Source organism: Bradyrhizobium genosp. L, from assembly GCF_015624485.1.
GTDB lineage: Bacteria > Pseudomonadota > Alphaproteobacteria > Rhizobiales > Xanthobacteraceae > Bradyrhizobium.
Window position 1 is genome coordinate 1,874,363 of sequence record NZ_CP061378.1, and the last position, 110,297, is coordinate 1,984,659.

Annotated in this window: 110 protein-coding genes, 1 tRNA gene and 1 pseudogene (2 of these 112 running past the window's edge); 61 read left to right on the top strand and 51 right to left on the bottom strand. The window is 65.2% G+C overall.

The annotated features are described in order from the left end of the window. Both mutY and IC762_RS08750 read left to right on the top strand, forming a co-directional pair. Nucleotides 1–279: the end of an A/G-specific adenine glycosylase gene (gene mutY, locus IC762_RS08745; RefSeq protein ID WP_433995882.1), read on the top strand. The gene continues 813 nt to the left of window position 1, outside the view; the window shows 279 of its 1,092 coding nt (coding positions 814–1,092); its start codon lies beyond the left edge, outside the window; it ends in the stop codon at nt 277–279. 59 nt (nt 280–338) lie between these two features. Continuing rightward, nucleotides 339–758 carry a PaaI family thioesterase gene (locus IC762_RS08750; protein WP_195788402.1) on the top strand — a complete coding sequence of 140 codons (420 nt, stop codon included), beginning with the start codon at nt 339–341 and terminating at the stop codon, nt 756–758. A gap of 146 nt (nt 759–904) precedes the next feature. Here the strand turns inward: IC762_RS08750 and IC762_RS08755 are convergent, their stop codons facing one another. Next, nucleotides 905–2,176, bottom strand: coding sequence for a flavin-dependent oxidoreductase (locus tag IC762_RS08755; RefSeq protein ID WP_195788403.1), 1,272 nt, complete (start codon nt 2,174–2,176; stop codon nt 905–907). A 184-nt stretch (nt 2,177–2,360) separates the two neighbouring features. Here IC762_RS08755 and IC762_RS08760 point away from each other — a divergent pair, with 184 nt between their 5' ends. Then, complete coding sequence (locus tag IC762_RS08760; RefSeq protein ID WP_195788404.1) at nt 2,361–2,981, top strand: glutathione S-transferase family protein; 621 nt, start codon at nt 2,361–2,363, stop codon at nt 2,979–2,981. Between the two features lie 173 nt (nt 2,982–3,154). Here IC762_RS08760 and IC762_RS08765 read toward each other — a convergent pair whose 3' ends face one another. Further along, on the bottom strand, nt 3,155–4,069 hold the full coding sequence (locus IC762_RS08765) for a LysR family transcriptional regulator (RefSeq protein ID WP_195788405.1): 915 nt from the start codon (nt 4,067–4,069) through the stop codon (nt 3,155–3,157). 91 nt (nt 4,070–4,160) lie between these two features. Here IC762_RS08765 and IC762_RS08770 point away from each other — a divergent pair, with 91 nt between their 5' ends. After that, nucleotides 4,161–4,604 (top strand): nuclear transport factor 2 family protein, encoded by a 444-nt coding sequence (locus IC762_RS08770; protein WP_195788406.1) that lies wholly within the window; start codon nt 4,161–4,163, stop codon nt 4,602–4,604. On the opposite strand, the gene IC762_RS08775 is transcribed toward IC762_RS08770, so the two are convergent. The 4 genes from IC762_RS08775 to IC762_RS08790 form a co-directional block, all read right to left on the bottom strand. Further along, complete coding sequence (locus IC762_RS08775; RefSeq protein WP_210338428.1) at nt 4,601–5,281, bottom strand: hypothetical protein; 681 nt, start codon at nt 5,279–5,281, stop codon at nt 4,601–4,603. The two genes, IC762_RS08770 and IC762_RS08775, sit on opposite strands and share 4 nt — an antisense overlap. A gap of 84 nt (nt 5,282–5,365) precedes the next feature. After that, entirely contained in the window at nt 5,366–6,052 is a 687-nt protein-coding gene (locus IC762_RS08780) for a glutathione S-transferase family protein (RefSeq protein WP_195788408.1), read from the bottom strand. Nucleotides 6,053–6,189: 137 nt separating this feature from the next. Continuing rightward, nucleotides 6,190–6,513, bottom strand: a complete 324-nt coding sequence (locus IC762_RS08785) for a hypothetical protein (RefSeq protein ID WP_195788409.1) — start codon at nt 6,511–6,513, stop codon at nt 6,190–6,192. 198 nt (nt 6,514–6,711) lie between these two features. After that, entirely contained in the window at nt 6,712–7,845 is a 1,134-nt protein-coding gene (locus IC762_RS08790; RefSeq protein ID WP_195788410.1) for a site-specific DNA-methyltransferase, read from the bottom strand. A gap of 388 nt (nt 7,846–8,233) precedes the next feature. Here IC762_RS08790 and ypfJ point away from each other — a divergent pair, with 388 nt between their 5' ends. Further along, nucleotides 8,234–9,169 carry a KPN_02809 family neutral zinc metallopeptidase gene (ypfJ, locus tag IC762_RS08795; RefSeq protein ID WP_195788411.1) on the top strand — a complete coding sequence of 312 codons (936 nt, stop codon included), beginning with the start codon at nt 8,234–8,236 and terminating at the stop codon, nt 9,167–9,169. A 123-nt stretch (nt 9,170–9,292) separates the two neighbouring features. Then, nucleotides 9,293–9,856, top strand: a complete 564-nt coding sequence (moaB, locus tag IC762_RS08800) for a molybdenum cofactor biosynthesis protein B (RefSeq protein WP_195788412.1) — start codon at nt 9,293–9,295, stop codon at nt 9,854–9,856. 258 nt (nt 9,857–10,114) lie between these two features. Here the strand turns inward: moaB and IC762_RS08805 are convergent, their stop codons facing one another. Beyond that, complete coding sequence (locus IC762_RS08805) at nt 10,115–11,038, bottom strand: bifunctional helix-turn-helix transcriptional regulator/GNAT family N-acetyltransferase (RefSeq protein WP_195788413.1); 924 nt, start codon at nt 11,036–11,038, stop codon at nt 10,115–10,117. Between the two features lie 61 nt (nt 11,039–11,099). Continuing rightward, complete coding sequence (locus tag IC762_RS08810; RefSeq protein ID WP_195788414.1) at nt 11,100–11,669, bottom strand: glycosyltransferase; 570 nt, start codon at nt 11,667–11,669, stop codon at nt 11,100–11,102. A gap of 159 nt (nt 11,670–11,828) precedes the next feature. On the opposite strand from IC762_RS08810, the gene IC762_RS08815 reads away from it, so the two are divergent. The 4 genes from IC762_RS08815 to IC762_RS08830 all read left to right on the top strand — a co-directional run bounded on the left by IC762_RS08815 (nt 11,829) and on the right by IC762_RS08830 (nt 16,134). Continuing rightward, entirely contained in the window at nt 11,829–13,019 is a 1,191-nt protein-coding gene (locus IC762_RS08815; protein WP_195788415.1) for a PA0069 family radical SAM protein, read from the top strand. 43 nt (nt 13,020–13,062) lie between these two features. Beyond that, a complete protein-coding gene (locus IC762_RS08820) occupies nt 13,063–13,509 on the top strand; it encodes a VOC family protein (RefSeq protein ID WP_195788416.1) in 447 nt (148 codons plus the stop codon). 87 nt (nt 13,510–13,596) lie between these two features. Further along, the gene (locus tag IC762_RS08825) at nt 13,597–14,349 is read left to right on the top strand and encodes a ribonuclease HII (RefSeq protein WP_195788417.1); all 753 of its coding nucleotides are present in this window, start codon (nt 13,597–13,599) and stop codon (nt 14,347–14,349) included. 279 nt (nt 14,350–14,628) lie between these two features. Further along, a complete protein-coding gene (locus IC762_RS08830) occupies nt 14,629–16,134 on the top strand; it encodes a glycosyltransferase family 39 protein (protein WP_195788418.1) in 1,506 nt (501 codons plus the stop codon). Nucleotides 16,135–16,229: 95 nt separating this feature from the next. On the opposite strand, the gene IC762_RS08835 is transcribed toward IC762_RS08830, so the two are convergent. After that, entirely contained in the window at nt 16,230–17,069 is an 840-nt protein-coding gene (locus IC762_RS08835; RefSeq protein ID WP_195790061.1) for a uracil-DNA glycosylase, read from the bottom strand. 143 nt (nt 17,070–17,212) lie between these two features. Here IC762_RS08835 and IC762_RS08840 point away from each other — a divergent pair, with 143 nt between their 5' ends. The 6 genes from IC762_RS08840 (at nt 17,213) to IC762_RS08865 (ending at nt 26,370) form a co-directional block, all read left to right on the top strand. Beyond that, entirely contained in the window at nt 17,213–18,880 is a 1,668-nt protein-coding gene (locus tag IC762_RS08840; protein ID WP_195788419.1) for an electron transfer flavoprotein-ubiquinone oxidoreductase, read from the top strand. Between the two features lie 338 nt (nt 18,881–19,218). Beyond that, on the top strand, nt 19,219–21,009 hold the full coding sequence (locus IC762_RS08845) for a tetratricopeptide repeat protein (RefSeq protein ID WP_195788420.1): 1,791 nt from the start codon (nt 19,219–19,221) through the stop codon (nt 21,007–21,009). A 235-nt stretch (nt 21,010–21,244) separates the two neighbouring features. Further along, nucleotides 21,245–22,132: a 4-(cytidine 5'-diphospho)-2-C-methyl-D-erythritol kinase gene (locus tag IC762_RS08850; RefSeq protein WP_195788421.1), complete on the top strand. Its 888-nt coding sequence runs from the start codon at nt 21,245–21,247 to the stop codon at nt 22,130–22,132. A gap of 921 nt (nt 22,133–23,053) precedes the next feature. Continuing rightward, a complete protein-coding gene (locus IC762_RS08855; protein ID WP_195788422.1) occupies nt 23,054–23,980 on the top strand; it encodes an SMP-30/gluconolactonase/LRE family protein in 927 nt (308 codons plus the stop codon). A gap of 117 nt (nt 23,981–24,097) precedes the next feature. Next, nucleotides 24,098–24,694 carry a GNAT family N-acetyltransferase gene (locus IC762_RS08860; protein ID WP_195788423.1) on the top strand — a complete coding sequence of 199 codons (597 nt, stop codon included), beginning with the start codon at nt 24,098–24,100 and terminating at the stop codon, nt 24,692–24,694. Between the two features lie 32 nt (nt 24,695–24,726). Beyond that, complete coding sequence (locus tag IC762_RS08865; RefSeq protein ID WP_195788424.1) at nt 24,727–26,370, top strand: GMC family oxidoreductase; 1,644 nt, start codon at nt 24,727–24,729, stop codon at nt 26,368–26,370. A 189-nt stretch (nt 26,371–26,559) separates the two neighbouring features. Here the strand turns inward: IC762_RS08865 and IC762_RS08870 are convergent, their stop codons facing one another. The 3 genes from IC762_RS08870 to IC762_RS08880 form a co-directional block, all read right to left on the bottom strand. Next, nucleotides 26,560–28,062 carry a flavin-containing monooxygenase gene (locus IC762_RS08870; protein ID WP_195788425.1) on the bottom strand — a complete coding sequence of 501 codons (1,503 nt, stop codon included), beginning with the start codon at nt 28,060–28,062 and terminating at the stop codon, nt 26,560–26,562. A gap of 93 nt (nt 28,063–28,155) precedes the next feature. Continuing rightward, complete coding sequence (locus IC762_RS08875) at nt 28,156–28,998, bottom strand: AAA family ATPase (RefSeq protein ID WP_195788426.1); 843 nt, start codon at nt 28,996–28,998, stop codon at nt 28,156–28,158. Between the two features lie 183 nt (nt 28,999–29,181). Further along, complete coding sequence (locus IC762_RS08880; protein ID WP_195788427.1) at nt 29,182–31,095, bottom strand: diguanylate cyclase; 1,914 nt, start codon at nt 31,093–31,095, stop codon at nt 29,182–29,184. 167 nt (nt 31,096–31,262) lie between these two features. Here IC762_RS08880 and IC762_RS08885 point away from each other — a divergent pair, with 167 nt between their 5' ends. The 3 genes from IC762_RS08885 (at nt 31,263) to sseA (ending at nt 33,894) form a co-directional block, all read left to right on the top strand. Continuing rightward, on the top strand, nt 31,263–32,438 hold the full coding sequence (locus IC762_RS08885; protein WP_195788428.1) for a vWA domain-containing protein: 1,176 nt from the start codon (nt 31,263–31,265) through the stop codon (nt 32,436–32,438). A 53-nt stretch (nt 32,439–32,491) separates the two neighbouring features. Continuing rightward, the gene (locus tag IC762_RS08890; RefSeq protein ID WP_195788429.1) at nt 32,492–32,902 is read left to right on the top strand and encodes a rhodanese-like domain-containing protein; all 411 of its coding nucleotides are present in this window, start codon (nt 32,492–32,494) and stop codon (nt 32,900–32,902) included. A 137-nt stretch (nt 32,903–33,039) separates the two neighbouring features. Further along, complete coding sequence (gene sseA / locus IC762_RS08895; RefSeq protein ID WP_195788430.1) at nt 33,040–33,894, top strand: 3-mercaptopyruvate sulfurtransferase; 855 nt, start codon at nt 33,040–33,042, stop codon at nt 33,892–33,894. Nucleotides 33,895–33,903: 9 nt separating this feature from the next. Here sseA and IC762_RS08900 read toward each other — a convergent pair whose 3' ends face one another. Further along, on the bottom strand, nt 33,904–34,743 hold the full coding sequence (locus IC762_RS08900) for a hypothetical protein (RefSeq protein ID WP_195788431.1): 840 nt from the start codon (nt 34,741–34,743) through the stop codon (nt 33,904–33,906). A 329-nt stretch (nt 34,744–35,072) separates the two neighbouring features. Here IC762_RS08900 and IC762_RS08905 point away from each other — a divergent pair, with 329 nt between their 5' ends. Then, on the top strand, nt 35,073–36,290 hold the full coding sequence (locus IC762_RS08905; protein ID WP_195788432.1) for a L,D-transpeptidase: 1,218 nt from the start codon (nt 35,073–35,075) through the stop codon (nt 36,288–36,290). Nucleotides 36,291–36,387: 97 nt separating this feature from the next. Beyond that, the gene (locus IC762_RS08910; RefSeq protein ID WP_195788433.1) at nt 36,388–37,137 is read left to right on the top strand and encodes a DUF4336 domain-containing protein; all 750 of its coding nucleotides are present in this window, start codon (nt 36,388–36,390) and stop codon (nt 37,135–37,137) included. A gap of 20 nt (nt 37,138–37,157) precedes the next feature. Here IC762_RS08910 and IC762_RS08915 read toward each other — a convergent pair whose 3' ends face one another. Next, a complete protein-coding gene (locus IC762_RS08915) occupies nt 37,158–38,120 on the bottom strand; it encodes a D-2-hydroxyacid dehydrogenase family protein (RefSeq protein WP_195788434.1) in 963 nt (320 codons plus the stop codon). 116 nt (nt 38,121–38,236) lie between these two features. Then, the gene (locus tag IC762_RS08920) at nt 38,237–38,482 is read right to left on the bottom strand and encodes a hypothetical protein (protein ID WP_195788435.1); all 246 of its coding nucleotides are present in this window, start codon (nt 38,480–38,482) and stop codon (nt 38,237–38,239) included. A gap of 255 nt (nt 38,483–38,737) precedes the next feature. On the opposite strand from IC762_RS08920, the gene ettA reads away from it, so the two are divergent. The 3 genes from ettA to IC762_RS08935 all read left to right on the top strand — a co-directional run bounded on the left by ettA (nt 38,738) and on the right by IC762_RS08935 (nt 42,530). Beyond that, nucleotides 38,738–40,387, top strand: coding sequence for an energy-dependent translational throttle protein EttA (ettA, locus tag IC762_RS08925; protein WP_195788436.1), 1,650 nt, complete (start codon nt 38,738–38,740; stop codon nt 40,385–40,387). Nucleotides 40,388–40,576: 189 nt separating this feature from the next. Continuing rightward, the gene (locus IC762_RS08930) at nt 40,577–41,161 is read left to right on the top strand and encodes a TIGR00645 family protein (RefSeq protein WP_195788437.1); all 585 of its coding nucleotides are present in this window, start codon (nt 40,577–40,579) and stop codon (nt 41,159–41,161) included. 136 nt (nt 41,162–41,297) lie between these two features. Beyond that, a complete protein-coding gene (locus IC762_RS08935; protein ID WP_433995901.1) occupies nt 41,298–42,530 on the top strand; it encodes a lytic murein transglycosylase in 1,233 nt (410 codons plus the stop codon). 73 nt (nt 42,531–42,603) lie between these two features. On the opposite strand, the gene IC762_RS08940 is transcribed toward IC762_RS08935, so the two are convergent. Both IC762_RS08940 and IC762_RS08945 read right to left on the bottom strand, forming a co-directional pair. Then, nucleotides 42,604–42,876: a hypothetical protein gene (locus tag IC762_RS08940; protein ID WP_195788438.1), complete on the bottom strand. Its 273-nt coding sequence runs from the start codon at nt 42,874–42,876 to the stop codon at nt 42,604–42,606. Between the two features lie 232 nt (nt 42,877–43,108). Further along, nucleotides 43,109–43,417 carry a hypothetical protein gene (locus IC762_RS08945; protein WP_195788439.1) on the bottom strand — a complete coding sequence of 103 codons (309 nt, stop codon included), beginning with the start codon at nt 43,415–43,417 and terminating at the stop codon, nt 43,109–43,111. 324 nt (nt 43,418–43,741) lie between these two features. Between IC762_RS08945 and IC762_RS08950 the strand changes: the two genes are divergently transcribed. Both IC762_RS08950 and bfr read left to right on the top strand, forming a co-directional pair. Continuing rightward, nucleotides 43,742–44,011, top strand: a complete 270-nt coding sequence (locus IC762_RS08950; RefSeq protein WP_195788440.1) for a (2Fe-2S)-binding protein — start codon at nt 43,742–43,744, stop codon at nt 44,009–44,011. 133 nt (nt 44,012–44,144) lie between these two features. Beyond that, nucleotides 44,145–44,633, top strand: a complete 489-nt coding sequence (gene bfr, locus IC762_RS08955) for a bacterioferritin (RefSeq protein WP_195788441.1) — start codon at nt 44,145–44,147, stop codon at nt 44,631–44,633. 275 nt (nt 44,634–44,908) lie between these two features. Here the strand turns inward: bfr and IC762_RS08960 are convergent, their stop codons facing one another. The 5 genes from IC762_RS08960 to IC762_RS08980 all read right to left on the bottom strand — a co-directional run bounded on the left by IC762_RS08960 (nt 44,909) and on the right by IC762_RS08980 (nt 47,929). Next, nucleotides 44,909–45,316, bottom strand: a complete 408-nt coding sequence (locus tag IC762_RS08960) for a hypothetical protein (RefSeq protein WP_195788442.1) — start codon at nt 45,314–45,316, stop codon at nt 44,909–44,911. A 171-nt stretch (nt 45,317–45,487) separates the two neighbouring features. Next, entirely contained in the window at nt 45,488–45,841 is a 354-nt protein-coding gene (locus IC762_RS08965) for a hypothetical protein (RefSeq protein ID WP_195788443.1), read from the bottom strand. A 151-nt stretch (nt 45,842–45,992) separates the two neighbouring features. Continuing rightward, nucleotides 45,993–46,355 (bottom strand): MmcQ/YjbR family DNA-binding protein, encoded by a 363-nt coding sequence (locus IC762_RS08970; protein ID WP_195788444.1) that lies wholly within the window; start codon nt 46,353–46,355, stop codon nt 45,993–45,995. A gap of 20 nt (nt 46,356–46,375) precedes the next feature. Next, complete coding sequence (locus tag IC762_RS08975) at nt 46,376–47,437, bottom strand: alpha/beta fold hydrolase (RefSeq protein WP_195788445.1); 1,062 nt, start codon at nt 47,435–47,437, stop codon at nt 46,376–46,378. Nucleotides 47,438–47,539: 102 nt separating this feature from the next. Beyond that, a complete protein-coding gene (locus IC762_RS08980; protein ID WP_246801487.1) occupies nt 47,540–47,929 on the bottom strand; it encodes a nuclear transport factor 2 family protein in 390 nt (129 codons plus the stop codon). 138 nt (nt 47,930–48,067) lie between these two features. On the opposite strand from IC762_RS08980, the gene IC762_RS08985 reads away from it, so the two are divergent. Next, nucleotides 48,068–48,757, top strand: coding sequence for an ArsR/SmtB family transcription factor (locus IC762_RS08985; RefSeq protein ID WP_195788447.1), 690 nt, complete (start codon nt 48,068–48,070; stop codon nt 48,755–48,757). A gap of 14 nt (nt 48,758–48,771) precedes the next feature. On the opposite strand, the gene IC762_RS08990 is transcribed toward IC762_RS08985, so the two are convergent. Beyond that, nucleotides 48,772–49,017, bottom strand: a complete 246-nt coding sequence (locus IC762_RS08990; protein ID WP_195788448.1) for a DUF2188 domain-containing protein — start codon at nt 49,015–49,017, stop codon at nt 48,772–48,774. 108 nt (nt 49,018–49,125) lie between these two features. Here IC762_RS08990 and IC762_RS08995 point away from each other — a divergent pair, with 108 nt between their 5' ends. After that, nucleotides 49,126–49,392 (top strand): DUF2277 domain-containing protein, encoded by a 267-nt coding sequence (locus tag IC762_RS08995; RefSeq protein ID WP_195788449.1) that lies wholly within the window; start codon nt 49,126–49,128, stop codon nt 49,390–49,392. Between the two features lie 82 nt (nt 49,393–49,474). Beyond that, nucleotides 49,475–49,684: a hypothetical protein gene (locus IC762_RS09000; protein WP_195788450.1), complete on the top strand. Its 210-nt coding sequence runs from the start codon at nt 49,475–49,477 to the stop codon at nt 49,682–49,684. Between the two features lie 16 nt (nt 49,685–49,700). Here the strand turns inward: IC762_RS09000 and IC762_RS09005 are convergent, their stop codons facing one another. Next, a complete protein-coding gene (locus IC762_RS09005; protein ID WP_195788451.1) occupies nt 49,701–50,228 on the bottom strand; it encodes a collagen-like protein in 528 nt (175 codons plus the stop codon). 128 nt (nt 50,229–50,356) lie between these two features. Here IC762_RS09005 and IC762_RS09010 point away from each other — a divergent pair, with 128 nt between their 5' ends. Continuing rightward, nucleotides 50,357–51,352 carry a hypothetical protein gene (locus tag IC762_RS09010; protein WP_246801488.1) on the top strand — a complete coding sequence of 332 codons (996 nt, stop codon included), beginning with the start codon at nt 50,357–50,359 and terminating at the stop codon, nt 51,350–51,352. A gap of 5 nt (nt 51,353–51,357) precedes the next feature. Here IC762_RS09010 and IC762_RS09015 read toward each other — a convergent pair whose 3' ends face one another. Next, the gene (locus tag IC762_RS09015) at nt 51,358–51,615 is read right to left on the bottom strand and encodes a helix-turn-helix domain-containing protein (protein ID WP_195788452.1); all 258 of its coding nucleotides are present in this window, start codon (nt 51,613–51,615) and stop codon (nt 51,358–51,360) included. A gap of 175 nt (nt 51,616–51,790) precedes the next feature. After that, nucleotides 51,791–52,558: an SDR family NAD(P)-dependent oxidoreductase gene (locus tag IC762_RS09020; RefSeq protein WP_195788453.1), complete on the bottom strand. Its 768-nt coding sequence runs from the start codon at nt 52,556–52,558 to the stop codon at nt 51,791–51,793. A 125-nt stretch (nt 52,559–52,683) separates the two neighbouring features. On the opposite strand from IC762_RS09020, the gene IC762_RS09025 reads away from it, so the two are divergent. After that, nucleotides 52,684–53,157, top strand: a complete 474-nt coding sequence (locus tag IC762_RS09025) for a hypothetical protein (protein WP_195788454.1) — start codon at nt 52,684–52,686, stop codon at nt 53,155–53,157. 122 nt (nt 53,158–53,279) lie between these two features. Here IC762_RS09025 and IC762_RS09030 read toward each other — a convergent pair whose 3' ends face one another. Next, nucleotides 53,280–53,534, bottom strand: coding sequence for a hypothetical protein (locus IC762_RS09030; protein WP_195788455.1), 255 nt, complete (start codon nt 53,532–53,534; stop codon nt 53,280–53,282). A 238-nt stretch (nt 53,535–53,772) separates the two neighbouring features. Between IC762_RS09030 and IC762_RS09035 the strand changes: the two genes are divergently transcribed. After that, nucleotides 53,773–54,213 (top strand): hypothetical protein, encoded by a 441-nt coding sequence (locus tag IC762_RS09035; RefSeq protein ID WP_195788456.1) that lies wholly within the window; start codon nt 53,773–53,775, stop codon nt 54,211–54,213. Nucleotides 54,214–54,283: 70 nt separating this feature from the next. Here IC762_RS09035 and IC762_RS09040 read toward each other — a convergent pair whose 3' ends face one another. The 4 genes from IC762_RS09040 to IC762_RS09055 are packed head-to-tail and all read right to left on the bottom strand — an operon-like array spanning nt 54,284 to nt 57,776. Continuing rightward, on the bottom strand, nt 54,284–54,865 hold the full coding sequence (locus tag IC762_RS09040; RefSeq protein ID WP_195788457.1) for an NUDIX domain-containing protein: 582 nt from the start codon (nt 54,863–54,865) through the stop codon (nt 54,284–54,286). A 13-nt stretch (nt 54,866–54,878) separates the two neighbouring features. Then, a complete protein-coding gene (locus IC762_RS09045; protein WP_195788458.1) occupies nt 54,879–55,316 on the bottom strand; it encodes a GNAT family acetyltransferase in 438 nt (145 codons plus the stop codon). Nucleotides 55,317–55,327: 11 nt separating this feature from the next. Next, nucleotides 55,328–56,755 carry an FAD-binding oxidoreductase gene (locus IC762_RS09050; RefSeq protein ID WP_195788459.1) on the bottom strand — a complete coding sequence of 476 codons (1,428 nt, stop codon included), beginning with the start codon at nt 56,753–56,755 and terminating at the stop codon, nt 55,328–55,330. Between the two features lie 31 nt (nt 56,756–56,786). Beyond that, a complete protein-coding gene (locus IC762_RS09055; RefSeq protein WP_195788460.1) occupies nt 56,787–57,776 on the bottom strand; it encodes an L-threonylcarbamoyladenylate synthase in 990 nt (329 codons plus the stop codon). A 67-nt stretch (nt 57,777–57,843) separates the two neighbouring features. On the opposite strand from IC762_RS09055, the gene IC762_RS09060 reads away from it, so the two are divergent. Beyond that, nucleotides 57,844–57,920 (top strand) — tRNA-Pro (locus tag IC762_RS09060). Between the two features lie 227 nt (nt 57,921–58,147). Here IC762_RS09060 and IC762_RS09065 read toward each other — a convergent pair. After that, nucleotides 58,148–59,056 (bottom strand): right-handed parallel beta-helix repeat-containing protein, encoded by a 909-nt coding sequence (locus tag IC762_RS09065; protein WP_195788461.1) that lies wholly within the window; start codon nt 59,054–59,056, stop codon nt 58,148–58,150. 111 nt (nt 59,057–59,167) lie between these two features. On the opposite strand from IC762_RS09065, the pseudogene IC762_RS09070 reads away from it, so the two are divergent. From IC762_RS09070 to IC762_RS09080, 3 genes and pseudogenes are all read left to right on the top strand, one after another. Beyond that, nucleotides 59,168–59,584 (top strand): annotated as a pseudogene (locus tag IC762_RS09070) (HAD family hydrolase); the annotation flags it as partial. A 152-nt stretch (nt 59,585–59,736) separates the two neighbouring features. Further along, nucleotides 59,737–60,210, top strand: coding sequence for a hypothetical protein (locus IC762_RS09075; RefSeq protein ID WP_246801490.1), 474 nt, complete (start codon nt 59,737–59,739; stop codon nt 60,208–60,210). 234 nt (nt 60,211–60,444) lie between these two features. Beyond that, the gene (locus tag IC762_RS09080) at nt 60,445–61,974 is read left to right on the top strand and encodes an EAL domain-containing protein (RefSeq protein WP_246801491.1); all 1,530 of its coding nucleotides are present in this window, start codon (nt 60,445–60,447) and stop codon (nt 61,972–61,974) included. 27 nt (nt 61,975–62,001) lie between these two features. Here the strand turns inward: IC762_RS09080 and IC762_RS09085 are convergent, their stop codons facing one another. From IC762_RS09085 to IC762_RS09110, 6 genes are all read right to left on the bottom strand, one after another. Then, complete coding sequence (locus tag IC762_RS09085) at nt 62,002–63,147, bottom strand: HlyD family secretion protein (RefSeq protein ID WP_195788465.1); 1,146 nt, start codon at nt 63,145–63,147, stop codon at nt 62,002–62,004. A gap of 6 nt (nt 63,148–63,153) precedes the next feature. Beyond that, nucleotides 63,154–63,357: a DUF1656 domain-containing protein gene (locus tag IC762_RS09090; protein WP_195788466.1), complete on the bottom strand. Its 204-nt coding sequence runs from the start codon at nt 63,355–63,357 to the stop codon at nt 63,154–63,156. A gap of 10 nt (nt 63,358–63,367) precedes the next feature. Continuing rightward, nucleotides 63,368–65,446 carry an FUSC family protein gene (locus tag IC762_RS09095; protein ID WP_195788467.1) on the bottom strand — a complete coding sequence of 693 codons (2,079 nt, stop codon included), beginning with the start codon at nt 65,444–65,446 and terminating at the stop codon, nt 63,368–63,370. Between the two features lie 271 nt (nt 65,447–65,717). After that, the gene (locus IC762_RS09100) at nt 65,718–66,920 is read right to left on the bottom strand and encodes a PepSY-associated TM helix domain-containing protein (protein WP_195788468.1); all 1,203 of its coding nucleotides are present in this window, start codon (nt 66,918–66,920) and stop codon (nt 65,718–65,720) included. Between the two features lie 435 nt (nt 66,921–67,355). After that, a complete protein-coding gene (locus IC762_RS09105; protein WP_195788469.1) occupies nt 67,356–69,623 on the bottom strand; it encodes a TonB-dependent siderophore receptor in 2,268 nt (755 codons plus the stop codon). A gap of 251 nt (nt 69,624–69,874) precedes the next feature. Further along, nucleotides 69,875–70,108, bottom strand: coding sequence for a hypothetical protein (locus tag IC762_RS09110; protein ID WP_195788470.1), 234 nt, complete (start codon nt 70,106–70,108; stop codon nt 69,875–69,877). Between the two features lie 279 nt (nt 70,109–70,387). On the opposite strand from IC762_RS09110, the gene IC762_RS09115 reads away from it, so the two are divergent. The 3 genes from IC762_RS09115 to IC762_RS09125 all read left to right on the top strand — a co-directional run bounded on the left by IC762_RS09115 (nt 70,388) and on the right by IC762_RS09125 (nt 72,827). After that, a complete protein-coding gene (locus IC762_RS09115; RefSeq protein ID WP_195788471.1) occupies nt 70,388–70,882 on the top strand; it encodes a DUF417 family protein in 495 nt (164 codons plus the stop codon). Nucleotides 70,883–71,327: 445 nt separating this feature from the next. Continuing rightward, nucleotides 71,328–72,371 (top strand): serine hydrolase, encoded by a 1,044-nt coding sequence (locus IC762_RS09120; RefSeq protein WP_246801492.1) that lies wholly within the window; start codon nt 71,328–71,330, stop codon nt 72,369–72,371. Between the two features lie 129 nt (nt 72,372–72,500). Beyond that, nucleotides 72,501–72,827, top strand: coding sequence for a hypothetical protein (locus tag IC762_RS09125; protein WP_195788473.1), 327 nt, complete (start codon nt 72,501–72,503; stop codon nt 72,825–72,827). On the opposite strand, the gene glgA is transcribed toward IC762_RS09125, so the two are convergent. After that, nucleotides 72,828–74,282, bottom strand: a complete 1,455-nt coding sequence (gene glgA, locus IC762_RS09130; protein WP_195788474.1) for a glycogen synthase GlgA — start codon at nt 74,280–74,282, stop codon at nt 72,828–72,830. Continuing rightward, nucleotides 74,279–75,541, bottom strand: a complete 1,263-nt coding sequence (gene glgC / locus IC762_RS09135; protein ID WP_195788475.1) for a glucose-1-phosphate adenylyltransferase — start codon at nt 75,539–75,541, stop codon at nt 74,279–74,281. The genes glgA and glgC overlap by 4 nt, the downstream gene beginning before the upstream one ends. Before the next feature lie 249 nt (nt 75,542–75,790). On the opposite strand from glgC, the gene IC762_RS09140 reads away from it, so the two are divergent. Beyond that, on the top strand, nt 75,791–77,023 hold the full coding sequence (locus IC762_RS09140) for a rhodanese-like domain-containing protein (protein ID WP_195788476.1): 1,233 nt from the start codon (nt 75,791–75,793) through the stop codon (nt 77,021–77,023). A 160-nt stretch (nt 77,024–77,183) separates the two neighbouring features. On the opposite strand, the gene IC762_RS09145 is transcribed toward IC762_RS09140, so the two are convergent. After that, the gene (locus tag IC762_RS09145) at nt 77,184–78,185 is read right to left on the bottom strand and encodes a hypothetical protein (protein WP_195788477.1); all 1,002 of its coding nucleotides are present in this window, start codon (nt 78,183–78,185) and stop codon (nt 77,184–77,186) included. A gap of 182 nt (nt 78,186–78,367) precedes the next feature. Here IC762_RS09145 and IC762_RS09150 point away from each other — a divergent pair, with 182 nt between their 5' ends. Further along, nucleotides 78,368–78,592 (top strand): hypothetical protein, encoded by a 225-nt coding sequence (locus IC762_RS09150; RefSeq protein ID WP_195788478.1) that lies wholly within the window; start codon nt 78,368–78,370, stop codon nt 78,590–78,592. A 7-nt stretch (nt 78,593–78,599) separates the two neighbouring features. On the opposite strand, the gene IC762_RS09155 is transcribed toward IC762_RS09150, so the two are convergent. Then, entirely contained in the window at nt 78,600–79,838 is a 1,239-nt protein-coding gene (locus IC762_RS09155; RefSeq protein ID WP_195788479.1) for a serine hydrolase domain-containing protein, read from the bottom strand. A 198-nt stretch (nt 79,839–80,036) separates the two neighbouring features. Between IC762_RS09155 and IC762_RS09160 the strand changes: the two genes are divergently transcribed. Then, on the top strand, nt 80,037–80,300 hold the full coding sequence (locus IC762_RS09160; protein ID WP_195788480.1) for a hypothetical protein: 264 nt from the start codon (nt 80,037–80,039) through the stop codon (nt 80,298–80,300). A 21-nt stretch (nt 80,301–80,321) separates the two neighbouring features. On the opposite strand, the gene IC762_RS09165 is transcribed toward IC762_RS09160, so the two are convergent. Continuing rightward, nucleotides 80,322–81,659 (bottom strand): PLP-dependent aminotransferase family protein, encoded by a 1,338-nt coding sequence (locus IC762_RS09165; RefSeq protein WP_246801493.1) that lies wholly within the window; start codon nt 81,657–81,659, stop codon nt 80,322–80,324. A 120-nt stretch (nt 81,660–81,779) separates the two neighbouring features. Here IC762_RS09165 and IC762_RS09170 point away from each other — a divergent pair, with 120 nt between their 5' ends. After that, entirely contained in the window at nt 81,780–82,205 is a 426-nt protein-coding gene (locus tag IC762_RS09170) for a DUF983 domain-containing protein (protein WP_246801495.1), read from the top strand. Nucleotides 82,206–82,343: 138 nt separating this feature from the next. Here the strand turns inward: IC762_RS09170 and IC762_RS09175 are convergent, their stop codons facing one another. Further along, nucleotides 82,344–83,522, bottom strand: coding sequence for a YncE family protein (locus tag IC762_RS09175; protein ID WP_195788483.1), 1,179 nt, complete (start codon nt 83,520–83,522; stop codon nt 82,344–82,346). Nucleotides 83,523–83,690: 168 nt separating this feature from the next. Beyond that, on the bottom strand, nt 83,691–84,890 hold the full coding sequence (locus IC762_RS09180; protein WP_433995902.1) for a multidrug effflux MFS transporter: 1,200 nt from the start codon (nt 84,888–84,890) through the stop codon (nt 83,691–83,693). 322 nt (nt 84,891–85,212) lie between these two features. Between IC762_RS09180 and IC762_RS09185 the strand changes: the two genes are divergently transcribed. From IC762_RS09185 to IC762_RS09200, 4 genes are all read left to right on the top strand, one after another. Then, nucleotides 85,213–85,968: a hypothetical protein gene (locus IC762_RS09185; RefSeq protein WP_195788485.1), complete on the top strand. Its 756-nt coding sequence runs from the start codon at nt 85,213–85,215 to the stop codon at nt 85,966–85,968. 66 nt (nt 85,969–86,034) lie between these two features. Continuing rightward, nucleotides 86,035–87,366 carry an MFS transporter gene (locus IC762_RS09190; protein WP_195788486.1) on the top strand — a complete coding sequence of 444 codons (1,332 nt, stop codon included), beginning with the start codon at nt 86,035–86,037 and terminating at the stop codon, nt 87,364–87,366. 464 nt (nt 87,367–87,830) lie between these two features. After that, on the top strand, nt 87,831–89,348 hold the full coding sequence (locus IC762_RS09195) for a papain-like cysteine protease family protein (RefSeq protein WP_195788487.1): 1,518 nt from the start codon (nt 87,831–87,833) through the stop codon (nt 89,346–89,348). Between the two features lie 10 nt (nt 89,349–89,358). Then, the gene (locus IC762_RS09200) at nt 89,359–89,934 is read left to right on the top strand and encodes a hypothetical protein (RefSeq protein WP_195788488.1); all 576 of its coding nucleotides are present in this window, start codon (nt 89,359–89,361) and stop codon (nt 89,932–89,934) included. 19 nt (nt 89,935–89,953) lie between these two features. Here the strand turns inward: IC762_RS09200 and IC762_RS09205 are convergent, their stop codons facing one another. The 4 genes from IC762_RS09205 to IC762_RS09220 form a co-directional block, all read right to left on the bottom strand. Further along, complete coding sequence (locus IC762_RS09205; RefSeq protein WP_195788489.1) at nt 89,954–90,589, bottom strand: aspartate/glutamate racemase family protein; 636 nt, start codon at nt 90,587–90,589, stop codon at nt 89,954–89,956. Nucleotides 90,590–90,725: 136 nt separating this feature from the next. Continuing rightward, nucleotides 90,726–91,736 carry an amino acid ABC transporter substrate-binding protein gene (locus IC762_RS09210; protein WP_195788490.1) on the bottom strand — a complete coding sequence of 337 codons (1,011 nt, stop codon included), beginning with the start codon at nt 91,734–91,736 and terminating at the stop codon, nt 90,726–90,728. Between the two features lie 13 nt (nt 91,737–91,749). After that, nucleotides 91,750–93,099 (bottom strand): aspartate aminotransferase family protein, encoded by a 1,350-nt coding sequence (locus tag IC762_RS09215; protein WP_195788491.1) that lies wholly within the window; start codon nt 93,097–93,099, stop codon nt 91,750–91,752. A gap of 5 nt (nt 93,100–93,104) precedes the next feature. After that, complete coding sequence (locus tag IC762_RS09220; protein ID WP_195788492.1) at nt 93,105–93,992, bottom strand: MurR/RpiR family transcriptional regulator; 888 nt, start codon at nt 93,990–93,992, stop codon at nt 93,105–93,107. An 82-nt stretch (nt 93,993–94,074) separates the two neighbouring features. Here IC762_RS09220 and IC762_RS09225 point away from each other — a divergent pair, with 82 nt between their 5' ends. From IC762_RS09225 to hemC, 14 genes are all read left to right on the top strand, one after another. Continuing rightward, nucleotides 94,075–95,262 carry an amino acid ABC transporter permease gene (locus tag IC762_RS09225; RefSeq protein WP_195788493.1) on the top strand — a complete coding sequence of 396 codons (1,188 nt, stop codon included), beginning with the start codon at nt 94,075–94,077 and terminating at the stop codon, nt 95,260–95,262. 1 nt (nt 95,263) lies between these two features. Continuing rightward, nucleotides 95,264–96,400 (top strand): amino acid ABC transporter permease, encoded by a 1,137-nt coding sequence (locus IC762_RS09230; RefSeq protein WP_195788494.1) that lies wholly within the window; start codon nt 95,264–95,266, stop codon nt 96,398–96,400. A 285-nt stretch (nt 96,401–96,685) separates the two neighbouring features. Further along, nucleotides 96,686–96,973 carry a GlsB/YeaQ/YmgE family stress response membrane protein gene (locus tag IC762_RS09235; RefSeq protein WP_195790064.1) on the top strand — a complete coding sequence of 96 codons (288 nt, stop codon included), beginning with the start codon at nt 96,686–96,688 and terminating at the stop codon, nt 96,971–96,973. A 347-nt stretch (nt 96,974–97,320) separates the two neighbouring features. Beyond that, entirely contained in the window at nt 97,321–98,466 is a 1,146-nt protein-coding gene (locus IC762_RS09240; protein ID WP_210338429.1) for a tyrosinase family protein, read from the top strand. 27 nt (nt 98,467–98,493) lie between these two features. After that, on the top strand, nt 98,494–99,363 hold the full coding sequence (locus IC762_RS09245; RefSeq protein WP_195788496.1) for a hypothetical protein: 870 nt from the start codon (nt 98,494–98,496) through the stop codon (nt 99,361–99,363). A 1-nt stretch (nt 99,364) separates the two neighbouring features. Further along, nucleotides 99,365–100,534: an SCO family protein gene (locus tag IC762_RS09250; RefSeq protein WP_195788497.1), complete on the top strand. Its 1,170-nt coding sequence runs from the start codon at nt 99,365–99,367 to the stop codon at nt 100,532–100,534. 753 nt (nt 100,535–101,287) lie between these two features. Continuing rightward, the gene (gene cnbZ / locus IC762_RS09255) at nt 101,288–102,040 is read left to right on the top strand and encodes a 2-amino-5-chloromuconate deaminase CnbZ (RefSeq protein ID WP_195788498.1); all 753 of its coding nucleotides are present in this window, start codon (nt 101,288–101,290) and stop codon (nt 102,038–102,040) included. Between the two features lie 108 nt (nt 102,041–102,148). Beyond that, a complete protein-coding gene (locus tag IC762_RS09260) occupies nt 102,149–103,741 on the top strand; it encodes an NAD(P)/FAD-dependent oxidoreductase (protein ID WP_210338430.1) in 1,593 nt (530 codons plus the stop codon). Nucleotides 103,742–103,743: 2 nt separating this feature from the next. Then, a complete protein-coding gene (locus tag IC762_RS09265) occupies nt 103,744–104,148 on the top strand; it encodes a c-type cytochrome (RefSeq protein WP_210338431.1) in 405 nt (134 codons plus the stop codon). Between the two features lie 82 nt (nt 104,149–104,230). Beyond that, nucleotides 104,231–104,725, top strand: a complete 495-nt coding sequence (locus IC762_RS09270) for a Rid family hydrolase (RefSeq protein ID WP_195788500.1) — start codon at nt 104,231–104,233, stop codon at nt 104,723–104,725. Nucleotides 104,726–104,820: 95 nt separating this feature from the next. Further along, the gene (locus IC762_RS09275) at nt 104,821–106,239 is read left to right on the top strand and encodes a M20/M25/M40 family metallo-hydrolase (protein ID WP_195788501.1); all 1,419 of its coding nucleotides are present in this window, start codon (nt 104,821–104,823) and stop codon (nt 106,237–106,239) included. Further along, on the top strand, nt 106,239–107,057 hold the full coding sequence (locus IC762_RS09280; protein ID WP_195788502.1) for an aspartate dehydrogenase: 819 nt from the start codon (nt 106,239–106,241) through the stop codon (nt 107,055–107,057). The genes IC762_RS09275 and IC762_RS09280 overlap by 1 nt, the downstream gene beginning before the upstream one ends. Before the next feature lie 5 nt (nt 107,058–107,062). After that, nucleotides 107,063–107,683 (top strand): bifunctional nicotinamidase/pyrazinamidase, encoded by a 621-nt coding sequence (pncA, locus tag IC762_RS09285; protein WP_195788503.1) that lies wholly within the window; start codon nt 107,063–107,065, stop codon nt 107,681–107,683. 118 nt (nt 107,684–107,801) lie between these two features. Next, a complete protein-coding gene (gene hemC, locus IC762_RS09290; protein ID WP_246801630.1) occupies nt 107,802–108,746 on the top strand; it encodes a hydroxymethylbilane synthase in 945 nt (314 codons plus the stop codon). A gap of 4 nt (nt 108,747–108,750) precedes the next feature. Here the strand turns inward: hemC and IC762_RS09295 are convergent, their stop codons facing one another. After that, nucleotides 108,751–109,440, bottom strand: a complete 690-nt coding sequence (locus tag IC762_RS09295; protein WP_195788505.1) for a DUF1045 domain-containing protein — start codon at nt 109,438–109,440, stop codon at nt 108,751–108,753. 5 nt (nt 109,441–109,445) lie between these two features. Beyond that, nucleotides 109,446–110,297, bottom strand: the 3' portion of a protein-coding gene (locus tag IC762_RS09300; RefSeq protein ID WP_195788506.1) for an alpha-D-ribose 1-methylphosphonate 5-triphosphate diphosphatase. 321 nt of this gene lie beyond the right edge of the window; the window shows 852 of its 1,173 coding nt (coding positions 322–1,173); its start codon lies off the right edge, out of view; it ends in the stop codon at nt 109,446–109,448.

The following is a 110,297-nucleotide window of genomic DNA, read 5'->3' on the forward strand; positions in this document are numbered from 1 at the left end:
ACCGAGGTGCCGGGGTCGGAGTGGCTCGCGGGGCAGGACGATGCGGCCGCGCTGGCGCAGGCACCCGCGCTCAAGGGTGGCACGCGCTGGCACCGCAAGGCCGGCGTCGTGACCCACGTCTTTACGCATTTCCCGCTGGAGCTCGTGGTCTATACGGCGAGCGTTCCGGCGCGCACGCACGCGCCCGACGGCATGCGCTGGGTGCCAATTGCGACGCTGGATGGCGAGGCGTTTCCGAACGTGATGCGCAAGGTGATCGCGCACGGGCTCGACCTCTAGCCTGCTGACACCACGCTGGCAGCAGCGCCCGGCTATGACTCGATCACACGGAGGCCGCCATGATCGCAACCGCGCTCGACCACATCCCGATGCCGCCTGTCGCAAAACTGCTCGGCTGGCGCCTAGTCGAGGCCCGCCCGCAGGACGGCTGGATCAAGATGGCCTTCGACGGCAAGCCGGAGTTCTGCAACCCGGCCGGCTTCATCCAGGGCGGCATGCTCTCGGCGATGCTCGACGACACGATGGGGCCGGCGGTGTTCGTGATGACCGAGGGCCGGCTCTTCACCACGACCATCACGATGACCGTGAATTTCCTGGCGCCGGCCAAGCCCGGCCCGATCACCGGCGAGGCGACGGTGACGCAGCTCGGCAAGACCATCGCCTTCGTCGAAGGTCGCCTGACCGCCGAGGACGGCACACTGCTCGCGACGGCGACGAGCAGCATTCGGTTGGTGGAGGCGGCGCGGGCGTTGCGGTAGAGCCACGTGCACCAAAGCCTGCGCCGTCATCCTGAGGTGCGAGCTCTTGCGAGCCTCGAAGGATCGACGGCCCCCAGCCGGGCCGTGCATGCTTCGAGACGTGCGTTCTGCGCTCCTCGGCATGACGGTGATGGGCTCGCACCTGATTAGGCCGCACCCGCCCGCTGCACGATCGGCGGCTTGGCATTCAACCCCTCGACCTGGAAACCGGCGACGCGCTTGTAGTTGGCGGCGATGTCTTCCAGCTCCTGCTGTGACAGCACGTCGGTGACGACGCCGAATCCGTCAGGCGCGCGCTCCTCGACGAGCTGCATCACCTGCTCGGGGCCGTTGCGGCGGTTGAGCATCACGAGGTCCGTGGTCGCCGGGCGCCGCTCGGCCTCGTAGGCAAGCAGCGCGGCCTGCGTCACCCCGTGCGCCAAAATCTCCCGCGTCAGCACCCGCGCATCCAGGATCGCCTGCGAGGCGCCGTTGGAGCCGATCGGGTACATCGGATGCGCGGCGTCGCCCATCAGCGTGACGCGGCCAAACGTCCATTGCGGGATCGGATCGCGGTCGACCAGCGGATATTCATAGGCGTGCGGGCAGTGCTTGATCAGGCCGGGCACATCGAGCCAGTCAAAATTCCAGCTCTCGAACCACGGCAGGAATTCGTCCAGCTTCGCGGTGCGGTTATAGTCCTCGCGGCGCCATTGATAGGTCGGCGGCATGCGGCGCTCGGCGACCCAGTTGATGTCAAATTTGCCATCGGCGCCGGCCTGTTTTGAGATCGGGTAGCAGACGAATTTGAGGATCTCGTGGCCGGCCATGATCATGGTGCGGCCGGTGAGGAAGGCGCTGCCGCGCGTGATGCCGCGCCAGAGAATGCGGCCGTTCCAGATCGGCGCACCCTCGTTCGGGTAGAGCTTTTCGCGGATCGCCGAATGGATGCCGTCGGCCGCGATCAGGACCGCGCCGCTATAGCTGCCCGCCGGCTTGCCGGTGGCGCGGTCGATGAAGTCGGCGCGAACGCCGTCCGCGGTCTCGGTCCAGCCGGTGAGGTGATGGCTGGTCAGGATGTTGTCGCGGCCCAGACGTTCGGTCGCGGCATCGAGCAGGATCTGCTGCAACCGGCCGCGGTGGATCGAGAATTGCGGCCATTTGTAGCCGGCCTCGAGCCCGCGCGGCTCCCTCCAGATCGGCTTGCCGTGCTTGGAGAAATAGGCGAGCTCGCTTGTGCGCACCGCCAGCGCGTCAAGCGCATCGTGCAGGCCGAGCTCGATCAATTCGCGCACCGCATGCGGCAGCACGTTGATGCCGACGCCGAGCGGCCGCAATTCGGGCACGCTCTCGAACACGCGGCAGGGAACGCCGATCTGGTGCAGGCTGAGCGCCAGCGTCAGTCCGCCGATGCCGCCGCCCGCGATAAGAACCGTCATGACACATCCTCTCGATCGGCCATGGTCATGACACGACAGCGCCGGTGTGGGCAACCGCGAAGGCCTGGCGACATCGCCGGGGATGGACGGCGCAGGGGAGCGCCGCTAACGTCGGTCGCGTCAAACAAGAAGCCAGGGCCGGGTCCTGCACGGACCGACAAGGCCGTCAAACGAGGACATCGTCATGCTCAAGCTCTATACTGCGCCGGGCACCTGCGCGCTCGCCTCCCACATCGCGCTCGCCGAGGCCGGCGCGCCCTACACGATCGAGCGGCTCGACTTCAAGGTAAACCAGCAGAACAGCCCCGAATATCTCAAGATCAACCCGAAGGGACGCGTGCCGACGCTGGTGACCGATCAGGGCGTGCTGACCGAGACGCCGGCGATGCTGGCCTACATCGCGCAGACCTTTCCGCAAGCGAAGCTCGCGCCGCTCGACGACGCCTTCGCGTTCGCAAAACTGCAATCCTTCAATTCCTATCTCTGTTCGACCGTGCATGTCTGTCACGCCCACAAGATGCGCGGCGCGCGCTGGGCGACGCAGGAGACCTCGTTCGCCGACATGAAGTCGATGATCCCGAAGACCATGGGCGCCTGCTTCAACCTGATCGAGCGCGACATGTTGAAAGGGCCGTGGGTGATGGGCGACGACTACACGGTCGGCGACGCCTATCTCTACACGCTGACGTTGTGGCTCGACGGCGACGGCGTCGACATCGCGACCCTGCCGAAGGTGAAGGCGCATCGCGCGGCGATGGAAAGCCGCCCGGCGGTGCAGAAGGTGCTTGCAGAGCAGAAGGCGTAAGGCGCACAGCGTAAGTCAAACCCTCAATGTCGTCCCGGCGAAGGCCGGGACCCATAACCACGAGACTCCGTTGTGGCGCGACGCTGGAGCCACAGCTTTGTTCCCGCAATGCAGAGTGGTGGTTATGGGTCCCGGCCTTCGCCGGGACGACGTGGAGAGAGTACGCGTCGAACCTAAGCCTTCCGCTTCGCCAACTCCCGACCCGTGTCCAGCATCAGCCTGCGCAGCCAGATCGAGCCGGGGTCCATCTGGGCGCGTGTCGGATAGAACATGTGCTGCTCGTCGAGGCCGGGATCGAGCGGCGGGGTCACGGTGACCAGCGACAACTGCCTGGACAGCGCTGCGATCAGCCGGCGCGGCACGAAGGCTATGAGGTCGGTGCGCGCGGTGACGTGCAGCGCCTCGATATAGCCGGGCACCACCAGCGCGATCCGGCGCTCGATGCCCTTGCTGCGCAGCCAGGTGTCGATCAGATCCTCGTTCTGGCCGCGGATCACCACGGCGACGTGGCGCGCGGCGAGGAACGTCTCGCGCGTCTTCAGTTTGGCTCCCGCCGGATGGCCGCGCCGCACCGCGAGCGCGTCGCTGTCGGTATACAGCAACTGGCGATGAAAGCCCTTGAAGGCGTTGCCGATCGAGATCACGAGGTCGATGGTGCGGGCGAACTCCGCCGTGAAGATCGCAGGCCCCCGCCACGGTACCACGTCGATGGTGACGTTCGGCGCGGCGAGCGTCACCTTTTCCATCAGCCGCGGCATCAGCAGTTCGACCGCGAGATCCGGCATCATCAGCCGGAAGTGCCGGTCGCTGCGCGCGGCGTCGAAATCGTCAGGTACGAACAGCGCGCGCACCTGGTCGAGCGCCTGCGCCAGCGGTGCGCGCAAGGCAAGCGCCCGCGGCGTCAATTCCATCCGCGCGCCGTTGCGCACCAGCAGCGGATCGCCGACCAGGTCCCGCAGGCGCTGCAGTGCGTGGCTGGTCGCCGGCTGCGACAGACGCAGCCGCAATGCGGCGCGGCTGACATTGGCTTCCTTCAGCAGCGCGTCGAGCGCGACCAGCAGATTGAGATCGAGCGAACTGAAATTCATGGAGCGAATATATATCATAGCAACTATCGATTGGAAGAATGGACGCCGGCGCGGCATGGATGGGATCGCCAACCATCGATGGAGACGTGCCATGAGCGCAGCCGACAACAAGAAACTGGTGCAGGAGATGTTTGCGATCGCGGGCGACCCCGATCCCGCGGTGCGCGAGACATCGCTGTTCATGCAGAAGCTCGCCGACGACGCGACCTGGACCGTGACCGGGCAGTATTCCTGGTCGCGCACCTTCACCGGCAAGCAATCGATCCTGAAGGACCTGCACGGCCATGTCCGCTCGCGCCTGGTCGAGCGCGGCCGCACCATCGCCCATCGCTTCATCGCCGACGGCGACATCGTCGCGGTCGAGGCCAAGGGCAACAACCTCACCAGGGAGGGCCAGCGCTACGACAACGACTATTGCCTGGTGCTGCGCTTCGAGGACGGCAAGATCAAGGAGGTGAGGGAATATTGCGACTCGGTGCTGACCGAGAAGGCGTTGGGGCCGTTTCCGGCGGCGCCGGCTCGGACAGCAGGCTAGGATCTGGCCCGGGCCAAGGCGGGATCGTCGGCCGGTGGTGCTTGATCATTGACCGGCGGACCTTCGTCCCGTTCGAAATCTCGCCGCAGCCCGCGGGTCCAAATGTAGGCGGCAAGAAACCCGCAGACCGCACCATAGATCATCGCGGATATCGCAATGGCTTTGGCACCCTGGGCCTGGCCCATGGCGGCGCCGACCTGATCGCCCACAGAACTGAGCAGGTTGATTATCTTGTCGATGTGGACGAGGCTGAGGCCCAGGATGATCTTTGTGAGCCAATCGGAGACGTCTTCGAGATTTGTATTGGGCCGATACCGATGCGTGGTCCCGCCGGCAGCGTTGAGCACGGCTTTCGGTATGCTGAACAAGAATCCGCTGATCGTCCCGGCGAAAAACGCGGCAGCCGAAGCGAACCAAAGCAGACAAAAGGTGCGGATGCCTGTGCGGTAGTCCGCTTCTGCCATCATTCCATAGACCGCCTCAACGATCCAGCCGCCCATTACGGAGTAGATATACCATCGCGCCGCAAACTCCCCGTTGGCGCGTCTCTCGTTGGCGGAATTTCTCTCATCGCTAAGGCGACTGCGATATGCATTCAACATTTGCCGTATCCGGTGGCGAATTTGCCGTCCCTCGATCATGGCTGAAAGCGTAGTACGCAATCTGTAGTAGTGCATCACCCAGCTGGGTGACAGCGTTCTGCCCGTGAAACAAAAACGGCGCCCGCGAGGGCGCCGCAGTAATATCCATGTGATGGTGTTTCACGCCACCTTGTTCTTGAGGTGTCCGAACATGATGCCGCGGGCCTCCTCGTCCATCTCGGCCTTGAAGGTGTGCTTGTCCTTCAGCGCGTTGGCGCGCGCAGCGGCCGGGCGCGCCGAGATCTCGTCGAGCAGCCGCTTCACGTTCGGATATTTCGCGAAGCCGTCCTCGCCGAGGATGAAGGTTGCCATCCGTACCCAGCCCCAGAATGCCATGTCGACGATCGAATAGGCGTCGCCGACCATGTAGCGCTGCTTGGCGAGGTGATCGTCGAGGATCTTGTAGTGGCGATGCGCCTCGTACTGGTAGCGGTTATGCGCGTAGTCGAGGTCCTTCGGCGCGAAATGCTTGAAGTGCACCGCCTGACCGGAATATGGGCCGACGCCGGTCGCGATGAACATCAGCCAGGACAGGGTCGCGGCCCGGTTGGCCGGGGTGTTGGCCGGCAGGAACTTGCCGTGCTCCTCGGCGAGGTAGAGCAGGATGGCGTTGCTGTCGAACACGAAGATGCCGTCGTCGTCGATCGCCGGCACCTTGCCGTTCGGGTTGACCTTCAGGAAGTCGGGCGCGAACTGCTCGCCCTTCCGGGTGTCGACCGGGATCGCCTCGAAAGGCAGGCCGGACTCTTCGAGGAACAGCGCCACCTTCATCGGGTTCGGCGCGCCGTTGAAATAGAATTTGATCATGAAGGGACTCCCTTTGGATTTACGACCGACGTCATCGGGATGCGGCGGGGGGAAGGCCGCAGGCGGCCCTTCATGCGCAAATTTCGCGGCTGCGCGCAAGCGACGAGTTTGTGACTCAGGGGCGCGTGGCGCGCCGGTCAGCCGAAATAGAGACCGGCCGCACCGATAGCGACCAGCGCCAGCCCCGCGATCTCCAGCACGGCCGCGGAGCGGGTCGCGGCATGCAGGTGGGAGGCCTGTGTCGCGCGCTCGGAGCCCCGCGCGACACCGTGGACGATGATGCCTTCGTTGAATTCGCTGTGCGCCTCGAGGCCAAGAGTGAGGCCGACGCTGACCAGCAGGATGCCGAAAACGACCAGGCCGAAGAATCCCAACAGGCCGATCAGCAGCATCGGAAACATGCCGAGCAGAAAGACCGGCAGAAGCGGCACCAGCAGAAACGCCTCGGATTGTTTGCGCATGGCGGCGATCAATCGAAAAATGGCGAGTATTTGCTAGAGGTAGGTCGCGTCGCGCCAATATCAAGGTGGGTGTATTTATCATCGTCATTCCGGGGCTCGCGAAGCGAGAGCCCGGAATCCATCAAGCCGCAGAATTGATGGAGCAATGGATTCCGGGCTCGCGCCAAGGGGCGCGCCCCGGAATGACGAAGGAGGGCCTCAGCCCGCAACCATCCCGGAGCGGATCTCGGCGCGCAGCTCGTCGATCAGCCTGAGGCCGGTCTTGGTCTCGACGTGCCAGAAAGTCCAGCCATTGCAGGCTTCGGACCCCTGCGCGACCGCGCCCATGCGATGGATCGAGCCGACCTTGTCGCCGAGCATGACGGCACCATCGGCGCGGACCAGCGCGCCATGGCGCTTCTTGGCGTCGACCAGCTTTGCGCCGGGCAGGATCATGCCGCGCTCGATCAGTTCGGAGAACGCGACGCGAGGCGCCTCGCGCGCGGTCATGAACGGCGCCAGCGTCGCTTCGGGCAGCGGCTCGATCGCGGCGATCCGTGCTTCGGCGGCAGCCGCATAGGTCTTGTCGCGCTCGAAGCCGATATAGCTGCGGCCGAGACGCTTGGCCACCGCACCGGTCGTGCCGGTACCGTTGAACGGATCGACCACGAGATCGCCGGGCTTCGACGATGACAGCAACACGCGCGCCAGAAGCTGTTCGGGCTTCTGCGTCGGATGCACCTTCTTGCCGTCGCCGTCCTTGAGACGCTCTTCGCCGGTGCACAGCGGGATCAGCCAGTCGGAGCGCGCCTGCACGTCCTCATTGGCCGCCTTCAGCGCCTCGTAATTGAACGTGTAGCCCTTCGCCTTCTCGTCGCGCGCGGCCCAGATCATGGTCTCATGCGCGTTGGTGAAGCGGCGGCCGCGGAAGTTCGGCATCGGGTTCGACTTGCGCCACACGATGTCGTTCAGCAGCCAGAAGCCGAGGTCCTGCATCACCGCGCCGACGCGGAAGATGTTGTGATAGGAGCCGATCACCCACAGCGTCGCCGACGGCTTCATCACGCGGCGGCAAGCGAGCAGCCAGGCGCGGGTGAAATCGTCGTAGGCGGCGAACGAGGTGAACTTGTCCCAGTCGTCGTCGACGGCGTCGACATGCGATTCGTCGGGACGCTTCAGTTCGCCCTTCAGCTGCAGATTATAGGGAGGATCTGCGAACACCAGGTCGACCGAGCCGGCCGGAAGCTTCGACAACTCGGCCACGCAATCGCCAATGACGATTCGGCTCGACGGGGCACTCTCAAATTTAGTGCGGGGCGCCTTTGCAGACGCCCCGCGACGCGACACAACCATGACTCAAGAACTCTGACTCAGGCGACGCTGTCGGCGACGCGGGACTAAACAACCGACTGACCACACATTGACCGGGCAAAGTAAAAATCGACTTAATTGGAAATTGTCGCGCAACAGATTGGCGCGACTTTCGAACGGCGCGATTTATCGCCGCGCATGCGCATGGTGTCGTGCGTCCGAATGACTGCGAGATGAATGCGTCGATCATCAAACCGGCACGATTTGGCCGGTAAACTTCATCGCAACGCGAACCGGCTGCGCCGCACCGATCGCACGTCAACACACTAGGCAATTTTTGCCGGGCGGGTTATTGCTTAACAGAATGGAAATTTTACGTTGGTGGGTCCCACATTGGGGCACCGACGGGAATGAAGGAAGGGAAATCGCCATGCGCTATGATGACTTCCGCCGCAGCGACGACATCGAGGACCGTCGCGACGACAGTGGAGGCGGTGGTGGTGGCGGCTTCGGCCTTCCGATGGGCGGCGGTGGCGGGCTCGGCATCGGCACCGTCATCGTGCTCGGCCTGATCGGCTATGCCTTCGGCATCGACCCGCGCGTGCTGATCGGCGGCGCCGAGATCCTGACCGGTGGTGGCCAGTCGTCGACCTACCAGACCGACCGCCAGGCGTCGGGCGGCCAGGTCAAGCGCGGCGCGCCGACCGACGAGATGGGCTCCATGATCTCGGGCATCCTGGGTGAGATCGACGATCGCTGGAGCGAGATCTTCCAGGCCTCCGGCCAGAGCTACACCGGTCCGAAGGTGGTGCTGTTCCGCAACGTCACCAATGGCGGCCGTTGCGGCAGGGCGGAATCGGCGATGGGGCCGTTCTACTGTCCGCCGGACAAGACCATCTTCCTCGACACCGGTTTCTTCCGCGAGGTCGAGACCCGCTTCCGCGGCTGCTCGGGCAACGCCTGCAAGTTCACCGCGGCCTATATCATCGCGCATGAGGCGGGCCATCACGTGCAGAACCTGCTCGGCATCCTGCCGCGCGTGACGCGGCTGCAGCAGCAGGCCGGCAGCAAGGCCGAGTCCAACGCCTTGCAGGTCCGGGTCGAGTTGCAGGCCGACTGCCTGTCCGGCGTCTGGGTCAACCGCGAGGAAAGGAAGCGGCCCGGCTTCCTCGAAGCCGGCGACATCGACGCCGCGCTGACCACCGCGAATGCGATCGGCGACGACACGCTGCAACGCCAGGCCACCGGCAGGGTGGTGCCCGACTCCTTCACCCACGGCTCCGCCGCGCAGCGCAAGCAATGGTTCATGACCGGCTACCAGCAGGGCACCGTGCAGGCGTGCAATACGTTCGGGAATAACGGTTGAGATCCACGGGTGGTTTTGGCTGTCATGGCCGGGCTTGTCCCGGCCATCCACGTCTTTATCTCTGATAGAGTGTGAAGACGTGGATGCCCGGGACAAGCCCGGGCATGACGAGAAGAAGCAGTCATGTCCTCGATCGACGAATCCAAAACCTTCATCCCGCTCAGCATCGCGGTGCTGACGATCTCCGACAGCCGCACGCTGGCGGATGACAAGTCGGGCACCACGCTCGCCGACCGCCTCACCGCCGCCGGTCACAAGCTTGCCGCGCGCGAGATCGTCACCGACGATGTCGAGGCGATTCGTGATGTGATCCGGCGCTGGATCGCCGATCCGGGTATCGATGCCGTCATCACCACCGGCGGCACCGGCTTCACCGGCCGCGACGTGACGCCGGAGGCGGTCGAGCCGTTGTTCGAGAAGCGGATGGACGGTTTCTCGATCGCCTTCCACATGCTGAGCCACGCCAAGATCGGGGCATCGACGATCCAGAGCCGCGCCGCCGCGGGCGTCGTCGGCGCGACCTTCATCTTCTGCCTGCCCGGCTCGCCCGGCGCCTGCCGCGACGGCTGGGACGGCATTCTGGCCGCGCAGCTCGACTACCGCACGCAGCCCTGCAATTTCGTCGAGATCATGCCGCGGCTCGACGAGCATCTGCGCCGCCCGAAGGCGAAGGGGGCGAGCGCGTAACCCACCGTCATTCCGGGGCGCGCCCCTTGGCGCGAGCCCGGAATCCATCGGGCCGCACCACTGGAGGCGAAATGGATTCCGGGCTCGCGCTTCGCGCGCCCCGGAATGACGAGCCCCCACTGACGATTCCGATCACTGCGCGCCACAACGCTCGAACGGCATGGCGATACGCTTCTTCACGCAGCGCGTGAGCCTTCCGCGTGTAGAATGTGATGAGCTCCGCCGTCACGCGCCGCGCGTCGTCGCGGCGCTGCGGCTTCATAGCTCCATCTCCCAGGTCTCGCCGACCAGATCGACGCCGAAGCTGTGGTGCCGCTCTTCCTTGACACGGCGGAAGCCGGTGCGGGCGTAGATGCCGCGCGCGGCGAGCAGGATGCTCTGGGTCCACAGCGTCATCGTCTTGTAGCCCCGCTCGCGTGCGCCGCGAATGCATTGCTCGACCAGCGCCTTGCCGACGCCGAGCCCGCGCGCCTTCTCCTCCACCAGCAGCAGGCGCAGTTTTGCAACGCCGTCGCCGCCGTCGACGAGGAAGATCGAGCCGGCCGGCTCGCCGTCGACCTCGGCGATCCAGCAATGCTCGCGCGCCGGATCGAACGAGCGGATGAATTGCGCGCAGATCTCGGCGACCAGCGCCTCATAGCTGATGTTCCAGCCATACTCCTCCGCATAGGCGCGGCCCTGCCGCGAGATCACCCAGCCGATGTCGCCGACCCTGTGGCTGCGCAGCAGGAAGCCGGCCGGCTTTTCCGTCGGTGGCGCCAGCACCCGCTCGATCGTGCCCATGGCCTGGACCACGGCAGCACGGCTTTCGCCGTCGAGGTTGTCCAGCATCGCCGCGACCTCGTCGTGCGAGGCGCGATCGAGCTTGGCAAACGCCTGCCGTCCCTTGGCGGTGAGGTTGAGCCGGATCTGCCGGCGGTCGCTCGGCAGCGGCTTGCGGGCGATCAGCCCGTCGTCGTCGAGCTTCTGAACGATGCGGCTGAGATAGCCGGCATCGAGGCCGAGCTCGATGCCGAGATCCCGTGCCGCCGCGTCCTCGCGATGGGCGAGCTCGTACAGCACCCGCGCCTCGCTCAGCGAGAACGGGCTCTGCAACAGATGCTGGTCGAGCACGCCGAGCTTGCGGGTATAGAAGCGGTTGAAGCCGCGCACGGCGGCGACCTGGTCGTTGCTGTCAGTCATGGCACACCTCGATATTTGCCATTGTCAAATAATTATTTGACTTTGGCAAGTATCTTGACAGCTACGCGACCATGATCCGGCTGCGCAGCATGGTGCGGGAGGAGCGGCCGAGCCGGCGCAACAGCCGGGCCTCTGAGCGGGGCGCATCCGGCCGGTAGCCGCCGAGCCGGTCGTAATGCTCGCGCGCGATCAGGAGGCCCTGCTCGGCCGAGGGCCCCGCGATCATCCGGGCGACGAATTTGAGGCCGTCGCGCAGGCCGGGATCGTTGTAGGGCGAGCGGGCGTAGCGGAAGATGCCGGCGCGGTCCTTGCCGCTGGCTGCGACCATCTGGATGAATTGGGTGGTCTCCTCGATCCAGCCCGGATCGAGCACCGCGCCCGGATGCAGGAACATCAGCCAGGGCGAACGGGCCTGCTTTGCGCCCGCCGCCAGCGCTGCGGCACGGCTGCCCTCGAACCGCACGAAGCGGCAACCGGCGACGTCGGCGACCCGCTCGATCACGTCGGTATTGGTGCGGTCGACCAGCAGCACCTCGCGGATCACGCCCGCCGCCGCGCCCGGCACCAGCGCCGCCAGCGTCGCGACCGCGCTGCGTTCGACCCCGTCGGTTGGAATGATCACGCTCAGCATTGAGGCTTCGTTGGCTCAAACGGTGGAAAAACCGCGCTGTGTTATCACCATGTCATATTCAAAGCAGCCTTCTCGCCTGCAGTTTTTTGCAGCATCGCATCTGTGGATTTTCTCCGCGCTCGTTCTTGATTTGTTCTCAAGCTGTGTTAGCTTCACGGCATGAGCAGAGCATCCTCTCATGCCCTCAGGCACCCGCCGGCAACGGCGCCCTCCGATAACCCGGCGGGTGCCCCTTCCCCTGTTCCCGCCCCTGTTCCTGCCCCTTTTCCCGAGCTTGCGGTCGCGATCGAGCGCGAGCGGCGGCGCGGCCGCGGCGCGGAGTCCAACGCCTCGGGTCGCTACGAGGCCGAGGCGCGCGTTGCCTTCGACGACGGCTGGCAGAGCCTGGAAGACCTGCCGCCGTTCCAGACCACGGTGGCGCTCGACACCTCGCGCAAGGTGATCACCCGCAACGAGTCGCCCGATATCGGCTTCGACCGCTCGATCAATCCCTATCGCGGCTGCGAGCACGGCTGCGTCTACTGCTTCGCGCGACCGACCCATGCCTATCTCGGCCTGTCGCCGGGGCTTGACTTCGAGTCCAAGCTGTTCGCGAAGCCCGACGCGCCCGAGTTGCTGGAGAAGGAGCTCGCCGCGCCCGGCTACGAGGCGCGGATGATCGCGATCGGTACCAACACCGATCCCTATCAGCCGATCGAGCGCGAACGGAAGATCATGCGCGGCATTCTCGAGGTGCTGGAGCGCGCCGGCCATCCGGTCGGCATCGTCACCAAATCGGCGCTGGTGGTGCGCGACATCGATATTCTGGCGCGGATGGCCAAGCGCAATTTGGCCAAGGTCGCGCTCTCGGTGACGACGCTCGATCCGAAGCTCGCCCGCACCATGGAGCCGCGCGCGTCGACGCCGCCGAAGCGGCTCGAGGCGATCAAGCGGCTCGCGGACGCCGGCATCCCGACCACCGTGATGGTCGCGCCCGTGATCCCGGCGCTGAACGATTCCGAGATCGAGCGCATCCTCGATGCGGCGGCCCATGCCGGCGCAAAGGAGGCGAGCTATGTGCTGCTGCGGCTGCCGCTCGAGGTCCGCCACCTCTTTCGCGAATGGCTGATGTCGAATTATCCCGACCGCTACCGCCACGTCTTTACGCTGATCCGCGACATGCGCGGCGGCCGCGACTACGACTCGCAATGGGGCACGCGGATGAAGGGCACCGGCCCGATGGCCTGGATGATCGGCCGCCGCTTCGAGATCGCCTGCGAGAAGCTCGGCCTGAACAAGCGCCGCACCAAGCTCACCACCGACCATTTCGCCAAGCCGAAGCGCAATGGGCAGCAGTTGAGTTTGTTCTAGCCGAGATCCATCCGGGCTACGAAGAACAAGTAGGGAGTACGCCATGAGTAACACCCCGACCCCACGCTTCACCGTGCTCACCCTCGGCGTCAGCGACATGCGTGCCAGCATCGCGTTCTACGAAGCGCTCGGCTTCACCAGGAAGATGCGCGCGACCGGCGAGGAGGTCGCCTTCTTCGAGACCGGTGCCACCGTGCTCGGCCTGTTCCCGTGGCATCTGCTCGCGGCGGATGCCGCAATGCCCGATCAGCCGCGGCCGACCACGTTCCGCGGCGTGTCGATCGCCTGGAACTGTCGCGACGATGCCGAGGTCGATACCGTCATGGCCTTCGCACTCTCGAAGGGAGCGAAGCTGCTGAACCCGGCGCAGCCGACCAGCTATGGCGGCTATTGCGGCTATTTCGCCGATCCCGACGGCCACGCCTGGGAAGTGGTCCGCGCGCCGGGCTTTGAGGTCCGCGATGACCGGCGGGTGTCGATTCCGGATTAGCAAGGTCCGGCCGCGCCGGATTGGATAGCGGGGAAGGGTGGCAGGTTCCCGGTTGCGCAAGGACCGGCGCTTGATCACCATCCCCGCATGATTCGGGACAAGTCCAAGAACGCCTCCAAGAGCGAGAAAACGCCGACTGAGCTGGCCAAGCCTGCGAAGCGCATCGTGGTGCGGCCGAGCTTTCGGCGCGAGCGCGTGCTGATCAAGCGCGGGGTCTGGCCGATCGCCGGCTGCGACGAGGCCGGGCGTGGGCCGCTGGCCGGGCCGGTGGTCGCGGCCGCCGTGGTGCTCGATCCTGCCCGGATCCCAAAAGGCATCGACGATTCCAAGCGGCTGACCGCCGAACGCCGCGAGGAATTGTTCGAGGAGATCTGCGCCACCGCAGCGTTCTCGGTCGCGGTCGCCTCGCCGGCGCGAATCGATCGCGACAACATCCTCCGCGCCTCGCTGTGGGCGCTGGCGCGTGCGGTGCATGCGCTGCCCGAGATGCCGAAGCACGTCTTCGTCGACGGCCGCGACAAGCTCGCCACGCCCTGCGATTGCGAGGCGGTGATCGGCGGCGACGGCCTTGTGGTGTCGATCGCGGCCGCCTCGATCATCGCGAAAGTGACGCGCGACCGCCTGATGTGCGCCCTGGCACTGGATTGCCCCGGCTACGGTTTCGAGCAGCACAAGGGCTACGCCGTCCCCGAGCATCTCGAGGCACTGGACCGCCTCGGCCCCAGCACCCACCACCGCAGCTTCTTCGCCCCCGTCGTCGCCGCGCGGCTGAAGCATTTTCCGGTGCTGGCCGTGCCCGACCTGTTCACGGCGGATGTGGAAAGCGAAGCGGCGGCGTAGGTTCGGGTACGGCCGAGCCCCTTGCTCCCCTGTCATCGCCCGGCCTGTGCGCAATTGCGCACATTGGCCGGGCGACCCAGTATTCCAGAGACAGCCGTTCTCGAGCCGCGCCGTCGCAGCGTACTGAACGCCCTACCTGCGCGGGGGGACGACAGCTGTGTTTGGTTTTGCCGCGTGGGCGCATCGTACACCGTTGCCTCCACCGCCGCCGCCCGTTATCAACGCGCAAAGACCAGTCTGCGCCGCTGACACCGGTGGTTGGGGCATTTCAGGCGTTTCATGCGGTTTACCTCCCTGGTTGTCGAACTGATCCGCGCCCGGCCGCGGCTGGTGGTCTGGATCGTGGTGCTGGCGCAGGGGGCGATCTGGCTGCTGCTGCCGCTCATCGTCTACGGCAGCCCGCCCGGCGATCTCGCCACCGTGCTGGCGTTCGGCCGGGAATACCTGGTCGGCACCGATATGGGGCCGCCGCTGTCGTTCTGGCTCGCCGACATCGCCTTCCGCGCCGCCGGCAACCACATGTTCGGCGTCTATCTGCTGGCGCAGGCCTGCGAGGTCGCGACCTTCGTCGTCTTCTATCAGCTGGCGCGCGCCATCGTCGGCGGTCCGCAGGGCGTGCTCGCGGTGCTGCTGTCGATGACGGTGGTGGTGTTCTCCTCGCCGAGCGTCGAGTTCGGCCCGCTGATCCTGGCGCGCCCGCTCTGGGCGCTGCTGCTGCTGCACTCCTGGCAGTTGATCGGGCAGAACCGGCGCAGCGCCTGGTTCGCCTGGTCGATCGATTGCGGCCTGCTGCTGCTGACCACGCCGGCGGCGATCGGCATGATCCTGCTGGTCGCGGGCTTCGCGCTCGCCACCGCGCGCGGCCGCCGCATGCTGACCTCGATCGATGCGCTCTACGCGCTGATCGTCGTGGTCGTGCTGGCGCTGCCTTATCTGGTCTGGCTGGTCCGTGCCGATGCGATCGCGCTGCCGCCGTTGCCGGCGATCGCCGATCTCGGCGCCCGCACCATGCGCTGGGGCGTGGTGCTCGGCGGGCTGATCGTGGCGACGGCCGCCATCGTGGTGCTGGCGATCGCAAATTCGCGCTGGTTTGCCCGCGGCGCCGACGATGCGCCGATCATCTATCGTCCATCGATCAGTCCGCTGGCGCAGCAGTTCGTCTATGTCTTCGCGTTCGCGCCGGCGATCGCCGGCAGCTTCGTCTCCGGCCTGTTCAATCTCGACCGCTCGTTCGGCGGCGCCGGCGTGGCGCTCTTGATGTCGGGGCTCGCGGTCGTGGTCGCGACCGGCGATTTGATCGCGCTGCGGCGGCAGCGCTTCCTGCGCTCGGTGTGGGCGTTTGCGATCGCAGCTCCGGCCGCGCTGGCGCTCGCGATCGCGCTGTTCCTGCCCTGGGTCGGCACCACGGAGGTGCCGACCTCGCTGCCGGCGGCCGCGATCGGCCGCTTCTTCGACGACAGTTTCGAGCGCCGCACCAACCTGCGCCTGCGCGCGGTGGCCGGCGATCCCGAGATCGCCAGCCTGATCGCGCTGGACCGGCGCCGGCCGCATCTCTTGCTCGACGCCGCACCACAGCGGACGCCGTGGCTGTCGCCGGCAAAATTCAACGAGACCGGCGGCGTCGTGGTCTGGCGCGCTCAGGACACCGCCGGCACGCCGCCGCCCGAGCTCGCGCAGCGCTTCCCCGGCCTGGTGCCGGAAGTGCCGCGCGCATTCGACCGGCTGGTCAACGGCAGGCAGCCGGTGTTGCGGATCGGCTGGGCCATCGTGCGGCCGAAGGGATGAAATCTTGTAGGCGCGTAGGATGGGTAGAGCGTAGCGAAACCCATCATTTCAACGCGCGGCACGAAGGTGATGGGTTTCGCTACGCTCTACCCATCCTACGAAGATGCTGGCGTATTCGCCGCCTGCAACGCCTTCGCGATCGCGCGCAAATCCAGCCACGACATCTTCTTGTAGGACGGCGAGCGCAGCAGATAGGCCGGGTGGAAGGTGGCGATGGCGCGGATCGTGCGGGTGCCGGTGTCGTAGTCCTGCCACTTGCCGCGCGTGCGCATGATGCCTTCGCGGGTCGACAGCAGCGCCTGCGTCGAGGGATTGCCGAGCGTCACCAGCACGTCGGGATTCACCAGCTCGATCTGGCGCTGGATGAAGGGCAGGCAGATCTGCGTCTCCTGCGGCGTCGGCGTGCGGTTGCCGGGCGGGCGCCACGGGATCACGTTGGCGATGTACACCTTGTTGCGATCGAGCCCGATCGCCGCGATCATGCGGTCGAGCAGTTTGCCGGAGCGGCCGACGAAGGGCAGGCCTTCGATGTCCTCATCGCGGCCGGGCGCCTCGCCGACGAACATCACGCGCGCTTGCGGATTGCCGTCGGCGAACACCAGCTTGGTCGCGGTGTGCTTCAGCGCGCAGCCGTCGAACGTCTCCATCAATCCGCGCAGCGCTTCAAGCGTCGGCGCGGTGCGCGCGGCTTCGCGCGCGGACGCGATCGCGGCATCCGGCGCCGCCGTGATTTCGCTGCGCGGAACTGATGGCATCGGTACCGGCGCGGGCCGCAGCGGATTGAGCGCGACAGGGGGCCGCGGCGCGGCGGGCGCGGGAACCGCGTCCGGCTCCGCCAGGCGGTTGATCGGTTCATCGCCAAGCGCGCAATCGACCCCGGCCTCGAGGTAAAAGGCCAGCAATTGCTTCAGCGTAGGGGCGGGTTCGGGCGTCAGGGCCATGGCGCCCCAGATTTAGGACAGAATGGGCGCGGGCGAAACGGCCGGAAGCGCAATTCCGTGGTTGTCCTTCCCTGAAAAATCGGAAACAACGACCTGAGAAAAGCTTAGAAGCGTTCTTGATGGGCTGAGACAAGATCATGAGTGAAGACCAGAACGTCGATTTGCCCCCGCGCGAATCCATGGAATTCGACGTCGTCATCGTCGGCGCCGGCCCCTCGGGCCTGTCGGCGGCGATCCGGCTCAAGCAGCTCAATCCCGAGCTGTCGATCGTCGTGGTGGAGAAGGGCTCCGAGGTTGGCGCGCATATCCTGTCGGGCGCGGTGATCGATCCCGCCGGCCTCGACAAGCTGGTGCCTGACTGGCGCGAGGATGCCGACTGTCCGCTGAAGACCCAGGTCAAGACCGACCGCTTCTACTGGGCGACGTCGCAAGGCTGGTTCCGCATCCCGAACTTCATCATGCCGCCGTTGATGAACAACCATCACTGCTACATCGGCTCGCTCGGTAATATCTGCCGCTGGCTGGCGCCGAAGGCCGAGGCGCTCGGCGTCGAGATCTATCCGGGTTTTGCGGCCGCCGAAGTGCTCTATGACGACAAGGGCGCGGTGCGCGGCATCGCCACCGGCGACATGGGCATCGCCAAGGATGGTTCGCACAAGGATTCCTACACCCGCGGCATGGAGCTGCTCGGCAAGTACACGCTGTTCGCCGAGGGCGCGCGGGGCTCGCTGTCGAAGCAACTGATCGCGCAATTCAAGCTCGACGCCAACAGCGAGCCGCCGAAGTTCGGCATCGGCTTGAAGGAAGTCTGGCAGATCGATCCGGCCAAGCACAAGAAGGGCCGGGTGCAGCATACGCTCGGATGGCCGCTGAACGACAAGACCGGCGGCGGCTCGTTCCTCTATCACTACGACGACAACCGCGTCGCGGTCGGCTTCGTCGTGCACCTGAACTACAACGACCCCTATCTGTCGCCGTTCGACGAATTCCAGCGCATCAAGACACATCCCGACATCCGCGAGCTGTTCGAGGGCGGCAAGCGGCTCGCCTATGGCGCGCGCGCCATCACCGAAGGCGGCTACCAGTCGGTGCCGCGGCTGTCGTTCCCTGGCGGCGCGCTGATCGGCTGCGCCGCGGGCTTCGTCAACGTGCCGCGCATCAAGGGCGTCCACAATGCGATGGGCTCCGGCATGCTCGCCGCCGAGCATGTCGCAGCCGCGCTCGGCGCCGGGCGCGCCAATGACGAGCTGGTCGAGTACGAAAATGCCTGGCGCTCGTCGGCGATCGGCAAGGACCTGTTCAAGGTCCGCAATGCCAAGCCGCTGCTGTCGAAGTTCGGCAATCTGCTCGGCACGGTGCTCTCCGGCTTCGACATGTGGTGCAACACGCTCGGCTTCTCGCTGTTCGGCACCCAGTCGCACGCCAAGCCCGACCGCAAGACGCTCGATCCGTCCAAGCAGCATCAGCCGATCACCTACCCGAAGCCGGACGGCAAGATCTCGTTCGACAAGCTGTCGTCGGTGTTCCTGTCCAACACCAACCATGAGGAGGACCAGCCGGTCCATCTCAAGGTCGCCGACATCAATTTGCAGAAGACCTCCGAGCACGACGTGTTCGCCGGTCCCTCCAACCGCTATTGCCCGGCCGGCGTCTATGAATGGGTCGAGGAGGGCGCGAGCCCGCGCTACCAGATCAACGCCCAGAACTGCGTCCATTGCAAAACCTGCGACGTGAAGGACCCCAACGGCAACATCACCTGGGTTCCCCCGGAAGGCGGCGGCGGCCCGAATTACGAGGCGATGTGATCGCACGCACGTTTGCGTGAGGCGCCGCGGCGTTTCCGCGGCACCCTTCTGTTTCCCAACGCGATTGTGCGGATGGCGGCCACGATACCGCCACAGTAGAAGCGTCTTGCGGGGGCAGGCTGGCTGGATCGGCGGGCCCAAGAGCCTACCTACAAGAGCCCTACCTAAGGGCCTAATCTGCCAATTGATTCGTCATGCCTATCCTTGCGGTTGAACGCCAAAAGCGGCATTGTCGGCGGCTGTGATGCCGCCGCTTGGGTTCGCATTTTGAAGCTGATCGCAAGCAGGATCTCGTCCGAAGATCTTGGCCAACAAATCCCTGGAGCAAGGCGACCGTGATGCTGTCCACCCGTTTCAACCGCCTGACGATTGCTGTTGTCGCCGCTGCCGCGCTCGCCATGCCGGCGCAGTTGCTGGCGCAAACGCCCGAGCATCCCGCCGACAATGCGGCGCAATTCCCGACCAAGAACGACCTGAAGGCGCTGACCACGGCCGGCAGCTATCTGGCGGCCCGCCACGCCAGCGTCGAGCGCGATGCGACCTCGGCCGCGGCGTTCTACCGCTCCGCGCTGCGCACCGACCCGAAGAACTCGGAGCTGCTCGACCGCGCCTTCATCTCCTCGCTCGCCGACGGCGACATCGACGAGGCGGTCAGGCTCGCCGAGCGCATCCTGACCCAGGACAAGTCCAACCGCGTCGCGCGCCTCGTCATCGGCGTGCGCGACCTCAAGGCCAAGAAATACGGACCCGCGCAGTCCAACATCAACCAGTCGATCCGCGGCCCGATCACCGACCTGGTGGCGACGCTGCTGTCGGCCTGGGCGGCCTATGGCGCCGGCGATGCCAAGGGCGCGGTCGCCAGCATCGACAAGCTGACCGGGCCGGAATGGTACCCGATCTTCAAGGACCTCCACGCCGGCATGATCCTCGAACTGTCCGGCAAGGAGAAGGACGCCGGCGCCCGCCTCGAGCGGACCTTCAAGCTCGACGACACGGCGCTGCGCACGGTCGACGAATATGCGCGCTGGACCTCGCGCAACAAGGATGCCGCGGCCGCGACCGCGATGTACGAGGCGTTCGACAAGAAGCTGCCGCGCCATCCGCTGATCCTCGATGGCATCAAGGAGACCAAGGCCGGCAAGAAGCTGCCGCCGCTGGTCGATTCACCGCAGGCCGGCGCGGCCGAGGCGCTCTACGGCATCGGCGCGATGATCACCCGGCGCGGCGGCGAGGACCTCGCGCTGGTCTATTTGCAGCTTGCGCTCTATCTGCAGCCCAACCATCCGATGGCGCTGCTCTCGCTCGCCGATCTCTACGAATCGGTGAAGAAGCCGCAGATGGCGATCAAGATCTATGAGCGGATGCCGGCGTCGTCGCCGCTGAAGCGCAACGCGCAGATCCAGCTCGCGACCAATCTCGACGCCGCCGACCGCGGCGACGAGGCGATCAAGATCCTGAAGGAGGTCACCGCCGACCAGCCAAAGGACATCGAGGCGATCATGGCGCTCGGCAATGTCGAGCGCGGCCGCAAGAAGTTCGCCGACTGCGCCACCACCTATTCGCAGGCGATCGACGCGCTGCCGGCCGCCGGCGGCGACAAGAACGCCTGGGTCACGTACTACTATCGCGGCATCTGCGAGGAGCGCTCCAAGCAGTGGACCAAGGCTGAGGCCGATATGCGCAAGGCGCTCGAGCTGCAGCCCGAGCAGCCGCACGTGCTGAACTATCTCGGCTATTCCTGGATCGACCAGGGCACCAACCTCGATGAAGGCATGAAGATGATCAAGCGGGCCGTCGATCAGCGGCCCGACGACGGCTACATCGTGGATTCGCTCGGCTGGGCCTATTACCGCATCGGCAATTACGACGAGGCGGTGAAGAACCTCGAGCGCGCGATCGATCTGAAGCCGGAAGATCCGACCATCAACGACCATCTCGGCGACGCCTATTGGCGCGTCGGCCGCACCCTGGAAGCCAAGTTCCAGTGGGCCCATGCGCGCGACCTCAAGCCCGAGCCGGAAGAGCTGCCGAAGATCGAGGCCAAGATCCAGAACGGCCTTCCCGAAGACAACTCACCCGCCGCCGCCTCCGCCGACAAGAAGAAGGACGACGACGGCAAGGGCGGCTAGGAGGCGAAGCTAAGGTTTAGAATGAGATCGTCATGCCCGGGCTTGTCCCGGGCATCCACGTCTTGGCCTCCAGGTGGAGGAAGACGTGGATGGCCGGGACAAGCCCGGCCATGACGGTGGGGATGGCGCCGACGGCGTGTCCGACCCCGGAATTTCTGCCCAAACAAAGGGATAGGATCGTGGTGCGATTTCCTGTAATCGCATCACGAGCTTTGTTTTTGAGGGATTTTCCGCCGTGCCGGCGCTTGTTGAAGAAGGACGTGCCAAGGTCAACCTGACGCTGAGAGTGGTCGGGCGGCGCGTCGATGGATTTCATGATCTCGAAAGCGTGGTCGCGTTCGCCGATTGCGCCGATCGGCTGACGCTCGAGCCGGACGAAGCGCTCGGTCTGACGATGGAAGGTCCGCTGGCGGACGCCTGCGGCGATACCTCAGACAATCTGGTGCTCAAGGCGGCACGCCTGCTCGGCGAGCGCGTCGCCGATCTCAGGGTCGGCCACTTCACGCTTGAGAAGGTGCTCCCGGTCGCGGCCGGCGTCGGCGGCGGCTCGGCCGATGCCGCGGCTGCGCTGCGGCTGTTGGCACGACTCAATGAACTCGCGCTCGACGATTCCAGGATCATGGAAGTCGCGCTCAAGACCGGCGCCGACGTGCCGGTCTGCGTCGCCTCGCGCGCGGCCGACATGACCGGCGTCGGCGAGGGCTTGCTGCCGCTCGATCTGCCGAAGCTGCCCTGCGTGCTGGTCAATCCGCGCCGACCGGTCGCGACCAGGGATGTCTTCAATGCGCTCGGCCTGCGCAACGGCGAGCTCCTGATCGGCGCCACCGATGTCATGATGCAGGGGCCGTCCTGGCCGGAGTCCGGCTGCGCCATCGACGAATGGATCGCGGCCCTGGGACGCGGCAGCAACGATCTCGAAGCTCCCGCCGCGCGGATCGAGCCCGTCATCAGCGACGTGCTCTCGGCGTTGCGCGCAGCCGGCAACGTCCGCCTCGTCCGCATGTCCGGCTCCGGCGCAACCTGCTTTGCGATCTTCGCCGATGACGCAGCCGCCCGGTCCGCGGGCGAAGCGCTGCGTGCCGCGCATCCCGGCTGGTGGGTGCATGCCGGCACGCTGAGCTGAGCTTTTCCCCTCGTCATTCCGGGGCGCGCCTCTTGGCGCGAGCCCGGAATCCATTTCTCCGCCATGACACGGTCCAATGGATTCCGGGCTCATCGCGTCGCGATGCCCCGGAATGACGAGGGGTGCGACAAAATAACCCGACGGGCAACTCAGCGAAACCTGTCAATCCGTCTCGATAAAATTAATTCGTTTTATCAGAATGATGATTTGTGTTATAGAGTTCTCGTCTCACCCGATCGAGGGGCGCTTCGCGGTCGTCATCAGCGCGGTGTGAGATGCAGTGGACGCCGAACGTGCCAGTGACGACAGCACGCGAGGCGGACGGCGAAATCGTGCAGGCCTGACGTCCTAGTGGCAGATGTCCCTCGCAAGACGCGTAAGCGTCTTGTCGAGCGCAAAAGCCCAGTCTCGCCGGGGCGAGCACGTATAAGCCGTAACCCATCGCGCAGGGAAAGCCGGGTTGTTCCCGGTTACACCTGTGGTCCTACTCCCGTGCTTTTTGTTGCACGGGACCCATGGGTGCAATCGGCACCCGGCTTTCCCTGCGCCCTCTGCAAAACGGAGAGGGCGGAACGACAAGCAAAGCTCGGGCAAAACATGCCGCGAGGACGCGAAGCTGTATCCTCATCCACACCTGTCATCGCCCGATTTAATCGGGCGACCCAGTACGCCGCGGCCCATCGGCTCAAGCACGACTGCCTCTGGAATACTGGATCACCCGCATGCGCGGGTGACGACACCGCGTTGTTTGGCAACCGTCGCAAAACCGAAGTCGCAGCCCCACACACCCCGCCGGGCAGCGTTGCGCGGCGGATTGCTTGGCAAGGCAAACTCCCTTTGTCATAACAGGACGAACAACAACGTTGCGCGTGCGGGCCCGTTTCGGAATCCGCCGGCAGCCGAAAGAGCCGGGAGGATGCCATGGCCAACACCAAAGTTCTCGCCACCGATCTCGAATTCCCCGAAGGTCCGGTCGTGCTGCCCGACGGCTCGGTCGTGCTGGTCGAGATCCGCGGCCAGCGGCTGACGCGGGTTTATCCCGACGGACGCAAGGAGATCGTCGCGAAGGTCCCGGGCGGCCCGAACGGCGCGGCGCTCGGTCCCGACGGAAAAATCTACATCTGCAACAATGGCGGCTTCTCCTGGATTCCGACCGGCAAGATGATCATGCCGGGGCCGCAGCCGGGCGATTACCTCGGCGGCTCGATCCAGCGCGTCGACCTGCAATCCGGCAAGGTCGAGACCGTGGTGACGAAATGCGGTGAGCATGAATTGCGCGGGCCGAACGACCTGGTGTTCGACAAGCACGGCGGGCTGTGGTTCTCCGATCTCGGCAAGCGCCGCGCCCGCGACATGGATGTCGGCGCGTTCTATTATCTGAAGCCCGGCATGAGCGAGATCGTGGAAGCCGTGCACGGTATCCTGCCGGCCAACGGCATCGGCCTGTCGCCGGACGAGAAGACCGTCTACATCGCGGAGACGCCGACCGCGCGGCTGTGGGCCTATGAGGTCTCCGAGCCCGGCACCATCAAGCCGCGCGACGTGATCTATCGCGGCGAGCGTGGCAAGCCGATCGCGGGCCTCGGCGGCTACCAGATGTTCGATTCGCTCGCGGTCGAAGCATCAGGCAATGTCTGCGTCGCGACCCTGATCTCCGGCTGCATCTCGGTGATCGCGCCCGACGGCACGCTGGTGGAGCAGGTGCCGACCGGCGACCGCGTCACCACCAACATCGCCTTCGGCGGCCCCGAGCTGAAGACCGCCTACATCACGCTCTCGGGCAAGGGCGAGCTGGTCGCGATGGACTGGCCGCGGCCGGGGTTGCCGCTCAACTTCCTCAACAAATGACGATCGCGCGAACGCTATCGTCATTCCGGGGCATCGCGCAGCGATGAACCCGGAATCTCGAGATTCCGGGTCTGGTGCTTCGCACCATCCCGGAATGACAACGGATGGAGAAGCGTAATGCCCTGGCTCGAACCGGTCACCCTGCGCGGCGAACATGCGCGGCTCGAACCGCTGTCGCACGACCACCTTGCCGGCCTGACCGAGGCCGTGAAGGACGGTGAGCTGTCAAATCTCTGGTACACGGCGATCCCGAAGCCGGAGAACATGGCCAAGGAGATCGACCGCCGGCTCGGCCTGCAAGCCGCGGGCTCGATGCTGCCATTCACGGTGTTCGACACCGCGGGCAAGATCTCCGGCATGAGCACCTATATGAATGTCGACGCGTCGAATCGCCGCGTCGAGATCGGCTCGACCTGGTACGCCAAGCGGGTGCAGCGCAGCGCGGTCAACACGCAGTGCAAACTGCTGCTGCTCACCCATGCGTTCGAGAAACTCGACTGCATCGCGGTCGAGTTCCGTACCCATTTCTTCAATCACGCGAGCCGCCGCGGCATCGAGCGTCTTGGTGCGAAGCAGGACGGCATTCTGCGCAGCCACCAGATCGCGCCGAACGGCACGTTGCGCGACACCGTGGTTTACAGCATCATCGCCAGCGAGTGGCCGACGGTGAAGGCACATCTCAATTATCAACTCAACGATAAGCCGCGCTCGTAGCGCGCCAGAAGCGGGACGCAAGAAGCCGGACAATGGAAACCTTCGATTATGTGATCATCGGCGCAGGCTCCGCCGGGAGCGTGCTGACCAATCGGTTGAGTGAAGACGCCGGCACCAAGGTGTGCGTGCTGGAGGCGGGGCCGAGCGACTGGCACCCCTACATCCATCTGCCGGCCGGCTTCATCAAGACCTTCCACATGAAGAGCGTGAACTGGGCCTATCAGCAGGAGGTGGGTCCTTACACCGGCGGGCGCAGCATCTACGCGCCGCGCGGCAAGACGCTCGGCGGCTCGTCCTCGATCAACGGCCACATCTACAACCGCGGCCAGCGCCAGGATTTCGACACCTGGGCGCAGCTCGGCAATCGCGGCTGGGGCTATCCCGACGTGCTGCCGTACTTCCGGCGGATGGAGAAGCGGATCGGCGAGGGCGACGACACCTATCGCGGCCGCGACGGCAATCTCACCGTCACCACGATGGACTGGCAGGACCCGCTCTGCGAGGCCTTCATGGCGGGCGCGGTCTCGCTAGGCATTCCGCGCAACCCCGATTACAACGGCCAGATCCAGGAGGGCGTGTCGTACTGCCAGCGCACCATCCTGAACGGCCGGCGTGTCAGCGCGGCGACCGCCTTCCTGCATCCTGCGCGCAAGCGCGGCAATGTCGACGTGCGCACCCATGCGCATGTCACCGGCATCGTCTTCGAGGGCAAGCGTGCGGTCGGCGTGCGCTACAATCGCGGCGGCAAGCATGGCGATCCCTTGGAGATCCGCGCCACCAAGGAGGTCATCCTCTCCGGCGGCGCCTACAACTCGCCGCAGCTGCTGCAGCTCTCCGGCGTCGGCGCGCCCGACCTGTTGCAGTCGCACGGCATCGAGGTGCGCCACGCGCTGCCGGGTGTCGGCGAAGGCCTGCAGGATCACTACGCGCCGCGCTCGGTGGCGCGGGTCAAGAACATCAGGACCATCAACGAGCTTCGCCGCGGCATGAGCCTGTGGGTCGAGGCGCTGAAATGGGCGACGTCGCGGCGCGGCCTGCTCTCGCTGTCGCCGACCATGGTCTACTGCTTCTGGCATTCCGGCGAGACCACCGAAAGTTCGGACCTGCAGCTGACCTTCACGCCGGCGAGCTACAAGGAGGGCGTGCAGGGCCAGCTCGAAGACGAGCCCGGCATGACAGTGGCGTCATGGCAGCAGCGGCCGGAGAGCCGCGGTTATGTCCGCATCCGCTCGGCCGATCCATTCCAGCCGCCGATCATCCAGACCAACTACCTCGCCGAAGAGATCGACCGCCGCGTCGTCGTCGCCGGCATGAAGCTGGCGCGGCGGCTGCTCGCCTCCGAGCCGCTCAGCCCGTACTTCGCCTATGAGGATTTTCCGGGCCCGAAGGTGCAGAGCGACGACGAGTTGCTGGCGGCTGCGACCCAGCGCGGCACGACGACCTTCCATCCCGGCTGCACCTGCCGGATGGGCCCGGCTGATGCGCCCTGGGCCGTGGTCGACGACCAGCTTCGGGTCCATGGCATGGAAGGCCTGCGCGTCATCGACGCCTCGATCATGCCGCGCATGATCTCGGCGAACCTCAATGCGTCCACGCTGATGATCGCCGACAAGGCCTCCGACATCATCCGCGGCAAGACGCCGGAGGCCGCGGCGAAACTGCCGGAGTATGCGTGAGGTTTGATGTATGTAGCGCTGCTTCTCAATCAACGTGCTCGATCTACCACCGTCATCCTGAGGTGCGAGCGGAGCGAGCCTCGAAGGGTGCGCGGCCCGGCTGGTGGCCGTCGATCCTTCGAGGCTCGCTCCGCTCGCACCTCAGGATGACGGGGTCGGCATAAAGATGACGGAATAAGGCAGGGAGACTTAGCCGTAAACGAACGCCTTGTCCTCGAGATCGATCGTCGGGAATTCGTCCTTCTCGGCCCAGTAGTCCTGGTTGTGCTGCCATTCCGGCTTGTCGCCGCGCTTCGGCAACAAATGCATGCCGCGCATCATGTAGCCGGGGTTGAAATTCTCCGGATCGATCCACGGCAGCAGCGGCATGTTGTGGTCTTCCGCCCGCAGCGCCGGTGTCACCTTGTGCGCGCCGGTTTCCTTCATGTGCTTGAGCATGCGGCAGACGAAGTCGGCGACGAGATCGACGCGCAGCGTCCAGCTGGCGCGGAAATAGCCGAACACCCAGACCAGGTTCGGCACGCCGGTGAACATCATGCCGCGATAGGTCACGGTGTCCTTGAAATCGAGCGGCTTGCCGTCGATCGCAAAGTCGATGCCGCCGTTGGCGGAGAGATGGAAGCCGGTCGCGGTGATGATGATGTCGGCCTCGAGCGCCTTGCCGGACTTGAGCAGGATGCCGGTCTCGGTGAAGCGCTCGATCTCGTCGGTCACGACCGACGCCTTGCCGCCCTTGATGGCCTGGAACAGGTCGGCGTCCGGAACGAAGGCGATGCGCTGCCGCCACGGCCGGTAGCTCGGCGTGAAATGGGTCGCGATATCGTAGTCCTTGCCGAGCACGGCCTCGACCGCCGCCAGCAGATCCTTCTTGGCGCCCTCGGGATCGGCAAACGTCCGCCTGGTGAAGGCGTCCTGCTCGAACAGGATCTTGCGCCTGGTGATCTCGTGGATCCAGGCCTCGTCGACCTGCAGCCGGCGCAACTCCTCGGCGATCTCGATCGCGTTGCGGCCGGTGCGGAAATAGGTCGGCGAGCGCTGCAGCATGGTGACATGGCCGACATCCTTGGCCATCGCCGGGATCAGAGTCGCAGCCGTCGCCCCGGAGCCGATCACGACCACGCGCTTGCCCTTGTAGTCGAGATCGTCCGGCCAGGTCTGCGGATGCACGACTGTGCCCTTGAACTTCGCCATGTCGGGCCATTGTGGCGTGTAGCCGGCGTCGTGGCGGTAGTAGCCCTGGCACATCCAGAAGAAATTGGCGGTGAAGCGCAGATGCTCGCCGGTGTCGATGCGCGTGGCATCGATGGTCCAGAGATTGGTCTCGTTCGACCATTCGGCCGCGGTGATGGTATGGCGATAGCGGATATGACGCGCGAGGTCGTTCTCCTCGATTACCTCGCCCATGTATTTCAGGATCTCGGCCGCGCTTGCGATCGGCGCGCTGGTCCACGGCTTGAAGCGATAGCCGAAGGTGTGCAGGTCGCTGTCGGAGCGGATGCCGGGATAGCGATGCGTCGACCAGGTGCCGCCGAAGGTTTTCTGCGTCTCCAGCGCGACGAACGTCGTGCCGGGGCATTGCGTGGTGAGGTGGTACGCAGCACCGACGCCGGAAATGCCGGCGCCCGCGATCAGGACGTCGAAATGCTCGGTCGTGACGGGCTCGGCGGCCCGGATCTGGGTCTGGACGTTCATCTTCCCTGGTCTTCTTGTTTGTTGGAGCGTTGTTGGTTGAAGTGCGGAAACGAAACGCCAAAGCGATGGCCCCGGCGTTCGCCGATCCCGGAACTAGACTTCGCGGCGGCTGAGGAACGCCAGCCGCTCGAACAGGTGAACGTCCTGCTCGTTCTTGAGCAGCGCGCCGTGCAGCGGCGGGATCAGCTTGCGCGGATCGCGCTCCCTGAGCATCTCGGGCGTGATGTCCTCGTTGAGCAGCAGCTTGAGCCAGTCGAGCAGCTCGGAGGTCGAGGGCTTCTTCTTCAAGCCCGGCACCTCGCGCACCTCGAAGAAGATGCGCAGCGCCTCTTCCACCAGCCGCTTCTTGATGTTGGGGAAGTGCACGTCGACGATCCGGCCCATCGTGTCGGCATCGGGGAACTTGATGTAGTGGAAGAAGCAGCGGCGCAGGAACGCGTCCGGCAGCTCCTTTTCGTTGTTCGAGGTGATCATCACGATCGGGCGCAGCTTGGCCTTGATGGTCTCGCCGGTCTCGTAGACGTGGAACTCCATCCGATCGAGCTCGAGCAGGAGGTCGTTGGGGAATTCGATGTCGGCCTTGTCGATCTCATCGATCAGCAGCACGGGACGCTTCGGGTGGGTGAAGGCCTCCCACAGCTTGCCGCGCTTGATGTAGTTCTTGATGTCGGAGACGCGCGCATCGCCGAGCTGGCTGTCGCGCAGCCGCGACACCGCGTCGTATTCATAGAGGCCCTGCTGCGCCTTGGTGGTGGATTTGATGTGCCAGGTCAACAGCGGCGCATCGATTGCCTTCGCGACTTCCTCGGCCAGCACCGTCTTGCCGGTGCCGGGCTCGCCCTTCACCAACAGCGGGCGCTCGAGCACGATGGCGGCATTGACGGCGACCTTGAGGTCATCGGTGGCGACGTAATCCTTGGTACCCGTGAACTTCATCTATCTGTTTGCCTCGGTTCGTTCGCGCGACGCTCGAGCGTCCACACGAAACGACCGCCCTCGCAGCGGTCGCGTGTCCTGTCCAATGTCTTGTCATATTCAATTCTAGTTGAAAAAGCCGGGCGGTCTAGCGCGGATTCCGCACCGCAGCGGTGCCCGGGCCAGCGGCGCGCGCATAGTATGTCAGGCGTACTGTTTCCGCCCTGCGGAATGATTGTCACCCGCAAGCGAGGATGCGAGCACGGTGCGGTCGCGTCCCGAATTCTTGGCTTCGTAAAGCGCGAGGTCGGCCAGGCGGAGCAGTTCACTCTCACCGGTGATCGCAGCCGAGCGGCTGCCGACCCCGAGGCTGATCGAGACCCGTCCGCGCGCCGCCACGAGGTTCGGGATCGTCAGCGATCGCACCGTCAGGCGGATTGCCTCGGCCACCTTGAGCGCGTCCTGCTCGCCGACGCCGGGCAGGATGATCGCGAATTCCTCGCCGCCGTAACGCGCGGCGAGCGCAGTGGTGTTGTCGGTGGCATCGGCAATCACGCGCGCCACGCGCCGCAGGCACTCATCGCCGGCCTGATGGCCCTGGCTGTCGTTGAAACCCTTGAAGTGGTCGATGTCGACCATGATGAGGGAGATCTGCTCGCGATCACGAAACTCCCGCGGCAACGCAACATCGAAGCTCCGGCGATTGGCGAGCCCGGTCAGCCCATCGGTCGTCGCAAGGTCGGACAGGCGCGCGTTCAATGCGCTCAGTTCATCCTCCATGCTGCGGCGTTGCGTCACGTCGCGCAGCACGCCGACGACCTCGATCGCCCGGTGATCGTTGGCCGCACCGGCAAGCTTGAGGTTGATCTCGACCCAGACCTCGGAGCCGTCGGCGCGCTGGGTCTTGAATTCGACGGTTCGCGTCGTCTTCCAGTCCGTCAGATCCGCGGTCGCCTTGGTGACATCGGCGAGGCTGTCGGGGTGCACGAATGCGAAGCAGGATTGGCCGATCAGATCGGCCGGCTTGCGGCCCAGGATGGCCTCGACCGACTGCGAGACGAAGACGAATTTGCCGGCGCGATCGAGCCGGATCACGACATCGGCGACGTTGTCGGCAAGCAGGCGGTAGCTTGCCTCGCGCTCGCGCAGAACGGCCTCGATCCTGGCGCGGCGGCGGAACTGGGTCGACAGCAGCAGCGCCAGCATCGTCACCATTCCCATCACGATGATGGCGGCCATGGCGTCGTAGCGCAGGGTCTCGTGCCAGGCCGCAAGCACATCCTCCTCGGGCAGCGCGACGGTCACCACCAGCGGATAGAGCGAGGCGCGTTCGTAGCCGAGATACTTGCTGTAGCCGTCGAACGGGGAGACGGTCTTGGCGTAGCCGCTTTGGGCATCGCCGATCTTCGCCTTGAAGGCTGTCGAGGGATTGTTGTTCCATTTTCCCTCGGGCCAGTGTGCGAGCACGGTGCCGTCGGTGCGAAGCAGCGAAATTCCGGCATGCGGGCCGAATTTGAAGGCCTGGTAGAAACTGTCGAAATACGCCTCGTCGATCGCCGCAAGCATGACGCCGCCAAAGCTTCCGTCCTGGCTGGTGATGCGCCGCGACAGGATGATCGTGTCGCGTCCGGTTAACCGCGAGTGCAGGGGATCGCTGATGTGAAGCGACGGATCGGGCGAGTCGCGATGGGCGATGAAATAGGCGCGGTCGCCATTGTTGTGATGCGGGCTCTGGTCGAGGGAGGAATAGATCCAGTTGCCCTCGCTGTTCAGGACGCCCATCTCGCGGATCTGCGGCAGCGTCGCGACCGTGTTGCGCAAATAGAGATTGAACCGATCCTCCCGCGGCCGCTGATACTTCAGGAGGTCGACCATGCCGCTCATGGCGACATCGGCAGCCTGGATCGAATGCGATGCGTGCTCGGCCAGCGAATGGGTGAGATTGCGGATGTCGCGTTCGCCCTGCGCGAGCGCCATCGACCGGGCATCGAGCGCCTTCCATACGACAAGGCCCAGCACGCACGCCGTCATGACCGCCGCCACGGCAGTGATGATCGCCGCCGACGAGAATGGGCTCGGCAGTTTGGGGGAGGCGAGCGGCAAGTTGGTCGGGTCCACTGGCGTTTTGTTACCTCCAGTGATCAACGTCCCATCTTAACGTCACGTTTCGGGGCCGGGAGCCGAAGGTGGCCGGGGTGGTTAAGTGAAAGTGAATGGCTGGTCCGCAGGTCCGGCCTGGGGAGGGGCCCTTGACGCGACCTGCCGGGCGGGCGATCTAGGTAACCATGTTCCTGCAGTTCTTCACATCGCTGCGCGACGCCCAGGTCCCCGTCACCTTGCGGGAATATCTGACGTTGATGGAAGCGCTTGACGCTGACCTCGCCGATCAGACGGTCGAGAATTTCTACTATCTGTCGCGCGCAGCGCTGGTGAAGGACGAGCGCAACCTCGACAAGTTCGACCGCGTATTCGGCTCGGTGTTCAAGGGGCTCGAGAGCCTGCTCGATGCCATGGACAAGGCCGAGATCCCCGAGGAGTGGCTGAAGAAGCTCGCGGAGAAATATCTCACCGAGGACGAGAAGAAGCAGATCGAGGCGATGGGCTGGGACAAGCTCATGGAGACCTTGAAGAAGCGCCTCGAGGAGCAGAAGGGCCGTCACCAGGGCGGCAGCAAATGGATCGGCACGGCAGGCACCTCGCCCTTTGGTGCCCATGGCTACAATCCCGAAGGCGTCCGGATCGGGCAGGAGAAGAACCGCAACAATCGCGCCGTGAAGGTGTGGGACAAGCGCGAGTTCAGGGATCTCGACGGCAATGTCGAGCTCGGCATCCGCAACATCAAGGTGGCGCTGCGGCGCTTGCGCAAGTTCGCCCGCACCGGCGCACCGGACGAGCTCGATCTCGACACCACGATCAAGGAGACCGCCAACCACGGCTATCTCGACGTGCATATGCGGCCGGAGCGGCGCAACGCGGTCAAGGTGCTGGTGTTCTTCGATATCGGCGGCTCGATGGATTCGCATATCGAGCAGGTCGAGGAATTGTTCTCGGCGGCAAAAAGCGAATTCAAGCACATGGAGTATTTCTACTTCCACAACTGCCTCTATGAGGGCGTCTGGAAGCAGAACAAGCGGCGCTTCACCGACCGCACGCCGACCTGGGACGTGCTGCACAAATACCCGCACGACTACAAGGTGGTGTTCGTCGGCGACGCCTCGATGTCGCCGTACGAGATCATGGTGCCGGGCGGCTCGGTCGAGCATGTCAACGAGGAGGCCGGCTCGGTCTGGCTCGACCGCATCACCCGCACCTATCCGCATGCGGTGTGGCTCAATCCGGTGGCGCAGAAGCACTGGGACTATTCGGAATCCACCACCATCATCCGCCGCCTGTTCTCCGAGCGCATGTATCCGATCACGATCGAGGGTCTGGAAAACGCGATGAGGGAGCTGGTGCGGTAAGCGCACACGCGTCGCGCGCCGGCGGCGCGCCAACAACATCCAGGGAGAGCCCCATGCCCCAGACCATCCACCGCGGCATCAAGGTGATGATCGACGAGGCCAATGCCGAGATCGAGACCGTCAGCGCCAAGGATGCGATCACGCTGATCGGCAAGGACGATGTCGTGATCGTGGATATCCGCGACCCCCGCGAGATCGAGCGCGACGGCAAGATCCCCGGCGCATTCTCCTGCACCCGCGGCATGCTGGAATTCTGGATCGACCCGAACAGCCCCTACGCCAAGCCGATCTTCCAGGAAGACAAGAAGTTCATCTTCCACTGCGCCGGCGGCCTGCGCTCCGCGCTCGCCGCCAAGACCGCGAAGGACATGGGGCTGAAGCCGGTCGCCCATATGGGCGGCGGCTTCGCGGCCTGGCGCGATGCTGGCGGCCCGATCGAGAAGTGGGAGCCGAAGAAGAAGTGACGCGTGTGAGCTCTTAACCCCGCGTCATGCCCGGCCTCGTGCCGGGCATCCACGTCTTTGCCCGGCGCAAAGGAAGCCGTGGATGGCCGGGACCAGCCCGGCCATGACGAGAGAAAGAACCTGCGAGGGAGGAATCCATGACCGCCGCCGATCCGCTTGTTTCGACCGAATGGCTTGCCGCGCATCTCGGCGACACCAATGTCAAGGTGCTCGACGCGACCTTCAAGCTGCCGGGCGTGCTGCCGCTGCCGAAGGACGACTATCTCGCCGCGCATCTGCCGGGCGCTGTGTTCTTCGACGTCGACGCGGTGTCCGATCATTCCAATCCGCTGCCGCATATGTTCCCGAGCGCCGAGCAGTTCGGTCGCGATGTCGGCGCGCTCGGAATCGGTAATGCCGACACCGTGGTGATCTATGATTCCGGCGGCTGGGTCGCCGCGCCGCGGGCCTGGTGGATGTTCCTCTCCTATGGCCACAGCAATGTGCGCATCCTCAATGGCGGCTTGAAGAAGTGGCGCGCCGAGGGCCGGCCGGTCGAGAGCGGCGAGGCGAAGCCGAAGCCCGCCAGCTTCAAGGCGAGCTATGATGCGAAGCGCGTGCGCAGTATCGAGCAGATGATCACGAATGTCGAAAGCCGGACCGAGCAGGTGATCGATGCGCGCGCCGCCGACCGTTTCGAGGGCCGTGCGGCGGAGCCGCGGCCGGGCATCCGCGCCGGTCACATCCCGGGTGCGCGCAACGTGCCCTACAACAACCTGTTCGATGCCGCGACCGGCGCGATGAAACCGCTCGATGATCTGCGTGCCGCCTTCGCCGGCGCCGGCGTGAAGCTCGATGCGCCGATCGTCACGAGCTGCGGCTCCGGGGTCTCGGCTGGCGTGCTGACGCTGGCGTTGTATCGGCTCGGTGTTACCGACACCGCGCTTTATGACGGCTCCTGGTCGGAATGGGGCAAGGCCGACGGCCCGCCGATCGCGACGGGACCGGCCTGATCGGCAACCCTAGCGCCGGGTGGCAGGCACCGGTTGACCGAACGGATCGAGTTGCTGCTGAACCACCGCCTGCCGAACCCGGCGGGCGCGGACGACATGATGCCGCTCCTTGCGGCGTGCCGACTTGCTCGCCGTGCGGTGCTCCGGCTTCCGCCCGGCGTTCTTCTCGGTCGTCTTCGGAGCGGCCGCCGCCTCGACCGTAACCTCCGGCCCGCCCAGTGTCGCGATTCTGGTCGCAGCCGCGATCGCCTCGGGAGAGGGCGGCGGGGCCGGTTGTGCATCGACCGTCGCCGATGTGGTTGCGGCGGGCGTCGGCTCGATGGTCGTGGCCGGCGGCTCGATCACCGCGGCGAGCTTCGGTTCGGCGGACGCGGGCGCCGCGTCGGCGGTGGGCTGCGGGATGGGCGAGCTCTCTGCTGTCGGCGGAACGGGCTCTGCCGGCTGCGCCGATGGGGATGCCTCCACAGCTGGTGCCTCCTGCTTCGGTGCCTCAAGTGCTGGCGGATCGTCCGTCTTCACGGCAGCGACCTGCCGGGGCTCGGCTGGAGGCGGGGGCAATTCGGCCGGGGTAACCGGTTCGGATGCGGAGGCCTGCTGTGGTGCGGCGACAGTGGCCGTCACTTGGTCGGCCGGATCGGCCGGCGGCGGGGCTTCGATGCGCGCCATGGCGAGCACCGGCATCGGCTCGGGCCGCTGCGCGAATTGCGGCTCGCGCGGCGCAGGGCGTGCCGGAATGCTGGCGAACTCCTCGTGGGCCGCGCGCAGCAGTGCGGTTGCACCCAGGCCGAACACCAGAAGCGATGTCGCCAGCACGATCGCGACGAACAGGAAACGAAGGCCGGGGAGCATGGGCGCGGGTTCCCCCTCTGCGGGAGGTCTTGATGTCCAAGGGAACGCGGTGACCACACTCAGGAAAGCCGGCGTCGCAGGCAGCGAATCGGGCCGATTCGAGGATATCGCAACGCTTCGGGACTGTTTGTTACAAAATGCGGGCGATCGATGACTTCCGACACATGGACGGACATTCCTGAGACGTGAGACATGTTTACCGCAGCGTGACGCGAAATCACAAAATACCCGGAATGCCCCGGGTTTCGCGGAATTGTCTTGAATGCGCCGCTATCTTCCGTCATTGGGCCATTAACGGTCCGGTGTGGCTTGGGGACTATACAAGAGCAATGATGATCAACCGCATTCTGACGATTTGCGCCGCCACGGCGCTCGGCGTGGCGGGAACCTCGCTTGCGCATGCGCAGCAGGGCTATCCGGCTCCCCGCGGCCAGGTCTATTCGGCTGCTCCCGAGCCCTATTCGGCCGACGGCATGCCGGATTTCGACGCGATCAACGATGATGATGCACCGCCGGCGCGGAATTCGACTGCACTGCCGCCACCTGGCCCCGCCTATTCCGACCGCACGCCCCAGGGCCCGGTGATGTCGCCGGACGATCCGCGCTATGGCCGTCCGATGAACGCGCCGCCGGTCTATTCCGATCGTGCGCCCCAGGGACCGGTGATGTCGCCCGACGATCCCCGTTATGGCCGGCCGATGTCGCCGCCGCCGGTGATCTATGCCGACCGTCCGCAGGGCGGCCCGGCCCAGCAGGCCTATCCTGACAACGGCGTTCCCGCAGCCAACGTGGCCTATCCCGCCGCCCCGAACGGTGATCGCGGCGGCATGCGGCCGCCGGAGGCGGTCGGTGCCACGGGATCGGTGCCGCCGCAGTCGGCTCCGGTCGATGCCAACGGCAGGCCGCTGCAGATCGCGGCGCTGCCGCCCGATGAGCAGCCGGAAGACGGTCCGGCCCAGCTGGCGCCGAACCTGCGCCGCCAGGAAGTTGCATTCGCGACCAAGGAGCCGGCGGGCACCATCGTGGTCGATACGCCGAACACCTATCTTTACTATATCCTCGGCAACGGCCGGGCGATCCGCTACGGCGTCCGCGTCGGCCGCGACGGCTTCACCTGGACCGGCGTGCAGAAGATCACCCGCAAGGCCGAGTGGCCGGATTGGCATCCGCCGCCGGAGATGATCGAGCGCCAGCCCTATCTGCCGCGCTTCATGGCCGGCGGCCCCGGCAATCCGCTCGGTGCCCGCGCGATGTATCTGGGCTCGACCGTGTATCGAATCCACGGCACCAACCAGCCGTCGACCATCGGCAAGTTCGTCTCGTCGGGCTGCATCGGCATGCTGAACGACGACGTCTCCGACCTGTTCGATCGCACCAAGGTCGGCACCCGCGTTGTGGTGCTGCCCGGCAACCCGCCGCCGGGAACGGCGACCGCCTCAGCCGCGCCACCACCCGGTGGTCCTGTCGCCAACGCGGCTCCTGCGCCGCTGCCCGGCACGCAGCCGTCCAGCGTCCAGCCGCTGCCGGCGCCGGTCACGATCCGCTAACGCGGCTCACACGCAATCAACGAAAGGCGCGCCAACGGCGCGCCTTTTTGTTGCAACAAGCCTGCCGCCCCGACGTTGCCTCTGGAGAGGCAATGCGATGCAGGACTCCCGCCTGACCTATCCGCCGCTGAATACGCCGAAGCAGGTCACTGACGATGTCTGGATCGTCGACGGCCCCTTGATCCGGTTCGGCCCGCGCTGGTTCAGGATGCCGTTTCCGACGCGCGCGACGATCATTCGTCTGCCGGACCAACGGCTTTTCATTCACTCACCGACGCCATTGGCCGCCGAGCTCAAGACCGCCATTGCATCGCTCGGCGCACCGCACTGGATCATCGGACCGAACCGTCTGCACTATTGGTGGATTCCGGATTGGCATGCGGCCTATCCCGCGGCGCGCGTCTTCCTTGCACCTCGGATCAAGCAGCAGGCCGGCGAGCGGCTCGCGTGCGTTGGGGAGCCGCTGGAGCGAAGCTCGGGGTATCCCTGGGACGCGTGGATCGCGACGCTCCCGGTCTCCGGCAGTTACATGACCGAAATCGTCTTCTTCCACCGGCCGTCGCGGACCTTGTTGCTGACCGACCTGATCGAGAATTTCGAAGCGGAGCGGCTAAGCTCGCCCTTGATGCGGTTCCTGACCTGGCTGGGCCGCGTGCGCGATCCCGACGGCAGCACGCCGAGCGACTTGCGCGTAACGTTTTCGCGGGACCGGACCGCGCTGAGGGATGCTGTCGCCCGCATGATCGAATGGGATCCGGAGCGGATCATCCTCGCGCACGGACGCTGGTACGATCGTGACGGCCGCGCCGAGTTGCAACGCGCCTTCCGCTGGGTCTCGAAGCGGTAGCGCCGGACGCGGTTCCGTGGTCAGGCCAGCCGCCGCTGCGGCTCGCCGCCTTTGGTGAAGGCGTCGATGCAGGCGACCATCTGCTGATAGTGCGTCTCCAGGCCTTCGCGCGTCGCGTAGCCGAGATGCGGCGTGATCACGACATTGTCGAGCTTGCGGAACGGGTGGTCCAGCGGCAGCGGCTCGACCGCGAACGTGTCGATGCCGGCGCCGGCGATCTTCTTGTCGCGCAGCGCTGCGATCAGCGCGGCTTCATCGACGATCGGTCCGCGCGCGGTGTTGACGAGATAGGCCGACGGCTTCATCCGGGCGAGATCGGCCGGGCCGACCAGCCCGCGCGAACGCGGGCTCAGCACCACATGGATGGTGATGATATCGGCGGTCGCAAACAGCTCGTCCTTGCCGGCGTAGCCGACGCCGGCCTCCTTGCATTTCTCCGGCGTCAGGTTGGGGCTCCAGGCGATCACGTTCATGCCGAAGGGCTTCGCCATGCCGGCGACCTTGCTGCCGAGCTTGCCGAGGCCGATGATCCCGAGCGTCTTGCCTTCGATCTCGGTGCCGGCAAAGGTCTGCCAGGCCTCGCCGGCATGCATCCGGGCGTTCTCGCGGCCGATGCCGCGGGTCAGTTCCAGGATCAGGCCCATCGCCAGGGCCGCGGTTGGATCGCGGCCATATTGCGTGCCGCAAAACACGATCCCTCGCTCCTTGAGCGCCTCGGTGTCGATCGCGGCATTGCGCATCCCCGAGGTGATCAGGAGCTTCAGCTTCGGCAGCGCATCGATCAGGTTGCGCGGGAACGCCGTGCGCTCACGCATCGCGCAGATGATCTCGAAATCCTTCAGCTTCGCCGCGGCCTCCGCCTCACCGGCGAACGGCTGGTCGAACACGGTGACGTCGACCCGATCCTTGAGGCTCGGCCAGTCGGCCACCGAAAGCGCGAGGTCGAAGTAATCGTCGAGGATTGCACAGCGAAGCCGCGTCATCGGAAGGTCCATTCAGGGTTGGAGGCGACGGCGGAAATGAACCGTCGGGGACAACCTGATGGTCGCGCGCAATCGGCGGGCGCGCAAGCGGCCGCGGCTTCACCAAAGGGCGATTGTCACGCCGTCGGCGCGGACTTGTGCGCCTTCGCAGACCGGATGTCGGCGAGCATCGATTGCACCGCAGGCGACAACGCCATGTGCTTGGCGCGCCAGGCCGGGCCGGGGCCGCGCATATAGTGCAGTTCCGGGCGGTAGGGATTGAACGCCTTGGCGACAAATGCGTGCCAGAAGGCACGAAACTCGGCGAGCAGTGTCGGCCCGCTCTTCGGGTGCGAAAGGGATGCTGAAATGATGGTAGCCATGACGCGGCCTCTGTTGCCTTGGTCGCGGTTCTGCCGCGAAAATCGCCGGTTTTCGGCGCTGAAGACGACTTTTGGCCTGATTTATTAAAAGATAGTTTCAATTGTCGTGACTTGGCGCACACATGGTGTCAGACCCGTAATCACACGTGGTGAACGCCCGGAAAACGCATCTCGCGCGGTTGCGCTTTCGGGGGCCGGCCGCTACATCGGCGGCAGCAAAATTTCCTTACATCGGATCAATTTCGGGGACAGCGGATGGCTCGCCAGTTCGTCTATTTCATGCAGGGTCTGACCAAGAGCTATCCGACCCGCAAAGTGCTCGACAACGTCCATCTGAGCTTCTACCCGGACGCCAAGATCGGCGTGCTCGGCGTCAACGGCTCGGGCAAGTCGACCTTGCTCAAGATCATGGCCGGCCTCGACAAGGAATATAACGGCGAGGCCTGGGTCGCCGAGGGCGCCCGCGTCGGCTATCTCGAGCAGGAACCGCAGCTCGATGCGAAACTCTCGGTGCGCGAAAACGTCATGCTAGGCGTCGCCAAGCAGAAGGCGATCCTGGATCGCTACAACGAACTCGCCGTCAACTATTCGGACGAGACCGCCGATGAGATGACCAAGCTGCAGGACGAGATCGAGGCCCAGGGCCTGTGGGATCTCGACAGCAAGGTCGACCAGGCGATGGACGCACTGCGCTGCCCGCCTGACGATTCCGACGTCACCAAGCTCTCGGGCGGTGAGCGCCGCCGCGTCGCGCTGTGCCGTCTGCTGCTTGACCAGCCCGAGCTGCTGCTGCTGGACGAGCCGACCAACCATCTCGACGCCGAGTCGGTGTCGTGGCTGGAAGGCCATCTGCGCAACTATCCGGGCGCGATCCTGATCGTGACCCACGACCGCTACTTCCTCGACAACGTCACCGGCTGGATCCTCGAGCTCGACCGCGGCAAGGGCATCCCCTACGAGGGCAACTACTCGTCCTGGCTGGTGCAGAAGCAGAAGCGGCTCGAGCAGGAAGGCCGCGAGGACGCGGCGCACCAGAAGACACTGGCCCGCGAGCAGGAATGGATCGCATCCTCCCCGAAGGCGCGCCAGGCCAAGTCGAAGGCGCGCTATCAGCGCTACGAAGATCTGCTGAAACAGGCGAGCGAAAAACAGACCCAGACTGCGCAGATCACGATCCCGGTCGCCGAGCGTCTCGGCCAGAACGTCGTGGATTTCGAAGGCCTCAGCAAGGGCTTTGGCGATCGCATGCTGATCGACAATCTCACCTTCAAGCTGCCGCCGGGCGGCATCGTCGGCGTGATCGGCCCGAACGGCGCCGGCAAGACCACGCTGTTTCGGATGATCACCCAGCAAGAGACTCCCGACAAGGGCTCGATCACGGTCGGCGAGAGCGTGCATCTCGGCTATGTCGATCAGTCGCGCGACGATCTCGACGGCAAGAAGAATGTGTGGGAGGAGATCTCCGGCGGCAACGAACTGATCCTGCTCGGCAAGAAGGAAGTGAACTCGCGCGGCTACTGCTCGTCGTTCAACTTCAAGGGCGCCGACCAGCAGAAGAAGGTCGGCGCGCTGTCCGGCGGTGAACGCAACCGCGTGCATCTCGCCAAGATGCTGAAGTCGGGCGCCAACGTGCTGCTGCTCGACGAGCCGACCAACGACCTCGACGTCGACACGCTGCGCGCGCTGGAAGAGGCGCTGGAGGATTTCGCCGGCTGCGCCGTCATCATCAGCCACGATCGCTGGTTCCTCGACCGCATCGCAACCCACATCCTGGCCTTCGAGGGTGACAGCCACGTCGAATGGTTCGAAGGCAACTTCCAGGACTACGAAAAGGACAAGATGCGCCGGCTCGGCCAGGACAGCATCATTCCGCATCGTGTGAAGTACAAGAAGCTGACGCGCTGATTTGAGACGCCATCGTGCCCCGTGCAGGGCCGGGCATGACGAGCACCTGGAGCGAGCGTCGCACCAATCCGGCATTTGCAGGATCGTGACGGCATCGCGGCACGATCTGCGGCCAGTTGTCACTTTGCACGCGCGCGGGATTGCGTAGATAGAGCGCTCCGCAAATCCAAATCCTGCGAGCGATCCAACATGTCCGCCATTTCAGACGCGCCGGCCCCATCGAAGGGCCGGTCGCTGCGTCCCGTTCCCATGCTGATCTTCGGGTCGCGCTGGCTGCAATTGCCGCTCTATGTCGGCCTCATCATCGCCCAGGGCGTTTATGTCGTGCTGTTCCTGAAGGAGCTGTGGCACCTGTTCGCCCATGCCTTCGATTTCAGCGAGCAGCAGATCATGCTGGCGGTGCTCGGCCTGATCGACGTCGTGATGATCTCGAACCTCTTGGTGATGGTGATCGTCGGCGGCTACGAGACCTTCGTGTCGCGGCTCAATCTGCAGGGCCATCCGGACGAGCCGGAATGGTTGAGCCACGTCAATGCCAGCGTGCTTAAGATCAAGCTCGCGATGGCGATCATCGGCATCTCCTCGATCCATCTGCTGCGGACCTTCATCGAAGCCGGGGCGCTGTCGTCCGGCAAGGGCAACTACACCGAGACCGGTGTGATGTGGCAGACCATCATCCACTGCGTCTTCATCCTGTCGGCGATCGGCATCGCCATCGTCGACAAGCTGTCGAACGATTCGATCGAAGGCGCCAAGCAGCAGACCGCGCACTGATCGCGGCAGGCGGCTCTGCGGTTCACAGCAAGGCTGTGTTCACAGCAAGCCCGTGTCGTGATAAGGCTCACGCCACGAACATGACGGGCGTCCGCCGAGCGGCGCCCGATGAACCGCTGCGAACAGGTTGTTGGATTTGACATTCCTCCGCGCGCTCGCCTTCGGGCTCCTGCTTGTATCCTTGGCCGTCGTCTCGCCCGCCCGCGCAGCGGATGCCGCCTTCACCCAGTTTATCGCATCGCTTTGGCCGGAGGCGCAGGCGGCGGGCGTGTCGCGCGAGACCTTCGATCGCGAGACGCGCGGACTCGAACCCGACTACAAGTTGCCCGACTTGATCCTGCCGGGGCGGCCGAAGACCGGCGCGCCGGCGCAGGCCGAGTTCGTGCAGGTGCCGGCCGACTACATCAAGGAAGCCTCGATCGCGCGGCTCGCCGAGACAGGGCAGAAGCTCCTGCAGAAATATCGCGCCTCGCTCGATGCAATCGAAAAGCGCTTTGGCGTGCCGGCCCCGATCGTGCTAGCGATCTGGGGCCGCGAGACCGACTACGGCCGCTATGCGCTGCCCTATGACACGCTGCGCGTGGTGGCAACGCAGGCCTATGTCGGCCGCCGCAAGGATCAGTACCGCACCGAATTCGTTCTCGCGCTGAAAATCCTTGGCGAGGGGGTGGTGAAGCGCAAGGAGCTAACCTCGTCCTGGGCCGGCGCGACCGGCTACACCCAGTTCCTGCCGTCGGAATATTACAAGCACGGCGTCGACCTCGATGGCGACGGCCGTGTCGACATCTGGCATTCGGTGCCGGATGCGCTCGCCTCCGCCGCACAGCAGCTCGTCAACAAGGGCTGGCAGCCGGGCGTACGCTGGGCCTACGAAGTCACGGCGCCGGCCAATGCCGATTGCACGACGGGCGTGCCCGAAGTGACAAAACCGATCAGCCAGTGGCTGCGTGCGGGTTTCATGCCGGTGCGCGGACAAAAGCTCAGTGCCGCCGAGCAGGCGCAATCAGCCTCGCTGCTGCAGCCCGAGGGCATCTACGGCCCCGCCTTCCTGACCACGCCGAACTACTTCGTGATCAAGGAGTACAATTTCTCCGATCTCTATGTGCTGTTCGTCGGCCATCTCGCTGACCGCATGACGAGCCCGCTGCCGTTCGCGACGCCATGGTCGGCCTCGAAGCAGCTGCGCTCCGCCGACGTCGAGGCGATGCAGCGGCAGCTGACCAAGATCGGGCTCTACAAGGACAAGCTCGACGGCAAGGCCGGCATGCAGACCCGCGCCGCGCTCGGCGCCTACCAGAAGCAGGCCCACCTGAAGGTCGATTGCTGGCCGAGCGATGCGGTGCTGAAGGCGATGAACTCAGCCCATTAAGCCACAAACAAAAAACCCGGCCGCGAGGGGCCGGGTTTGAAACGCAAGAGACTCGCGCGGAAGAGGCTGCGGCTTAGTCGCAAACCTCGACGCGGCGGAAGCGCCAGTTGTAGCCGTCCCAGAAGCGCTCGCGAACCCAACGGCAGGGCGGCGGAGCTTCTTCGACATAGGTCGGGCCGCCATAGGCCGGGCGGCTGGAGGCGATGGCGCCACCGACGATCGCGCCGCCGATCAGGCCGGCTGCGACACCCGCCGCGACGCCACGCTGGGCGCTGGCCGGGGTTGCGGTGAGCGACGAAGCGGCAATCGTAGCGACAGCGACGAAGGCAGCCAGGATCTTCTTCATGTCTTGGGCTCTCCTGAGGTGGCGCCTTGGGCGCCGGGTTCAAAAAGACTCGCGCACGCTGGTTTCGAGCGGCTGTCTTGCTAATCAGCGCCTAAACAGTCAATCGAAAGTAAACGTCCGCTGGCTCATTGCCCAGAAAAGCGGTTTTTTCTGGCCTTGAAAAGCGGACGTCCCGGAAAACAGTCGGTTTTCCGGGACGTTTGGTTCGATTTAATCGAGATGAACGGCGATATTAATCGCAGACCCTGACGCTGCGAACGCGCCAGCCGTAACCGTCCCAGAAGCGCTGGCGCTGCCAGTAGCAACCGGGCTCGACGTAGCCGGGGCCGGCGACATAGGCCGGTCCGGGCGCGTAGTAGCCGGGGCCGGGACCGTAATAACCGTTCTGCGATGCGATCGCGCCGCCGACGATGGCGCCACCGAGCAATCCTGCAGCGACGCCAGCGGCGACACCGCGTTGTGCATGGGCAGGGGCGGGGACCGCCACGGCCGAAACCGCCAGGGTGGCGACGGCGCAGAGCGCCAGCAATGTCTTCTTCATGGCCTCACCTTTCTCGGGAGCAGCGACAGTTCGCTCAAACAGCCTGTGTGGGCAAATGTTCCACATCCTGCTTGAACGATCAATGAACGGCGCTGCCGTATTCGAACCATGATCGGGGACGATGGCGGCCGCGTGGCAAGCCGGAAAGTACGGAAATCGCGGCTGGTCCCGCGCCTTTTGCTGGCCGGAACCGATTTAGATTCATTCCAGAATGAATCCGGCATCAGTTTGGAATTGCTTCAAAAAGCGTTTTTTCCTTTTGCATCCGGGCGGCGTCGACAATATCGATAATGTCAGCAACACCGACCGAACCGCCCAATTCTGATGATTGTCTGTTCCTGTAACGTCCTCAGCGATCACGATGTCCGCAATGCCGTGAGCACCGGCGGACCGGTGACGCGCAATGCCAAGCAGGTCTATGGCTGCCTCGGCTGCAACGCCGAATGTGGCCGCTGCGCGCGCACGATCAAGGCGATCATCGACGAGGCGCTCGGTCCCTGCGCCAAGGCCTGTTGCTCGGGCTGCCCGCACAGCCATCCGCACGCTGCCAACGAGGACACCGGACCGGCCGAATTCGGCTTGGCGGCCTGCTGAGATCCTCAAATCCCTCCAGATCGGGTTGTCCACGCGCCGATTCCGCGAAGGGTTGCTCTTGCCGGTCATCTGATTTAGAAGCATTCTAAATTGAGATTCCGGCCGATTTTGGCCGCGACAGGTGGAGTGCATCATGCAAGGCGACCCGAAAGTCATCGACTATCTGAACAAGGGGCTGCGCAGCGAGCTGACCGCCATCAACCAGTACTGGCTGCATTACCGGGTCCTGAACAATTGGGGCCTGCTCGAGATGGCCAAGGTCTGGCGCAAGGAATCCATCGAGGAGATGGAGCACGCCGACAAGTTCACCGACCGCATCCTGTTCCTGGACGGCTTCCCCAACATGCAGGTGCTCGATCCCTTGCGGATCGGCCAGGACGTCAAGGAGATCATCGAATGCGATCTCGCATCCGAGATCGCTGCCCGTACGCTGTACCAGGAGGCGGCGACCTACTGCCATGGCGTCAAGGACTATGTCAGCCGCGACCTGTTCGAGAGCCTGATGAAGGACGAGGAAGACCACATCGATTTCCTCGAGACCCAGCTCGACCTGATCAAGCGGATCGGCCTCGAGCTCTACACCCAGAAGCACGTCGGCCACCTCAAGGGCGAGGAGTCCTGAGAAGATGTGAGGCTATATCCTCATCTACCGGTGTCATCGCCCGGCCTGTGCGCAATTGCGCACATGGACCGGGCGACCCAGTACGCCGCGGCTCATCGATTCAATCACCGCCGTCTCTGGAATACTGGATCACCCGCATGCGCGGGTGATGACACCGAGCAAGCTGAGCAGATCACCTCGGTACCCTAAGCAGCGCGCTCCGATGCTCTCCCCGAAATTGCCAGAGGCCGCTCAATGAGCGGCCTCTTTGCTGTGCGATCCCGGTTGTCACGCGCTCAATAGCAGCGGGTGATGTTGACGGTGCGGTCGCCGCCGCGGCCGGGCACGGTGACGCTTTCGGTGGGGCAACTCGACACATAGGGGCGATCCGACGGCACCACGGCCGGCGGGTAGCGATGCGCCCAATCCCACGGCACGTCATAGGTGTAGGTGTAATGGGCGTCGTTGGAGACGGGGGTCGGCGCCTCGGCCAGCGGTGCGCCGGCCGCTCCGTCGTAATATCCATAGCCCGGCCAGAACCCGCCGGGTCCGCGCCCGTGATGGCGGAACGCCGGATGCGGGCCGGCAAAGCTGCCACGCGCCGCCGCGGCGCCAGATCTCGCGAAGGTCTCGGTCGGGGAAGCGAGCAGCAACGCTGCAACGCCAAGGGACGCGGCAAGCGCCCCTAATCTTTGATACGCCATGGCACGCACCACTCGGTTACGGAGCATTGTGCGGACGCTAGGCTGCGCGCTGTTGCGCCCGCAAACTCATCCTTAACTATTGGTTAAGAGGTAAGGTTAACAGAGCGTATCGGTCTCAAATCGGCGCGACGGCATGTCGCGTCACGATGGGCGAAGCGCGTTTTGAGCCGCTCAGACCGCGTCCGCCGGAACGAAGCAACTGATGATGATGCCGCCGCGGTGATGCACGTACCACACCACGGCCTCGCCGACCGGATTGCCGCGATCGCGGATGATCGCGCGCTCCGGCACCATCATCCATTCGCCCTCGATCGGCACCCAATAGGCGCCGTTGCGCACGTCGTAGCTGGTGCGGTGGCCGTCGGAGATGTCGCAGCAGGGCACGCCGTTCGGTGCCATCACGCTCTTGAACCAGGCGCGGATATCAGGCGGCACGTTGTCGTACTGACCATTGTCGAAGGCGAGGGCCGAGCCCGCCAACAGGGAGAGCCACGCAAGCAGCGCGAGATGCGCGAGCTTTCGCACTGAATTCCTCCGCGAAACCTGTGTCATCGTCCGCGCAATATCGTCGCGCGAATCCGGTTGTTGGCGTGATTAGGCACGAACCGCGCGCGGGATGCATGCTCAAAGAATGAGCGAAGCGGTGCAGCGAAACTTGATGCAGCGCGAGATCGCTTCAGGACGACTTCTTCGCGCGTGCGTTCTTGACGGGCGCTTTCTTCGCGGGCCTTGCCGTGATGTTGTCCCGGGCCATCGTGAGCGCGCTGCGCAGCGTCGCCGGGTCGGCCTTCGCAAGGCGGACATTGGTGCTGCCGCCCTTGCCCCAGCCGCCCGGTACGGGGCGGAAGATCTCGGGTTCGGCCTCGACCACCATCGCCTGTTGCTCCGGCGTCAGCTTCACCATGCCCCAATCGGCGTCGGGATAACCGAGCGTTGCGAAGATGCGCGTGCCGACGCGGAAGTCGGCGTGGCCGCGATGCGCGCCCTCGACGGCGTCGGGCAGGCTGAGCGCGATCTTGCGGAAGCGAGCTTGCGACATCGCGATAGTTCTCGAACCCGTTACATGGTCCGCTGCGGCGCTGTCTGCAGCAGCTCCTGCAATTCCTTGCCGTAGAACCTGGCGTTGCCGGTGGTGAGATGGCCGCGCGTCTCGGTGCTGGCCGGGATCAGAAAGATCTTGCCGTGCTTGATCCGCTTCACCGCGGCCTCGGTGACGCCGGTCTCCGGCGGATTGCGTTCGTCATCGGCGGCGTTGATGGCAAGCAGCGTGGCCTCGATCTTCTCCATGCCCGCGGAAGGATCGTAGTCGTGTGAGGCTTCCCATTGATAGATGTAGTCGTTGGCATCGGCCGTGACCGGCAGCGCCAGCTGCTCGTCGACCATCTTGTCGGCCTGCGGCGCCGTCGGCGCCAGCGTCTGATAGCCGAGCGTGCCGCCGGCGCTGGCGAAGCGGTAGGCGGCGATGGCGTATTTCATCATCCGCGGCTGGCTCGCATAATTGCCGTCCTTGTAGTCGGGATCGTTGCGGATGGTGTCCAGCATCGTCCGCCGCAGGATCCAGTTGCGCGCCGCCATCGCGGTCGGCTGCGAGGCCATCGGCACCAGAATGTCCATCATGCCGGGATAGCGCACGCCCCAGATCCAGGTGTGCATGCCGCCCATCGAATTGCCGATCACGAGCCTGAGATGCTTGACGTTGAGGCCTTCGGTGACCAGCCGGTACTGCGCGTCGACCATGTCGTTGTAGTCGTATTTCGGAAAGCTGTTGCGCATCGCGTCCGACGGCTTTGAGGATTTACCGTGGCCGATGCCGTCGGGAATGATGATGTAATACTTGGTCGCATCGAGCGGCTGGCCGGGACCGAACAATTCGCCGGCGAAGGCCGGCGTCAGCATGCTCGCCGCCGAGCCGCCGGAGCCGTGCAGCACCAGCACCGGCTGTCCGCTCGGCGCGCCGACCGTGGTGTAATGCAGCCGCAACTCCGGCATCACCTCGCCGGAGTGGAACTTGAAGTCCTTCGCGATCCACTCGCCGTCCTGAGGTGCGGGATAATCTGCGGCCATTGATGGCACCGATAGCGAGACGAGGGCGGCCACCAGCGCCGCGCACAAACGGATCATCGAGCTTCTCCCTGGGCGCGGCGCCTTTGTCCAGCCGCTTGGGCGCAAGCCTAGCATGACAAGGGCGAGCTGTCCGAGAGGCGTGCCTGCGGCTGCGGGAGATTACCCCTGCTTCAAGATGTTGAGCGCATACCAGCCCCAGTACACGCGGTGGCGTTGGATCAGGCCGTCGCTGATCTCCATGACCTCGACCAGGTCCATCTGGTCGCCGTCCGGCGACTGGCGCGGATATTCCCAGGTGATGACGCGGCCGTCGCTGAAGAACCCCTGCTTGAAGCGCTTGCGTTGCGGCGGGTTGGTCTGGAACACGCGTGCGATGAACGCGCGCAAGCTGTCCGTGCCGCGCACGATGCCCCCCCCGGTCTGCATCAAATGCTGCACCAGCGGGCTTTCGATCGAAGCGTCGGGCGCGTAGAGCGCGAGCGCGGCCTCGAGATCCTTGTTGCCGAGAGCTTCGTCCCAGAGCCTGTGGATGCGTTCCGCGTCGTTCATGATTGTCCCTTGCATTTCGTTTGACCTGTCCCGATTTCAGCCTACGGCACGGCCGTGATGTTTCAGGAAAACCTGAAATGAGTGTCGCGGTCGCCTGAATGCGGTTAGGACATTCGGGCGGTTCCGGAGGACGATGCGGTGGGATCATCCCAATCGGTGCAGACGGGCTTTTCGCGGATCGCCGAGGCGCTGGGCGATCCGGCGCGCGAGGCGATGGTGAGTGCGCTGGCCGACGGCAAGGCGCTGCCGGCCGGCGAGCTTGCCGCGGTTGCCGGCATCTCGCCGCAGAGCGCAAGCGCGCATCTGCAGAAGCTGGTAGACGCGCGCGTGCTCTCGGTCTGGGCGCAGGGCCGCTTCCGGTACTACCGGATCAGGGACGACGACGTTGCGGCGCTGATCGAGAATCTGGTGGACCTCGCCACCCGAACCAATGCCGGCCGCAAGCGGGCGATGCCGGTTGACCAGCTCCGGCAGTCGCGCACCTGCTACCATCATCTGGCGGGCCAGCTCGGCGTGCTGCTGTCCAACGCGCTGATCCGCCGCCGGCTTGTCGCGATCGACGGCCGTATTGGTCACGTGACGGAGCAGGGGCTGGCCTGGTGTCGCGCCGAGCAGATCGATTTCGACTCCGCACGCGAGCCGCATTTTCGGCTCTGCAACGACTGGACCGAGCGGGTGCCGCATCTCGCCGGTCCGTTCGCCAACGCGGTGCTGGCGCGGCTGGTCGAGACGCGCGGCGTCGCGCCGCATCGCATTCCACGCGCGCTGCGGATCACCGACAAAGGGCGCGCGTTCTTCGATCGGCTCGGCGTCCAGGTTCCGTTCTGAGCCTGCCGTGCCAGCTAGCGCTCGTCCTCGACCTCCGTCTCCGGGCGATCGTTGCCGGCGGCGGTTTCAATATGCCACTTGCCGTCCGAGGTCTCGTACTGGATCGCCTCGGTGCGCCCGGGGACGCGCTGCTCATTGGCGGCGCGCCGCGCGGCGGCGAGCGCCGCGGCATGGGTTGGAAAAGGTTCCGAGAACACGCCGTTGACGGTATAGGCCCAGCCGCCGTCGTGCTGGACGACCTTGTAGATCACGTGGCTCATCGGGAACCTCGTTTCCGCCGTGAACGATGAGGCTGCCAGAATAGCCCACGATGTCGTATTTTGCAGCAGCCGATCGTCCTTGAGGCACGATCCGGAAGGGAGACCATGATGTGTCGTAACATCAAGACGCTGTTCAACTTCGAGCCGCCGGCCACCGAGGACGAGATCCACGCCTCTGCGCTGCAATTCGTGCGCAAGCTGTCCGGCTTCAACAAGCCGTCGCAGGCCAATGAGGCCGCGTTCAACCGTGCCGTGGCCGAGGTCTCGGACGCGGCACGCAGGCTCCTGACCTCGCTCGAAACCGCGGCGCCCACGCGCGATCGCGAGATCGAGGCGGAAAAGGCCAGGGAGCGCTCGCGGCTGCGGTTCGGCTAACTAGCCGTCCGTGATGTAGGTCACGGTCAGGCGATCCAAGGCCGGCCATGCTTGCTCTTCACCCCGACCTCCGGAGCCAGCCATGAAGCGTGCCGTCCCGCTCACCCTCTGTTCGATCGCGTTCGCGGTGCTGTGGACCTGCGGCATGCTGTGGTCGAGCGGGGTGATCGACCGTGCCAACATCATCATTCTATCGACCTGCGGAGCATTCGCCGGACTCGGCTGGTACTACGCGATGCGCTGGGTGTTCCAGCACATGCAGATCGCGCCACCGCATGATCCTCCGGCCTGACGGAGTGGGACCCAGACTACTTCTTGTCCTTCTTGCGGTGCTTCTTCTTTTTCTTGTGGTCCTCGTCGCCGTCCTCGTCGTCCTCGAAACCGATTGCGTCGACATCGAGCGCGAGCGCTTCGGCAGCCGCGCGCTCGGCGGCCTCCTGCTCGGCCTGCTCGATCGCTTCACGCTCCCTGGTGCGCTTGTAGTCTTCATAGGCATCGAAGATCATGTGCAGCCACGGCATCACCTGGTCGAGCGACGGCAGCGCGCCCTGCGGGCCGGCTTCGCCACGCGGGCCGGCCGGTCCCGGCGGGCCATGCGGACCGGCCTCGCCGCGCGGCCCCTGCGGGCCGGCTTTCCCCGGCGCACCAGCCTTGCCCTGAGGTCCCGGCTTCCCGGCCGGGCCGGCCTTGCCGACCGGGCCCGGCTTGCCCCGCACGCCTTCCTGACCCGGACGCCCCGGATGTCCCTGCGGACCGGGACGTCCCGGCTCGCCCTGACGGCCTTGCGGCCCCTGCGGTCCCCGTAGCCCCTCGCGGGAAGATGTGTCGTCAGCCACTGCTATGCTCCGTCTCGATGTGAAGCCGCTTGTAACAGAGGTTGGATGACGGCTTCAATTCTGCCCGGCCGCGTCGATCCTGGCGATCAACAGTCATATTCGGCTGGCCTGCTGCGAGGGAGCGCGCGTTGCGGTTCTTGAAACTTGACGAGCAGCCTTCGCCACGCACGCGCGATGACGCTTCCGGGGAGGCGGTGGCGCTCGATATCGTGGTGACGCGGCACGATGTAGCGGATGAAGCGAGCTTTCGCGCCACCGGCGTGCTCGATCTCTACGAGGCGCTGTTTCCCGCGAACGAGCGCGACGGCTCCGACGATCTGGTGCGCTGGGTGTTGTCCGACGATGTCGGCGAGCGCCGTGAGTTCACCGTCGACGATTGCGCGATATCATACCGGCTCGACTCGCGCTGCTTCATCCTGCGCGCGGCGCAGCGCGCCGTCGGGCTCGGCTTCTTCACCTACGACCATGCGAGCCATCTGATCTTCTGCAACCATCTCGGTGTCGATCGAGCGTGGCGCGGCGGCGGGCTGGCGCGGACGTTCTATCGCGCGATGGTCGAGATGCTCGACGAGCTGTTTCCGCACAACGTTGGCGTGGTGCTCGAGGTCGAACCGTTCGATCGCGCTCAATTGGAGGCCATCATCGCCGATCTCGAGCGTTCGGGCCGCCGCGAGCTCGCCGCGCATGAGCAGGCCGCGATCCGTAAGTTTCTCCGCGTGCGCTGGTACGACAAGCTCGGTTATTCCGTCTTCGCCGACGGGCGCGGGAAGCAGCCGTTGCTGTGTCGCTCGCCATGTCTCGACCCGTCGCTGCCACGCGCGACGTGGGCCGGTGCCGAGGAAGAGTACTGGCTGATGTGGCATGCGCGGAGCAACGCGACCCCTGCACCGGCGCGCGCAGGCGCGCTTTGGCTGCGGGCGGTCGAGGCCATCTATGTCGAGATCCTCGCAAAATCGCTGGTCGATGATGATCCCGATGGCCGGCGCGATTATTGGCATTACGCGACCGCGCTGGTCGCACGCACGCTGCAACAAATCGCGACGGCCGACGTGGGCCTCGTTCGTCCCGGCGATGGCGAGCTGCTGTCGCGCTGGCGCGATCTTGCGATCGACCTGCCGATCTGAATCCGCTAGCTCTGCTCGCAGTGCGGCGGCACCTCGATGCCGTCGGCGGAATATTCGCGGATCTTGTTTCTGAGCGTGCGCACCGACAATCCGAGCACGCGGGCGGCACGGGTGCGATTGCCGTTGCAGCGCGCCAGCGTCTGCAGCACGAGCTCGCGCTCGACCTCGTCGACGGTCGCGCCGATCAAGAGTGGCACGATTTCATTTGGAGCCAGTGACGGCAGCACGGCTTCGCCCGAAGCCAGGGTGAACGCATAGGACATGACACCTCCCGATCAACGCCCGCCTCACCGCTGAAGCGGAAACATCGAGTACCCAACTACCCCAGAACCGTATTTCCACGGTGGGCCGGTTTGGTTAACAAGTCCTTAACGCGCTGCTAACTCCCTGCTTTGTAAGGAAAATACCCAGAAATCGCCACGATTGCGGTTCCGTCCGTCACAATGTCCGGTAACCGCCGTCGACCATCAGGATCGATCCCGACACATAGGCTGACATGTCGGAGGCGAGGAAGACCGCGGGGCCGACGATGTCCTCCGGCTTGCCGGTCCGGCCGAGCGGAGTGTGGTCCATGAACACCTTCACCAGATCGGGATTGCCGGCGCGGGTCTTCTCGTTCAGCGGCGTCTCGATGAAGCCGGGGCCGATCGCGTTCACCCGCACGCCGTCCTTGCCGAGCTCGGCGGCGAGCGCCTTGGTGAAGCCGAGCACGCCGTGCTTCGAGGCGGTATAGGCCGGCGAGCTCGGCGTCCGCAGATGCACGAAGGACTGGATCGAGCCGATATTGACGATGCGGCCCTTGTTCTTGCGCAAGGGGCTGAGGAAGGCATGCGTCACGTTGAAGACGCCGGTGAGGTTGATCGAGATGATGTCTTCCCAATCCTTGATCACGGCGTCGTCCGCGCCGAGCATGCCGTTGCGCCGCGCGATGCCGGCATTGTTCACCAGGATCGAGACCGGACCGACCTTGTCGGCTACCCGCTTGGCCATCGCGATGCAGGCGTCGCGGTTGGTGACGTCGAGCGCAAAGCTGTCCGCCTTGCCGCCGGCGCTGCGGATCTCCTTCGCCGCCTCCGCCGCCGCGTCGCCGTTCATGTCGAGCAGCACCACGCGTGCGCCTTCCCGTCCATAGCCGGTCGCGATCGCGCGTCCGATCCCGGAGCCTGCGCCGGTGATGACGGCGATGTGATTGTCGAGAAGGGGCATGGCGTTTCCTTGTCCGGTTTTTCTGAACGTTGCCGACAACACTATTCAAAACTGCGCCAACCGAAACGCCAAGCCGCGTTTGCGCGTTGCTGTCATCCGGATTCGGATGACAGTAGGGACCGAACATGGACCCGCATATCAGGCAATGGAAACTTGCGCTCGAGCGCTCTGCCGCGGCGCATGATCCCGATTATGGCGAAATGGCGCGAATGGTTGCCGAGATTGCCGCGACCGACATCGACGAGCCGCTGCGGCAAGCGGCCGCACAGGTGCTGCCGATCCTGCGCCAGGCGGCGGTGAAATCCGCCGATCGCCGCATCAAGGCGATGGCGTTGCGCCGGCTCGGCATCATCAGCGATGCGCTGCACATGCTGTCGGCGCCGCGCTTCGGCCGGCGTGGGCTCGCGCCGAAAATAATGACGCAGGAGGACCAGCACCGGCAATTGCTCGGCCTGCCGCTCGGCCGCCGGCTCGCCGCGACCGAGATCCAGCAGGCCTTCAAGCGCGCCGCCAAGACGGTGCATCCCGACGGCGGCGGCAACGGCAGCGCATTCCTCGAACTCGCCGCCGCGCGCGATGCGCTGATCAAGCATCATTGAGGCCGAACAGCGAAAGCGCAGGGTGGGCAAAGCGAAGCGTGCCCACCATTCTCGCATCGCCTCGTGAAGGTGGGCACGGCGCTGGCGCGCCTTCGCCCACCTTAGTGCGGACGTCGTTGTGCTCAGAACGCGCAGGCGCCGCTGCCGAGCATGCCGGTCTTGAACGCAAACGCGGCATCGAAGGTCGGCAGCTCTTCGCTGACGACGATGAAGTTCGCCGGCCACGGCGTGGTCGGGATGCTCTGATCCCAGATCTGGCAGAAGCCGGTGTCCTGCCAGCGGATCAGGTGATAGGGGTTGGCGCTCGCCGGGCTCGCCGCAGCAAGCACGGACACGGTGACGGCAATGGCGGCGCAGGCAATCGAAAGACGACGCATCGGAATTCTCCGGTTTGAAAATGTGGCGCTCCGTAGGGCAATCCCGGAGCTCTGGGGCCGATCGCCCCGGACATGCTGTGAGTGTTGAAACCCCGGGAACAGGTTCAATGCGGTTTCCGCCTGCGATCGTCCCAAATTGCGCCGCCGCGCGCGCTTGCTACAGTCGGCGCGTCGCGATTCGTATCCACGTCGCGACGTGAACAAATCCTGACGTGAGAAAATCCTGGGGAGACCGCATATGAAACGCTCATCCGCTCTTCGTGCCGCGCTGGTCGCATTGACGGCGTTCGCCGGCCTGGCTCTCTCCTCGGCCGCCAATGCCGACTCTGGCTTCGTGCGGCTGACGATCTACAAGGCGGGCTGGATCATCGGCGGCTCGGGCGGCAGCGGCACGCTGACCTTCCGCGGCCGCTCCTATGCGCTCTCCACCGGCGGGCTCGATTACGGCCTGGTGTTCGGCGGATCGCGGACGGTGCTGCGCGGCCGCGTCAGCAACATCAATCGCCCGAGCGACATTGCCGGCGTCTATGGCGCTGCGGGCGCGGGCCTTGCGATCGGTCGCGGCGCGCGCGCGATCGTGCTCACCAACCAGAAGGGCGCGGTGCTTGAACTGACCGGCCACCAGGAGGGCCTGATGGCGAACGCCGATCTGAGCGGCCTTGCGATCACGATGCGCTAGAGCATGATCCGGAAAAGTGCGAAGCGGTTTTCCGACGAGATCATGCTCAAAAAATCAGAGCGCGCAGCGTTCACCGAAACAGATGCAGCGCTGCGTATTGCAGCAGCATGATGGTCTTGGCATCGACGATGCGCCCGTCGGCGATCATCGCGAGCGCCTCGTCGATCGACAGCTCCAGCACCTCGATGTCCTCGCCCTCGTCGGCGAGGCCGCCGCCGTCGCCAATGCGCATCGCGGCGTCGTATTCGGCGACGAAGCAGTGGATCTTCTCGGTCACCGCGCCCGGGCTGGTGAAGGCCTCGAACACCTTGCGGACGTGCGCGAGCCGGTAGCCGATCTCTTCCTCGGCCTCGGCGCGAATCCGCGCCTCCGGCTCGGCGTCGTCGAGCATGCCCGCGGCAACCTCGATCAGGAGGTCATCGTAGCCATTGGCGAAGGCGGGATAGCGGAACTGGCGCACCAGCACCACGGTCCGGCCAGCGAGATTGTACGGCAGCAGCGCCGCGCCGCTGCCACGCTCGAACACGTCGCGCACCTGCGTCTGCCATTCGCCGTTGGCCCGCCGGTAGTCGAATGTCGCGCTCTTCAGCTCGTAGCGGCCCTTGGCGAGCAGCTTGACGTCCTTGACGCGGACGCGGTCGGCGATGCTCATGCGGTCTCCTGCCTCACTGCGTCGCTTCGCGGCCGTCGAGCCATTTGGCCAACATCACCGAGCTTGATTCCTCGTAACCCAGCGTCTCGTAGAATTTGCCGGCGTTGGCGTTCTCGCGGCGGACCAGCAATTGCAGCTTCGGCACGCCGGCTGCGCGCAGCCAGTCTTCCACGGCTGCCATGATGCTGCGGCCGAGGCCCTTGCCTTGCCGTTCCGGATCGACCGCGACGTAGTAGACCCAGCCGCGGTGGCCGTCATGGCCGACCATCGCGGTTGCGACGATCGCGCCGGCGTCGCGCCCGACCAGCACGGCCGAATTCGGTCCGCGCCGCGCCAGCGCGATGTCGGCTGCGGGATCGTTCCAGGGCCGCGTCAGGCCGCAAGCCCGCCACAGCGCGACGACACCGGCGACGTCGGCATCGGCGATCGGAGCGATCGAGAGGGAGGGCATCGCCAACGCGGTCACAGCACTTTGCCCGGGTTCATGATGCCGAGCGGATCGAACGCCGCCTTGATCTGCCGCATCAGCGCGATCGCGACCGCGTCCTTCACGTCGGGCAGTTCGTCGCGCTTCAATACGCCGATGCCGTGCTCGGCTGAGATCGAACCGCCCAACCGCAGCACGATCTCGAACACCACCGCATTGACGTCGTGCCAGCGTGCCAGGAAGTCGGCCGCGTCGGCGCCGACCGGCTGCGAGACGTTGTAATGGATGTTGCCGTCGCCGAGATGGCCGAACGGCACCGGTCGTGCGCCCGGGATCAGCTTCACCACGGCGGCATTGGCCTCTTCGATGAAGGCGGGGACGGCGGCGACCGGCACCGAGATGTCGTGCTTGATCGAGCCGCCTTCCGGCTTCTGCGCGGCCGACATCTCGTCGCGCAGCTTCCAGAACGCCTGGCGCTGGCTCAAATTCGCCGCGATCACGGCGTCGTCGACGATGCCGTTTTCCATACCCTGGGTGAGGATCGCCTCCAGCGTGTCACGCGCATCGTCGCGCGACGACGACAGCTCCATCAGCACGTACCAGGGGTATTTGCTCGTGAGCGGATCGCGGATGTCGATGCCGTGGCGGAGCGAAAAATCGACCGCGATGTCGGCGAGCAACTCGAAGCTGGTCAGCGCGCCCGCCGCCTCGTTGCGCGCGATCGACAGCAGTTTCAGTGCCGCGGCCGGCGATTGCAGCCCGACATAGGCGGTCTCGATCGCGCGCGGCTTCGGAAACAGTTTTAGCGTCGCCGCGGTGATGATGCCGAGCGTGCCCTCGGCGCCGATGAAGAGGTTGCGCAGATCGTAGCCGGTGTTGTCCTTTTTCAGCTTCGACAGCGCGTTGAGGATGCGGCCATCGGCCAATACCACCTCGACCCCGAGCGCCATCTCGCGCGCCACGCCATAGGCGAGCGCCGCGGTGCCGCCGGCATTGGTCGAGAGGTTGCCGCCGATCGTGCAGCTGCCCTCGGCGCCGAGCGACAGCGGGAACAGGCGGTCGACCTCGGCGGCCTTCTGCTGGGCGATTTGCAGCACCACGCCGGCCTCGCAGGTCATGGTGTTGGACTCGGCATCGACGTCACGGATCTTGTCCAGACGCCGCATCGAGACCACCACCTCGCCATTGTGCGGCGTCTGGCCGCCGACCAGACCGGTGTTGCCGCCCTGCGGCACCAGCGCGATGCGGTGCTCGGTCGCGAGCCGGCAGATCGCGGCGACTTCCGCGGTCGAGGCCGGGCGCAGCACCAGCGGCGAGCGGCCGTGATACAGATCGCGCTCCTCGGTGACGTAAGGCGCGATGTCGGCGGCGTCGGTGACCGCGTATTTCTCACCGACGATGGCGCGGAATTTTTCGATCAGCTCGGGCGGAAGCGGCGGCACGGCAGGCTTTGCGATGTTCATCTTGTTCTTGGTCTTTCACTCACGCAGAAATCTAACCTCGCCCGACCGCGGCACGGCGCAGCCGGTCGTTGATGGCTTCGCCGAGCCCGTCCTCGGGGATCGGCACGACGGCGATTCCATCGGCGTTTCGCTTGTCGAGGCTGCGCAGGTAGCCGAACAGATTGGCGGCGGCCTCGGCGAGATCGCCGCGTTCCGACAGGTTCATCACGACGGAGGCGCATTCGCTGCGCGCGATCTTGGCCGGCCCGAACGCCAGCAGCGCCTCGCCGACATGGACGTCGCTGGCATTGAGCCTGACCGGCGTGCGTGGCGCGTAGTGCGAAGCCAGCATGCCCGGCGCGACCGGCTGGCCGTCGCTTTCGGCGTCCGGCGGCGGCGATTGCAAGGGATGGCCGAGCACGCGCTCGATCTCCTCGCGGGTCAGCCCGCCTGGCCGCAGCAGCACCGGGTCGGAGAAGCAGCCGACGATGGTCGATTCGACGCCGACATCGACCGGGCCGCCGTCGATGATCAGGTCGATACGGCCGTCGAGATCGCCGTTGACGTGCTCGGCCGTGGTCGGCGAGACGTGGCCGGACAAATTGGCCGAAGGCGCCACCACGGCGCCGCCAAAGGTCTTGATGATGTCGCGCGCGACCTTGTGGGCGGGGACGCGGATCGCGACCGTGTCGAGGCCCGCGGTGGCGAGCTCCGCCACCGGGCAGGACAGCGCCTTGGGCAGCACCAGGGTCAGCGGTCCCGGCCAGAACGCCTCCGCCAGCCGCAGCGCCTGGCCGTCGAACAGCGCGATCCGGCGCGCGGCAGCGAGATCGGCGACATGGGCGATCAGCGGATTGAATGCCGGCCGGCCCTTGGCCTGATAGAGGCGGGCGATCGCCGCGGCATTGCCGGCATCTGCGCCGAGGCCATAAACCGTCTCGGTCGGGAATGCGACCAGGCCCCCCTCGGCCAGGACACCGGCGGCGGTTGCGGTGGCGGCGGCGCCGGCGGGCAAAACGTGGGTTTTCAGGCCTGTATCCACGGTGACTAAATCCTCAAAGGGTGCCTTGCGGTCCCCGAAACCCGAGGCTATAAGCCGGCCTCTCAGTCGGAGTGTGGCTCAGCCCGGTAGAGCACTGCGTTCGGGACGCAGGGGTCGCAGGTTCGAATCCTGCCACTCCGACCATTCATCCTCTGCAGGCGTTTCTGATTGCTGGCGGTTTCCGAGTCAACCGCCCCGGAGTCAGCCGGCACCGCCTCCTTCACCTCATTGTCATACCAGCTTCCGCGGCGGCGGTCGCGCGTGATTTGCCGCGGCTGGTTCCCATCAACCTGCTTGCGATATGATCACCCGCACGCGCCTGGGCGCAGAGACGTCCCTGACACGGGGAGACGTCCCTGCGGAGCACGATCCTACTGTTGACCGAAGTCGGTGGATGCAGAGCCGAGGGGGGTCAAAGGGGTCCCGGCAGAGCCATTGCCTGAAAAACGATTACCTCCGAATGAGCCGGTCGCGCCCGATGTGGCTGTTGTGTTGAAGGAGATCGTATTGTTGTAAAGCCGTACCGACGATGCGCCGGAGACGCCGGTCGCATTGTTGCTGACGGTCGAATTGTCGACGACGACCTGCGAGCCGCCATCGCCCACGATGCCGGCGACCGAATTGCCGGAGAAATTCGAGTGTGTCGCGGTGACGCTGTTGCCTGCGGCGACCGCAAGACCGTAGCTGTTTCCGTTCGACGTCACATGATCCAGAACTGCGGCATTGCCAGCGGGGCCGGCAATGACGATGCCGGGACCTACGTTGCTGTTTACCGTCGTATCCTTGATAAGCAGCTTGCTCGGTGCTGTCCGGACATCCAGAATTCCTTGAGCGTTTTGCTCCTGGATTTTCGAGTTCTCGATGATCACATTTTTTGCCGCGACGATCTTGATACCTGGGCTAGCGTTGTTCGTGCTGGAGATCACCAAGCCGCGCAGCACGACCGTTGACAGGCCGTCGCTCTGATTGACGGCAATTTGTATTCCGAAATTCCCGGGAAAGTTTTGCAAAAAGAAGTTGTTGGCGGCGCAGTCGATCGTCACGGATTTCGAGATAAACAGTGGGTACACGTCGGAACTCGAATTCAGACAGAAAATCGTTCCGCCGCCGGCGACCGCCTCGAGCGCGACGGCAAGGGATTTGCACGGCGTAGCCGTGGTCACACAACTGTTGCTATCGCTGCCGTTCGTCGCGACGTAGGCGCTTTGCGCGCGGGCAGTACCGACATCGACGCAGAACGCAACCAGGCCAAGAAGAAAGAAAGCAAATCGCAACTGCATCAACGCCTCCAAAAGGTAGGGGACACAAACGGGGTCCTGAAAGCAGTAATGTTGCTGTCTGCGGTAAGAATTTACAAGCGGAAACGTTGGGTCATTGGTCCTGCCGTCCCGTCGCTCTCCGTCATGCCGCCGTTTCCCGAGGTCGTGGCCGCGCTCGGCGAGCTGAAGCGTCTCGGCTTCCGCACCTGCATCATCTCCAACACCGACGACGGCATCATCGCCGGCAACGTCGCGCAGCTCGGGGGTCACATCGATCGGGTGATCACCGCCCAGCAGGCGCAGGCCTACAAGCCGTCGCGGCAGATCTTCGATCACGCCCATCGGGCGCTCGGGGTCGACGTCGGCCGCGTCGTCCATATCTGCGCGAGCCCGCATCTCGATCTCGCCGCCGCGCGGGACCTCGGGTTTCGCTGCATCTGGATCGACCGCGGCACCGGCCGCCAGCCGCTTGCCGACTACACGCCGAACGCGGTCCTGCCGCGCCTCGATCGGGTTCCCGCCTGCCTGGCGCAGCTCGGCTGGGTTTGACCTGGGCGCGGCAGACGCGCAGCTGGGATCGTACCTCGATCACACTCCGCAACATCTCATAACATCCTTGCCATATCCCGATGCCCGATCGCACATAGGATCGGTCTGTTTGCGAATCGGAGATATCTTCAATGTCTTGGAAAATGAGTTTCATGCGCAGGGGCATCGCGCTGTCTGTCGCGCTGCTCGCCTTGAGCGCAGCGCATGCGACGCCAAATCTCGACGGCCTGGCGGGCGCGTGGTCGGGCGCCGGTCAGATGCGGCCCAAGGACGGTGCCTGGGAAAAGGTCCGCTGCAAGGTCGCCTACGGTGTCACCAAGCCGGGCAAGGCGTTCAGCCTGGATCTCAAATGCGCCAGCGACGCCTACAAGATGTCGCTGTCGGCCAACATCGAGCAGAACGGCGCGCAGCTCTCGGGCAACTGGTTCGAGAGCGAATATCGGCAGGGCGGCAAGATTTCCGGGACCAGCACCGACGACGGGCTGATCCAGGCGAGAATCGAAGGCGAGACCGTCGCCGCGCTGGTGACGATCAAGACCAAGGGCAATCACCAGTCGTTCGTGATGGACGCGCCCGGCTCCTGGCTCTCGCAGGTCGCGATCGAGTTGAACAAGGAGGCGCGCTGAAGCCCGAGCTGTCGGGCTTGCTCGGTTTTGAAAGCGTCTCAGCGCATGTTCGTGGTTAACAGGTTGCAAAAGACTCGCGCCGTCGCGGCGCGATGCTGATACCCCTATCCAGGCATTAAATGCTGCTTAGCACCTCGGTGGTAGGGTTATCCGATAAAACCCTATCGCCAGGCCGTTATGATCAGGCTCAGGACAATCCTCCAGCCGTCCGCTTTCATTGTCGGGAGCGCGCTGGTGTTTGGATTGGCCGGGCATCTGGCCGCCACGCGCTTCATCCACGGACAGCAGACCGAGCATCTCGGCGAGTTGACCGAGGTCGTGCTTCGCCGCGCCGAATTCGCGGTCGATGATGCCGCCGCCAGCCTCGACGACCTGGTCGGCCGTGGATTGACGAGCTGCGACACCGGATCGTTGCAATCAGTCCGGTTGCACATCTATCAACGCTCCGCAGTCAAGGACGTGCGCGTCGCCAACGCCGACGGTTCGGTGATCTGCTCGGCCTATTCGGAGACGCTGGAGTTCGACAAGGGCTGGGTCAGCCGCGGCGACATGTTGCCCGCGCAGGACCCGAAGCTGTCGCTGTTTCGGGTCGAGCAATTCGGCAGCAATGCGCTCGGCCTGCTGCGCGATATCGATCGATCCAGGGCGATGGTCGCGATCCTTGCGATCAATGGCAGCATCGTCGATATCATGCCCGCCGAACTGCGCGCCTCCAGCAAGGTCGCGCTCGCGCTGACCAATACGCAGGAGCTCGACAGCTTCGCGCTGGATGCCGACCGGCCGCTCCGTTCCCCGCAGCAGTTCGACCGAACCTCGACACGCTATCCGCTTCGCGCCACGATCGACGTCGAGAGTGCGGCATTGTCGAGCTGGAACGCCGGAGCGTATTGGCCCGCGCTGATGGTTTCTATCCTGCTTGGCCTTGCGTTCGGCGGCCTGCTGGTCCGCTCGCGCCGCACGGAAGGGCCGCTCGCCGATCTCGATCGTGGGCTTGCCCGTGGCGAGTTCAAGCCGTACTTCCAGCCGATCTTCGATCTGGCCAGCGGACGGATCGTCGGCTGCGAGGTGCTGGCGCGGTGGCTGCGTGACGACGGTTCGGTGGTGCCGCCGATGAAATTCATCCCGCTGGCCGAATCCAGCGGGCGCATCGAGACCCTGACCTGGCAGTTGCTCGAACTGGCGCTCTCCGATCTCCAGGCGGTGCTCCGGGCCGACAAGGAGTTCAAGCTCTCCTTCAACGTCGTGCCGAAGCATCTGTTGCGCACCGGCTTCGTCGATCGCCTGCGCCACACCGTCTCGGCCGCGAAAGTGTCCGCCCGCCAGATCGTGATCGAGGTGACCGAACGCGACGAACTCGACGATTTCGCGCATGCCGCCGCGGTGGTCGGCGAGCTGCGCAGCTACGGCTTTCGCGTCGCCATCGACGACGTCGGCGTCGGCCACAGCGGCCTGTCGCGCATGAAGGGGCTGGGTGCCAACATCATCAAGATCGACAAGTTCTTCGTCGACACCATCACGATCGACGCGTCGACCGCGCCGATCGTCGAGATGCTGGTTGCGCTGGCCGAGGGCCTGCAGATGACGGTGGTTGCCGAAGGCATCGAGTCCGACGAACAGATCCGCGCCTTGACCGCCTGCGGCGTCAAGCAGGGCCAGGGCTATGTCGTCGCGGCGCCGCTGCCGGTCGCAAAATTCCTCGGACTGATCGAGACCGAGCGGCTGCGGAGCACGGACGTCGAGAGCGCGCCCGCGCTGGTCGCCTGAGCGCGGCCCTCCTGCGCCAATGCTTGCTCAGCGCCCGGCGCTGCGCGGCTCGATCTGCACGGTCGCGGTCATGCCGGCCGCGAGCACGACACCCGACGGCACCTGATCGATCTGGATGCGCACCGGAATGCGCTGGGCGAGCCGCACCCAGGTGAAGATCGGGTTGACGGTGGCGACGCCCTGGCCGTTCGGCTGCGCGTTGCCGACATTGATGGCGCGCGCGATGCTGCCGACATGGCCCTGGACCATGTCGTGATAGCCCATCAGCTTCAGGCGGGCCGCGTCGCCGATCTGGATGCTGGAGAGATTGGTCTCCTCGAAATAGGCGTCGACCCAAAAGGAATCGGCGTCGACGATCGAAATCACGCTGTGCTCCGCGGCGGCGAAATTGCCGGCGCGCGCCAGCAGGTTGGTGACCCAGCCATTGACCGGCGCATGGAGCTCGGTGCGCTCCAGATTGAGCTTGGCCTGGTCGAGCTGCGCGGTCGCTTGCGCGACGCTCGCCTCGGCGCTTGCACGCTGGGCGTTGAGGGAATCGATCCGCAGCTTGGCTTGCTTCAGCGTCGCCTGCGCGTTGGCGAGCCCGGCTTCCTGCTGGCGCAGCTGGGAGTCGGTCTGCTGCGCGTTCTGCAGCGTGCCGGCGTTGCGCTCCACCAGCTCCTGATAGCGTTCGGCCTGCTGCTTGGCATAGGTCAGCGCCGCCTGTGCCTGCTCGACCTGGGCCTCGCTCGCGGTAATCTGCGCCTGTTGCACGTCGAGCTGCGATACGACGTTCTGCAGATTGGCCTGCGCCTGCTGCAGCGACGCCTCGGCTTGCTGGACCGCGATCTTGTAGTTGCGCGGATCGATCTGCAACAGCAGATCGCCCTTGCGGACATACTGGTTGTCGGCGACCGGAAGTGCCGTGATGTTGCCGGCGACCTCCGGCGCGACGGTAACGACATAGGCGCGCACGGTGCCGTCGCGGGTCCAGGGCGCCAGCATGTAGGCGCCCCACATCGCCCAGCCCAGCACGATGGCGACCAGGACGGCAGCGAGCGTGACCAGCATCGCTACTCCGCGCCGACCGCCAGACTGAGTGGCGGGCGTGCCGGCGATGCGGTCGGGCGACCACGGCACCTCCTGATTGACGTCCGGTGCCGGCGGTTTCGATTTGCTATCAACGGATGACATGGCGGCTCAGCGTGCGATGACGAGGACGATGGACGACAGCACAATGACGTAGAGGGCGCCGACGAACAACGGCGGGTGCCAGACATGGCGCAGCAGGCCGTAGCGGTCGGCGATCCGGCGCAGCACGATCGTGGCAATCCATGCGACCAGCATGATCACCGCAAACGGCGCGACATAGACTCCGAACAGGTCGATTTCGGCGAATTTCATCCGGTCAACCTCATTGCAGGGCTCCGTCGAAATAGTCGCGATGCTGCGTCAGCGCTTCCGATAGCACGACGATGCTGCCGCGGACGCGCAGATTGGTCTGCGTCGTGTCTCCACGCGCGGCCGCTTCCGCCAGCATTGCGTCGAAACGGCCGAGTTGCGCGATGGCCGCCATGCTGTCGCCGCGGGCGATCGCAGTCAATGCCGGCACGAGTTCGGCGTCGAGCCCGAGCCGGCTGATGATCTCGCGCAGCTGGATGATCTCGGCGCCGACCGAGAGCGCGGCGAGCAGCCAGGCGCGCTGCAGCGGCGTCGCGGCGGCGGGCATCGCGGTCAGCCGTCCCAGCACATGGCCGTTCCAGTCGAGATGGGTTCGACCGCCGGCGAGACGGCGCAGATCGCGCAAGGTCAGCCGCAACAGGCGGCGCGCCCGATAGGCCTGCGACAGCGGCGGCATCAGGCCGAAGCCATAGGCGCCGGCGAAGCAGCCGACCACGGTCGAGAGCGTCGAATTGTAGAACGCCGCGGTGTTGTAGCTCATCGGATTGGTCGGCGAGAGCAGCGGGACGAACAGCAGCGTCATGGCGCCGACCATGCCGATCTGCCAGGGCTTCTTCGCCAGCACCGCCAGCATGCCGAGCGGGACGAGGCAGGCGCCGATCACGAGGCTGAGCGTCAGGAAGCTGGTCGGCAGCGCCGGAAGCACGGCAAAGGTGATGATCGAGGCGAGGGCGAGATCGACCACGACGCCGGCGGTGAAGGCCAGCGTGCCGGCATAGGCCGCCTCGGCCTGCGGTCCGCGCAGGATGATGTTGATCATGGCGAAGGTCAGGGCGCCGACGCCGTTCGGCCACCCCGTCACCACCCAGAGCAGCGCCATGATGGCGATGGTGGCAAAGGCGCGTGCGCCGTTGACCAGCGCCGGCAGATAATCGGCGACCCGCAGTCGCCATTTCGTGCGCACCGGACCCGGCCGTCCCGGATACACCACCAGCGTCAGCCCGGTCATGGCATGCATCATGCTGACCAGGACCTCCGCCGTCTTGTCGGCGAGCAGCCGTTGCGACGGGCTGTCGGCCTCGAGCTCGACCAGCCGCCGCACGCCGCGCTGGTATCTGCGCTGCAGCGCGTCGGGGTCGGTGACCCAGCGCTGCGGGTCGGCGGATTCCACCGGCGCCGACGGGTCGGGACGGAGCAAACCCAGCACCAGTTGCGCCTGTTGCCGCGCCTGCTCTGCCGGAAGGTGATCGAGGTGGTTGCCGACGGCGCGCCAGCCGACCAGGCCGCCGAACAATCCGTCCATGGTCCGCTGCAGCAGCGCCGCATAGGAGCGGATCTGCGAGGATTCGCCGGCCGATTGATCGATCACCGGATCGAGCGCGCCGACCTGTCTGATCAGATCGCGCCGGAGCGGCCGCATATCCGGCAGCGGGGTGCCACCGCGCGCCAGCGTATCGATGAAGCCGTCCATCACCCTGGCCGCCACGGCGGCGATCGCCTTGGCCAGCCGGCGCGGCGCGTCGCCGGTGTCGGTCAGGACGCCGACGACGCCGGCGCAGAAGATACCGATCATGATTTCGCTGCCGCGCGAAAGCGCAAGCGGAAAGACGGCGTTCGCATTGACGCCGCCGACGCTGCCGAGCGCGCCGCCGGCGATGATCGCGACGGTATAGCCGGCGAGGCCGGCGCTGTAGGCGGCGTGATTGCTGAGCAGCGTGGTGACGAATGCGCAGATCCCGCCCCAGGCCGCCAATGCGGTGAGGAACAGGATACGATCCTGGGCAAGGAAGGCGGCCAGCACCAGGCTCACCACGGCGCCAACCAGCGTGCCGAGCGCGCGAAACCAGCCTTTGCGCAGTCCGGCACCGAGTTGCGGCAGGCAGCTCACCGCCGCCGACGTGCCCGCCCAATAGGGCTGATCGAGCTGCAGCCAGAACGCCACGAACAGCGCGGCGCAGACCGAGAGCCACAGCTGGACGCCGTAGCGGATCGGGAATCGCAGCGCCCAGATCGCACCGAGCAGCCGGTCCGGCGCGAGTGCGCGCAGGCCGCGCGGCGGCGGTTCACCCATATCCCGGACCACTTCCGTCATGTGCACGGCCCTTCGGGTGACGAAAGCAACGCAAGCTTCGGCAGCCAAAAGCTTGCCGACATCCGCGCAACGTACAGGCGCCGCCGGGCAGCCGCCAGTCGAAAAGAGATGCCGTGATCGAGCGCGTGACGAGACTGCGCGCTGTGGACTGAACATTTCCACATCGTCATGGCCAGGCTTGTCCCGACCATCCACGTCTTTCCTCACGCAGCAGACAAAGACGCGGATGCCCGGGACAAGCCCGGGCATGACGAATCCTGGCGAATGAGCCTCACTCGCCGGGAACGAGCTGCATCGCCGCCGGCTGCGCGAGGCGGCGATGCCGGCGCCGCGACAGATAGAGCAGCAGGCCCGTCACCGCGAACAGCGGCATCATCGCTGCGGCCAGCATGAAGGCGAGCTTGCCCGGCCAGCCCAGGATGGCGCCGCGGTGGATGTCGAGCACGCTGGCGAGGATACGCTCGCCAAAACTCTTGTCGGCGTAGCGATCCGACGCGACGAGGCGTCCGGTGACGGCATCGATGCGGAACTCGTCGCGCACGGTATCGAGCGACGCGTCGCGTGCCCATGACCGGACCCGCACCACGGTGCCTGCGCCGGCTGGCAGCGTCAGCAGGGCCCTGCCGTAGCTGTCGCCCTCCTGCTGCAGGAACGTCGACCAGACGTGATCGAAGGTCAGCGGCTTGGGGTCGGCTTTGGCATCGGCGGCGTTCGCATCAGCTTTGGTCTTGCCTTCGGTGCTGCGCGACGCCTTGGGCTGCATGGCCGTGGCTTGCGGGTGCGTCAGCAGCCATTTGGCGCCATCCTTGTACCACTCGAACGAATAGGTCAGGCCGGTCAAGGTCATCACCAGATAGACCGGCAGCACCCAGGTGCCGATCACGGCATGCAGCGAGCGGTGCAGGCCGCGGCCGCGCAGCCCCAGATTGGGCTTCAGCCAGGTCTTTACACTGCGCACGCGGTGCGGCCAGCGCAGCACGAGACCGGTGATCAGCATCACGATCAGGCAGATAGCCGCCGATCCGGTGATCTTGCGGCCGACGCCATTGCCGTCGCCGGGCAGCAGCAGCCAGCGATGCAGCTTGCGGACGGTGGCGAAGAAATCCTCAGCCCTCGGCGAGCCAAGCACGCGCCCATCATAGGGGTCGACATAGACCGACGACGGCCGCGTGCCGCCCTCGGTGCGGGCAAAGCGGAGCCGGGCCGCGGCCGATGGATCGCTCGACATCGTCACGGCGGAGACCTTGCCGAAATCGCCGGCCGCCGGCAGCCGTGCCACCAGCTCATCCGGCGTCAGCCGCCGCGCCGCGCTGGGATCGACGCGCATGATGTGGCTGTTCAGGCTGGCCTGGATCTCATCCTCGAACGCCATCGTCGCGCCGGTGATGCCGACCACGGCCCAGAGCAGCGCGAGCGCGAGACCAATGACGGAATGGACCTGCAGAAGCGCGGCCTTGAATGAAGATTTGCTCATGACGTCAGAGAATGTGGAACACCGGAACCAGCGGCCTATCGTAATCGCCGCCTATTCAACAGCGCGCCGGACCCTACCCAAGAGCAAGCTGCGATGCCACAAGGCCAGTTTGGAATCGATCCAGTTCGGTCGGATGTGGGGCAACAAACTCATCGTCGTCCCTGCTTCGCGCGAGCGCATGCACACATGGTGCGACGGCTTATACGTCAGGAAGGCACCAACGGAAGGGTTCCCTCCCCCCTTGCGGGGGAGGGTTAGGGAGAGGGGTAAGCCGCGTGGGCGGTGTTTGTGGCTTACCCTTCTCTCCAACTCTCCCCCGCAAGGGGGGAGAGAGCCCTACCACCTCCCGTGCGGCCTTAAGCAAGATCGGCTGAGTGAGACGTGTGCATGCCTAGGGCCTTCGCAGGGACGACGGGTGGAAAGAGTTACGTGTCACTAGAACTTCACCGTCGCCGACAGCGAGACGCGTCGCGCGTCGCCCAGCGCGACGTTGAGGTTGCTGACCGCGGAGGAATAGTAGATCGTGTCGAACAGGTTCTTGACGTTGAACTGGTAGATCACCGGCAACGTGTCGACCTTGGTCTCGTAGGTCGCGAAAATATCCGCGACCGTGTAGGCCGGCATGTAGAAACTGTTGACGGCGTCGCCGGGCCGGCTGCCGACATAGCGCGCGCCGCCGCCGAGGCGGAGCTGGCCGGGCAGGGTGGTACCGAAATCGTAGACCAGATAGAGCGAGCCGGTGTTGAGCGCGACATTCTGCAACTGCTTGCCTGCGAGCGTCGGATCTTCGGTCACCCGCGCGTCGGTATAGCCGTAGCTGCCGATCATGCTCCAATTGTCGGTCAACCGGCCGGTGACGTCGAACTCGACGCCGCGCGAGCGGACCTTGCCGGCGGTGCGGTACTCGACGACCGACGTCGTCGAGTTGAGCTGCGACACCAGCACGTTCTTCTTGTCGATGTCGTATAGCGCAAGCGTGCCGGACAGCCGCTTGTTGACGTCGAACTTGACGCCGGTCTCCCACTGCGTGCCCTCTTCGGGCGCGATGTTGGAGCCGATCACGACGCCGCCGGTGAGCGGCGCGATGGTCGATGTCGGCTTCAGCGACTGTGTCCAGCTCGCATACAGCGAGACCTGGTCGGTGAGCTTGAGGATGGCGCCGCCGAGCGGCAACGCCTTGTCGGCCGAGACGTTGGTGTTGGTGATGAAAGGCACGCCCTTGCCCGCGATCTGGTCGTAATCCATGTAACGCACGCCGCCGACCAGCGCGAAGCGCTCGGTCAGATGCAGCGTGTCCTGGAAAAACAGCGACCACTGGCCGAGCTTGTCGGTCTGGGCACTGTCGGCGGCCGAGACTGTCGTGCCCGGCGTGACCAGACCATAGACCGGGTTGTAGAAGTTGAAGCTCGGCGTCGCCTGCCGGATCAGCTTGTCGCGGTAGATCGTGCGATACTGACCGTCGCCGCCGAACAGCACCTCGTTGCGCATATTGCCGAGCCAGACATTGCCTTGCAGGTAGGAGGTGCCGTAGCTCGAATTGCTCAGGGAGCCCCAGGTGCCGTCGTCGCTGCGCGTCTCGACGCCGGTCTTGGTGTTGATGCCGGTGATGCGGAGCTGGTTGGCGCTGAACGTCTCGGTGTTGTAGCTGTAGGCCGCGAACAGCTTCCAGTTCTCGTTGAGGCGATGCTCGACCGACGTCTGTATCAGGTCGGAGGTGCCCCACATGTTGTTGAAGGGTTCGTCGAGCCGGCGCGTCGCCGGAATCTGGAGCGGCGCCTTGGTGGTGAGATCGAACGCGGTGCCGCGGTCGAAGGGAGTGATGAACTCGCGATGCTCGTAGTTGAGCTGAACGGTGGTGTTTTCGCCATACCAGGCCAGCGACGGCGCCACCAGCATCTCGCGGTGACGACCGAAATTGCGCCAATAGTCCTCGCTGACGCCGTAGCCGATGAAGCGATAGGCGAGCCCATTGTTGCCGATCGGGCCGGTGACGTCGACGGTGCCGTCGGCACCGGTCTTCGCATTGGCATAGCTCGAGCCGAGCAGGGTGACCGAGCCGTGCTGATAGAGCTCGGGCCGCTTACTGATGGTGTTGACGATGCCGCCGGGATCCATGATGCCGTACAGCAGCGAGGCCGGCCCCTTCAAGACCTCGACGCTCTCGACGGCGGCGTTCAGGCTGCGGCCCTGCACCAGCGGCATGCCGTTGCGCATGATCGAGCCGTCGCGGTTGTCGCCGAAGCCGCGCCGCATCACGGCGTCCTGGGTGCCGGCCAGCGTATTGGCCTGGGTGACGCCGGAAACATTGATCAGCGCGTCGTCGATGTTGCGCGGCAATTGATCCCTCAGCACCTGCTCCGGCACGACATTGACCGTCTGCGACGTATCGAGCGGCGAGGCGCCGCTGCGCAAGGTGGTCGCGCTCGGCATTGCGCGATAGCCGAGCTTGGCTTGAGCAAGCGCGGCTGCGGCCGCGGCGGCGCGCTCGGACGCTGTCGGCTGCGCCGGCTGGGCGTTGCGGTTGTGCTGGCGCGCGGCGGCCGTCGCGCGCGTTCGCTGCGCCGACTGCGTTGCCGCGCTCGCCGGCTTTCGTTTTTGGATCGGTGATTCCACCGTGACCGGCGGCAGCGCGACGCTCGATTGCGCGTTCGCGCTGGTCACCGCAACGGTGACATCGGCGAGCAGGAATGCCGCACCGATCATGAGATGGCCACGATTCTTGTCGGAAGGATTTCGATGGCGTCCGACAAGCCGGCCATCAGCGGTGACAGTCACGTTCTCAATTCCACTCAGCAAATTTCAGTCGCGCGCCTCTAGCAGCCGTCGCGACGGAAAAGAACCGCAATGGAACTGAATTCCTCTAAACGCGACGCGCGTGCATCGCTCTTTGCTGCGCCAATCGGTCGCAGCTTTTTAGAGGTTATCTTGATTGATGCGTCCGGATGATGCGTGCGTCAGCTGGTCGCCAGCACCACGGTCGTCGAATCGATTGTGCCTGCGCTGACGCCTTCGCGCGCCATGCCTTCGATCGTCATCCAGTTCTCGCGAAAGATCTTCGCGGCCTCGTTGGCGCTGTCCGCCTGGATCGTCAGACTGCACGCGCGTCTCGTGCCATTGCTGGCGAACTGGAAATGAAAGACATATCCCGACGAGTCCGCGCTCCGTGCGCCCAACGGTCCCTGCTGCATGAAGGCATTTCCCCAAGTTCGAAGTGTTTACGCCACCCGCGCGCAGCATTGGACCGTGATGCGGCGCAGTCGTGATTCAGGATGACGCAATCGGCGTCGTCACACATTTTGTTGCAAGGTGTTGCAGGGATTCAACACCGGATGGAACCTGGCCTGCACGGGATCGTGAAAACCGGGATCGTGCCCGCGCGTAACGCGGTCGCCGGGCGATGCGTAGACCTGCACGAACGCCGCCGATCGTGGCGGCAACGGTCATCGCAGCGAGGAAGTCACGTCAGCATGAAGCTCTCCTTCAACGTCGCGGAAAGCGGCGGTGGGTCTTATCGCCCGCTTGCCATCCTGCGCTGGGTCATGGTCGTGATCTTCGTCGCGTTCGGCATGCAGAAGTTCACGCTGCAGTCGGCGCAGGGCATTGCGCAGTTCATCACCAACAGCCCGTTCGTCTTCTGGCTCTCGCTGTTCGGCCTGCGCGGCGAGGCCTATATGCTGGGCATCGCCGAGCTCGGCATTGCCGTGCTGCTTGCCGCCGGCGCATTCAGCCCGCTGCTGTCGGCGATCGGTTCGCTGATGGGCGTGATCACGTTCGCCGTCACCTGGTCGTTCTTCTTCACGACACCGGGCGTCGTGAAATGGAGCCTGTCGACCGACCCGATGGCCTGGAACCTGACCGGTGAGTTCCTGTTCAAGGACATCGTGCTGCTCTGCGTCTGCCTGGTGCTGCTGCTGGCGTCGCTACCGCGGTCCGTCGTTCGGTTGCGAGACTTCAGTGGTTAATCCGGGCTGAACAGATGTCCTCGCTCGCGCTGACATCTGGAACCTGGGACTTGCGCGTTGGCGCGGCGTATTGATCGAATCCGAGGCGCCGTCGCAACTTTTGATTGACGAATTATTGCTATCTAGAAATATCTCTCGAGCGGGAGATGCTCTGGGTCATCGAACTTCGCCGCTGATTCAGTTGCCAGCGCCGTGGCTGGTGCGCAGGGCGGTTGCGATTGCCGGGTCGGTTCTGCTCACCGGAACGGCGGTTGCGCCGCCTTTTCCCGCCCCGGCGCCTGTGGCGCTCCACGCGCGATCGTGAATTCGGACGCGTGCGCCGTGCAGGTATGGTCGGCGCAATGTCAGCCCGGCCATCGTTTCAATGAGATTGCAGCTGCCCCTCAGGATTGCGGCCGTTCTGCTCGCCCTATGTTTCGTCACGGGCGCCCGCTCGGATTCCGACATGGACGCGCAAATCAGGGACATCGTGACGTCAGAGCTGGTGCCGACCGTGACCGAGGCCGATCCGGGCGGCCTCGCCGCAGCCGTCTATGCCGGCGGGCGGGTCACTCTCTTCAGCTTCGGCGCTGCCGACGCGGCCGCGAAGCGGCCGGTGACACCGGACACGCTGTTCAACCTCGCCTCGCTGCGCAAGCTGTTCGAGGCCACGCTGGTCGCGCTTGCCGTCGACCGCGGCGAAATGCAGCTCGACGATCTCGTCAGCAAATATCTGCCCGAGCTCAATGGCGACTATGTCAGCCGCGTCACCATCGGCGAGCTCGTCACCCATACGTCGGGCCTGCTACTGCCGACCGATCATCCGCCCTGGCCGAGCGCGACGTTCAGCCGCGACCAATTCATCGCGATGCTCAACGCATGGACGCCGAAGGCCGGCGAGGTGCCTGGCAAGCAGCGCATCTATACCCATGCCGGCTACGTGCTGCTGCAGCTCGCATTGGAGCGACGCTATGGCATGCCGATCGGCGCGCTGATCGAGAGCCGCGTGTTGCAGCCGCTCGGCATGAACGCGACGTTCATCCCGGATCGCGGCGAGGACAACCGCGCGGTCTTGCCGCCCGAGATCATGCAGCGCGTGGTGCAGGGTTATTCCGATCAGGGCACCCCGATCGGGCCGCCGGGCAATCAGCAGAGCTATTTCGACTTTCCCGGCACCGGCCAGATGTTCTCGTCCGCGCGCGATCTCGGCATCCTGCTCGGCGCTTGTCTCGACGGCGCCGTGATCGATCCGGAGCTGCGCGCGGCGCTGCAGTTGACCGAGCGCGAGCGCTTTCGCGTCGACGACACATTCGGGCAGGCGATGGCCTGGGAGAATGTGCGGCTTGATGGCGTCACCGTCGTCGACAAGCCCGGCGGTCTCAACAATGCCTCGGCCTATGTCGGCCTGGTGCCGGCGCGGAAGCTCGGCATCGTGCTGCTTGCCAATCGCGGCGAATATCCGCACGAGATCGCGCGCTACAAGATCCTGCCGGCGCTCGCGCGATTGTAGTTGCCGTCGATGCCGGGTTGATGACGTCTCGTGCGCGATCGGGGAGGGCGCATGCGAAAATTGTCATGGCGCCGCATCATGATCGGCTGTATAAGTCCGTAGCTTCTTCTCCAATTTGAAGAGGCTGACATGACCGACTTGCATCCTGATCTGCGCATTCATTTGCACACTTGGCTTTCGCAACAGCCGCACGGCTTGCGGACCTTCAGGACCTTCCAGCAAAAACTCGAGATTTTGGGCAAGGACGATCCCGATCAACGCGGCGTATGCCGGCTGTTGAGCGGTCTCGTCGGCAACTATGTCGAGGCCTTCGACGAGGAGCCGCTGCCGGTTGCGGTCGCGGACCGCGCCTATGGTCGTCTGCTCGATCTCGTCGGAAGTCTCGATCTCGCAGGGAATGCCGACCGCCGCCTCGCCGATATCAACCGCATCGCCGCCTGCGATCTCTTGAACTGATCAACGCCGCGCCGCGACCAGCTCGCGATAGAGCGCGGCATATTGGCCGGCGCGATTGTGCCAGGAGACGTCGGTTGCCATGCCGCCGTGCTGCAGCCGGCGCCAGGTCACCTGGTCGTTGAACAGGAGGTTGGCCTTGCGCAGGGCGTGCGCCAGCGCGTCCGCGGTGACGGGCGCGAACTTGATGCCGGTCGCGGCTGCGCCGAGCGTCGCGGCCTCGTCGAAGTCAAGCACGGTGTCGGCAAGGCCGCCGACATTGGCGACCACGGGCACCGCGCCATAGCGCAGCGCGCAGAGCTGGGTGAGGCCGCAGGGTTCGAAGCGCGACGGCACCGCGAGCGCGTCGGAGCCGGCCTGGATCAGATGCGCCAAGGCCTCGTCATAGCCGATCACGACGCCGATCCGCCCGGGGTGGGCCTGCGCCAGCGCGGCATAACCGTCCTGCAAGTCGCGGTCGCCGCTGCCGAGCAGCGCAAGCTGCATGCCTTCGCCGAGCAGCGTCGGCATGGTCTCGAGCAGGAGGTCGAGGCCCTTCTGCCAGGACAGCCGGCTGATCACGCCAAGCAAAAGCGCGTCCGGCGATGGGTCGAGACCGAAGCGCTGCTGCAGCGCCGCCTTGTTCGACGCACGGGCGGCAGGCGCGTCGGCGCTGAAGCGCGCGGCGATATCCGGATCGGTCAAAGGATTCCACACGGCGATGTCGATGCCGTTGAGGATGCCGCTCAGCACATCGGCGCGCGCGCGCAACAGGCCGCCGAGCCCCATTCCGACCTCGTCGCTCTGGATCTCGCGGGCGTAGGTCGGCGACACCGTGGTGATGCGGTCGGCATATTGCAGGCCAGCCTTCAGGAGGCTGATCGTGCCGTAATATTCCACGCCCTGGATGGCGTAGGATTCCGGCGGCAGGCCGAGCGTCGCAAGCATGTCCGGCGAGAACTGGCCCTGGTAGGCCAGATTGTGCACCGTCATCACGCTCGAGGGCCGCGGGTGCCTGCCATAAAAGAGATAGGCCGGCACCAGCCCGGCCTGCCAGTCATGCGCATGCACGACATCAGGCACGAAGGAAGGGATCGCGCCCAGCCCGATCTCCGCTGCCGCCCGTGACAGCGCCGCGAAGCGGATGCCGTTGTCGGGCCAGTCCCGACCATCGGGACCGACATAGGGATTGCCGGGGCGCGCATAGAGATGCGGCGCATCGAGCGCGAACAGCTCAAGCCCGTCATGCGAGCCGCTGAGCACGCGGATCGGTCCGCCGTAGAATTCCGGCCATTGCAGGACGGTCTCTGCCGAGGCGAGCGCATCGAGCACGCGGGGATAGCCCGGCACCAATGTCCGCGTCGCGACGCCGTGCTGGGCAAGCGCGGCCGGCAGCGCGCCGGCGACGTCGGCAAGCCCGCCGGTCTTGATGACGGGATAGATTTCCGAGGCGACCGCGAGGACGCGGATCGGCGTCATGTCGGAATCCTGTCGATCATCGCCTGCGTGATGAGCGTGATGCCTTGTTCGGTGGTGCGGAAGCGCTTGGCGTCGAACGCGGGGTCCTCGCCGACCACCAGGCCTTCCGGAATCTTGACGCCGCGATCGATCACGACGTTCTTCAGGCGTGCGCCGCGGCCGACGACGACATAGGGCATGATCACCGCGTTCTCGACGTAGGCGTAGGAATTGACGTGCACGCCGGTGAACAGCAGCGAGCGGCGCAGCGAAGCGCCCGAGATGATGCATGCGCCTGACACCAGCGAGGTCACCGCCTGGCCGCGCCTGCCGTCCTCGTCGTGCACGAACTTGGCCGGCGGCGTGATCTCGGCATAGGTCCAGATCGGCCATGACCGGTCGTAGAGATCGAGCTCCGGCACCACGTCGGTGAGGTCGATATTGGCGCCCCAATAGGCGTCGACGGTGCCGGCATCGCGCCAGTAGGCGCGCGGATCGTCGCCGGAGCGGACGCAGGAATCGTTGAACTGATGCGCGATCGCGCGGCCGTGCTTGACGATGTAGGGGATGATGTCCTTGCCGAAATCGTGCGCCGAGTTCGGATCCGCAGCGTCACGCTTCAGCTCTTCGAACAGGAAGTCCGAGTTGAAGACGTAGATGCCCATGCTGGCGAGCGACTTGTCGGGCTTGCCGGGCATCGGCGGTGGATCGGCCGGCTTCTCCAGGAAGGACTGGATCAGGCCGGTCTCGTCGACATGCATGATGCCGAAGCCGGAGGATTCCGCGCGCGGCATCTCGAGGCAGCCCACCGTCACGTCGGCGCCGCTTTCGACGTGCTGCTTCAGCATGATCTCGTAATCCATCTTGTAGACGTGGTCGCCGGCCAGCACCAAAATATACTTGGTGCCGTGCGCCTCGATGATGTCGATGTTCTGGTAGACCGCGTCCGCCGTGCCGACATACCACATCGTCTCGGAAACGCGCTGGCTCGCGGGCAGGATGTCGAAGCTCTCGTTTCGTTCCGGGCGGAAAAAGTTCCAGCCGCCTTGCAGATGCCGGATCAGACTATGCGCCTTGTACTGGGTCGCGACCGCGATGCGGCGGATGCCGGAGTTCACCGCGTTGGAGAGCGCGAAATCGATGATGCGCGACTTGCCGCCGAAATAGACCGCGGGCTTGGCGCGCTTGTCGGTGAGCTCCTGCAATCGGCTGCCGCGCCCGCCGGCCAGCACGAAGGCAAGGGCATGGCGGGACAGCGGTTCATTCACGACAGTTCTCATGGTCATCCTCCCGGGGCTTCAGACGCGGCCCCGCTGCCTTCTCTTGTCCGGAAGGCCTGATCGGGCGCCAACGGGACCGGCTGCAAACCTAGCAAGCGGCCCCGGTTGAGCAAAGCGGTACCGCGCGTTTCGTTCCGCGGTCCGGCATGGCAGGATTTGCATGCAACGCAGGCGCTTGCGACCATTGACGGGAGGCCGTTTCGGTATACAGCAACCCGGCCCGCCGTTTCCCCTCCAGGCCCGCTCGTCATGACCCTTCCGACCGTCACGCCCCAAAATATCCGCTCCGCGCTGCTGTTGCGGCAGGAGATCGCGCTGCTCGACGTCAGGCATGAGGCCGCCTTCGCCACCGGCCATCCGCTGTTCGCCGCCAACATGGCCGCCGACCGGATCGCGATCGAGGCCGCCCTTCGGCTGCCGCGCGCGGACGTGCCGATCGTGCTGTACGATGACGGCGAGGGGCTGGTGGACGCCGCCGGGCGCGAGCTCGCGGCCCTCGGCTACCGCGACGTTCGCGCGCTGGCCGGCGGTCTGCACGGCTGGCGGTTAGCCGGCTACGAGGTCTTCGAGGACGTCAATTCCTATGCCAAGGCGTTCGGCGAGCTGGTCGAGGCGCGCCGCCACACGCCGTCGCTCGGCGCCGACGAGGTCGCCGCGCTGATCGCGCAAAAGGCCAACATCGCGATCCTCGATGTCAGGCGTTTCGATGAATACGCCACCATGAACATCCCGGGCTCGGTCAGCGTGCCCGGCGCCGAGCTGGTGCTGCGTGCGGCAAATGCTGCGACCGATCCCGACACCACCATCATCGTCAACTGCGCCGGCCGCACCCGCTCGATCATCGGTACCCAGTCGCTGATCAATGCGGGATTGCCCAACAAGGTGCGGGCGCTGCGCAACGGCACCATCGGCTGGACGCTCGCCCGGCACGATCTCGAGCACGGCGCCGACAGGCGCGGCGATATCGCGCCATTCGAGGGCGCCGAGGAAAATGCGCGCGACGTCGCCTATCGCGCCGGCGTCCGTCACATCGGGACGAGCGAGCTTGCGGCACTGGAGCGCGAGGCGCATCGCACACTCTATCGCTTCGACGTGCGAGACGCCGCCGAATATGCGAGCGGCCATCTCGCCGGCTTCCGCCATTACGCCGGCGGCCAGTTGGTCCAGGAGATCGACATGGCCGCCCCCGTGCGCGGCGCGCGCATCGTCCTGACCGACGACAAAGGGATTCGCGCCGACATGACGGCGTCCTGGCTCGCGCAGATGGGCTGGGAGGTTTACGTGCTCGCGGGTGGCTATCACGGTGGGCTCGAGGTCGGACCGCCGCGGGTGTTGCCTAAGCCCGATCCCGCGCACCGCTACCGGCGCCCCTATGAAGGCACCGAGGTTGCCGAGCAGGCGATGCAGGCCTATCTCGACTGGGAATACGGCCTCGTCGAACAACTCCGCCGCGACGGCACGCACGGGTTTTATGTGATTTGATGAGCGGTGCGGGTCGCCCCGATGGACGATAATGAATTGCGCCATGGCCTATCCCCGTCATTGCGAGCGAAGCGAAGCAATCCATTGACACCGCGGATGCCGTACGATGGATCGCTTCGCTTCGCTCCTCGCAATGACGGGGCTAAAGCCCAGTTGCTGCTTACTTCGGCAATGCGACCGGCGTCAGCTTGAACGGGCCGGGGTCTTTGCCCTTGTTCTCTCCGATGATGTAGGACAGCTTGCCCTCGGCGACCCATCCGGTATCGCCGACCTGCGTCACCGACACCGGCCCGTCAAATCCGTCCTTGATGGTGTCGATCTCGGCCTCGTCACCCTTCACCGTGACCTTGTCGAGCTTGCCGTTGCCCTCGATCATCAGAAAGCCGTTGCCGAACGCGCGCATGGCGTCGCTGTGATCGAGCGGGCGCGACGTTTTCAGCTCCGTCACTGCGCCGGCCTTGCCGTCCTTCACCGCGACCCGGAACAGCTTTGCCGGAATGAAGGTGTTGACATAGAGATTGCCGTCGGCGCCGATTGCAATGCCGTCGAGCCCGACGCCGTCCTTGGCCGGCGCAAGCAGCGGGTCGGTCGCGAAGGTCGCGAGCGCCGTCGCGCCCGGCTTGAGGCTGTGGATGATCGGCGCGCCGGAATCGCTGACATAGGCGGTGCCGTCGCTGCCAACCACGATATCGTTGCAGAATGAAGTGGGTTGGCTCAGCGCGAAGCTGCCTTTCGGCGCGCCGCTCTTGAGATCGAAGGTCTTCAGCCAGGCGCCCTTGACGTCGCTGGGACCTGCGACGCCGTAGCCCGAAATGTCGTTGGAGCAGACATAGAGCGTGCCGCTCTTCTCGTCGGCGAGCACGCCGAGCGTCGATCGGCTGTCGCCGGCGCCGGGTTTGACCAGTTGCTCCGCCTTGCCGCCGGACGAGATCTTGGTCACGCCGCCGAGATTGAAGCTGCCGACATAGAGCGAACCGTCGGAGGTCGAGGTGACGCTCTCCGGAAAGCTCTTGTCGGGCACGTTGACCGGAGCCGTCTCGGCGCCGGCTGCGCCGGTGATGCCGAGCAGGATGGCCGCCGCGCTGAGCAGGGATGCGCGGCGGATCGTGAGCAGTTCTCCCTTTGCGCGCGGACGGGCCGCGGCGCTGTTCTTCTTTGTCATGATCGCGTTTCCTCGATGGACCTGGTTCGACCAGGCAGGATTTTCTTTGGACGATCGCTTCCGGTCGGCGGCTTGTTGTGGTGCAGGGTTCCCGACCGGATCGTTCACCCGCCTGCTTGTCGCCAACGATATATACGATAGTATATAACGTGAGGAAAGCAGCCGATGCGGGAGGGCGCGTCATGGAACGCGAGTTCGCCGCGCGGCAGCACTGTCTGTGCTGCGGCGGTGTGATCGATGGTTTGACCGACGATGGTGCGATCGGCCTCGATACGCGCTTCGGCTTGATTTCGGACCAATGCGGCTTCGTCTGCAACGACTGCACCGCAAGCCTGATCCAGGCTGCGTTGCTGCGCAGGCGGGAGACCGTTCACCGCAGATGGCCGACGCCGGGGCGCCGAGGCTAGAGCGTCTTCAGTCCGGGCTGAACGCGTCGTAGACCAGCTTCCTGAACACCGGCGTAATGCGCTGGCGCTCGTTCTGGGTCTGCTCCAGCATGATGTAGATCATGTCGAGTTTCGGATCGACGCCGAAATAGGTGCCGCTGCCGCTGTCCCATTTCAGTTCGCCGATCGAGCCCGGCGGCGGCGGCTTTGCGATGCCGGGATCGGTGCGCACCGCGATGCCGTAGCCATAGCCGAAACCGTCGCCGGGAAAATACCAGTAGTCGCGGCCGACGCCGGAGCCGGGGCCGATATGGTCGGTCGTCATGTCCTTGAAGGCGGCGGGCGAGAGATAGCGCTTGCCGTCGAGTTCCCCGCCATTGAGCAGCATCTGCGCGAAGCGGCCATAGTCCAGCACGGTCGAGACCAGCCCGCCGCCGCCGGATTGCCATTCCGGGTGCGCGCGCCGGTCGTGCTCGGCCGAGAGCAGGATGGTGTCCGACGGCAGCGGCTCGGCCATCCGCGCCCGCTCGTCGGCGCTGTCGAGCACGAATTTGGTGTCCTTCAGTTGCATCGGATCGAAGATGCGCTCCGTCTCGAACTGATAGAGCGTCTTGCCGGTGATGACCTCGATGACGCGGCCGAGCACGTCGGTGGAATGACCGTAGCGCCACAGCGTGCCGGGCTGCCGCGACAGCGGCAGCTTGGCCAGCCGCGCCACGAATTCCTTGTTGTCGACGGGACCATCGAACAGGTGTCCGTCCGAGTAGATTTTCTGGATCCAGTTGGCGCCGATATATTCGTAGGTGATGCCGGAGGTGTGCCGCATCAGGTCCTGGATCGTGATCGGATGGTCCGGCGGCACCAGCTTGAGGTCGCCGACCATGTTGTCGTTGGGCGGCTCGATGCCGACCTTCACGTCGGCGAACGCCGGGATGTATTTCGACAGCGGGTCCTGCGGCGACAATTTGCCTTCGTCGACCAGCATCATCGCGGCGACGCTGGTGATCGGCTTGGTCATCGAATGCAGCGCGAAGATCGTGTCCGTCGTCATCGGCGCCTTGGTGGTGACGTCGCGGTCGCCGAAGGTCTTCAGATAGATCGCCTTGCCGTGCTGCTGGATCAAAATGACGGCGCCGGGTATCTTGCCGGTGGCGACCTCCTCGTTGAAGAACGCGGTGATGCGCGCGAGCTTGTCCGGCGACGGGGCAGGGATATCGGCCGCACGCGCCGCGCCCGATGTGACGGATACAAGACACGCAAACGCCATCGTTGTCGCGCGAAGCTGGCGGGTGAGAATTTGATTCGCCCGCTCATATCCCAGTGACATGGAAGGTGCCGCCCTGCTGAAGCCTGAGTATCGCAGTATTAGCGCGCACATCTCGCGTTACCTAGTATTTTCCCGTGGCTGCAGCCATTCGTGAAAAGACACTGACTTCGACCATCAACGTTTCGATTCCATTGAGCGATGCCCGATCCTGCCCAAATCAACTTCTCGGCTGCGGCCAGCCTCTACAAATGGCCGTCGCTCGGCAACGCGCGCCGGGAAGATCGCAGCCCGTATGTGATCCTTGTCGGGACTTTGGACGAATGTCTCCAGGCCTTCATGGCCAAGCCTGAAGCGACGCGGCATCTCTACGAAGTCCGCACGGCGCCACAGCCTCCTCTCGTCACCGAAATCCTGTCGCCCGAGCACCTGGCAGAACTGGCGCGGCTGCGGGACTTTCTATGACCCGGCCCGGTCCGTCGAAGTTTACACAATTTGCGTGACGCCGACCGGCGTGCGCATGGCGTTCGAGAGCACCTGAAGCGCCTGGCTCAGCTCGGCACGGTTGCGCGCCGCGCCGAGCGAGACGCGCAGGCCACGCGGGGCGGCGTCTCCGACCGCAAAGGCATCCTCGCCGACCACGGCGAGCCCGTTGCGCATCAGATGCGACAGCAGGTCGGTGCCGCCGAAATGCCGCGGCAGCGGCATCCAGATGTGATGGCTCGCCGGGCGCGCCGCATAGGTCACGCCCTTGAGGAAGCGCGCCGCAAGCTGCTGGCGCGCGGCGGCCTCGTTGCGGATGGCGCGGATGATCTCGCTCGCGACCCCGGAGCGCAGCCATTGCGTGACGAGCGCGACCATCAGTGACGGCGGCATCTGCATGGTCGCCTGCATGCCGGCACGCATGCGCTGCTCGACGCCCGCGTCAGGTGCCACGAAATAGGCGACGCGCAACGCCGGCGCGATGCATTTGGCGATGCTCGCAGCATAATATGTGTGCTCCGGGATCAAGGTCGCGATCGCAGCCACCTGCGGCTCAAGCGGGCCGTAGACATTGTCTTCGATCAGGACGCAGCCGCGCTTCCTGATGATGTCGGCGATCGCCTTGCGCCGCGGCGCGCCCATCGTCGCCGTGGTCGGGTTCTGCTGCGTCGGCACCAGATAGACTGCCTTCGGCTTGTGCTTGCGGCAGGCCTCGTCGAGCGCGTCGGGGCGCGCGCCTTCGCTATCCATCGTGACGCCGACCAGCCGCACGTCCAGCCGCGCCGCGGCGGCCTTCACGCCGGGGAAGGTCAGCGCCTCCGTTACCACGACATCGCCCGGCGAGGTCAGCGCCAGCAGCGCGTTGAAGATAATCGCCTGCGATCCCGGAAAGATCACGATGCGGTCGGCCGCGGCCTGCGGCACGCGCGGCCGCAGCCAGGACGCCGCGACCTCGCGCTCGTCGGCGGTGCCGCCGGGACGTGCATAGCCGAGATAGGCGGAGAAGCCGGCGTCGGACCGGATGGTTGCAAGTCCCTGCGCGATGCGGAGATCGAGATTGGCCTCGACCGGCTGCGGCGGCAGGTTCATCGACAAATCGATATTGACCGGCGCGGGCAGGTCGGAGGCGGCGCGTGACGTGGTCTCCGAGACGAAGGTGCCTTGCCCGACACGGGCGTCGAGCAGGCCGCGGCGCCGCGCCTCGCCATAGGCGCGGGTCACCGTGGTGAGATCGATGTCGAGCGCGGTCGCCAGCGCGCGGTGGGTCGGCAGCCGCTCCCCGCGCACCAGCCGGCCGCTGGCGATATCGGCGGCGAGCGCGTCGACGATGCGCTGGAACATCGGGCCGTGCCACTCCGAAACTGTAGGGATCCAATCCATGCAATTCGGCCGTTTGTCTTTGATTGTATGCTTCTTGAGGCATATTGTATGGATCAACAGAACAGGTCAAGGACGACGGCCATGACGGACACGGTTTCCCTGCCAAAAGCGATGATGCGCGGTTTTGCGATGAAGTGCCCGAATTGCGGGCGCGGCCATCTGTTCGGCCGCTTCCTGAAGGTCGCCGATCATTGCGAGGTGTGCGGTGAGGATTTCACCCCGCAGCGCGCCGACGATTTCCCGGCCTATCTCGTCATCGTCGTGGTCGGCCATGTCGTGGTGCCGGCGCTGCTCTGGATGGAGATGACCTACGCGCCGCCGGCCTGGCTGCAACTCGCGATCTGGCTGCCATTCACGCTGTTCAGCGCGCTCGGCCTGCTGCAGCCGACCAAGGGCGCGATCGTCGGGTTGCAGTGGCAGCTCGGCATGGAGGGATTTGCGACGTCGCGGCAGCGGGTGGCTCCGGTGCGGGCGCGGAGCGGCGTCGGCCGAGCCAAGCAAGCCTGACGCGATCGCAGCCTGGATAGGCCAGACGATATTTAGGCGCGCCACGGCGCGCGTTGAGGACGAATACGTCAGCGGTTGGTGGCGGTGCTTGTCCCATTCCGCGGATCAAGTCCGCGGAATGGGTAGGCACGCATTGCTCTACCGCGCCGGCCCGCGCATGGATGCCGGCTGACCTGGCAGCTTCAGTCTGGGGCCGGCCTCGGTGAGCGTCCCGTTGGCGAGGTGAAACAGCTGCAAGTCCTTGTCGAAATAGTTGCCCACATAGAGGTACTCGCTGTTCGGGCTGTACGCGATGCCCTCCGGCAGTCCACCGAGCGGCGCGCGCGCGATCACCGTCAGCTTGCCGTCGGTGCCGATCGACATCACAGCGAGTTCGCCGGCCTTGGTCTTGAACCAGTCGCTGTCCTTGGCACCGGTGCCGAGCAGCAGCGGGGTGGCTGCGATCTTTCCATTGGGTGAGATCGCGAAACCTTCCGGTCCGGTGCCGGGGGACATCACGTCGACCACATGGGGATGCGGGCCGGTTGCTTCGATGATCACCTCGGCATCGGCGTTGTTGCTCTGTGCGCCGGTATTCGAGGCGATGACGTATTTGCCGTCCGGCGTGATGTCGATGTTGTAGGGATTGAATGCCGATGGAATGTCCATCGACTTGTCGTAGGTCACGTTCTGGCCGTCGATCGCGAGCACGCCGATCTTGTTCACGAGGTTCAGGCAGACGAAGGCGCGCTTGCCGTCGGGCGCGACCACAACGGCCGCAGCCTGCTGCCCCAGCGGAACCTCGCCGACGGCCTTGACCGTCATCCCCTGGATCGAGACGACGGAGACACTCTTGCCGTCCCGGTTGGCGATCAACGCAAGGTCGCCCTTCCCCGAGATCGACAGACCGGACGGCTGCCGCCCGACGGCAACCGTGTCAACCAGCTTCGGCGGGTCGGCGGTGAGGTCGATCACGTAGAGTTTGTCATCCGGGACCGATTTCCAGGTGTTGCCCTCCTGGACGTGAACCACGGAATTGGCGACGAGGCCCAGCTTGCCGTCGGGTGTGATCTGCAGATTGGTGGGCGGCCCCAGGAGCGAGTTCGTCAGCGGCAAGCTGCCGCGGATCCTGGGTTTGGCCGGGTCGGAGATGTCCACGACCAGCACCGCGTCGTTACCCGGCGCGCCATTGATCTGGCCTTCGGGTCCATAGGTGATCTTGTTGTCGATGCCGATCAGGAGATCGTTGGTTCCGGCCTGGGCCGCGCCGCCACCGACGAGGCCGGCCAGAGCCATGGCGCCCAGACACATCGCGCAAAGAGCGCTGCGTACAATCATGATGCATTTCTCCCCGACATTGCTCATTTCTTGCGAGCTGGTTCCGTCACCGTACTTCGCAGCCTTGATGACTGGCAACCATCAACGGCGCTTTGGTGCCTGGACTCTTTTGCCGGAGCGACTGCTTTCGAGGACTCTGTTCGGCTCGTTACCCGATCGACCGGATCATCAAACCGGCTGGTGATGCGGCCGGAACATGCGGCCCTTTTCGGTCACCAGCACCACCGCGAGCGCGGCCAGCGTGCAGAGGAAGAAGCCGGTCGCGAACGGCACCAGCGTGCCGTCGTAATCCTGGCCGATCGTGGTGCCGATGCCGATCCCGAGCAGCGTAGTGATCGTGCCGTAGAGCGAGGAGGCGGTGCCGGCGATCTTGCCCTGCGGCTCCATCGCGAGCGCGGTGAAGTTCGCCATCATCAGCCCGAAGGCGAACATCATCAGCGCCGCCAGCACCATGAACAGCGGCAGCGACAGCATGTCTGTTTTGACCGCGAGCAGCAGCAGGCCCGCGACCACCGCAAAGCCGGTCAGCGCCGCGTGTGAGATCACGCGCATGCCGATGCGGCCGACGATGCGGGAGTTGAGGAAGCCCGCGATCGCGACGCCGACCGCGCACGCCGCGAACGCCACCGGGAAATAATGCCCGAGCTTGAAGATCTCGGTGAACACCTGCTGGGAGGAGAACACGAAGGCGAACAGTGCGCCCTGCACGCCGCCGGCGGCGAGCGCATAGCCGAAGGTCTGGCGGTTGGTCACGGTCTGGCGGAACGCGGACAGCACCTCGGGGATCGCCAGCGATTTGCGCAGCTCGACCGGCAGCGTCTCCGGCATCCGCATCGCGCTCCAGGCCAGCGCGATCACGCCATAGATCATCAGCAGCACGAAGATGCCGTGCCAGTTGGTCAGCAGCATCACCGCCTGCCCGAATGACGGCGCGATCACGGGCACCGCGATGAACACCATCATGGCGAGCGACATCACGCTCGCCATCCGCCGTCCGGCATAGCAGTCGCGCACGATCGAGGTCGCGATCACGCGCGTCGCCGAGGTGCCGAGCCCTTGCAGCGCGCGCGCCAGGAGCAGTGTTTCGAACGAGGGCGCCATCAGCGCGAGCAGGCCGGCGATGGTGTAGACCGCCATGCCGCCGAGCAGCACCGGCCGGCGGCCGAAGCGGTCGGACAGCGGACCCATCACGAATTGGCCGACGCCGAAGCCGACCAGGAAGATCGACAGCACCATCTGCGGCCGGTTGGCGTCGGCGATGGCAAACGCCGAGCGAATGTTCGGCAGCGCCGGCAGCATCATGTCCATCGCCAGCGGGTTCAGCGCCATGATGGAAGCGATAATGACGACGAATTCGGGAAAGCCCATCGGGCGGTGGCCTGAAGAAACCCAGGCATCGGCATTGATGTCAGACACTTAGCAACCTCTTGGAAGGTCTGAATCATAGCGCCTTTGTTGCGTTGCACAATCGCCGTTTCAGGATAGGTGCCCGGCAATTGCGGCTGAGGTAGCCGGGTCCGATGCCAGCGAGCGGTCATCTAGGTGCCTACCCGGCGTTCATAGTGGTCGCGGCCGCAGAGAGCAAAATCGGCGAACTGGAATTCCGAAAACGGTGGTCTTCGCATCTGACGTGTTGAGTGAAACCGGGAATGATAGGGAAAACCGACCCGAGACGTTGCGTGAGCGATAAGTGAGCCCCACAATCGTGGCTATGACTGCTTCCGAAATTGGATTCTGGATAGCAACCGCGGCTGCAGTAGCCAGCGCGGTCTACACAGCTTTGATGTACCACCGGACAAAGGAAGCACCAGGAGCCAAAGCAGGTAAATCTGGCAAAGGCGGCCAGCGGGTCGCTGAGCAAGGTCGGCACGGATACATCATCCCGCTACTGCTTTTGGTCACAACATGGTCAGGGGTCTTATTTGGCTATGTCGATCGCCACTATTGGCCCACGTTATTGGCGGCCGAAACTTTGCTTAGCTCGGAAAACGCTCGGTTAGACGTTCGGCAATGGCAGCCAATAGTTACGCCGGAAAAACAGTACGCGATGAATATTTTCATTATCAACAATGGGAAATCAACGGCTACTGAATTGCGGCATGCGGGCGTTGTAATGCTTGCTACCGGAAGAGCGCCTAATGCAACGATTGATCAGATGTTTCCAATGCTCAAGGCGCAAATAAGCCTTTCCGAGCCGGGACCAAAACTCGACATTAACCCAAACCAATCCGACACATGGTTTAGCGTTTTTGGACCGAAATTAGACGACAAGCAAACCGCCGACATCTCGTCAGGGGCGTTGACGGTCTACGTTCTGAACATAATGCAGTATCGAGACCGAACGAATCCGGACAAATTCATCTACACGGAATCCTGTGTCTATTACGGCGGCCCTGTTCTTCATTTGTGTGAGAGTGGTCACAACCGGAGCTATGTTTCTAACTGAGTTCGGTCGATCAAGACAAACAAAGATCAAAGATACAAAGCTCAAAGATTTATGGGGGAGGCCACAATGTCCATCGAACTGTCCGCGCGCTCGCGCGGCGCTGAACTGTCGGAAGAGGAACGCAAGGTCCTCACCGCGACGCTCGTCGGCACCACCATCGAGTGGTACGACTTCTTCGTCTACGCGCAGGCTGCGGGCCTCGTGTTCGGCGCGCTGTTCTTCGCGCCGATGAACCAGAACAATCCGCTGCTGGCGCAGATCGTGTCGTTCGCGACGCTCGGCCTGTCGTTCCTGTTCCGCCCGCTCGGCGCCATCGTCTGCGGCCATCTCGGCGACCGCTTCGGGCGCAAGAACATGCTGGTGGTCACGCTGCTCCTGATGGGCGCGGCCACCGCTTTGGTCGGCCTGCTGCCGACGTATGCGCAGATCGGCGCCTGGGCGCCGGCGCTGCTTATTCTGCTCCGCATCCTGCAAGGCTTCTCGGCCGGCGGCGAATGGGGCGGGGCGGCGCTGATGTCGGTGGAGTCGGCACCTCGCGACCGCCGCAGCTTCTTCGGCTCGTTCCCGCAGATCGGCACGCCGCTCGGCATGATTCTCGCGACCGGCGTGCTGTGGGTGCTGACCACGACGCTCGGCAAGCAGGCGATGATCGAATGGGGCTGGCGGATTCCGTTTCTGCTGTCGCTGGTGCTGATTGTCGTCGGCGTCGTGATCCGCCGCACCGTGGAGGAATCGCCGGTGTTCAAGGCGATGCAGCGGCGGCACCGGGAATCGTCGGCTCCCCTGAGGGAGCTGATGCGCAACCACAGCAAGGAGATCCTGCGCACCGCGCTGATCTTCATGGCCAACAACGCGGCCGGCTACATCCTGATCGCGTTCCTGATCAGCTATGGCGCCAACACGCTGAAGATGCCCTCCGAGCAGTTGCTGCTGGTCGGCACGCTCGCCGCGGTAAGCTGGTTCATCTTCACGCTGATCGGCGGCATCCTCGGCGACAAGATCGGCCGCGTGCGCTCGTTCCAGATCGGCTACGGACTGATGGTGCTGTGGGCGGTGCCGATGTGGTTCTTGATCGACAGCAAGAATCTGCTGCTGTTCTTCATCAGCGCCGTCGGCCTCACCATCGCGCTGGGTCTCTCGTATGGCCCGCAGGCGGCGCTCTATGCCGAGCTGTTTCCCGCAAAGGTGCGCTATTCCGGTGTCTCGATCGGCTACGCGCTCGGCGCCATCTTCGGCGGCGCCTTCGCACCGATGATCGCGCAATGGATCATCGGTACCTACGGCGAATCCTGGCGTGTCGGCATCTATATCGGCGTGCTGGCGCTGATCTCGCTGATCACGGTGTCGACGATCAAGGATCCGCAGGGCGTCGATTTGAACGTGAACGAGGGCGGATGATGCGCCGGCGGATCGGCCGCAAGGCGCAATCAACCTTCGTGTCGCGATGAATTACATCAACATCTGTCATCGGGCTGCGGCACGCGCGGCCCGATATTTTTTGCATCCATCCTCCGCATTCGTGCGCTCGGGTGTGTGCGCCGATCACAAACGACAACGTGATCTCAAAGTTGTGGCATAGGTCACATGCACGCGTTCGCGGGGCGTGTAGATTATCAGCCGTTGAATGAACCGCTCATCGATACCGTGTGCTCCAGAAGGAGCCTCCGGCATGACAGCCAGGAGAACGGCGTGAGCCTGATACTGACGCCAACATTTGCGAGCAGCGACCGGGCCAAGGCGAGCACGCCTGCGTGCGTAGCCACAGCGCGGTTGGCACATGCGTCTCCGTCGCGATGACGGTCCACGTTTTCTTGGTGTGACGAGCGAAACAGCAGCTTCATCAGTCTGGAAAGGAGTGCACAATGGGTTGGGCTCCGAATTGGGTCGGCGTCAGCGGCGGCGTTGCGGCGCCCGGAACGTCAATCACCTCGATTGCCAGGTATCCGCAGCATCTCGATGTCTTCTGTGTCGGCAGCGACAACGGGATCTACAGCGCGTGGTGGGATATCTCCACGGGATGGTCGAGCTGGTTCAGGGTCGCCGGCGGCGTCGCGGCCCCAGGGACGACCATCACGGTGGTCGCCCGCAACCCCAATCATCTCGATCTGTTCGCCGTGGGATCGGACCACGGAATCTACAGCATCTGGTGGGACGCCAATGGCGGCTGGGCCAACAGCTGGTTCAGGGTCGCCGGCGGTGCCGCCGCGCCCGGCACCTCGATCGCGGCGATCGCCCGCAACCCCAATCATCTCGACCTGTTCGCGGTCGGAACGGACATGAAGATCTACAGCATCTGGTGGGATGCGAATGGCGGCTGGGCGGGAAGCTGGTTCAATGTGAGCGGCGGGGCCGCGGCTCCGGGAACGTCGATCACGGCACTGACCCGCAACCCCAACCACATCGATCTGTTTGCGGTCGGAACGGACCACGGCATCTACAGCACGTGGTGGGACGTCAACGGCGGATGGGCGCCCTGGTTCAGGGTCGCCGGCGGCGCCGCCGCGCCGAACACGTCGATTGCCGCCGTCGCAAGATATCCGACGCACATGGATCTGTTCGCCGTCGGGACCGACCACAAGATCTACAGCATCTGGTGGGATGCCAACGGCGGCTGGGCGGGAAGCTGGTTCAACGTCAGCGGCGGGGCCGCGGCTCCCAACACCTCGATCAGCGTCGTGTCCCGCTATCCCAACCATCTCGACGTCTTCGCGGTCGGCACCAATCACGGCGTCTACAGCACGTGGTGGGACGCCAGCAGCGGCTGGGCCAACTGGTTCCAGATCGCCGGCGGCGTGGTCGCCCCCAACACGTCGATCAATGCGTTGAGCCGCTATCCGGATATTTTGGACGTCTTCGTCGTCGGGACCGACGACCACGTCGACACGATCTGGTGGCTCGACGAGATGTACTTCTCGATGCAGCACCAGACGCAGCCCAACTGGTGCTGGGCGGCAACCTCGACCAGCGTCGCGCTGTTCTACAAGCCGGCAAGCGGCTGGACCCAGTGCCAGGTCGCCAACCAGGAGCTCGGCCGGACCGACTGCTGCGGCACGGGCGCATCCGGGCCCTGCAACGTGACGGGCTATCTCGATCAGGCGCTCTCCATTGTCGGTCATCTCGACCATTGGGTGGGCGGCACTGCCACCGTCGCCCAGGTCGAGACCGAGGTGACGTTCGCCCGCCCGCTCGGAATCCGGGTCGCCTGGTCTGGCGGCGGCGCGCACTTCCTGTGCATCATGGGGCACTACAACGCCGGCGGCATCGACTGGATCACCGTCGACGACCCGATCTACGGTCGCTCGAACGTCAACTACACCACGTTGCAAACCAAGTATCAGGGCAGTGGTACGTGGACACACACCTACTACACCAAATACTGAGGAGGTTTCGATGGCTGTTCTCACTCCGTCCCCCCCGCAACAGGCGACCGAGGCCGTTCAATCGATCTTCCGGGACGCCAACCACAGGGCGTTGCGGTCCCTCGCATTGCGCAAGGCTGCCGGGCCGCTCCAGGCTGTCGAACCGCTTCAAGTGTTCACGCTGGGCCTCGACGATCTCGTGGCCAAGCGAGACCTGCCGGCGGCCAAGTCGACCGGATGGCTCTTCCTCGTACAGGACAACAACCAGGCGCTTGCGTCCGCGGAGGCGGTTCCGACCGGGACCGGCGATGAACAAGTCGTGTCCGCGCTCAATGAAGGACGTGCGGTCGGTTCGACCGCCGACGCGATCCGAACGGTTCGCAGCTTGCCGGAGGTGAGCAAGGACGATTACGAGCTCCGGATTCTCCGCGTGCCCGCTCTGTATGTCACCGCGCTGTGGCTGCACAAGACCGCGGGGACCGGCGACCTCGTCGTGCCGCTTGATCCATCGCCGGTGGACGCCAAGACCGGCCAGGCGGTGCCTGCCTCGCAGCTGATCGACGAGCTCAGATACAAGGCCGGGCAGGCGAACCGCGGCGCGCCGTAACCGGAGCGGGTCTTCACGCCTAACCGACGCCGAGCAGCGCCTTGAGTTTCGTCACCGCGCTGTCCGGCGTCGTCAGCACCGGTCGGCCGGTGGCCTCAGCGACGCGCTCGGCGGCCGGCGCCATGCTGTATTGCGCGAGCGCGATCAAATCGCAATCGCGCAGGTCCCTGGATGCCTCGACCACGATACGGTCGTGCTCGGCGCGATCGCCGCGGTCGAGCGCGGCCAGCGCGCCCTCGGCGAGCTTCGGCACCAGCTCGACCTGCGACGGAAACTCCGGCGGCATCGAGACCAGCGTCGGCGGGAAGGTCGAGAGCAGGCCGATCGTCTTCCCCCTCGCGACCGCCTGCTCGATCATCGCCTCGTTCGGCTTCAACACCGGCATCGGCGCCTGCGCGCGCGCCACCGCCTCGATGCAGGGGCCGAACGCCGAGCAGGTGAAGAGAATGCCGTTGCTGCCGGTGCTCGCCGCGTAGCGGCCCATGGTGAGGAAGCGCTCGGTCATGCGCTCGGTCAGTTTGCCGTCGCGCGCGAGGTCCGCCGAGAGGGAGTCGTCGAGCAGATTCATCAGCCGCGCTTCCGGCCACAGCCGTGCAAACGACGCCTCGATCGGCACGATCGAATGCTTGAGGGCGTGGATCAGGGTGATGCGCATGGTGGCTGGTCTTTTCGTAGTCTGTAGGGTGGGCAAAGGAGCGTAGCGACGTGCCCACCATTTTTGCTCAGAGCCCGCGAAGGTGGGCACGCTTCGCTTTGCCCACCCTACGGGCTGGTGCTCGAAGCGACGATCGTTACTTGAACGGGATCGCGTACATCAGGCCGCCCTTGCCCCAGGTGGCGTTGAGGCCGCGTTCGAGCTTGAGCGGGCTCGCCTTGCCGACATTGCGCTCAAAAATCTCGCCGTAATTGCCGCCGGCCTTGATCGCCGCGACCAGCCATTTGTTGTCGAGCCCGAGCCGCGAGCCGAGGTCGCCGGAGGCGCCGAGCAGGCGCTGGATCGCCGGCACCTGCGACTTCGTCATCTCGTCGACATTGGCCTGGGTGACGCCGAGCTCCTCGGCTTCGACCAGGCCGTAATGCAGCCAGGTGATGATGTCGCTCCAGACCTCGTCGCCGTTGCGGGTGAACGGGCCGAGCGGCTCCTTGCTGATGGTGGTCGGCAGCACGACGTAGTCGTCGGCCTTGGGTGCCGCGGTCGCGACCGCGCCGGCGAGCGCCGAGGCGTCTTGCGTCATGGCATCGCAGCGGCCGCCGAAGAAGGTCTGGTACATGGTGTCGACGCGATCGAACACCAAAGGCTTCCAGTCGATGCCGTTGGCGCGGCCGTAATCGCCGAGCGTCACCTCATGCGTGGTGCCCTGCGCGACGCAGACGGTCGCTCCCTTGAGATCCTTCAGTTCCTTGACGCCGAGGTCCTTCTTCACCACGAAGCCCTGGCCGTCGTAGAAATTGACCGGGCCCTGGCGCAACCCGAGCGTGGTGCCGCGCAGATAGGTCTGCGTCGAGTTTCGGTACAGCACGTCGATCTCGCCGGACTGCAGCGCGGTGAAACGGTTCTGCGCGGTGAGTGCGACATAGCGCACCTTGCCGGCGTCGCCGAGCACGCCTGCGGCCAGCGCGCGGCAATAGTCGACATCGAGCCCCTTGAAATTGCCCTGCGAGTCCGGCGCCGAGAAGCCGGCAAAGCCGGTCGAGACGCCGCACACCAGTGTGCCGCGCTGCTTGATCGTGTCGAGCGTCGCCGCGTTTGCGGTTGAAATGCCTGCTGCGAGCAGGACAGTCGTGACAATAGCCTTGTACATTGTACTCCTCCTCCTAATGACCAACGTCCTTCAACGCGCCGTCTACCGCAGCGCCGAGCCTTTCGACGATCATGTCGATGTCGCCGGAAGATGCGATATAGGGCGGGGCGAGCAGCACGTGGTCGCCGCTCTTGCCGTCGACCGTGCCGCCGCCGGGATAACAGCCGAGCCCGCCGGCGAAGGCGATCGACTTGATCCGCTGGTTGAGCTTCAGCTTCGGATCGAACGGCTGCCGCGTGCCGCGGTCGGCGACCAGCTCGATCGCCCAGAACAGGCCGCGGCCCCTGATGTCGCCGACATGGCGGTGATTGCCGAAGCGCTCGATCAGCCGCTGCTCGAGCTGTCGGCCACGCTCCTTGACCTGGTCGAGCAGCTTTTCCTCGGCGATCGTCTTCTGCACCTCGAGCGCGGCGGCGCAGACGAGCGGATGCGCCAGGTAGGTATGGCCGTGCTGGAACGCGCCGGAGCCGTCGCGCACGGTGTCGACGATCGTGCTGCTCGCGAGCATCGCGCCGATCGGCTGGTAGCCGCCGCCGAGCCCCTTTGCGATCGCCTGGATGTCGGGCGAGATGCCTTCCTGCTCCCACGCATGCAGCGTGCCGGTGCGGCCCATGCCGCACATCACTTCGTCGAGGATCAGGAGCGCGCCGTGCCGGTTGCAGATCTCGCGCACCGCCTTGAAGTAACCGTCCGGCGCCGGCACGCAGCCAGCAGTGGCCCCGACCACGGGCTCGGCGATGAAGGCCGCCACCGTGTCGGGGCCGAGCCGCTGGAATTCGGCGTCGAGCTCGGCGGCGAGCCGGGCGACGAAGGCGGCCTCGGATTCATCGCCGCGCTTTTCGTGATAGGCGAAGGCCGGCGTGACATGAGAGAACGACGGCGACAGCAGCGGCGCATAGGGCTCGCGGCGCCAGGCATTGCCGCCGGCCGACAGCGCGCCCAGCGTGTTGCCGTGATAGCTCTGCTTGCGGGCGACGAAGCGCGCCCGCTGCGGTTCGCCGCGCTCGATGAAATATTGCCGCGCCAGCTTGATCGAGGCCTCGATCGCCTCCGAGCCGCCGCTGACGAAATAGACGTAGCCGAGGCCGCCGGGCTCATGGCCGACCAGCCGCTCGGCGAGTTCTTCGGCCGGCGCCGACGAGAAGAACGCGGTGTGGGCATAGGCGAGGGTGGAGGCCTGTTTTGCAATCGCCGCCAGCACGCGCGGATGCTGATGGCCGAGGCAGGACACCGCTGCGCCGCCGGAGGAATCGATGACGCGGCGGCCATCCTCCGCAATCAGCCAGACGCCCTCGCCGCCGATCGCCTTCGGCGGGGTCTCGCGCAGGCTGCGGTGCATCACGCGGCTCTTGTTGGCGGCCATGACACTTATCCTTTCTCGACAAAATATTGCGACATCTCGGCCAACCGGCCCTCGGTCTGCTCCAGCTTGCGCTTCGCACCGGCGCCGCCCAGCGTGAAGGCGACCGCGGCGAGCGACTGTGCCACTGCGATCGCGCCGGTGAGACTCGGGAAGAAGCCGGGCGAGGTGGCGGCTTCGAACAGCAGCAGATGATCGGCGCCCTCGGCCATCGGCGCGGTGATCGAATCTGCGATCGCGATCATGGTCGCGCCGGCATCGTGCGCCGCGCGCGCGGTCTCGACGCTCGCGGTGGAGTAGGGCGCAAATCCGATCACCACGACGGCGTCGTCGGCGCCGAAGGCACCGTGGTCGAGATCGAACGGCCCGGAGCCGCCGACCAGCAGCACCGCGCCGGGGCGGAACAGGCGAAGCTCGTAGGTCAGCAGTTCCGCCACGCTGCGGCAGCTGCGAAAGCCCGTGATCCAGATCCGCTCGGCGGCATGCAGCGCCCGCGCGGCGTCTGCGATCGCGCTGGCCGAGATCCGCGTCAGCCCGGCGGCTTCCGCCTCCAGCTTGTCGTTGACCAGCGCGACGTCGGCATTCGGTCCGCCGCGGCGGCTCTTGGCACGGCCGGAGAACGGCGCGGCCTGCACCGGGCGGCGCGCCTCGGTCAGCGCGGCGCGCAGTTCATCCCAGCCGGAATAGCCGAGCGCCTTGGCGAGGCGGGTGAAGGAGGCGGGGTCGGCGCCGGCGACGGAGGCAAGCTCGCGCATCGAGCGGGTGGTGGCGTCGTAATCATTGGCTGCGACGAAACGACCGACCTCCTGCAACCGCATTGGCAGCGACGGCAATGCGCTGCACAATTCGGCAAGGGGAGATGCAAGCGGCGATGGTTTCGGCTGAGCCTGGGCCATGAAACATATGTTGCACGGATATCAAATTGGTGCAACATATGAAGTGCGCGCCAAGATCGCTTCCCGTTGGGGTCCTTGTGCTGTGACGACATCGACGCCGAAACGCCCTCCTTCTCGGCCCTTGCGGCTCTCGCTCGACGATCCGCGCATCGCCGGCCTGTTCTGGCAGGTGCTGGTGGTCGGCATCGCGGTCGCCATCGTCGCCTTCCTGTGGTCGAACGCGGTGCACAATCTGTCGGTGCGGCGGATCTCGACCGGCTTCGCCTTCCTCGGCCGCGAAGCCGGCATGCCGATATCAGACAGCTGGATCGACTACACGCCGAAGAACACCTATTTGCGCGCCTTCATCGTCGGCCTCGTCAACACGCTGCGCGTCGCGGTGATCGGCATCATATTGGCGACGATCGTCGGCACGCTGGTCGGCATCGCGCGTCTGTCGACCAACTGGCTGCTGTCGCGGCTTGCCGCCGTCTATGTCGAGGTGCTGCGCGACCTGCCGCTGTTGCTGCAACTGTTGTTCTGGTACGTCCTGCTGCAGGGCCTTCCGGCGGCGCGCCAGGCCTGGAAGCCGGTCGAGGGCGTCTTTCTTTCCAATCGCGGCCTGATCTTGCCGGCGGTGCCGATGCACGAGGCCAATTGGTGGGTCGCGCTTGCGCTGGTCGCAGGGCTCGTGGTCCTGCATTTCGTCCGGCGCCGCCTGATCGCGCAGCAGATGCTGGATGGCAGGGCGCGGCCGGCCTGGCCCTATGCGCTCGGCCTCGTGGTCGCGCTGCCGGCGCTGGTGTCGTTTGTCTCGGGTGCAAGCTGGAGCGTCACGCTGCCCGAGCTGCGCGGCTTCAATTTCGTCGGTGGGCTGACGCTAGCGCCGGAATATTTCGCGCTGCTGATCGCGCTCGTCACCTACACCTCGGCGTTCATTGCGGAGATCGTGCGCAGCGGCATCGAGGCGGTGCCGCGCGGGCAGTGGGATGCCGCCAAGGCGCTCGGGCTGAAGCGGAGCTTTTCGCTGCAGCACATCGTGCTGCCGCAGGCGCTGCGCGTCATCATCCCGCCGATGACCAGCCAGTATCTCAACCTGACCAAGAATTCCTCGCTGGCGGTCGCGGTCGGCTACCAGGACATCGTCTCGGTCGCCAACACCACGCTGAACCAGACCGGGCAGGCGATCGAGTCGATCGCTTTGATCATGATGGTGTTCCTCACCATCAGCCTCGGCATCAGCCTGTTCATGAACTGGTACAATGCGCGGATCGCGCTGGTGGAGCGCTGAGATGAGCTCGGTCGCGCATCTCCCGCAGGATCCGCTGCCGCAAGATCCACTGTCGATCCGCCGGCCGCGCGCGCGGCGCACGCTGGGCGGCCACATCGCGGCGTGGCTGCGCGGCAATCTGTTTCCCTCGATCCCGTCCGGGATCATGACGCTGCTGCTGCTCGTCGTGCTCGGCAAGGCCTGCATCGGCTTCTGGCAATGGGGCATCGCCAACGCGGTGTGGCGCGTCCCCGGCAGCGACACCGGGGCCTGCCGCGCGCTGCATGGGCTCGGCGCGTGCTGGGCCGTGATCCCGGAAAAATACCGCTTCATCCTGTTCGGCACCTACCCGTTCGACGAGCAGTGGCGGCCGGCGGCAGCGGTGCTGATCTTCATCGCGCTGTTCGTGATCTCGAGCCGGCGCAGCTTCTGGCGCAAGGAATTGTTCCTGCTCTGGGCCGCGGCTCTGATCGCGATCGGCGTTTTGATGTGGGGCGGCCTGTTCGGCATGTCCTTTGTCTCGCAGGACCGCTGGGGCGGCCTGCCGGTGACGCTGATCCTCGCGACCTTCGGGCTCGCCCTCGGCTTCCCGCTCGGCGTTCTCGTCGCGCTCGGCCGCCGCTCCAAACTGCCGGCGATCCGCTCGCTCTGCGTGCTCTATGTCGAATTGATCCGCGGCGTGCCGCTGATCAGCCTGCTGTTCATGTCGAGCGTGATGTTTCCGTTGTTCATGCCCGACGGCGTCAACATCGACAAATTGCTGCGGGCGCAGATCGCCTTCATCCTCTACGCCGGCGCCTATCTCGCGGAAGTGGTGCGCGGCGGCCTGCAGGCGGTGCCGCGCGGGCAGTACGAGGCGGCCGACGCGCTCGGCCTGTCCTACTGGCGTAAGCACGCCCTGATCGTGCTGCCGCAGGCGATCCGCCACGTCATCCCGCCGCTGGTCAACACCTTCCTCGCCTTCTTCAAGGACACCAGCCTCGTCCTGATCATCGGCATCTTCGACCTCCTGACCACGGCGAAGACCGCGATCGTCGATCCGGCCTGGCAATCCTTCAGCGTCGAGATCTATCTGTTCGTCGGCGTGATCTATTTCGTGTTCTCCTTTGCGATGTCGCGCTACAGCCGCAGCCTCGAGGCCCGGCGCGCGGGGAATTGAGGCAGGCACCGCTGGAAGGGCTCCCTCCCCCCTTGCGGGGGAGGGTTGGGGAGAGGGGTATCACACGGGTGGTCTCTCGATGTGTGCGTACCCGACGCGCGATTTGCGAGACCGACGCTCGCATCAATCGTCTCTCCCGCGGCCACCCCTCTCCCCGGCAAGGGGAGAGGGAGCCTGACCGGCGCGCTCACATCACTTGAAGAGCACGTCATCGATTGTAGGCACGGCTCGGAACCAATCCCGCCCGCAAGACTTGTGCCGGTGGCGTTGGACGCGGAGGCTGCCATGCATCTTTCCAATCAAAGTGTGCTCGTGATCATCTTTGTCGGAATTGTCGCGGGCTGGCTCGCCGGTCGTGTCATGCAAGGCGGCGGCTTTGGCTTGATCGGCGACCTTCTTGTCGGTCTGCTCGGCGCGTTCATCGGAGACTGGTTGCTGCCTCGCCTCGGCATTCACCTCGGCGTCGGCCTCGTCGCGGCGATCCTGAACGCCTTCATCGGCGCCGTCGTCTTCCTGCTGATCCTGCGCTTGATCAACGGTGGGTTCGGCTACCGACGCCGTTGGAATTGGTGACGTCGCGCGACGGCCGCAGCCTCGCGGCGTGCTGCGAATGCGAACCGCGTTAGATTGATCTTGCCGGCTTCGCGCTTCGCCGGTCGCTCTGCATCCCATTGCAAGGCAAGCCGACCCTGTCGGCTCAATCGGCTACAAGCCGGGAACTGACCTGCTGCCGACCTGCGGCGGTGGGTCGCCTTGCTATTCGCGCAACAAGGTTGTATTTCTATTTGTTGCTCGTTGAGAATGCCGTTTGGGCGCCCGGATTGGGAGAGCATATTATGAATGTCGAATTGCAGATCAACAACGGCACAGCTCCAGAGTCACGGTTCGTGACATGGACGCCATCTCCATGCCGGATCCGCGTGAGCGACCCCACCGGCGCCAACGCTGCAACCGTGAGCGTCAAGATCGCGGGCGTCTCGGCGGCAAACGGCGGCGCAGTCGGATTCCGCAGCGGCACCAGTGGCGCCTTCGCGAGCACGCTGACGCTGACCGTCCCGACCGACGGTACCACCGTTCCGTTCTTCGCGGCCGGCAAGTTCGGCCAGCCGAGCACCAGCAATGGCGACGTCAAGATCGAGGCGCGCGTCGGCAGCACGCTGGTCGGATCAGCCGATCTGATGGTGCGCGTCCGCAAGAACGCCAACAAGCTCACCAACGCCGAGCGCGATCGGTTTGTCGCGGCATTCGCCAAGCTCAACAATCAGGGGCTCGGGCGCTACAGCGACTTCAACAACATGCACAAGGGTCCCAATTTGTCGCAGGCGCACAACGCGCCCGGCTTCCTGCCCTGGCACCGCTCCTATCTGCTCGACCTGGAGCGCGACCTCCAGGCGATCGACTCCAGCGTGACGCTGCCCTACTGGCGCTTCGACGAACCCGCGCCGAATATCTTCACGCTCGACTTCCTCGGGCAATCCGACGCGAATGGAACGGTGAAATTCCGCAACGGCAATCCGCTGGAATTCTGGAGGACCGATAACACCCTGGGGATATCCCGCACGCCGGACTTTCCGACGTCGGAGGCGCCGCCGAATCCGGCGAGCGAGGACGATACGCTGGCGCTGGGCGCGCAATTCCGGACCTTCCGCAACATGGAAGGCGATCCGCACGGGCTCGCACATACCAGCTTCGGCGGCTTCATCCACGATCCGCCGACGGCGGCGAAAGATCCGCTGTTCTTCCTGCTCCACTGCAACGTCGATCGTCTGTGGGCCAAATGGCAGCGCAAGAACGCCCGCTTCAACCCGGCGGACGCGTCATCGTTCGATGAACAACGCACCAGCAAGCCGGGTCATCGACTGAACGACACGATGTGGCCGTGGAACGGCATCACCCGCGCCACCGACCCGACCCGTCCGGTGACGGCGCCGGGCGGACCCATGTCCGCGTCGCCCTGTGTCGCGGCGCCGGGCCTGCAGCCGCGCGTGCGCGACTGCATCGACTACCACGGCGCCATCGATGCTGCGGCCAACATGGGGTTCGACTATGATGACGTCCAGTTCTAGCGCGCATCTGCGCGGGGAGACGCGATGATGGCAGCGAAGCGGAAAGTTGCAAAGAAGCGAAAAGCTGCAAAGAAGCAGAAGGCTGCAAAGAGGGGGACCATTGCAAAGAAGGCCTCGGCCCGAAAGCAGGCAGCCGCGCCGGTTCCGGTCGACGTCCGGGTGCCGAAGAACACCGATGACGTTCATCGCCAGTTGAAGGTGCTGTGCGACACCAAGAAGCCCATCGAAGTGCGGATGGGCGCGCTGCAGGCGCTCGGCGCAGCCGCGTTCAGCGTTCCCAACTTCGAATCCGTCAATGCGGACTACATCGCGGCGCTCCGGGAAGTCTCGACCGACGCCAGTGAGGAAATGCGGCGGCGCGTGCTCGGCATCCTCACCCGCAACAAGGACGGCTTTGCCCAGAAGAAGCTGCTTGCCGGCCTGAAGGATCCCGCCAAGGCGCTGCTGCCGCCGGAGAAGGCGCTTCAGTTGCTCGGCAATGATGCGCACACGGACGCCTACGCGGCCGCGCGGGCGATCGTGAAGAAGCCGCCGAGTGAAGATGCCAAGCGTGAGGCCCTGCGCCTGCTCGCGGCCGACGCCAAGTCGGCGCCGCTGTTCGAGAAGGTGCTCCGCGACAAGAAGGAATACCGCGAGAACCGGCAGCTCGCAGCTTCCGCATTGCATTCGCTGAACCCGGAGAAGCTGCAGCAGCAGGCGCTGAAAATCGTCAAGGACAAGAAGGACTTTTCGGATATCAAGGCCACCAGTCTGACCGCGCTGGAGCAATTCGGCGATGACGCCGCGCTCGGCAAGGACAAGGCGCTGATGCAGAGCGTCACGCGCTTCAAATCTTCCAAGGCGGCGCCGAAATACAAGCAGACCGCGCGGCGCTTCCTCAGCAAGTTCGACCGGTAAGATGGCGATCGCCGGCAACGCAACGCACGCGATGTCGGAAGACGCGTTCGCCGGCCTGGTCGACCGGCTGGCCGCCGATCCGGCCGGCTCGGTGCAGCTCACGGATCTACTCCGCGAGGAACATCCACTCTATGGCGGGCGGGGAGCCGCGACCGTCGTCCGGATGCGCGGCTGGATTCTGCTCGCGCTGGCGCGCGCCTCCCTCTCCGACCAGGCGCTGATCTTCGTGCTGGAAGAGCTCGATACCGGTCTCGATCCCTATCTGGTCGCCGCGGCTGCCCGGGCCTTGCGCTCCCACACGCAGCCGAACGAGAGGTTTGCGCCGTTCCTTGCGCGCGCCCTCGACCAGGTCCGATACCATGACGAGCCGATCTCGTTTGCGAGCTACGGCGAGTACGCCACGTCATCCTCCGGCACGAGCGCGGTGGCCGAATTGCTGGCGACCCTGGCCTGGCTCGGTCCGAACGCGCAAATGGTTCTGCCCGCGCTCACACGCTGGCGCGCCGAGCAGGGGCTGTCGCGCAAGCTGCGCCTCGATCTCGATCGGACCCTGCAGGCCATCCGCGCGCCTGCGACTGGCGTTCCGTCCTGCTGCGGCGGCCTGCCGGACGGCAAGACGATCCCGAGCCGAACGGCGGCGGCGCGCTCCGATCCCAAATCGATCGACGCCGTGGTGCTGCAGGATCAGGACGGCAAGCTGCTGACGTTCTCCGAATTCTTTCGCGGCTGCCCGTCCATCGTGGTGTTCTTCTATACGCGCTGCGACAATCCGATGAAGTGCTCGCTCAGCGTCACCAAGCTTGCGCGCATCCAGGCATTGCTCGGCGCGCAAGGGCTCTCGGAGCGCCTCCGCACGGCCGCGATCACCTACGATCCGGAGTTCGATCGGCCCGAACGGCTGCGTGTCTACGGCAAGGACCGCGCCGTGCGGATGGATGAAAACCACCGGATGCTGCGGGCCGTCGAGGGCCATGAGGCGCTGCGTGACTATTTCGAGCTCGGCGTCAATTACGTCGAGTCGCTGGTGAACCGCCACCGCATCGAGCTTTATGTCCTCGATGGCGCGGGGCAGGTCGCGGTGTCCTTCGAACGGCTCCACTGGGACGAGGAGCAGATCGTGGCCGCGGCGGTTGCGACGTTGAACGAGCAGGGCAGCCGCGCTCAGGCCTGACATATCGGGCGCCGACGAATCTTCGTATTTTCGGAATTCGTTCTTGACATAGACCCCAACTCAGCTGTCTAATGTTCGCGTCTCACCCGATCGAGGGGCGCTTCGCGAGTCGTCATGAGTGCGGTGTGAGATGCGGTGGACGCGGAACGCGTGAAGACGTAGCGCGCGCAACGCGGACGGTGAAATCGTGCGGGCCTGACGCCCTAGTGGCAGGTGTTGATTCCTTTGAGAAGCTAGCGCTTCTCAGGGATGACGGTGACACAAAAGCCCAGTCTCGCCGGGGCGAGCACGTATAAGCCGTAACCCATCGCGCAGGGAAAGCCGGGTTGTTCCCGGTTACACCTGTGGTCCTACTCCCGTGCTTTTTGTTGCACGGGACCCATGGGTGCAATCGGCACCCGGCTTTCCCTGCGCCCTCTATCAACGGAGAGGGCGGAACGAGAAGCAAAACTCGGACAATTCATGTCGCGAGAACGCGAAGCTATATCCCCGCCCCCGCTGTCATCGCCCGGTTTAATCGGGCGACCCAGTACGCCGCGGCCTCTCGGCTCAAGCACTGCTGCCTCTGGAATACTGGATCACCCGCATGCGCGGGTGACTACACCGTGCGGTTTGGCTGACGATGCAGATCCAAACTCGACGTCGTCTCGCTTTCGCAGGCACGATAGCCGTGGTGACATCTCACCATTCGTGGGTATTCTCGCCGCCAGACATCACCCCGACCATCGCATCCATCACATCAGCAGAGGCGCCATGACCGACACGACCGAAGCTCCCGACAGCGGCTATCGCTTCATGCCCGGCGTCAGCCAGTATTCCTGTGGCATTGGCGCGCTGCCCGGCTTTGCCGTCGAGCGCGTCAGGTTCGCCGAACCGGTGCCGCTCAGCGCAGGCTTTGCGAAAATCGCTGATATCATCAAAGCCGCCGGCCGGCCGCTCACCGCGTTCGGTGCCTGCGAACTGCGCTCGCCGGCACCGTTCACCGAGGACGGCTTCAAGGCGTTCAACGCGGCCTACATCGAGACGCTGATCGAATGGGGCGTGATGCGTGATGGCGTCAATCCGGTGGCGCGCAGCAATGTCTGTCCGAAGATCGATCCGCCGCGGGAGCCGTGCTTTCATGCGTTCTGCTACACGGTGCCGGCGCCGAGAGATACGCCCGAGAGTTTCGTGGTGGCCGGCAGCGGGGAATCCGTCGAGGGCAAGGCGAATTATCGTAACCACACCGTTGCGCCCGGCGACACCAGTCCAGCTGGCATGCAGGCGAAGGCAACCTTCGTGCTCGACGAGATGGAGCGCCGGATGCGCGCATTCGGCGGCGCGTGGGCCGACACCACCGCGGTGCAACTTTACACCGTGCACGACGCCTATCCTCTCCTCGAACGCGAACTCGGCCGCCGCGGCGTGCTGCGCAACGGCCTGACCTGGCATTTCGACCGGCCACCGGTGGTCGGGCTCGACTATGAGATGGATTGCCGCCGTGTGCATCGCGAGCGTGTGGTTTGACGTATCAAAAGCGCGTGTGGGTGCAGGCACAGGCGTGCGGCTATTCTTGACACCGCGCGCGGCAACCGTTTCCTTCTCTCAACGATGAATGCGGCTGGGTGAACGCGGGTGCACAACGGATCTCGGATCAAGCGGCGGGACTTGCTCGCGCTGATCGGCACCGTCGCCGGCAGTTCGGCGATGTATCATGCGATGACGAGCCTCGGCTTCGCATCGGAATCCGCCTACAAGGGCCCGATCAAGCTTGGCGGCAACGCCAAAGGCGCTTCGGTGCTGATCCTCGGCGCGGGGCTTGCGGGCATGACGGCGGCGCTGGAATTGCGCAAGGCCGGCTACAAGGTCGAGATCCTCGAGTACAACAGTCGCCCCGGCGGCCGCAACTGGACCATCCGCGGCGGCGACAGCTTTGTCGAGCTCGGCGGCGCCAAGCAGAAGTGCGAGTTCGCGGAGGGGCTGTACATCAATCCGGGCCCGTGGCGGATTCCCTATCACCACCGCGCGCTGCTCGATTACTGCCGCCGGCTGAACGTGACGCTGGAGCCCTTCATCCAGCTCAACCACAACGCCTATTTGCATTCGGCGCGCGCCTTCGACGGCACACCGCAACGCATTCGCAGCATCAAGGCGGATTTCCAGGGCCAGGTCTCGGAGCTGCTCGCCAAAGTCACGCAACAGGGCAAGCTCGACGAGATCGTCACCAAGGAAGATCAGGAGATCCTGCTGCAATCGCTGCGGGCCTGGGGCGCGCTCGACCGCGACTACAAGTACAATGCCAATCTGGAATCCGCCGAGTTCCGCGGCTATGCGCGCGATCCCGGCGGCGGGCTCAGCGCCGATCCGCTGCCGAGCGACCCGATCTCGCTCTCCGAGATCCTGCGCTCGCGGCTATGGCGGTATCTGCAGGCCTTCGCGCGCTACAATTTCCAGACCACCATGTTCCAGCCGGTCGGCGGCATGGACATGATCGGCAAGGCGTTTGCGCGCGAGGTCGGCGATCTCATCCGCTACGACACCAAGGTGACGCAGATCCAGCAGAACGGCTCCGGCGTCACCGTGAGCTATTACGACGCCGCGAAATCGTCGGCGCTGCAGCAGGCGACCGCCGACTGGTGCGTCTGCACCATTCCGCTGCCGATCCTGAGCCAGATGCAGCTCGACGTCAGCGCGCCGATGAAGAACGCGATCGATTCGTTGCCCTATGCCGCCGCGGTGAAGATCGGGCTGCAGTTCAAACGGCGGTTCTGGGAAGAGGACGAGGCGATCTATGGCGGCATCAGCTTCACCGACCTGCCGATCCGGCAGATCGGCTATCCGAGCTATAGCTTCAACCGCGCCGGCCGCGGCATCCTGCTCGGTGCCTATCTGTTCGAGGGCGCCAATTCCTACGAGTTCACCGCGATGTCGCCGGCCGAGCGCGTCTCGAGCGCGGTCGCATTCGGCGCCAAGATCCATCCGCAATACAAGCAGGAGTTCGAGACCGGTGTCGCGGTGGCCTGGCACCGCGTGCCCTTTACGCTCGGCTGCAGCGGCGAATGGAGCGATGCCGGGCGGGCGCAGCACTACCGCAACCTCTGCCAAATCGATGGCCGCATCGTGCTGGCGGGCGAGCATGCCTCCGATCTGCCGGCCTGGCAGGAGGGCGCGATCCTCTCCGCGCTCGACGCCATCAGCCGGCTGCACGAACGCGTGGTGAAGATATGATGATGCGGACAACGACACCGGCGGTTGCCGCGCTGTTGCTGCTTTCGGCCACCGCGGCGCTCGGGCAGGACAGCGCCGCGAGCCGCCGCACCTTCTCCTCCGGCTACCGCTTCGTCGAGATGACCGGCGAGGAGCTGTTCGCCAATGTCTGCCAGGGCTGCCACATGCCGGAGGCGACGGGTGCGACCGGCGCCGGCAGCTATCCGTCGCTGGCCGGCAACAAGAACCTCGAATCGGGCAGCTATCCGGTGTTCATGGTCGTCAACGGCCGCCGCGGCATGCCGGCGTTCGGCGACATGATGACCGATGGTCAGGTCGCCGCCGTTGTGAATTATCTGCGCACGCACTTCGGCAACGATTTTCAGGACGCGGTGACGGCGAAGGATGTGCAGGACGCCCGCCACTGAAGCGTTTTCGAGCGAAGTGGATACCGGTTCGCGTAAAGAAAACGCGTCAAAACAAGAATCCGGCCAATTGGGGAGAGCAGTGATGAAATTCCTTGGTATCGCGTTGGGCGCCGCGCTGTCCGTGGCGGCCACATCGGCCGGTGCCGATGTGGTCAGGCATCCGATCCCGAACTCGACCTTTCCGATCGCCCAGGCCGTCACCGTCACCGGCAACACCACCACCGTCTATGTCAGCGGCCAGGTGCCGCCTGTCGTCAACAAGGATGCCGATCCCTCGAGTCCGCAGGCTTATGGCGACACCAAGACGCAGACCATAGGCGCGCTCAATCGCATCAAGGCCATCCTGGAAGGGCAGGGCCTCGCCATGGGTGACGTCGTCAAGATGCAGGTCTTCCTGGTGCACAGCACAGCTGCGCCGATGGACTTCAAGGCCTTCATGGAGGGCTACACCCAGTTCTTCGGCGGCAGCCAGCCGAACCTGCCGGCGCGCTCGGTGGTCGGCGTCGCTGCGCTCGCCAATCCCGGCTTCCTGGTCGAGATCGAGGTGATCGCAGCCAAAGATAAGGACTCCAAATAGCGTGCCGAAATTGAAGGGCTCGCCGACTTGCCAAAACGCGTGCCGCCTGTTCTGAATTCACTCCCGTGGGGCGGGTGGAATTCCGGGAGCGCGCGATGTCGCACAAGATGAAGAAAATAGCCCGATCGCTGCTGTTGCCGGCCGCCTTCGGTCCGATGCTGTGGGCCGCGCCTGCCACGGCAGAAGGGTTGACCGAGCAGCAGCAATTCGCCCGCGGCCTGTATCAGGAACTGGTCGAGATCAACACCACGACCGCGACCGGCGATACCCAGAAGGCGGCGGAGGCGATGGGGGCGCGGCTCCGCGCCGCCGGCTTCCCCGAAGCCGACGTGCAGGTGTTCTCGCCGGCCCCGCACAAGGGCAACCTCGTGGCGCGGCTGCACGGCTCCGGCGCGCGCAAGCCGATCCTGTTGCTCGCCCATCTCGACGTCGTCCCCGCGCTGCGCGAGGACTGGTCGGTCGATCCGTTCAAGCTGACCGAGCAGGACGGCTATTTCTATGGCCGCGGCTCCAGCGACGACAAATACATGGCGGCCTCCTTCGTCACCAACCTGATCCGCTACAGGAAGGAAGGCTACAAGCCCGACCGCGACATCATCGTGGCGCTGGAGACCGACGAGGAGATCGGCGACACCAACGGTCTCGGCATCCAGTGGCTGATCAAGAATCACCGTGACCTGATCGACGCCGAGTTCGCGCTGAACGAAGGCGGCGGCGTCGGCCTGAAGAACGGCAAGGCGATCCGCAACAGCGTGCAGACCAGCGAGAAAATCTCGACCGGCTATCAGCTCACGGTGACCGATCGCGGCGGCCACTCGTCGCTGCCGCGCAGGGACAACGCGATCTATCGCCTCGCGGCAGGCCTGGTTCGGCTCTCCAAATACGACTTCCCGATGAACCTCAACGAGACGACGCGGATCTATTTCGCCAAGACCGCCGAGACCGAGAGCAAGCAGACCGCCGACGACATCCGCGCCATCCTGGCGCCGCAGCCAGACCCGGCGGCGCTGGCGCGGTTGTCGGAGATGCCCGGTTACAATGCGCAGCTCCGCACCACCTGCGTCGCCACGCTGTTGAAGGGCGGCCACGCCATCAACGCGCTGCCGCAGCTTGCGACCGCCGGGGTGAACTGCCGGGTGCTGCCCGGCGAGCCGATCGAGGGCGTCCAGGCCCAGATCGAGCGCGTGCTCGATGACAAGCAGATCGAGGTCAAGGGCGGCAAGGCGGTGCTGAGCCCGCCATCGCCGCTGAACGAGGAGATCATGGGGTCGATCGAGAAGCTGTCGAAAGAATACTGGCCGGATGCCGCGATCGTTCCGGTCATGAGCACCGGTGCAACCGACGGCCTGTTTCTGCGCAATGCGGGGATTCCGACCTATGGTCATTCCGGGCTGGCCGCCGACGTCGACGACAACCGGATTCACGGCAGGGATGAGCGGGTGCTGGTAAAGTCGTTCTATGAGGGCCAGGACTATCTCTATCGCCTGGTCAAGATGCTGGCAGGCGGGGCGTGATGGCGGACAACAGGACGAAGACGCGCGTTGCGGTCGCGGGCCTCGGGGCGATCGGCGCCGATGTCGTGAGGGCGCTCGATCAGGGCATCGAGGGCCTGATGCTGGTCGCGGTATCGGCGAACAGCCCGGAGAAGCACCGCGGCTGGCTCGCCGAGCTCAGGACCGCGCCGGAGATGGTGCCGATCGACGAGCTGGCCGAGGTCGCGGACATCGTGGTCGAGTGCGCGCCGAGCAAGGTCGTGCGCGCGATCGTGGCGCCGGTGGTTCAGCGTGGCAAGACCGCCGTCGTGCTCAGCGTCGGCGCGCTGCTGCAGAACGAGGACCTCGTCGATCTCGCGAGGGCCCATGGCGGGCAGATCATCGTGCCGACCGGCGCGCTGATCGGGCTCGACGCGGTGACGGCCGCGGCAATCGGGACCATCCATTCGGCGACACTCGTGACGCGGAAGCCGGTCGCGGGCCTGCTCGGTGCCCCGCATCTGGTCGAGAATGACATCCGGATCGAAGGGATCACCGAGCCGCTGCGCGTCTTCGAGGGCTCCGCGCGCGACGCCGCAAAGGGATTTCCGGCCAATCTCAACGTCGCAGTGGCGCTGTCGCTCGCCGGCATCGGCCCCGATCGCACGAGGGTCGAGATCTGGGCCGACCCGACGGTGACGCGCAACACCCACCGCATCGAGGTCGATTCCGATTCGGCGCGGTTCTCGATGATGATCGAGAACATCCCCTCCGAGAACCCAAAGACCGGCCGCATCACCGCGCTGTCGGTCATCGCCTGCCTGCGCAAGCAGCGTGCGAGCCTGCGGATCGGGACGTGACCGGCATGACGATCGGCCCCCACGACCTGTTCCTGATCATCGACGTGCAGAACGACTTCTGCCCCGGCGGCGCGCTGGCCGTGGCCGACGGCGATGCCGTGGTCGATGTCATCAACCGGCTGGCGCATCGGTTCGACCACGTGGCGCTGACGCAGGACTGGCACCCGAGCGGCCACAGTTCGTTTGCGTCATCGCATCTGGGCGCGGCGCCGTTCTCCTCCATCACGATGCCCTACGGCGCGCAGACGCTGTGGCCGGATCACTGCATCCAAGGCACGCCGGGTGCGGCGTTTCACCCCAAGCTTGCGACCGACAGAGCGGAGCTCGTGATCCGCAAGGGATTCCGGCCTGCGATCGATTCCTATTCGGCATTCTTCGAGAACGACCGCAGCACACCGACCGGGCTCGCCGGCTATCTGCGCGAGCGCGGCCTGCGGCGGGTTATCATGGCGGGGCTGGCGACGGATTTCTGCGTGCAATATTCGGCGCTCGATGCGCGGCGCCTCGGTTTCGAGACCGCTGTCGTGCTGTCCGCCTGCCGCGCCATCGATCTCGCCGGCTCGCTCGCATCGGCCACCGCGGCGATGCGCGAGGCCGGGGTCGGGCTGCTCGAGGATATTGCTTGAGCAGGCAAAAACCATTGTTTCGACTAGCCTTTTGTTCTAATCCCCGGCTGTTGACGGTATTTTCGGCGGAGACTTCGTGTCGGGACAGGTTTTACGGATAGGCACACGCAAGAGCGCGATGGCGCTGGCGCAGACCGACGAGGTCGCGCACCTGCTGCGCGCCTCTGCGCCCGACCTTGCCGTCGATGTCGTCAAGTTCGAGACCCGCGGCGACCAGGACCAGACCAGCAAGCTGTTGCGTCACGGCGGCAAGGGCGGCGCCTTCGTCGCCGAGATCCGCGAGGCGATGCGGTCAGGCACGCTGCAGGCCGCGATGCATTCACTGAAGGACGTGCCGGGCAACGAGGAAACACCCCATCTCGTCCTCGCCGCGATGCTGGCGCGCGATGCCGCGAACGACTCGCTGGTACTGCGCCCCGGCCTGTCGCTGGACACCTTTCGTGTCTCGCGCGGCAAGGGGTTCAAGATCGGCACCAATGCGGTGCGCCGCGCCGCCTATCTGCGCCGGTTGTTTCCGGAAGCTGCCGTGATCCACTATCGCGGCGCCGCCGACACCCGCCTTGCAAAGCTCGATCGCGGCGACAAGCAGCGGCTGCCTGACGGCGGCGAGGTCGGGCCGGCGGATGCGCTGGTGATGGCGCGCTCCGGGCTCGAGCGCATCGGCATGACCGCGCGCATCGCGCATGATTTCTCCGTCGACGAGATGCTGCCGGCCGTGGGCCAGGGCATCGTCGCGGTCGAATGCGTCGAGACCGACTGGGCGACGCGCGGCCATCTTGCGAGGATCGACGATGCGTCGTCGCGGCGCTGCGCCGAAGCCGAGCGCGAGGTGCTGTGGGTGCTCAACGGCCATTGCAATTCGCCGATCGCGGGCCACGCCACGCTCGCGGGCGGCGAGATCACGCTGCGCGCCTCCGTGCTCGACGAGGCCGGCGCACGCTTCATCGAGACGACGCGGCGGGGACCGGCGGATCGCCCGCGCGAACTCGGCCGCGCCGTCGGCATGGAGCTGCTCGACAAGGGCGCCGCCGAGATCATCGCCCGCACGCGGCCGGAGGAGTGAGAGGCTAACCGCGCAGCGGCCAGCTGCCGATGATTCGGAACCGCGAGGCGGCATCGGCCTGCTTGAACAGCGCGATGCGGTCGATCGCAAGCGTCGCGAGCCCGAGCGCCGCAAACCGTTCGCGCAACCACGCCACGACAGGAGCGCGGCGCTCGTCGCTCAGCCGTCCGGTCAGCGTCATGTGGAAACGAAACTCCTCCATCACGTAAGGATAGCCCCAACGATCGAGATACTCGCACTGCCGCGCCGACAGCTTGGCCGGATTGCGCCGCGCCCGATCGTCCGCCGTCAGCGGCGCGCGGAAGCCGTCGAATTCGGTGACGCAGTCGGCGGCGAGCCGTTCGAGCTCGTCGGAGCGCCTGGCCGGGATCACCGCGATGAAGCCGCTGATCGCGTCGACCACCGGCTCGATCCGCGGAATGGGGCGGCCGCGATCTGCGAAGGTGGCGCAGGCCGCGAGCAGATCGGCTTCGTGCGTGCCGTCGGCAAGCGCCATCGGCGCCTTCAGCGTGGCATGGAAACCGTATTTGCGCGGATCCCGCGTCACCTCGCGCCAGTCCGGCGCGACGCCGTCGGGGAAGGGCACGTCGGCGCCGGAGGCGGCGTCGTAGCCCAGCATTGTGGAGCCGAAGCGATGCAGCGCGCTGTCGGGCGACGGCGCGTAGTAGATCGCGTAGCGCGGAGTGCTGGCCATCGCTGCTACGCCGCCGCAACCGACTTGCGCGCCGCGAGCGAATGGACGAGGCAGCTCGCGTCAGCCAGATGCACCAGCCTCCCGGCCGCGATCACGGCGACGACGCGCGGCCGTAGCGGCAGCTTGTCGTCGACGATGATGATGTCGGCGCGGCGGCCCGCGGCGATCACACCGCGGTCGGCGAGTCCGGCAGCGCGCGCCGGTGCCGACGAGATCAGGTCCCAGGCCTTGGCGAGCGGCAGGATGCCGTCGGCAGTGAGTCGGAATGCGGCGAGCAATTGTGCCGGATAGTAGTAATCGGACGCCAGCACCGAGCAAAGGCCCTTGGCGATCATGTCGGAGGCCCTGGTCCAGCCGGTGTGGCTGCCGCCGCGCACCACATTCGGCGCGCCGAACACGATGAAGTCGCCGGCTCCCGCGGCATCGCGCGCGGTCTCCTCGTTGATCGGGAATTCCGCGATAACAGCGCCGAGCGCGCGAAACTCCTGGCGCATCGCCGGACTGTTGTCGTCATGCGAAAGCATCCGCACGTTGGCCGCACGCGCGGCCGCGGCAAGGCGCGCGATCGAAGCGGGCACGTCAGGACGCCGCGCGACGACCTGGTCGAGCAATTCGCCGACCGCCTCGGGCGAAAGCCCGGTCCGCTCGGCGAGTTGGCCGCGCTTCTTCGGCTTGACGTTGCTGTGGTCGTTGAAGGCGAACAGGTCGATACGGCCTTCGCTCAGCCACTCGATGATCTCGCCCTCCGCCTCGAGATTGTGGGTCTCGTGGCGCAGATGAAAGCGGGTATCGGCGGCAAGCTGCGGCCGCAGCGCCTCGATCGCATCGAGCAGCTTGCGCGCATTCTCGGCGCTGCG

Excerpts from the sequence above, each read along its gene's own strand:
- IC762_RS08750 (WP_195788402.1), top strand. The coding sequence starts at position 339 with ATGATCGCAACCGCGCTCGACCACATCCCGATGCCGCCTGTCGCAAAA.
- IC762_RS08755 (WP_195788403.1), bottom strand. The coding sequence starts at position 2,176 with ATGACGGTTCTTATCGCGGGCGGCGGCATCGGCGGACTGACGCTGGCG.
- IC762_RS08760 (WP_195788404.1), top strand. The coding sequence starts at position 2,361 with ATGCTCAAGCTCTATACTGCGCCGGGCACCTGCGCGCTCGCCTCCCAC.
- IC762_RS08765 (WP_195788405.1), bottom strand. The coding sequence starts at position 4,069 with ATGAATTTCAGTTCGCTCGATCTCAATCTGCTGGTCGCGCTCGACGCG.
- IC762_RS08770 (WP_195788406.1), top strand. The coding sequence starts at position 4,161 with ATGAGCGCAGCCGACAACAAGAAACTGGTGCAGGAGATGTTTGCGATC.
- IC762_RS08775 (WP_210338428.1), bottom strand. The coding sequence starts at position 5,281 with ATGCACTACTACAGATTGCGTACTACGCTTTCAGCCATGATCGAGGGA.
- IC762_RS08780 (WP_195788408.1), bottom strand. The coding sequence starts at position 6,052 with ATGATCAAATTCTATTTCAACGGCGCGCCGAACCCGATGAAGGTGGCG.
- IC762_RS08785 (WP_195788409.1), bottom strand. The coding sequence starts at position 6,513 with ATGCGCAAACAATCCGAGGCGTTTCTGCTGGTGCCGCTTCTGCCGGTC.
- IC762_RS08790 (WP_195788410.1), bottom strand. The coding sequence starts at position 7,845 with ATGGTTGTGTCGCGTCGCGGGGCGTCTGCAAAGGCGCCCCGCACTAAA.
- ypfJ (WP_195788411.1), top strand. The coding sequence starts at position 8,234 with ATGCGCTATGATGACTTCCGCCGCAGCGACGACATCGAGGACCGTCGC.
- moaB (WP_195788412.1), top strand. The coding sequence starts at position 9,293 with ATGTCCTCGATCGACGAATCCAAAACCTTCATCCCGCTCAGCATCGCG.
- IC762_RS08805 (WP_195788413.1), bottom strand. The coding sequence starts at position 11,038 with ATGACTGACAGCAACGACCAGGTCGCCGCCGTGCGCGGCTTCAACCGC.
- IC762_RS08810 (WP_195788414.1), bottom strand. The coding sequence starts at position 11,669 with ATGCTGAGCGTGATCATTCCAACCGACGGGGTCGAACGCAGCGCGGTC.
- IC762_RS08815 (WP_195788415.1), top strand. The coding sequence starts at position 11,829 with ATGAGCAGAGCATCCTCTCATGCCCTCAGGCACCCGCCGGCAACGGCG.
- IC762_RS08820 (WP_195788416.1), top strand. The coding sequence starts at position 13,063 with ATGAGTAACACCCCGACCCCACGCTTCACCGTGCTCACCCTCGGCGTC.
- IC762_RS08825 (WP_195788417.1), top strand. The coding sequence starts at position 13,597 with ATGATTCGGGACAAGTCCAAGAACGCCTCCAAGAGCGAGAAAACGCCG.
- IC762_RS08830 (WP_195788418.1), top strand. The coding sequence starts at position 14,629 with ATGCGGTTTACCTCCCTGGTTGTCGAACTGATCCGCGCCCGGCCGCGG.
- IC762_RS08840 (WP_195788419.1), top strand. The coding sequence starts at position 17,213 with ATGAGTGAAGACCAGAACGTCGATTTGCCCCCGCGCGAATCCATGGAA.
- IC762_RS08845 (WP_195788420.1), top strand. The coding sequence starts at position 19,219 with ATGCTGTCCACCCGTTTCAACCGCCTGACGATTGCTGTTGTCGCCGCT.
- IC762_RS08855 (WP_195788422.1), top strand. The coding sequence starts at position 23,054 with ATGGCCAACACCAAAGTTCTCGCCACCGATCTCGAATTCCCCGAAGGT.
- IC762_RS08860 (WP_195788423.1), top strand. The coding sequence starts at position 24,098 with ATGCCCTGGCTCGAACCGGTCACCCTGCGCGGCGAACATGCGCGGCTC.
- IC762_RS08865 (WP_195788424.1), top strand. The coding sequence starts at position 24,727 with ATGGAAACCTTCGATTATGTGATCATCGGCGCAGGCTCCGCCGGGAGC.
- IC762_RS08870 (WP_195788425.1), bottom strand. The coding sequence starts at position 28,062 with ATGAACGTCCAGACCCAGATCCGGGCCGCCGAGCCCGTCACGACCGAG.
- IC762_RS08875 (WP_195788426.1), bottom strand. The coding sequence starts at position 28,998 with ATGAAGTTCACGGGTACCAAGGATTACGTCGCCACCGATGACCTCAAG.
- IC762_RS08885 (WP_195788428.1), top strand. The coding sequence starts at position 31,263 with ATGTTCCTGCAGTTCTTCACATCGCTGCGCGACGCCCAGGTCCCCGTC.
- IC762_RS08890 (WP_195788429.1), top strand. The coding sequence starts at position 32,492 with ATGCCCCAGACCATCCACCGCGGCATCAAGGTGATGATCGACGAGGCC.
- sseA (WP_195788430.1), top strand. The coding sequence starts at position 33,040 with ATGACCGCCGCCGATCCGCTTGTTTCGACCGAATGGCTTGCCGCGCAT.
- IC762_RS08900 (WP_195788431.1), bottom strand. The coding sequence starts at position 34,743 with ATGCTCCCCGGCCTTCGTTTCCTGTTCGTCGCGATCGTGCTGGCGACA.
- IC762_RS08905 (WP_195788432.1), top strand. The coding sequence starts at position 35,073 with ATGATGATCAACCGCATTCTGACGATTTGCGCCGCCACGGCGCTCGGC.
- IC762_RS08910 (WP_195788433.1), top strand. The coding sequence starts at position 36,388 with ATGCAGGACTCCCGCCTGACCTATCCGCCGCTGAATACGCCGAAGCAG.
- IC762_RS08915 (WP_195788434.1), bottom strand. The coding sequence starts at position 38,120 with ATGACGCGGCTTCGCTGTGCAATCCTCGACGATTACTTCGACCTCGCG.
- IC762_RS08920 (WP_195788435.1), bottom strand. The coding sequence starts at position 38,482 with ATGGCTACCATCATTTCAGCATCCCTTTCGCACCCGAAGAGCGGGCCG.
- ettA (WP_195788436.1), top strand. The coding sequence starts at position 38,738 with ATGGCTCGCCAGTTCGTCTATTTCATGCAGGGTCTGACCAAGAGCTAT.
- IC762_RS08930 (WP_195788437.1), top strand. The coding sequence starts at position 40,577 with ATGTCCGCCATTTCAGACGCGCCGGCCCCATCGAAGGGCCGGTCGCTG.
- IC762_RS08940 (WP_195788438.1), bottom strand. The coding sequence starts at position 42,876 with ATGAAGAAGATCCTGGCTGCCTTCGTCGCTGTCGCTACGATTGCCGCT.
- IC762_RS08945 (WP_195788439.1), bottom strand. The coding sequence starts at position 43,417 with ATGAAGAAGACATTGCTGGCGCTCTGCGCCGTCGCCACCCTGGCGGTT.
- IC762_RS08950 (WP_195788440.1), top strand. The coding sequence starts at position 43,742 with ATGATTGTCTGTTCCTGTAACGTCCTCAGCGATCACGATGTCCGCAAT.
- bfr (WP_195788441.1), top strand. The coding sequence starts at position 44,145 with ATGCAAGGCGACCCGAAAGTCATCGACTATCTGAACAAGGGGCTGCGC.
- IC762_RS08960 (WP_195788442.1), bottom strand. The coding sequence starts at position 45,316 with ATGGCGTATCAAAGATTAGGGGCGCTTGCCGCGTCCCTTGGCGTTGCA.
- IC762_RS08970 (WP_195788444.1), bottom strand. The coding sequence starts at position 46,355 with ATGTCGCAAGCTCGCTTCCGCAAGATCGCGCTCAGCCTGCCCGACGCC.
- IC762_RS08975 (WP_195788445.1), bottom strand. The coding sequence starts at position 47,437 with ATGATCCGTTTGTGCGCGGCGCTGGTGGCCGCCCTCGTCTCGCTATCG.
- IC762_RS08980 (WP_246801487.1), bottom strand. The coding sequence starts at position 47,929 with ATGAACGACGCGGAACGCATCCACAGGCTCTGGGACGAAGCTCTCGGC.
- IC762_RS08990 (WP_195788448.1), bottom strand. The coding sequence starts at position 49,017 with ATGAGCCACGTGATCTACAAGGTCGTCCAGCACGACGGCGGCTGGGCC.
- IC762_RS08995 (WP_195788449.1), top strand. The coding sequence starts at position 49,126 with ATGTGTCGTAACATCAAGACGCTGTTCAACTTCGAGCCGCCGGCCACC.
- IC762_RS09000 (WP_195788450.1), top strand. The coding sequence starts at position 49,475 with ATGAAGCGTGCCGTCCCGCTCACCCTCTGTTCGATCGCGTTCGCGGTG.
- IC762_RS09015 (WP_195788452.1), bottom strand. The coding sequence starts at position 51,615 with ATGTCCTATGCGTTCACCCTGGCTTCGGGCGAAGCCGTGCTGCCGTCA.
- IC762_RS09020 (WP_195788453.1), bottom strand. The coding sequence starts at position 52,558 with ATGCCCCTTCTCGACAATCACATCGCCGTCATCACCGGCGCAGGCTCC.
- IC762_RS09025 (WP_195788454.1), top strand. The coding sequence starts at position 52,684 with ATGGACCCGCATATCAGGCAATGGAAACTTGCGCTCGAGCGCTCTGCC.
- IC762_RS09030 (WP_195788455.1), bottom strand. The coding sequence starts at position 53,534 with ATGCGTCGTCTTTCGATTGCCTGCGCCGCCATTGCCGTCACCGTGTCC.
- IC762_RS09035 (WP_195788456.1), top strand. The coding sequence starts at position 53,773 with ATGAAACGCTCATCCGCTCTTCGTGCCGCGCTGGTCGCATTGACGGCG.
- IC762_RS09040 (WP_195788457.1), bottom strand. The coding sequence starts at position 54,865 with ATGAGCATCGCCGACCGCGTCCGCGTCAAGGACGTCAAGCTGCTCGCC.
- IC762_RS09045 (WP_195788458.1), bottom strand. The coding sequence starts at position 55,316 with ATGCCCTCCCTCTCGATCGCTCCGATCGCCGATGCCGACGTCGCCGGT.
- IC762_RS09050 (WP_195788459.1), bottom strand. The coding sequence starts at position 56,755 with ATGAACATCGCAAAGCCTGCCGTGCCGCCGCTTCCGCCCGAGCTGATC.
- IC762_RS09065 (WP_195788461.1), bottom strand. The coding sequence starts at position 59,056 with ATGCAGTTGCGATTTGCTTTCTTTCTTCTTGGCCTGGTTGCGTTCTGC.
- IC762_RS09075 (WP_246801490.1), top strand. The coding sequence starts at position 59,737 with ATGCGCAGGGGCATCGCGCTGTCTGTCGCGCTGCTCGCCTTGAGCGCA.
- IC762_RS09085 (WP_195788465.1), bottom strand. The coding sequence starts at position 63,147 with ATGTCATCCGTTGATAGCAAATCGAAACCGCCGGCACCGGACGTCAAT.
- IC762_RS09090 (WP_195788466.1), bottom strand. The coding sequence starts at position 63,357 with ATGAAATTCGCCGAAATCGACCTGTTCGGAGTCTATGTCGCGCCGTTT.
- IC762_RS09095 (WP_195788467.1), bottom strand. The coding sequence starts at position 65,446 with ATGACGGAAGTGGTCCGGGATATGGGTGAACCGCCGCCGCGCGGCCTG.
- IC762_RS09100 (WP_195788468.1), bottom strand. The coding sequence starts at position 66,920 with ATGAGCAAATCTTCATTCAAGGCCGCGCTTCTGCAGGTCCATTCCGTC.
- IC762_RS09105 (WP_195788469.1), bottom strand. The coding sequence starts at position 69,623 with ATGATCGGTGCGGCATTCCTGCTCGCCGATGTCACCGTTGCGGTGACC.
- IC762_RS09110 (WP_195788470.1), bottom strand. The coding sequence starts at position 70,108 with ATGCAGCAGGGACCGTTGGGCGCACGGAGCGCGGACTCGTCGGGATAT.
- IC762_RS09115 (WP_195788471.1), top strand. The coding sequence starts at position 70,388 with ATGAAGCTCTCCTTCAACGTCGCGGAAAGCGGCGGTGGGTCTTATCGC.
- IC762_RS09120 (WP_246801492.1), top strand. The coding sequence starts at position 71,328 with ATGGACGCGCAAATCAGGGACATCGTGACGTCAGAGCTGGTGCCGACC.
- IC762_RS09125 (WP_195788473.1), top strand. The coding sequence starts at position 72,501 with ATGACCGACTTGCATCCTGATCTGCGCATTCATTTGCACACTTGGCTT.
- glgA (WP_195788474.1), bottom strand. The coding sequence starts at position 74,282 with ATGACGCCGATCCGCGTCCTCGCGGTCGCCTCGGAAATCTATCCCGTC.
- glgC (WP_195788475.1), bottom strand. The coding sequence starts at position 75,541 with ATGAGAACTGTCGTGAATGAACCGCTGTCCCGCCATGCCCTTGCCTTC.
- IC762_RS09140 (WP_195788476.1), top strand. The coding sequence starts at position 75,791 with ATGACCCTTCCGACCGTCACGCCCCAAAATATCCGCTCCGCGCTGCTG.
- IC762_RS09145 (WP_195788477.1), bottom strand. The coding sequence starts at position 78,185 with ATGACAAAGAAGAACAGCGCCGCGGCCCGTCCGCGCGCAAAGGGAGAA.
- IC762_RS09150 (WP_195788478.1), top strand. The coding sequence starts at position 78,368 with ATGGAACGCGAGTTCGCCGCGCGGCAGCACTGTCTGTGCTGCGGCGGT.
- IC762_RS09155 (WP_195788479.1), bottom strand. The coding sequence starts at position 79,838 with ATGGCGTTTGCGTGTCTTGTATCCGTCACATCGGGCGCGGCGCGTGCG.
- IC762_RS09160 (WP_195788480.1), top strand. The coding sequence starts at position 80,037 with ATGCCCGATCCTGCCCAAATCAACTTCTCGGCTGCGGCCAGCCTCTAC.
- IC762_RS09165 (WP_246801493.1), bottom strand. The coding sequence starts at position 81,659 with ATGTTCCAGCGCATCGTCGACGCGCTCGCCGCCGATATCGCCAGCGGC.
- IC762_RS09170 (WP_246801495.1), top strand. The coding sequence starts at position 81,780 with ATGACGGACACGGTTTCCCTGCCAAAAGCGATGATGCGCGGTTTTGCG.
- IC762_RS09175 (WP_195788483.1), bottom strand. The coding sequence starts at position 83,522 with ATGATTGTACGCAGCGCTCTTTGCGCGATGTGTCTGGGCGCCATGGCT.
- IC762_RS09180 (WP_433995902.1), bottom strand. The coding sequence starts at position 84,890 with ATGGGCTTTCCCGAATTCGTCGTCATTATCGCTTCCATCATGGCGCTG.
- IC762_RS09190 (WP_195788486.1), top strand. The coding sequence starts at position 86,035 with ATGTCCATCGAACTGTCCGCGCGCTCGCGCGGCGCTGAACTGTCGGAA.
- IC762_RS09195 (WP_195788487.1), top strand. The coding sequence starts at position 87,831 with ATGGGTTGGGCTCCGAATTGGGTCGGCGTCAGCGGCGGCGTTGCGGCG.
- IC762_RS09200 (WP_195788488.1), top strand. The coding sequence starts at position 89,359 with ATGGCTGTTCTCACTCCGTCCCCCCCGCAACAGGCGACCGAGGCCGTT.
- IC762_RS09205 (WP_195788489.1), bottom strand. The coding sequence starts at position 90,589 with ATGCGCATCACCCTGATCCACGCCCTCAAGCATTCGATCGTGCCGATC.
- IC762_RS09210 (WP_195788490.1), bottom strand. The coding sequence starts at position 91,736 with ATGTACAAGGCTATTGTCACGACTGTCCTGCTCGCAGCAGGCATTTCA.
- IC762_RS09215 (WP_195788491.1), bottom strand. The coding sequence starts at position 93,099 with ATGGCCGCCAACAAGAGCCGCGTGATGCACCGCAGCCTGCGCGAGACC.
- IC762_RS09220 (WP_195788492.1), bottom strand. The coding sequence starts at position 93,992 with ATGGCCCAGGCTCAGCCGAAACCATCGCCGCTTGCATCTCCCCTTGCC.
- IC762_RS09230 (WP_195788494.1), top strand. The coding sequence starts at position 95,264 with ATGAGCTCGGTCGCGCATCTCCCGCAGGATCCGCTGCCGCAAGATCCA.
- IC762_RS09235 (WP_195790064.1), top strand. The coding sequence starts at position 96,686 with ATGCATCTTTCCAATCAAAGTGTGCTCGTGATCATCTTTGTCGGAATT.
- IC762_RS09245 (WP_195788496.1), top strand. The coding sequence starts at position 98,494 with ATGGCAGCGAAGCGGAAAGTTGCAAAGAAGCGAAAAGCTGCAAAGAAG.
- IC762_RS09250 (WP_195788497.1), top strand. The coding sequence starts at position 99,365 with ATGGCGATCGCCGGCAACGCAACGCACGCGATGTCGGAAGACGCGTTC.
- cnbZ (WP_195788498.1), top strand. The coding sequence starts at position 101,288 with ATGACCGACACGACCGAAGCTCCCGACAGCGGCTATCGCTTCATGCCC.
- IC762_RS09265 (WP_210338431.1), top strand. The coding sequence starts at position 103,744 with ATGCGGACAACGACACCGGCGGTTGCCGCGCTGTTGCTGCTTTCGGCC.
- IC762_RS09270 (WP_195788500.1), top strand. The coding sequence starts at position 104,231 with ATGAAATTCCTTGGTATCGCGTTGGGCGCCGCGCTGTCCGTGGCGGCC.
- IC762_RS09275 (WP_195788501.1), top strand. The coding sequence starts at position 104,821 with ATGTCGCACAAGATGAAGAAAATAGCCCGATCGCTGCTGTTGCCGGCC.
- IC762_RS09280 (WP_195788502.1), top strand. The coding sequence starts at position 106,239 with ATGGCGGACAACAGGACGAAGACGCGCGTTGCGGTCGCGGGCCTCGGG.
- pncA (WP_195788503.1), top strand. The coding sequence starts at position 107,063 with ATGACGATCGGCCCCCACGACCTGTTCCTGATCATCGACGTGCAGAAC.
- hemC (WP_246801630.1), top strand. The coding sequence starts at position 107,802 with ATGGCGCTGGCGCAGACCGACGAGGTCGCGCACCTGCTGCGCGCCTCT.
- IC762_RS09295 (WP_195788505.1), bottom strand. The coding sequence starts at position 109,440 with ATGGCCAGCACTCCGCGCTACGCGATCTACTACGCGCCGTCGCCCGAC.